This is a genomic window from Acidovorax sp. HDW3 (assembly GCF_011303755.1).
Lineage (GTDB): Bacteria > Pseudomonadota > Gammaproteobacteria > Burkholderiales > Burkholderiaceae_C > Paenacidovorax.
Genome location: NZ_CP049885.1, coordinates 1805848 through 1919120 on the forward strand (window position 1 = coordinate 1805848; position 113273 = coordinate 1919120).

Consider the following 113273-nt stretch of genomic DNA (forward strand, 5'->3'; position numbering starts at 1 on the left):
CGCGCATGTAAAAACCCATTATGAAAAGCCGCTGATGGAGATTTTTGAATGAGCATCCTCTCCTGGGCTCTGCCCCTGGCCATGGTGCTGCTGGCCATCGCCATGCTGCTGACCCTGGTGCGCCTGCTGCGCGGCCCCAATGCGCAGGATCGGGTGCTGGCGCTCGATTGCATGTACCTCAACGGCATGTTGCTGATGCTGGTGCTGGGCATGTATTACGCCACCGGGCATTACTTTGAAGCGGCGCTGCTGGTGGCGCTGTTTGGCTTTGTGGGCTCCACCGCCATGGCCAAATTTTTGCTGCGCGGCGAGATCATCGAATGAGCGCCCCCGCCCTGCCCCTGTGGGCCGAAATCACCATCGCCACCCTGGTGCTGCTGGGCGCGGGCATTGCCCTGCTCGGCTCGCTGGGTCTGCTGCGCCTGAAAACCTATTTCGAGCGCGTCCACGCCCCGGCCATCATCGCCACGCTGGGCCTGTGGTGCGTGATGCACGCGAGCATCGTGTACTTCTCGCTGCTCGGCCATCAAATGGCCCTGCACCCGCTGCTACTGGCCCTGTTCGTCGCCATCACCGTGCCCGTCACCACCATTTTTTTAATGCGCGCCGCGCTCTTTCGTGCCCGCCGCGCTGGCCAGGCAGACGTGCCCGCCAACCTCAGCCACCGCCCGCCCTCAAAATAAGCACCCATGGCGTTTGACTACCTCGATTTCGACTACAGCGAAGACGCCGATGGCGCTGCCGGCTGGGACGCCATGGCCTGCGTCAGCGCCGCACACCTGCCCGCCCTGTGCCAGGAAGTGGCGCAACTGCTGGCCTGGGCCGAGGCGCATTTTCCGGGCTGCCAAGGCGCCATCGAAGAAGGATTCGACTGGGACTTTGACCTGCAGGCACAAACCGAGGCCGGCGCCCCCCTGCACTGCACTTACGACCGTGCCGCTCAGCAGCTGCAGCTGGCGCCTGCGCCCGCAAACGAACGGGTACAGCTGAGCCTGGCGCTGTGCACCAGCCCCGCCTTTGGCCGGGCGCTGCACGATTTTCTCTACACCTAAAACACCCCCGCCATGCTGCCCGTGATCTCGATTTGCCTGGGCGCCTGCCTGGGCGCGCTCGCCCGCTGGGGCCTGGGCCTGTGGCTGTCGCAACCGGGCAGCCTGCTGCCCTGGGGCACGCTGGCGGCCAATTTGCTCGGCGGCTATCTGGTAGGGGTGTGCGTGGCCGTGTTCCAGGCCTTGCCGCAGCTCGATCCGGCCTGGCGCCTGCTGCTGGTGACGGGTTTTTTGGGGGCGCTGACGACGTTTTCGAGCTTTTCTGCCGAAGTCATGGGCCTTTTGCTGCAGCAGCGCCTGGGCCTGGCGCTGCTGGTGGCGGGCGCGCACCTGGGCGGCTCGCTGCTGCTGACCTGGCTGGGCCTGCTCAGCGCCAGCGCCTTGCTGCGCTGACGGCCTTTAGCGGCCGCTGCGCGCCTCGACCCAGTGGCGCACGCGCTCGGCGTCGCCCAAGCGGCTGAATTTGCCTGCCGAATCCAGGAACACCATGATGAGCTTGCGCCCAGCCACCTCGGCCTGCATCACCAGACAGCGCCCAGCTTCAGAGATATAGCCCGTTTTTTGCAAGCCAATATCCCAAGCCGGGCTCTTGACCAGGCGGTTGGTGTTGTTGAACTGCAAGGTACGGCGGCCCACCTCCACCTCGTAGCCCGGCGACGTGGACAGCTCGCGCAGCAGCGGCACGCCATGCGCCACGCCCACCAGGGTGGCCAGGTCGCGGGCGCTCGATTGGTTCTGGCTCGACAGCCCGGTGGGCTCCACGTAGCGCGTGTCCTTCATCCCCAGCTGCTGCGCCTTGGCGTTCATTTTGGCAACAAAAACCGCCAAGCCACCGGGATAGGTGCGGCCCAGGGCGTGGGCAGCGCGGTTTTCGCTCGACATCAGCGCCAGGTGCAGCAGCTCGCCGCGCGTGAGCGTGGTGCCAACCGACAGGCGCGAGCGGCTGCCTTTTTCGGTGTCCACGTCGTCCTGAGTGATGCTCAGGTGCTCATCGAGCGGCAGGTGCGCCTCGGCCACCAGCAGGCCGGTCATGAGCTTGGTGATGGAGGCGATCGGCAGCACGGCCTTGTCGTTCTTGCTCAGCAGCACTTCGTGCGTGTCCTGATCCACCACCAGGGCGACGCTGGACTTGAGATCGAGCGGATCGTCGGTCTTGTGCAGGCCGGCGAGCTGGCCAAAAGATTGGCGCTCCGCCACCACCACGGGGGCAGCCACAGCCGCAGCACGCAAGGAATTGCGGGCACCACGCGCCGGCAATTGAACGCGCACGCGCTGGGTCTTGCCCTGGCGGGCCACCTTGCGTGCCGGCTCCACCTTGCGAGCCATGCTGCGCTTTTTCACGCTGCTGCTCACCTGCTGTTTTTTGGCCGGTTTTTTCACAGCCGCCTGGGCCATGGGGGCAGCCAAGGCCAGGCTCAACAAAGCCAGGCCACACCATTGGGAAAAACGTCCGAGAACGGCAAGGCGGGTCTTTTGCATCCGAATACCCCAGGCAGAAACAATCTGCGGCAGTGTAGCCAATTAAAAAGTCACGCAATATCAAGTAATTGCGTGACTTTTCAAGAAAGTGGGTGAGATTATAAAACGCCCACCCGACTGCGTTTGAAACGCTTGCTCTAAATCAACTGCGGATCAACCCTGGGCCGCCACTTTGTCGGCCTTGCTGTGCAGCTTGTTGAGCGCGCTCAGGTAGGCCTTGGCAGAGGCGACGATGATGTCCGGGTCGGCGCCCACGCCGTTGACCACGCGGCCATTGCTTTGCAGGCGCACGGTGACCTCGCCCTGCGCATCGGTCGAGCCGCTGATGGCGTTGACCGAGTACAGCTGCATTTCAGCGCCGCTTTTCACGTGCGACTCGATGGCCTGGAACGAGGCATCGACCGGGCCGTTGCCCTGCGCCTGGCCCTGCACTTCCTGGCCGCCGACGGTGAAGACGATGCGCGCCTGCGGGCGCTCGCCGGTTTCGCTGTGCTGGGCGAGCGAGACGAAGCCGTAGCGCTCTTTCTCGTGCGCCAGGCTTTCGTCACTCACCAGAGCGAGGATGTCTTCGTCAAAAATCTCGCTCTTGCGGTCTGCCAGCTCCTTGAACTTGGCAAAGGCGGCGTTGACGTCGGCCTCGGAGTCGAGCTGCACGCCCAGTTCCTGCAGGCGCTGCTTGAAGGCGTTGCGGCCCGAGAGTTTGCCGAGCACGATTTTGTTGGCGCTCCAGCCCACGTCTTCGGCGCGCATGATTTCGTAGGTGTCACGCGCCTTGAGCACGCCGTCCTGGTGGATGCCGCTGGCGTGGGCGAAGGCATTGGCGCCGACCACGGCCTTGTTCGGCTGCACGACGAAGCCGGTGGTCTGGCTGACCATGCGGCTGGCGGCGACGATGTGCTCGGTGGCGATATCGACCTGCAGGTTGAAATAGTCCTTGCGCGTTTTCACCGCCATGACGACTTCTTCGAGCGAGCAATTGCCGGCGCGCTCGCCCAGGCCGTTGATGGTGCACTCCACCTGGCGCGCACCGCCGATCTGGACGCCAGCAAGGGAGTTCGCCACCGCCATGCCCAGGTCGTTGTGGCAGTGCACGCTCCAGATGGCCTTGTCGCTGTTGGGAACTTTCTCGCGCAGCGTCTTGATGAAGTTGCCATACAGCTCGGGAATGGCGTAGCCGACGGTGTCGGGGATGTTGATGGTGGTGGCGCCTTCGTTGATCACGGCCTCGCAGACGCGGGCGAGAAAGTCGATCTCGCTGCGGTAGCCGTCTTCGGCGCTGAACTCGATGTCGGCGGCCAGGTTGCGCGCAAAGCGCGTGGACAGGCGCGCCTGCTCCAGAACCTGCTCGGGCGACATGCGCAGCTTCTTCTCCATGTGCAACGGGCTGGTGGCAATGAAGAGGTGGATGCGACCCCGGTTGGCGTCCTTGAGCGCTTCGGCGGCGCGGGCGATGTCGCGGTCGTTGGCGCGAGCGAGCGAGCAGATGGTCGAATCCTTGACGGCCCGTGCAATCGCCTGCACGCACTCGAAGTCGCCGTTGGAGCTGGCGGCAAAGCCGGCCTCGATCACATCGACCTTCAGGCGTTCGAGCTGGCGCGCAATGCGCAGCTTCTCGTCGCGCGTCATGCTGGCGCCGGGGGACTGCTCGCCGTCACGCAAAGTGGTATCGAAAATGATGAGTTTGTCTGCCATGCTGAACTCCTGAGGTGAATGGGGTGGGGAACCCGCAACTTGGAAAAATGGGACGCTCAAAACAAAAGGCCCGCTGCGGGTGCATACGGGCCTTTGAGAAGATGAAAGATGCGCGCGCGCCCTACCGTCTCCGCCCGAAGGAGGTTAGCAGTAGGGCCAGGGCAAAAAATTTCATGCGCGCCAATGTAGCACATCTGCAGCGTGCTCTTACTTGTGCAGGCCGCGCTCGTCGGGCTCGTCGGTCGAGGTGCTGATGACGCTGGTGGGCTGGCCCTTGGCCTTGCGCCAGGCATAGACCACGTAGCCCGAAAGACCGTAGAGCACGAAAACGCCAAACAGCACCGTCGGCGCATGGATGTTGATGATGGCGATCGCCAGCACGATGAGGACGATGGCGGCAAAGGGCACGCTGCGCTTCATGTGCAAGTCTTTGAAGCTGTAGAACGGCGCATTCGTCACCATGCTCAGGCCGGCGTAGAGGGTAAAGGCAAACGTCAGCCAGGTGATGTGCCACCAGCTCAGGCCCAGCAGGCTGTCACCGGGGCGCACGCCGGCATCCGTGAGCAGCCAGATCAAGCCCATCACCAGCGCCGCCGCCGCCGGCGAGGGCAGGCCCTGAAAATAGCGCTTGTCCACCACGCCGGTGTTGACGTTAAAGCGCGCCAGGCGCAGCGCAGCGCAGGCGCAATAAACAAAGGCAGCAATCCAGCCCCAGCGCCCCAGGCCCTGCAGCGCCCATTCGTAGGCGATGAGCGCGGGCGCAGCGCCAAAGGAGACCATGTCCGAGAGCGAATCCATCTGCTCGCCAAAAGCGCTTTGCGTGTTCGTCATGCGCGCCACGCGGCCATCGAGGCTGTCGAGCACCATGGCGCAGAAGACGCCGATGGCGGCCATCTCAAAGCGCCCATTCATGGCCATGACGATGGCATAGAAGCCGCCAAACAACGCCGCCAGCGTGAACAGATTGGGCAAAACGTAAATGCCCTTGCGCCGTTTGCGCGGCAACACGGGCGCTGGCGGGCTGCCGGCCTCGTTCCCATCATGCATAGTCAAATCAACCTCCAGCGCTTGCCAGACAAGCGCAAGCAGCTATGAATTTCATAGTAAACCAACCCCAGGCGGGGCGAAGGGGGCAGTGTAGCGACTTGGCTGCAGCCCCAACGCAAAAAGGCCACCGAAGTGGCCTTGTTTGCAGGGGCTAGCGCAGCGATCAGTTGCGGCTCTGGTCCACCAGCTTGTTCTTGGCGATCCAGGGCATCATGGCGCGCAGCTGGCCACCGACTTGCTCGATGGCGTGCTCCGCGTTCTGGCGGCGGCGGGCCGTCATGCTGGGGTAGTTGGTCTTGCCTTCCAGGATGAACATCTTGGCGTATTCACCAGTCTGGATGCGCTTCAAGGCATTGCGCATGGCCGCGCGCGACTGCTCGTTGATGACCTCGGTGCCCGTCACGTACTCGCCATACTCCGCGTTGTTGGAGATGGAGTAGTTCATGTTGGCGATGCCGCCTTCGTACATCAGATCGACGATGAGCTTCAACTCGTGCAGGCACTCGAAGTAGGCCATCTCGGGGGCGTAGCCGGCTTCGGTCAGGGTCTCAAAACCCATCTTCACCAGCTCGACGGCGCCGCCGCAGAGCACGGCCTGCTCGCCGAACAGGTCGGTTTCGGTCTCTTCCTTGAAGTTGGTCTCGATGATGCCGCCCTTGCCGCCGCCGTTGGCCATGGCGTAGGACAGGGCCAGGTCACGCGCCTTGCCGCTCTTGTCCTGGTACACAGCGATGAGCGAGGGCACGCCGCCGCCCTTCAAGTACTCGGAGCGCACGGTGTGGCCCGGGCCCTTGGGGGCGACCATGATCACGTCCAGATCGGCGCGCGGCACGACCTGGTTGTAGTGCACGTTGAAGCCGTGGGCAAAGGCCAGCGTGGCGCCTTGCTTGATGTTGGGCGCAACGTTGTTGTTGTACACCTCGGGAATGTTCTCGTCGGGCAACAAGATCATGACCAGGTCGGCGGCCTTGACGGCGTCGTTGACTTCCATCACCGTGAGGCCGGCCTTGGCGACCTTGTCCCACGAAGCGCCGCCCTTGCGCAGGCCAACGATGACCTTGACGCCGCTTTCGTTCAGGTTCTGCGCGTGCGCGTGGCCCTGGCTGCCGTAGCCGATGATGGCGACGGTCTTGCCCTTGATGAGGGACAGGTCACAGTCTTTGTCGTAGAAAACTTTCATGTTGGCTCCGGGTTGAATTCGCAGGGAAAAATGGAAAGACAAAAAAGGGATTAGACGCGCAAAATGCGCTCGCCCCGGCCAATGCCGCTGGCGCCGGTGCGCACCGTCTCCAAAATGGCCGTGCGGTCGAGCGCCTGCAAGAAGGCATCGTTCTTGGACTGATCGCCCGTCAGCTCGACGGTATAGCTTTTCTCGGTCACGTCGATGATGCGGCCACGGAAAATGTCGGCCATGCGCTTCATCTCCTCGCGCTCCTTACCAACGGCGCGCACCTTGACCATCATCAGCTCGCGCTCGGTATAAGCGCCTTCGGTCAGATCGACCACCTTCACGACCTCGATGAGGCGGTTCAGGTGCTTGGTGATCTGCTCGATGACGTCATCCGAGCCGGTGGTCTGGATGGTCATGCGCGAGAGCGAGGGGTCTTCCGTCGGCGCCACGGTGAGCGACTCGATGTTGTAGCCCCGGGCGGAAAACAGCGCCACCACGCGCGAGAGCGCGCCGGCTTCGTTTTCCAGCAAAACGGCAATGATGTGTTTCATGTCAGCGTCCTCTTCTCGCTGCCCTCCCCCGGCGCCGGTAAGCGGCGGGCTTGGCAGGCAATAGATTCGTCAAATACTATAAAAATGATAGCTGCTTACGCTTATCCAGCAAGCGCTAGCGGCTTATTTCGCTTAAAGGTCTTCGGAACCGAGCAGCATTTCCGTGATGCCCTTGCCGGCGCGCACCATGGGGAACACGTTCTCGGTCGGGTCGGTGCGGAAGTCCAGGAACACGGTGCGATCCTTCAACTTGCGTGCCTCGCGCAGCGCCGGCTCCACGTCCTGCGGGCGCTCGATCAGCAGGCCGACGTGGCCGTAGGCTTCAGCGAGCTTGACGAAGTTGGGCAGCGCATCCATGTAGCTGTGGCTGTAGCGACCTGAGTATTCAATCTCCTGCCACTGGCGCACCATGCCGAGGTAGCGGTTGTTGAGCGAACAAATCTTGATCGGCGTGTTGTACTGCAGGCAGGTGGAGAGCTCCTGGATGTTCATCTGCACCGAGCCCTCGCCGGTGATGCAGAACACCTCGGCATCGGGCTTGGCCAGCTTGATGCCCATGGCGTACGGAATGCCCACGCCCATGGTGCCCAGGCCACCGGAGTTGATCCAACGGCGCGGCTCGTTGAACTTGTAGAACTGCGCCGCCCACATCTGGTGCTGGCCGACGTCGGAGGTGATGTAGGTCTCCGTGTCCTTCGTCATGTTCCACAGCGTCTCAACCACGAACTGCGGCTTGATGACCTCGGTATTGCCCCGGTCGTATTGCAGGCAATCGCGCGCGCGCCAGCCTTCGATCTGATCCCACCAGGCGGCCAGAGCGCCGGCGTCAGGGCGCTGGGGCGTCTCGCGGATCATGGCGATCAACTCGGCCAGCACGTCCTTGACGTCGCCGACGATCGGGATATCGACCTTGACGCGCTTGGAGATCGACGACGGATCAATGTCGATATGAATGATCTTGCGGTCGTTTTGCGCGAAGTGCTTGGGGTTGCCGATCACGCGGTCGTCAAAGCGTGCGCCCACGGCCAGCAGCACGTCGCAGTTTTGCATGGCGTTGTTGGCTTCCACCGTGCCATGCATACCCAACATGCCGACGAACTTGCGATCGGACGACGGATAGGCGCCCAGCCCCATGAGCGTGTGCGTCACCGGGTAGCCCAGCATATCGACCAGGGTGCGCAGCTCGTTGCAGGCATTGCCCAGCAGCACGCCGCCGCCGGTGTAGATATACGGGCGCTTGGCCGTCAGCAAAAGCTGCAGCGCTTTGCGAATCTGGCCGCTGTGGCCTTTTTTCGCCGGGTTGTAAGAGCGCATTTCCACGCTCTGCGGATAACCCTGGTACACGATTTTCTTGAACGAGACGTCCTTGGGCACATCAACCACCACCGGGCCGGGACGGCCGGTGCGGGCGATATGAAACGCCTTCTTCATGGTCTCGGCCAGGTCGCGCACATCCTTGACGAGGAAGTTGTGCTTGACGATCGGGCGCGTGATGCCCACGGTGTCGCATTCCTGGAAGGCATCGAGGCCGATGGCCGCCGTCGGCACCTGGCCCGAGATGATGACCATGGGGATCGAATCCATGTACGCCGTGGCAATGCCGGTGACGGCATTCGTCAGGCCAGGGCCGGAGGTCACCAGGGCCACCCCGACATCGCCGGTGGCGCGGGCGTAGCCGTCGGCAGCGTGCACGGCCGCCTGCTCGTGGCGCACCAGCACGTGCTGGATGGATTCTTGTTTGTAGAGCGCGTCGTAGATGTAGAGGACAGCACCGCCGGGGTAGCCCCAGATGTACTTCACGCCCTCGGCCTGCAAGGCCTTGACGACGATTTCGGCACCCATCAATTCGGGTGCGGCAGAGGTCTGCGGGGCTGCACTGTCAGCCTTGGAAATTTCCATGATCAACCTTTGTGAATTTCTCTGACGAAAAACCTTGGGTGCCCCTGGCCTGCGGCCCTTGTGGGGCCAGTTTGGGACTTAAGGCCAAGGACATGGGCGCCATGAGTTGCGCGCCGGACCGTGACCCGTTTGCCGTTGAACTGCAGCGGTCATTATGCACTGCAACATAGCCACATCGGCCAACGCATGGAAAAAATGGCACGCAATGCCATAATCTCGCCTCTTTGCGCCCCCCTGCGCGCTGACCTTTCATTGGCCCACCCCGGGCTCCACCTGTCTTGGCCACGGAACAAGAACTCTCCGATTTCCTCAAAAGCGTTGAAAAACGAGCCTTTAAGCGCTCGCTTTATCACGTGCGCAACGAGGAATCGGCACTGGACATCGTGCAAGACAGCATGCTCAAGCTGGCCGAGCATTACGGCGACAAACCCGTCACCGAGCTGCCCATGCTGTTCCAGCGCATCCTGTCCAACTGCACCCTGGACTGGTTTCGGCGCCAAAAAACACGCAATGCCCTGTTCTCCAACCTCAGCGATTTTGAAGGCGAGGGCGAAGATGGCGCAGAATTCAACCTCCTTGAAGCCTATAGCGGCCCCGACGGCGATGCCCTGGGCGACAGCGCAGAAACGCAAACCGAGCGCGCCCAGACGCTGCAAAGCATCGAGACCGAAATCCAAGGTTTGCCAACGCGTCAACGCGAAGCCTTTTTAATGCGTTACTGGGAGGAGATGGACGTTGCCGAAACTGCCGCCGCCATGGGCTGCACGGAAGGCAGCGTCAAAACCCATTGCTTTCGTGCCATTCAAGCCCTGAGCAAAGCCCTCAAAGCCCGAGGAATCACACTATGACCACCGCCGTCCGCCCAGCCGCCCCCACCCCCGCCGCCGAACAATTCGCCCGGCGCGTTGCCGTGCGCCTGTCCGACGGCACCGACGCCCTGCCCTACGACATCTCCGAGCGCCTGCGCGCTGCGCGCGTGCAAGCGTTGGCACGGCGCAAGCGCGAGGTCGTGGTGCAGCAGCTGCGCCCCGCCCCGGTTGTGGTGCGCCAGGGCCGCAGCGCAGCGCTGGGCGGTTGGGGCAGTGAAGGCGGTACCTGGTGGCGTGCCCTGGCCTCGGCCATCCCGCTCATGGCCTTGTTCGTCGGCCTGGTGGTGGTCAACGTCAACGAAACCGAATACAGCACCACCGAAGTCGCCGAAGTCGATGCAGCCCTGCTCACCGATGACCTGCCCCCCTCGGCCTACGCCGACCCGGGGTTTGTGCAATACCTCAAGAGCGTGGACACCTCCACGCACTGACCTCCCGCAACGCCTGAATGCCTTTGCTGTCACCAGAATCCACCACCCGCACCTCCTCTCTCCCCGCCCTGGCACTGGCCGCCGCCTTGCTCGGCGGCTTTGCTGTGTTGGGCGGATGGGTCGTGCAGCAGGTACGCATGGCGCCCAACGCCCTGCCACTGGAAATTACCGAGGCCCCAAAACCCAGCGCCCGCATGGCCACCCCAGCCGTGGCCCACAGCGCCCCCAGCGGCACCACCTGGAAAGAACTCAGCCGCGCCGAACAACTGGCCCTGGCCCCCCTGCAAGAACAATGGCCTCGCATGGGCCAGGCGCAAAAGCAGCGCTGGCAAGCCCTGGCGCGCAGCTTTGCCAGCCTGCCGCCGCAAGAGCAAGCCAAACTGCACAGCCGCATGGCCGACTGGGCCAGCCTGAGCGCCCAGCAGCGCAGCCAGGCACGCCTGAACTACGCCGTAACCAACCGCCTGGCGCCCAGCCCCAGCGATAAGCGCGCCCAATGGGAGGCGTACCAGGCGCTCAGCGCCGAAGAAAAAAAACGCCTGGCATCCAAGGCCACCACCAAACCAGCAGGCGCAGCCACCGCCTTGCGCCCCGTCGCGCCGCGCAAACTGGTGCGCGTACCCGCTGCCGCCGAGGCCCCTGCCAATCTGGCCAACCCGCCCAAAATCAGCCCGCCCATCGCCGTCAAGCCTGCCGCGCCCGCCGCACCGCCGCCGCCAGCTGCGCCAGTGGTGGTGGAGACCATGGCCATCCCGACACCCGCAGCCGAAGTGCAGCCCCTGGCGCCGCTGGACACACCGCCACCACCGCCGCAAAACAACGACACTGCAGCCCCCCAGGGCACACGCGGCGGCCTCTCGCCCGAGCTTTACACGCCCAACTGACCCCCGACGCGCGTGCTGCGCGCCCGCCTTGCATGACTTCTGCGCCTGCCCCCACCCTGATTGCCCCTCCCATTGTCCGGCGCCTGGCCTGTTGGCTCTATGAGGGTATGTTGATGTTTGGCGTCGTCTTCATCGCCGGCTACCTGTTCAGCACCCTGACGCAAACGCGCAACGCTCTGGACAACCGCCACGCCCTGCAGGCTTTTTTGCTCGTGGTCTTTGGCATTTATTTCACCTGGTTCTGGGCCAAAGGCCAGACACTGGCGATGAAAACCTGGCACATCCGCGTCGTCAACGCCCAGGGCCAAGCCCTGAGCCAGCGCCGCGCACTACTGCGCTACGCCCTGTCGTGGCTCTGGTTTTTGCCCCCCTTGGGCGCCAGCGCCGCCTGGCAACTGCCCAGCGCACAGACTGCCGTACTCACCCTGGGCTGGGTCGCCATCTGGGCCCTGCTCAGCCGCTTTCACCCCCAGCGCCAGTTTTGGCACGACGCCTGGGCCGGCACACGCCTGATCGACGCCCGCCGCCAGCCATGACCGCCCCACCCTCCCCCGCCAACCCCCAAAAAGCCCGCACCGGGCTCAACCGCCTGTGGCACGCCACCGGCTACTCCATCGCCGGCCTGCGCGCGGGCTGGGGCGAAAAAGCCTTCCGCCAGGAAGCCATCGCCGCCGTGTTCTTGCTGCCGCTGGCGGTTTGGCTCGGGCGCGACTGGGTGGAAGTCGCCTTGCTCGCGGCCAGCGTGCTGCTGGTCATGATTGTCGAGCTGCTCAACACTGGCATTGAGGCCGCCATCGACCGCATCGGCCCCGAGTGGCACGAACTCTCCAAACGCGCCAAGGACATGGGTAGCGCCGCCGTGCTGCTCTCGCTGCTCATTTGTGGCGGCATCTGGGCTGCGGCCCTATGGCAAAGGTTTTTATGACGACACCGGCTTTCTCCCTCTGCGTTTACTGCGGCTCGCGCCCGGGCGACAACCCTCTCTTTACCCAGGCCGCGCAGGCCGTGGGCCGCTGGATTGGGACGCATGGCGGCCAATTGGTCTACGGCGGCGGCCGCAGTGGTTTGATGGGCGAAGTGGCGCAGGCGGCCCGCCAGGCGGGGGCCCGGGTAGTGGGCGTGATCCCGCAAGCCCTGGTGGACAAGGAACTGGCGAACCAAGATTGTGACGAGCTGCACATCGTGCACACCATGCACGAACGCAAGGCCCTGATGACCGAGCGCAGCGACGCCTTCCTGGCCCTGCCCGGGGGCATAGGCACGCTCGAAGAACTGTTTGAAGTCTGGACCTGGCATCAGCTGGGCTACCACGCCAAGCCCATCGGCCTGCTCGACGTGGCGCAGTACTACCAAGGGCTGCGCACCTTCCTAACCCACAGCGTGCACCAGGGCTTCATGGGCGAATGGCAGCTGGGCCTGGTGCAGGCCAGCGACGATGCCGCGCAACTGCTGCCAGCACTGGTGCAGGCAGCGGGCACGGCCAAGGCCAGCGCTGCGCCGCTGCGCAGCGTGATTTAGATTGCGGCGTCGTCGAGTTCGCCGGTGCGAATGCGCACCACGCGCTCGACCGGGGTGACGAAAATTTTGCCGTCACCGATCTTGCCGGTGCTGGCAACGCCGACGATGGCATCGACGCAGCGATCCACGTCCTCGGTGCGCACCACCACCTCGACCTTCACCTTGGGCAGGAAATCGACCACGTACTCGGCGCCCCGATACAGCTCGGTGTGGCCTTTTTGGCGGCCAAAGCCCTTCACTTCGGTCACCGTGAGGCCGTTGACGCCGCAATCGGCCAGGGCTTCGCGCACCTCTTCGAGCTTGAAGGGCTTGATGATGGCGGTGATCATTTTCATGGCGTGGTCTTTCCTTGGAATGTTGAAACCGGGGTGCGCACGGGCAGCCGCTCAGGCGCGGAATTTGTTCGTGATCGGGTAGCGCCAGTCCTTGCCAAAGCTGCGCCGCGACAGGCGCGGGCCCTGCGGCGCCTGGCGGCGCTTGTACTCGTTGAGCTGGATCAGGCGCGTCACGCGCTCGACGTCGGCCGGGGCAAAGCCGGCAGCGACGATGGCCTCAATGGCCTCGTCATTTTCCATGTAGCGCGTCACGATGGCGTCCAGCACCTCGTAAGGCGGCAGGCTGTCCTGGTCTTTTTGCTCCGGGCGCAGCTCGGCGCTGGGCGGGCGGGTGATGATGCGCTCAGGAATCGGATTGGCCCCCGTGCCGTAGGGATCGTGGGCGTTGCGCCAGCGCGCCAGGGCAAACACCTGGGTCTTGAGCAAATCCTTGATGACGGCAAAGCCCCCGGCCATGTCGCCGTACAGGGTGCAGTAACCCGTCGCCATCTCGCTCTTGTTGCCGGTGGTGAGCACGACCGAACCAAACTTGTTCGACAACGCCATGAGCAGCGTGCCGCGAATGCGCGCCTGCAGGTTTTCCTCCGTCGTGTCCTCGGCGCAGCCGGCAAACTGCGGCGCCAGCGCAGCCTTGAAGGCCTCGAACTGTGGCGCGATGGCAATCTCGTCGTAGCGCACCTGCAGGCGCGCAGCCATGTCACGGGCGTCGATCCAGCTGATGTCGGCGGTGTAGGGCGAAGGCATCATCACCGTGCGCACCTTGTCCGCGCCCAGGGCATCGACCGCAATCGCCAGCACCAGCGCCGAATCAATGCCGCCCGACAGGCCGAGCAAGGCACCGGGAAAGCCATTCTTGCCCACATAGTCGCGCACGGCCAGCACCAGGGCTGCCCACAAGTCGGCCTCGGGACTGGGCAAAGGGGTCACATTTGCTATTAATTTAGGAGCTTCTAGCGCGCTCTGTACCTGCGCAAACACCAGTTTTTCCTCAAAAGCCGGGGCCCGTGCAGCAACGCTGCCATCGGCCTGCAGGGCAAACGAACGGCCCTCAAACACGACCTCGTCCTGCCCTCCCACCAGATGCGCATACACCAGGGGCAGGCCGGTTTCATGCACCCGCTGGCGCATGGTGTGCTCGCGCTCGTGGCTCTTGCCCAAGTGAAATGGCGAGGCGTTGAGCACCGCCAGCAGCTGCGCGCCGGCCTGGGCCGCCAGCTGCGCCGGCGCCTGCACCCAGGCGTCTTCGCAAATGAGCAGGCCCACGCGCAGGCCGGCGACCTCGAACACGCAGGGCGCGCTGCCCGGCGCAAAGTAGCGCCGCTCGTCGAACACACCGTAATTGGGCAGGGCTTGCTTGGCATACACCTGTTCGATGCGGCCCGCGCGCAACACGCTGGCGGCGTTGTGCACCAGGGCCCCGCAGGCGCTGCGCTGCGGGTGGCCAATGACCAGTGTCAGTTCCGGCCAAGCCTGGCTGGCGGTGCAAATGCTTTGCAGCGCCTGCTCGCAGGCGCCGAGAAAAGCCGGACGCAGGTACAAGTCTTCGGCGGCGTAGCCGCACAGCGCCAGCTCGGGCGTGAGCAATAGGCGAGCACCAGCGGCAGCGGCCTGTTCGGCGGCAGCAACAATTTTTTGCGCGTTCCCGCGCAGGTCACCGACGACAAAATTGAGCTGGGCAATACAGAGGGAAAACGTCATGGGCAGGGCACGGGCGGCGCCGGCAGATGCCGGCCAAAGGGGGCCATTATGGCCTTGGGCCAATAGGACTGCAGCCTGACGATACGGCCCGCCAGCAGCACAGGCCCTGCATCAGCACAAAAACCAAAAAGCCCGATACAACTTCTTGTACCGGGCTTGTGTTGGTAGGCGCGATTGGACTCGAACCAACGACCCCCACCATGTCAACGCAAAAATCAAGGACATCCACGGACATCTAAGAACTTGATTTCATTAACAAATTTTGATTTTTGATCCAACAATCTCCAGTCATTTCCGCCCATTTTTTCCGTACAATTTCCGCACGGTCTCCGTACTTCATGGAGGTCTGCCCGAATCGGGAGATGGGTCATGCAGCACATCCACCAAGTCACTCAGCGCGCTCGTCTCGCACCTCGACGAGAACCTTACTGGGCCCCTCTCAGCAAGGGACGCCACGTGGGCTACCGCAAGATGTCGGACGGCGCAGGCACCTGGGTCGCACGCTACTACGACGAGGGAACGCGCAAGAAGACCTACAAGGCTCTCGGCGACTTCTCACTGCAGCCAGATCACCAGCGCTACGACCTAGCAACCCGCGCTGCTGCGCAGTGGTTTGAGCACATATCCAGAGGCGGCCTGACCACAGTCACTACGGTCAAGGACGCTTGCGACCATTACGTGACCCACCAGCGCCGCATGCGCTCTGAGAAAGCCGCACATGACGCGGAACAGCGCTTCAAAAACTACGTCCTGAATGATCCCAAGCTAGCAGCGATGGATTTGGCCAAGCTAACGCCCAGCCACATCGCAGCGTGGCGCAAAGCGCTGCAGGACAAGCCCAAGAAGAACGGCAAGCCCCGCTCGAACAGTTCCTTCAATCGGGACATGACATGTTTCCGGGCTGCACTCAACCTCGCCCTGGAAGATGGCTTCGTCACCACCAACTTCGCATGGCGTAGCAAGCTCAAACCCCTGAAGGGTGTGGACCGCCGACGCGAGCTGTATCTCAACATCGAGCAGCGTCGCACCTTCATCGCGCACGCGGCTGATGATCTTGCTCAGTTTCTCCGGGGCATGTCCCTGGTGCCCTTGCGACCGGGTGCATTGGCGAAATTACAGGTCGCCCAATACGACCCGCGCCTTCAAACCCTCTCCGTCGGCAGCGACAAAGCCGGCCAGGGTCGGCGCATCGCCTTGCCGCAAACAACAGCCAAGCTCTTCGAAGAGCTCTGCAGGGACCAGCCAGGAACAGCACCGATTTTCCGTCGAGCCGATGGCAAGGCTTGGAGCAAGGACGCCTGGAAACACCCGGTCAGCGATGCCGTGACCGCCGCAGACCTGCCCGCAGGTACCACCATGTACACCCTGCGCCACAGCACCATTACCGACCTCGTGCAGACCGGGCTGGACACCCTGACCGTAGCCCAGATCTCGGGCACTTCCGTGCGAATGATCGAGCTGTACTACGGCCACCTGACCCGCGAGCACGCGAAAAACGCCTTGGCCACACTCGCGCTCTGACGAAAGCCCCTCATGCCCTCCTCTCTTATCGCAGGAAAACACCACGGAGCATTGACTTATGGCACACTACAAGTGCCAAATGGCACAACAGGTGTTTCCATGAAGACCAAACAGCCCCACTCGCGCAGCCCAGAAACCACGGGATCCTGGGTGCTCGCCCATGACCATCAACCTCACATATCGGCAGAGTTGAGAAAGCGTTACAGCGCGCTGATTGACGCCAATGGCACGCACGTAGTCATCGCACTCGAAATGCTGGGTGGGGACGAAGTTTTCTCTCGCCGCCCCGAAAACCTTCTGGACGTCCACCTCTGGGTCTCTCACGGTATTCCCAGTGCGTCGATCACCCACCTAGCGCAGGCGATTGAACCCCTCCCCTCCAATACGCTGAGTGAAGCGCTCGGCATCAGTCTCCGCACGCTTCATCGTAAAAAAGGGGCTCAAAGCGACACCCTCAGCGTGGCGCAAGGTGGGCGAGCCTTCAAATTCGCGGAAGTGGTCGCCAAGGCCACGGTAGTCCTCGGCAGTCGAGAAACTGCGGTGCAATGGCTGACATCGCCAGCGATAGGCTTGGATCAGCAAAAGCCAATCGATCTGCTGGCGACACCCGTAGGCACACAGCTCGTCGAAGAACTTCTGGATCGCATCGAGTACGGGGTCTACGCTTGAAGCGCGAGCACCCGATGATGCCTGTCCCAAAGCTTGGGGCGGGCGATCCTATGCTCGCGTGGCGCCTGGACCGGCAGCACTACGCCTCCACCTGGGACAGCGGCATCGGCGCCGAAAAGCTGGGCGGCCGCTGGAACGCCAAAGGACAGCGCGCCGTGTACTGCTCGGTGGACCCCAGCACTGCAATCCTGGAAGTTGCGGTCTATGCAGGTTTTCCGGTACTGGACACCCAGCCGCATGTACTCACCTGCATCGAGATCACGAAAGAACCCATTCACATCGTGCAGCCAGAGGACGTGCCCAACCCCGCCTGGCTGATCCCCGGCACGCCCAGCGCTGGCCAACAAGCTTTCGGAAGCCAACTCCTGGCGCAGCACGGACTCGTGCTTTTCCCCAGCGCCGTATCCCGCTTCAGCTGGAACCTGGTGATCGAACCGGGCATCGCCAAAGGTCGCTACCGCTCGCACTCGCAGGCTCCCTTCGTCCTCGACACTCGTCTCCACCCTCCCCGGCCGTAACCCGAATAGCGGCTGCCAACGCCATCGACAAGCCCAACGATGAACGACAACCCGGTACGTCGCGCCGCACCAACGCCAGCGGACTCCATAGCGGTCGCCGCGTCCATTGACGCCCATCGAGCCCACCCAGAGGTGGATCTCCGGCGGCATGCTCGCAATAGACAGATAGAACTGGCAAAAAGCCTCCAAGGGCGACGCGCCATCTACCTGGACCTCAAGTTCTGGATCGGGCTGCGGGATGCGGAGGCCACCAGCGGCCACACGCCTCACCCCTACAGCGACCTCTTGGCGGCACTACGGCGGACTGTCACCGAGCATCGTGCCTTCTGCCCCATCTCAGACAGTTGCTTCCTGGAGGTTTTCAAGCAGTCGGACTCAGCCACGCGACGCAAGACGGCCGCGCTTATCGACGAATTGAGCCTCGGCGTCACGATCATTCCCTTTGAACTGCGCGTCGGGACCGAGATCGCCCACCTGTTGCATGCCGCACGCACGCCGGAGCAGGTTTTTCCGCTGGACCAGCTCGTCTGGACCAAGCTCAGCTATGCGCTGGACTACTTCAGCCCACCTGTCGGCATGTTCGACAAGCACACCGCTCGAGCGATCGAGAAAGCCTTCTTCGATCACATGTGGACCATCCCTTTGGTCGAAATCGAAGAGCACATCGGCGATGCCATGTCCACCAAAGATCCTGTACATCATGAGCGCCTAGCGCACACCTTGAACCAAGATGTGGCAAAACATGCTCCGGAGATCAAGAGTTTCAAGCAAGTGTATGAACACGAACTCGTTGGTGTGATGGATCTCTACGCCAGCCATGCTGTCGACATCCTTTGCGACATGGCCCCCCCCTCCATGGGCCCACCACCGGCGAAGGATACCGGCGAGTACAAAAACATCGAAAGGCACTGCCTAAGTTTGTTGATCGCTGCAATGGAAACAAACCGTGGCAAGGCCACTCTGCGGACGCTGCACATCGAGACCATCATTCACGCGGCAGTACGCTGGAACAAAGGGCAGAAGTTCAAAGCCAACGATTTCTTCGACCACCAGCATGCTGCTGCAGCGGTTGGCTATTGCGACGCCTTCTTCACCGAGCGCTCGCTAGCCAATATGCTCACCCGCAGCGATCTAGGCTTGGACAAACTTTATGACTGCGCTGTAGTTTCCAATCCCGAGGCAGCACTGCAATATGTTCGTTCAACATTCTAGGAAGCGGCGACCGCCTTCTATTGAAAAAACGCGGACACTGAGAAAGCCGTACACGTGGAGGATTAAGCACTGAATTGAATGAGTGTTCAATTCAGTGCTGGGGCGTGAATCCGTCCGAAGTTATTTCATTGTGAGTTGCCAGTGAAGAAGAAAAAAACACGCATCCTCCTCGACACCAATGTCTGGAGCTACATCGCCGATCAAGAAGCTGTGAGCGCGGTGGCCCAAGCCGCCCGAGCCAGATCTGTAGAGATTGTTGTCACACCATCCCTCGTAGACGAGCTCAGAAGAATCTCAGACACAACGCTGCGTCGTAAAGCCCTGCAGACTATCACCCATCCAGCATGGACCCGGCTCATGCCAGAGATATACGACGAGTGTCTAGAACTCAAAGCCGAGATCAAGCGACTCCGACCAGAATGGGTCATAGCCTCACCCAAACTCACGGAAGTAAACCGACTTCGATACGACTGGATACGCCGAACGGGCGGCTTTTGGGATAGAGCTCGGGTTGACCTTGCCCCCCGTCGTACGGATGAAAGCCGTCGCAGTGACAAAGAGCTTGATCTAGCCCGGAAGGAAGCTCGGGAGATTCGAAATCGGGTTCTTCAGTCGGGTGAGCAGAATGGTGCCGTGAGTCTGCAGCACGTTGCCTACATTCTGGAGGAACCTACTCCTGGCTGGTCAGGGGACCCTGTCGAATACTGGCGAGCTTCGAGTCTCTTTTTTATTGTCAAAGAGCTCATGGTCTATACAAGTCCGATCAGGGAGTGGATGGACAGCGAACTGGATGTCTTTGCGATACTTGCCCAAACGGAGTCCACAAACTGTCCGCGCCGATCCAAATTTGAGCCACCGTGCCGACTGAATATTGAGCCAGGGGTGGAAGCCGACTTTTGTGGGGTCGGCTGTGGATAAGTGTAGGTGCTGTCCTGGTTCGGCGATCTCCTTGTTGTTGTGTTGAAGGCGCTGTGCAAGCCGCGCAGGGCGTAGCCCGTAGCGGCTTGCACAGCGCGGCACTTGCTCAGAATGGGTCGGGCTCAGCCTGCGTCGAGGCACTCTTTCGCGCCTGCTCGCGGGCCTTGATACGCTTCTTGGCTGCAGCCGTGCTGCGACTGAACCGGATCGACTCGTTGCCCGTCTCCACGATGTGGCAGTGGTGCGTGAGCCGGTCCAGCAGCGCCGTGGTCATCTTCGCGTCGCCGAACACGCTGGACCATTCGGCGAAGTCCAGATTGGTTGTGATCATCACGCTGGTGTGCTCGTACAGCTTGCTCAGCAGGTGGAACAGCAACGCCCCGCCGGCCTGGCTGAACGGCAGGTAGCCCAGCTCATCGAGGATCACCAGGTCCATGCGCAGCAAGCTCAGCGCAATGCGCCCGGCCTTGCCTTGGGCCTTCTCCTGCTCCAACGCGTTGACCAGATCGACGGTGGAGTAGAACCGCACCCGCTTGCCGTGCCGGGTGATGCCCGAGACACCCATGGCCGTGGCCAGATGGGTCTTGCCTGTGCCCGGTCCGCCCACCAGCACCACGTTGTGCGCCTCGTCGGTGAAGGCCGTGGTGGCCAGAGTCTCCACCAGCTTGCGGTCCACCGGTGAGACCTCGAAGTCAAAGCCCGCCATGTCCCGGTGCACCGGGAACTTCGCCGCGTGCATCTGGTGGCTGACCGAGCGCATCGCGCGGTCCGTGCCCTCGGCCTGCAACAAATGCTCGATCAGCCAGCGCGAGGTCTCGATGCCCACACCGCCTCCCTCACCACCCCCTTGCTCGACCAGATCGGCCCACGCGCCGGCCATGCCGTGCAGGCGCAGTGCCTTGAGTTCGACCAGCACGTCAGTCTTCATGGTCGGCTCCTTCGGTGGTCACGCCCACAATGTTGCCCACGGTGTCCGAACGCAGGCTGTCGTAGCGCGCCGTGTTCGCCAGCGGCGGCGTGGTCACTCTCAGCAGCGTGGCCGCCGTGGGCGGCACCGGCTGCGCGTTGAGCCGGTTCAGCACATTGACCACATGCTCCACGCTGACCTTGCCCGGTGCACCGCTCTCCAGCGCCAGCTCGATGGCCACCAACACCGCGTCCAGGCCGGCGCTGAGCACAACGGCCAGCACCTGCGCCATGACCCTGTCGCCGCCCGGGTTGCGCAGCAGCCCTCGGCGCAGCCGCTGCAGCGGCTCGGGCATGTCGGCAAAGGGCGCGCCGTTCCTCAGCGCGCCGGGCTTCCTCTGCAGCAGCGGGATGTAGTGCTGCCAGTCGTACCGGGTCTCGCCCGCGTTGCTCAGCCGCTCGTGGCGCGCCACGATGGTGTCGTCGGCCACGATGGCGACGCTGCCCGGATACAGCCGCGTGCTGACCAACTGGCCGACCCGTTCGCACGGCACCGAATAGCGGTTGCGCGCCACCGACACCAGGCAGGTGCTGGAGACCTGCGCGGGTTTCTCGACGTAGCCATCGAACGGCACCGGCATGGGCATGAGGTGCGCGCGCTCGTGTTCGAGCATCTCGGCCACGCTGAACTGGGTGTGCTCGGGGTGGCGCACCTCGTCCCACAGCGCGCGGCAGCGCTGGCCCAGCCAGGCGTTGAGTTCGGTGAAGCTGGCGAACTTGATCTTGGCCGCGTCGATCCAGATGCGCCGCCGGCTGTCCTGTACGTTCTTCTCGACGACACCCTTCTCCCAGCCGCTGGCCACGTTGCAGAAGTCCGGGTCATAGAGGTAGTGCGCGCACATGGTGGCAAAGCGCTCGTTGACGATGCGCCCCTTGCCCTTCTTGACCTTGTCCACCGCCGTCTTCATGTTGTCGTAAATGCCCCGGCGGGCCACACCGCCGAGTGCCGCGAAGCTGCGGGTGTGGGCATCGAACAGCATCTCGTGGCCCTGGCTGGGGTAGGCCACCAGCCAGAAGGCCCGACTGGCGCACAGCTTCATGTGTGAGACCTGCACCCGGTAGTAGATGCCACCGATCACCATGCCTTCCTCGCTCCAGTCGAACTGGAAGGCCTCGCCCAGTTCGAAGGCCAGTGGCACAAAGGCGTTGCCCGCAGACCCCTGGCCTTCGCCCTGGCGCCATGCCCGGATGAAGTCGGTCACCCGCGTGTAACCCCCCTCGTAGCCCGCACGCCTGATCTCGGCGTACAGCGCTTTAGCTGTTCTGCGCTCGTGTTTGGGCCGACGTGCATCGGCCTTCAAGGCCAGCCTGAGCGCGTCATGGAACGCCGTGAGTTTGTTGGGTTGTTCGCCGCGCCGGTACTTCGGTGGGCCGTCCACCTCCCCGTGCAGCCACTTCGCCACCGTGTTGCGCGAGAGCCCTGTCATGCGAGATATCTCGCGCTCCGATTTGTTCTTCCGGGCATGCAAATGCCGGATCCTGCCAATCATGTCCATGGTGATCACTCCTTGTCCTCTGCTGCACAAAAAAACAGCAGAGTAGGTTGTTCACCTGGCTCAGTTTTGGGTCGGCACTACCCTCAAAAGTGGCTCAGTTTTCGGTCGGCGCCAACAGGTTACGCCCAGAATCTTCGTCAGATCAGCTTCATTAGTTTGAAGCTTTTTCAGGTCTGTCGTGATCTTGTCCCGCTGCTTCTCGTAAAGCTCTTTCGGCGGGTACACCTTATCTGGGCAATAGCATTGATACCCACATCCCGTAGTCTTGGTAAAGCCTTCCAGACCATAGTCGCCGGGAGTCGCTGGAATATGGATGTAGCCGTCATCAATGAACTTGCGCTTGAAGACTAGCTGGCACAGCCGCTCCCAACTGTTCCCGTCAAATGGGCCATATGCAGTGTGGAACACGATTGCGTTCAGCCGTGAGGCGACACGGAAACACCGACGACCACCGCTTTTGACAAAAGCAGTGAAGATGCGGTTTGATAAACGCAATTTGTAGTGCTCAGCCCTGCGCGCAAGCGGTTCTCCCTCATCGTCACCGCTACGGATGCTGCGCAAACGTACCGCGCGGTGTTTGGTTTGTACACATTGTTCGATACAAATGGTTGCTTGTAAAGCAAGCAATCCGTCGGTTACCCATTCGCTCTTGACGAAGACGCATGACTTATGCGGATGTGGTGAGCAAGAAGACAGACGAGCGGGAGTCAGATACCATTGCTGGATGGAAACACAGCATCAGGGGTGACGCTGGAGCTAAGTGGATACCCCTTACACAATCACAGTTCGCGTAGCATACACTTTCCGAAATCACGGTCAACACGGCCAAGATAAAAAACACGGCCAAGTTAATTAAATTGGCCGTGTTAGAATCGATTTATATGCCAGCATCTCTTTCATCCAATAGGCATGCAGCGCATGCAGAGCAGTACGTTGCCAATTTCTTCCAGTCCAACGGTTGGTCTGTGGAGATGCAGCATGAAGACTCGCTCAGCGCCGACTTGCTCATTCGGCACGGAAAGCACCGATTCATCGTCGAAATCAAGGCACTATCCGAAGGTCGCCCAGACCGCGTGCTGCCGGTTCTCTCTATGGCGATTCTCCAAGCCAAAGCTGCAGCCGAGCTGTCCGGCAATGCCCTCCCCCTCGCAATCATCTTCGTGCCGGAAGCATCTCTGTCTTTGGCTAAGCATGTGGAGGTGTTTGCGCAGAAGTTCGCGAAAGATGTGTCTGTCGGAATAATCTCGGGACGCGGCGAACAATATTTCAGCGATGAGGTATTCCAGCAGCTGAACCGATTGCCAGAGGAGCCAAGCCGCGCCTCAGCCCGCCGCCCATCGCAAGCTATCAACCTGTTCTCGGACCTCAACCAGTGGATGCTGAAGCTCCTCCTGGCGTGGGAATTGCCGAACGGCTTGTTGAACGCCCCAAAAAAGCAGTTCAAGAACGGCTCCGACCTGGCCGACGCTGCGCAGGTGTCCGCCATGAGCGCTTCCCGATTCCTGCAGCAACTGCGCAGCGAAGGATATCTGAGCGACTCATCGCCTCATCTGAAGCTCGTTCGTCGCGAAGAGCTTTTCCGCCGTTGGGGCGCCGCCGCGATGCGCGCGTGTCCGGAGATGCCATGCCGCTTTCTTCTACGAGCCCCTGCTGCTCAGCAAATTCGAGGCTTGCTAAGCCACCATTCCAAAAACGCTTGTCTGGGATTTTTTTCCGCTGCCGATGAGCTGGGCATCGGGCACGTCAGCGGTGTGCCTCCGTATATATATGTTCCCAAGCTGCCCAAAGTGGGGGCATCGGACTGGCCAGGGTTGATGGCGTATCCATCTGATCGACCAGACTTGATCTTGCGTCAGGCATCTTTTCCGCAATCCACCTTCAGGGGAGCCGTCAATCACGACGGAATCTTGGTTACGGACATCCTCCAAGTATGGTTGGACGTGATGAACCACCCAACAAGGGGATCTGAACAAGCTGGCCTGATCTACAAGAAATATCTCCTGCCACTCGTCGGTAACTGAGTCTGATGAACGATCTAGAAGCTTTCGCGAAACTGGTTCAGGCCCTGGCAGCTTGGCGCCAGCAGCTGATCTTCATCGGCGGTTGGGGCCATCGTCTCCACCGACTAGATCCAAGGGCCAACCGGCCTGACTATCAGCCTGTGTTCACTCGTGACACGGACCTCGCCTTTGCAAACAAGGAGCCCATTGAGGGAGACATCAAGCAATCGCTCCTGCAGCATGGCTTCAAGGAAGAGTTGAGCGGCGACCATCGACCACCGGCGGCCCATTACACGCTTGGCGACGAGGCCAGCGGCTTCTATGCCGAGTTCCTGACACCTTTGGCGGGAAGCGGCCGCAAACGAAGCGGAGAAGCGGACGCAACCATGACGAAGGCAGGGATCTCGGCTCAGAAGATCCGCCACCTGGACGTCCTTCTGGTCGATCCCTGGATCATTAGTCTGGGACAGCAAGAGGGCGTTCCACTGCCAGAGCGAATTGATGTCCAGGTAGCCCATCCCTTGTGCTTCATGGTCCAGAAGTTCCTGATTCAGCAATATCGACCGGCGAACAAACGAGCCCAGGACGTGCTGTACATCTACGACACGATCGAACTCTTCGGCGCGCTGCTGGACGAATTCAATGAACACTGGAAGGCGCGAGTTGCACCGGCGCTTGGTAGTCTGGCCGATGACGTGCGAAAGATCAGCACGCAGACATTCGCTGAAGTCAACGACATGATCCGCGACGCCGCACGTATTCCTGCTGATCGCGACCTACCCCCTGAACAAATCCAGGCAACGTGCAGCTACGCCTTCGAGCGCATGTTGCGATCGTAGATTGTTCAATGCACGCACCGTCTCAACGCGAGTACGGCCGCTCAAACCATCGACTGAACGTGTTCAGCAATGGTTAGTCCATCGCGTATCGTAGTGTTGTTTGTCATAGGCCATGAAGAACTGTCACAGCAGCGCAGGGCCCTTCTCCAGCAGAGTGCGCGAAATCAAGATGCGATGGATTTCCGAGGTGCCGTCATATAGCCGGAAAACCCTTGCGTCGCGGAAGTAGCGTTCGATCGGCAGATCTGTGCAATAACCCATACCGCCAAAAATCTGCACCGCGCTGTCGGCAACATGCCCTAGCATTTCCGAAGCGAACAACTTCACCATCGAGACCTTCTCACGCGCGTCCCGCCCCTGATCAACCTCCCAGGCCGCGTTAAGGACCATCATCCTGGCGGCATAGATTTCGGTCTGCATGTCAGCCAGCATCTTCTGCACCATCTGGAAGCTGCCAATCGGGGCACCAAACTGTGAGCGCTGCTGCGCGTACTCGGCTGACATCTCCAACAGTTTCGAAGCCATGCCGACAGCCCTCGCGCCGACATAGGCAAGCCGCGCGACATTGATCAGGCCAAGCACGAGCGACATACCTCGCCCCGGTTCGCCGAGCAACTGCTCCGGACCAATCTGACAGTCGGTGAAGAACAACCCATGCTGATGGGTACCGCGATGTCCCATCATTTCTTGCATTGGTCCCACTTCAAGACCCGGCGTATCGCGGTCAACTAGGAAGCATGAGATGCCTTCCTCACAACGCGCCGTGACGATATAGGCGCTCGCGACATCGGCATCGCTGATGAAGTGTTTGCTGCCGTTCAGGATCCAGCCCTCACCGTTGCGCCTGGCCGTGGTTCGTATGCCGTTTGCGTCCGAACCGGCCTCGGGCTCGCTCATCGCGACCGATACATGGATATCGCCACGCATGGCGGTATGCAGGTACTTCTCGCGCTGGGCGCCGGTGCAACGGGCAAGGATGCTGGGCACGTGGCCGAACGCGCGCCGCGCCAGCACATCCTTGGTGCGGCCGATCTGCTCGTTGACCAGACAGAATTCGACGGTACTCAGTCCTCCGCCTCCCGTCTCCTCCGGCATGTGCATGGCCCACAGCCCCAGTTCCCGGGCCTTGCGCTTCAGGCCGTCGGCCACGCTGGGGTCAATCGCGTTGGTTCTCTCGATCTCGTCTTCGAGTGGGTTGAGTTCTTTCTCCACAAACCGCTTCACCGTGGCAATCAGCATCTGCGCTTCGTTGGGAAGGGAAAAATCGATCATGTCGTTGGCTTTCGGATTTTCGGCCAGGCCTGAAAGTCGGCCTGACGGCTCAAAGCGGTAGCGAGAAAATATGTGCCCCAGAGAGATTCCACCTGTTCAATGACGCCTGGACGGGTGGTGTAGCAGGCTCCGTGGAAGAGGCCGCGCAAGGAGCTGTCCGCGGTATCGTCGAGCACGAGGTATTCGCTGCGAACGATGGCGGCAAGCTGGGCGTGGGCGTGCCTTTCCAGATCGGCACCATCGGCTATCCGGGGGGCCAGAGTCTGCATTGCCACCACGGCGATGGCGGTGGCGGAAAGGTCGTACAGAACACCTCCGGCCGGCTGCAGCGGTCTGCCGTCCGGCCAGCGGCGCAACCAGTAGCGGCAGGCGCCCAGGGCAACGGTGACATACGGTTCGCCCCAAAGCACCGCCGCCTGCGCCAGTCCCAGCATGGCCCAGGCCTGCCCACGCGGCCACGCACCCGCCTCCCCTTGCACCTGCCAGCCGCCTTCGCTGAGAGATGCCTCGGGGAAAAACGCTCCACATTCGGTGGCGCAGACCGCGATCAGCGTGTCGGTATGCTGGCGGGCATGCTGTGCCGCATCCGCGCCGGCGTGGGCCAGCAGCGCAACAAGAGACGCAAGCGAGTCCACGCCGATGCAAGCGCGTCCTTTCACGCCCCCGCCCATCGCGGCGCCCAACGGTATGGCCCGCAATTCATGGCTATAGGTGGCGGCAAGGCGGATCGCGGCCTCCTGCAACAAGGCACCGGCATCCTCGTCGTGAAAGCCGAAGGCACCTCCCGCCGCCCCGTACCAGAAGATCAGGCTGCGATTGACACTGTCGACATCGAGCTTGTTGCGCAGATGTCGGCACAGTTCTGCGGCGTGCTCGCGATCCGCCGGGGCGTGGCCGACGAGTGCCCGCAGCCACCATAAGCCGCCCCAGAATCCGCCGACCCAGGATCCGCCCTCGCTCACCGTCCATTCGTCGGAACGTCCCGGCGCATAGAGCGGCACCCTCTTCGGAAACCGCCGCCCCAACACCTCCACTCTTGCGAGCAGCGCTTCCAGCGCGTTGCGGCACTCCTCGACGGACAAGGTGCCTTTGACTGGCAGGCGATCAAGCGGGTACACCGGCGCCTCTGCGGCGTCGCAATTGCGCCAGAAGCAACGACAACACGATACCCAGCGCCAGCACCACCAGCAAGGCTCCCCATGCGCTGCCCAGCGAACCGCTGCGGCGCGCCAATTCGCCAATGCTGGCAGGGCCGATGGCAAATCCAGCAAAGAATGCCGCCGACACCATCCCGGAGGTCGATGCAACGCTGCCGAACGCCCCGTCCCGGATCAGCATGCTCATGGCGATGGCGTTGGTCGCCACGGCGGTCAGCCCCACCCCCGTCACGGCCAGCCATAGAAGGGCACTGCTGGCTGCGTCCGCTTGCAGGGCAACGGCAATCGATATCCCGGATACCAGCAGGAGGCAAGCTAGCAGGAATGCCTCTTCTCGCAAGCGAGCTCCCAAGGGAGTCATCACCAGCCTGGACACTATGCCCATCACACCGAAAAGCGCCACCAGCGAACTCGCTTCTGCCTGAGCCATTCCCAGGCTCACAGCATAGAGCGGCAGATAGGTAATGAAGGCCGACAAGGCCATACCCACGCAGCACTGGATAGCCATCAGCAATCCCAACCGCAAATTCAAGGTGGTCGCAGCCACCTTAACCGCTTCCTTGACTGCGGGCTGTCCGATCTGGCGAAGTGCCAGAAGGCTCAGCATCAACGCAGGCGGCACCACCAATGCGAATGCCCCACGCCAGCCCAGCTGCAGCGCACAGATGGGCAGTACCGCTCCGGCAAAAAGAGCGGCCAATTGCACTCCGGACTGCTTGAGGCCGACCACAAATGCCTTGTGCTGCGACGCCACGCGTTGAGCGATCAGCAGGTTAGTCACCGGATTGGCCAGTGCCTGCGCCACCCCGAGCAATGCAGTAGCCAGCAGCAGGCTGTAGAAGCCTGGAAGACTGGCCATTAGCGCGAAAGTAAGCGCGACCGACCCGAACAGCATGGCAAGTCCGTAGCGCACCCCCACGCGGCTGACCAGCGTCCCGGCCCGAAGCGAGAGGACGGCTGCCACACCGAAGGAGCCAACCGTGAAATAGCCGAGCGACTCCGGGGCGATCCCCAGGTCGCGCACCAGTTGCGGGCCGAGTGCGCTGACGGCGTAGAGCAACAGCATGGGCATTGCCATAGCCATCACCAGCAGAGTCCGAATGCCGAGTTCACGCCCGGCGGGAGCAGCGGTGATAGCCGTCATGCCGCTACTCCTGCCTCGGATCCCACGAATTTGAGTTCTGCTGCCAGCCGCTTTTTGTCCACCTTACCTGCCGGACTGAGCGGCAGGCTCCGATAGAAGCACAGGTAATCAGGCAACTTGCTGGCCTCCAACCCTCGCTGGCGGAAATACAGATTGAGCGCCTCCAGCGGCGGCCGAGGCGAACCTTCCTTCATGGTCAGGCAAATGCAGACACGCTGGCCAAGGTCGGCGTCGGGCACCGCGATGCATGCCGAACCCACAATATCGGGATGCGAGGTAGCGATGTTTTCGATCTGGACGGGGCTGATGTTGGCTCCGCCCCGGATGATGATGTCCTTCTTACGGCCGGCCAGGACCAGGTAGCCCTGGGCGTCGAGATAGCCCAGGTCGCCGGTATGGACCCAACCTTCCTCATCGCGATACTTGGCGTCCAGTTCCGGCGCGTTGACATACTGCATCGGGCTCAGCGGTCCGCGGGCGACGATCTCGCCACATGCTCCCGGCGGAAGCGTATTGCTTTCGTCATCGATGATGCGTATCTCGCACACCGTGGGATTGGGACGGCCCACACTCCTGAACACAACCTCCGGCGGATCATCCAGGGTATTGTGGCAATTCACACCGTCGGCAGAACCATAGAGACTGACAAAGCTGCATCCGAAGGCCTCGACGCAGCGCTGGATGGTGGTTTGGTCGATGACCGAACCACCGCTGACAATGGCCCGCAGGCTGGATTTGTCCACCGCCGCCAGAGCTGGGTCGGCGGCAATGCGCTGGAACATGGTGGGCACTCCCAGCAGGTGGGTCGGTCTCAGTTCTTCGATGGCGCGAATGGCTGCGGATACATCGAACTGGGGCAAGAGCGCGATGCTTCCCCCAAGCCACGACAGCACACCGAAGGTCGCAGAGGAACCGAACGATGAACCCAACGGCACCAGGTACATGCCGCGGAAGCTTGGGCCGTCCGGATGCAGACGCTGGAGGAAGCGCCCCCGGCCGCCGACCAGGGCGTTGTGCGAGTATGCAACGAGCTTGGGCTCGGATTCGGTGCCCGAGGAAACCAGCAGCCGCACCGGGGTATCGGCGCATACTTCGGGCAATTCCTCATCGGTCAGGGGCGGCCCCTGAAGCAAGGCGTCCAGGCTATGCCAGCCATCCCTAGGGGCACCGTCCACGATCAGGAAACGCAGCGACAGAGCCATCGGCCGCAGACTCTCCACCAACTGGCACATGTCCATGTCAGCGTAATACGGATTGACGATGAAGGCGCGGGCATCGCAGCGCTTGAGCAACGACTCGATGTCCAGTCGACCCCGTCCCGGAGGAAATGGAGCCACTACCGCCCCCAGCGCAGCCACTGCCAGGTCGATCGCGCTGCTGTGCCAGCTGTTGCTCAACTGGTAGGCGACAACGTCCCCTGCTACGATCCCCATCGCCCGGAAACTACCGGCTAGGCGCAGGATCGCATCGTGCAACTGTGCGTAGGTGACGCGCTGGCCCGGAATGAGCACGGCCAGCGCGTCCGGCTGGTGCTGTGCCTGTTCGGCGAACAGGCGGTATACGGAGCGGCCCGGATAGAGGCCATCCGTCTTCCATTGCTGCCGAAGCGAGGGCGGGATCAGATCAACAATGCCTGCGCTGTTCATGTGAAGCTCCATGGAGAGTTGACCTGTGCATAGGCGCCGATGGTTATCGACCGGCTGGCCAGCGCGTTTACCGGCAAACAGGAGAGGTCTTCGACGACCCGGGCGGCCGGTACGCCCGCATCTTCGAATAGTGCTAACCAGTCCTCGGTCCGCTTTGCCAGAAGGGCTTGGGCCAGTTGTGGTACCAGTTCGTCGAGGTCGGCGGTGAGCGGCAGTCCCAGGACTGTGCACAACAGCGTCCGGCTCCGGCCGCAGCCGTAATGCACGGCCAGCAAACCGTCGGCGGTGGCAAATACACCGCAGCCGGCGACGCTTGGTGAAACGTCCCCGCCACTGATAGCAGCCTCCAGCACATCGGTGCAGAGCAGGCTGGCGGCACCGGCGAGCGAGGTGTATACGGAGCCCCCGGCATTGGCGACAAAACGCCCGAACAATGCTGCCGTGATGCCTTGTGCTGCGACCGCTCCGCCCAGCACATCGAGAGCGGTAAATAGCGTGCCACCACGTGTGCCGGACGCCGCAGCTATCCGGCTGGCAACCCCCGTCCAGGCTTGTGCCATGAAATCAGTGCCGGGCAGGCTGGGCGCATCAGAGTCGCTGCCCCAGCTTCCCGCGTATGCGTATATGAGCGCCGGCTGCACCTGGAGCAGATCGCCTTTGGCCAGCCCGAATTCGGTGGCCTTGCCCGGCGCCCAGTTGTGCAGGAAGACATCAGCGTCCCGCACAAGCTCTTTCAGTTGGGCTTGCCCCGCAAATGATTTGAGGTCGATCTCGATCACTGTCTTGAGGCGGTTGAGTGCATCAAAACGGGCCGAGCGCCCTTCAGCCATCGGCGGCATGCCCCGCAGGGAATCACCTCCGGGCGGCTCGACGCGGATGACTTTCGCTCCCAGCGAGGCCAGCAGATGGCCGGCCAGCGGCCCCTGGATACGGCGGCACGATTCGACGACGGTCAGGCCACTCAAAGGCAGATTGCCCGACCTTGTCGCAAGCCTTTCGCCTCCAGCCTGGTCGGTGAAGGAAAAGGCCCATGGTCCTTGCGCCAGCAGCAAGACGGCATCCGGGTCGCGGGCACGCTCAGTGAGCGTGCGCACTGCGCATAGCGCTATGCCGCTTTCACCTGCCAGTTCGCACAAGCGCGCATACGGGAGGGCAGCAACAGCAGCCAGCAGCGATGTGGGCTGGTGTGCGATTGCCTTGGCATAACGTAACTGGAAGGATCGCCATCCCGCGCCGGCCGCTTCCCGCGCAACACCGGCAGCGCTCCAGAAGCGCAGCCACGGCTCGGCTTCCAGGGCCTCCAGTTCGAACCGCACGCCGTCGGCCGACACGAAGGGTGGCTGTTCATCTGCGCAGAGCCGTCCCGGCAACAGGTGCTCGGTGTCTTCCGGTGCCGTGGCGCCGGCCAGGTACTGGCCGACGGCAAGCAATGCCGCAGCATACAGGGAAATATCGCAACGCTCGAAGCGCCCACCCCTCAACTGTCCAACGGCGCAGGCGATGGCGCCCTGCAGTGCCAGTACGCTCGCAAGCGTGGACACATAGTCCACCCCCAACGGGCGCGCGCCGCCGGTGGCACGACCATGAACCGACATCAGGCCGGACGCCGCCTGCAACAGCATTTCGCTGACCGGCCGGGAGTCTCCCTCGCCCCACCCATGCAAGGTGGTATGCACAGTCTTGGTGAATGGCGTCCGCAAGTCGAAGGAAAAGCCATTCGCCGTTTGCAACCCTTCGGTCTGCTCGCAGCGCATGCCGAGTGCGCCGGCCTGATAGCCCAACCGGTGGCACACTGCCGCAAAGCCCGGCGACGCAGCGGCGAAGGCGGCCCGCAAGGAGCAATCGATCAACGGACGTGTCATCGTGCTCATCCCTCGATCAGCCTCCTGCCACCGCCGGCAGGATGGTGACGTTGTCGCCATCGCGCAAAGCCGTGTCGAGGTTGTCGGTAAAACGCACGTCATTGTCATTGACGTAGATATTGACGAAGCTGTGTGCCTTGCTTTCGGCAACCAGACGGTTCTTGATGCCGGGATAGTGCTGGTCGAGGTTGTCGATCAGTTCGGCCAGGGTGCGGCCGTGGGCGGTGACCTGCTTCTGGCTTCCGGTGAGCGGACGCAGAATGGTTGGAATAGTGACGGCGATTTGCATAAACGTTCTCGGTTGTTTGAATGGATTCAGGCTGAGGCAACCACAGTCGGCATACCGGCATCAATCAGTCGGTTGAAAACATCGTCGCGGTATGAGCTGACGACTTTCACCCTTTCTTCGACGCTTCTGCCGTTGCAGATCCGAAAGCTGCGCAGGCTGGGTGCATGCCGACTGTCGGTGGAAACGATCAGGTAGTGCGCATTCGGCTCGGATGCGTACTGGATGTCCGCTTGGCTGGGATAAGCATTGCTGCTCGTGTGCGAGTGGTAGATGACGATCGGCTCCTCGCCGTTGTGCTCCATCTCCCGCCACGTCTTGAGTTGCTGATGGGGATCGAACTGGAAATAGCTTTCCGATTTCGCGGCGTTGTCCATAACGATGAGCCGCGCAGGGACGCCTGAGCCTGCGGGACCTGCCACGACACCGCAGGTCTCCATCGGATGGTCGGTATGTGCCTGGCGGACAATGGCATCAACCAACAGCTGGTGAATGATCAGCATCGTCTATCTCCTGGTGAAGGTGCCGGTTTCGGATCAGTACCGGGGGAGATGGGGTTCGACATTACTGATCCAGGCGATGATGCCGCCCTCCAGATTCCTCACATTGCTGAAGCCATGCCTCTGCATTTCCTGCAGCACCTTGCGAGACCGCGCACCGAGTTTGCAGTGGAGGATGATTGGCTCATCCTTGCTGAAGCGCGCCAGCACCTCCTGGCGGGCCATTTCGTCCTTGGGGATATGGAATGCACCGTCCATGCGCACCATGTCCCACTCGGTTTTCTCGCGCACATCGATCAATGTGAAGGGTTCGCCACGGTCGCGCAGCGCCTTCAATTCCTGGGCAGTAATGGACGGGACGCCGTCCCCGTCCGGAATGTCGCGTTTATGGCCGCAGAAAGCCTGATAGTCGGCAAGTTCGGTGATCGGCTTGCGACCGGGAGCGCGGCGCAGCGGCAGGAAGCGGTACTGCATGTCCAGCGCGTCGTAGACCGCGAGGCGTCCAAGCAGGCTGTCGCCGATACCGGTGATCAGCTTGACGGCCTCAGTGGCCATGATGGCGCCGATGGATGCACACAAAATACCCAGAACACCGCCTTCCGAGCATGACGGCGCCAGCTCGGGCGGTGGCGGTGCGGGATAGAGGTCGCGATAGTTGAGACCGGCCCCGCCGGGAGCATCCTCCCAGAACACGGTGGCCTGGCCTTCGAAACGGAAGATCGAGCCCCAGACATAGGGCCTTTTCGCGAGCACGCAAGCGTCGTTGACGAGATAGCGAGTGGCGAAGTTGTCAGTGCCGTCCAGGACCAGGTCGTAAGCCTCGATCAAGGCCAGCGCATTGCTGGCCTCCAGCCGCTCATGATGCTGAATCACCTTGATCCACGGGTTGAGTTCCCGAATCGCTACCTCGGCGCTTGCTGTCTTGTTGAGCCCCAGGCGGCTCACGCCGTGAATCACCTGGCGCTGCAGATTCGATTCCTCCACCACGTCGAAGTCGACGATGCCAAGCGTGCCGACACCCGCCGCAGCCAGATAAAGCAAGGCAGGCGAGCCCAGGCCGCCGGCACCGATTACCAGGACCCGGCTGCGTTTGAGGCGCTTCTGGCCTTCCAGACCAACATCCGGAAGCAACAGATGCCGGCTGTAGCGTGAAATCTCGGCCGCAGAGAGTTCCGTATCCGGTGCAACCAGTGGCGGCAGTTTCATTGCTTCTCCTCAGAGAGTTGTGTATGTCATGACTTTTACATAAATGAGAATGATTGTTAATATTATTGACAGATAGAAACGTATGCATTTCTGGCGACTTGCCCTCGGCGTAGTCCAAATACAAAAACGCCCCGGTGAAAGACCGGGGCGTCAAACAGTATCGAAGCGCACTTTCAGTCGAGGAAGGTCGACATGTCCTTGCACACCTTGGCGAATGCCTGAACAAAGTGCCTTGCCTCCGCTTCATCTAGCACCAAGGGTGGCTGGATTCGCAGCACTTTGTTGCTGTTGGCAGTGACGAAGGTCAGGATTCCATGCTCCTCTGAGAGTTTGCGCACGAAACGCATCACGAACATTTCTTCGAAGCTGTTCTCCAGTTCGGCCACCGCTTCGCGCAAGTGGTATCGCGCCTTATCCGAGAGCATGCGATAGGTAGCGCGAGCATCGCCTGGCATGCGGTTGGCAAACTCTTCGACAAAGGCGTCCACACCACCGGAAAAAGGGTTGTGGAACTCGATAGCCAACATGAGTCCTCGGCCCCGAACCTCGCGGATGAAGGGGTAGCCGGCCACTGCCTCCTGCAATGCGGCTTTGAGCATGCCGCCCACCCGCTCAGCGTGGGTCGGCAACTGCAGCTGCTCAATCGTGTCGAGCGTGGCCAAGGCAGCGGCGGATGCGAAATTACCGCCGCCGAATGTCGACGTATGCAATGCGAAGCGGCCGATGCTCCCGTAAGCTCGATCCCATAGCTCGGCCCTGGCCAGCGTGGCCCCGATCGGGACGGCGCCCCCCGAGAGCGACTTGGCGAGCACCATGATGTCCGGCTCCACGCCTTCCCATTCGCAGCAGAACATCTTGCCGGTACGCCCCAGACCAGTCTGGATCTCGTCGAGGATCAAGATGCAGTCGTACGTGGTACATAACTCGCGAACCTGCTTGAGGTAGCCAGCGGGCGGCACCTGCACGCCCCCCTCCCCCTGGATAGGTTCCAGGATGAGAGCGCCGACGTCGCCGTTCTTCAGCGCTGCTTCGAGCGCGGCCGGTTCGGCAAACGGAATGGCTTCGCAGCGCGGCAGGAGCGGTTCGAAAGGCGTACGGTGCTTGGCACGCCCGGTCACCGACAGCGCTCCCAATGTTTTGCCGTGGTAGCCGTTGTCGCAGTAGAGGATGCGCGGACGCTGCATGGCGGCCATCGCCAGTTTCAGCCCGGCTTCGATGGCCTCCGTGCCGGAATTGCTGAAGAAGACCCGTTCCAGCCTGCCCGGCACCAGCTCGCTCAGGCGCCTGGCCAGCTGGCTGGTGTGGTACGGGACAGAAACGTATTGCACAAAGGTGGGCCGCCCCTCGTCCAGGTAACGTTTGAGTGCCTGATTCACTTCTGGATGATTGTGTCCGGTGTTCAGGCATCCGTAGCCGGCGACAAAGTCGAGATAGCGGCGGCCATCCTGCTCGGTCAGCCAGCAGCCCTTGCCCTCGACGAACACGCGCTCGATATGGTTGAACCGGTAGAACTCACGCAGCATGGGATTGATGTGCTTGCCGAACAGATGAAGTATCTCGTCGCGCGGCGCCAGCACAGGCTCTCCCACATCGCCGACTGCGGAAGCAACTGCGGTGGCCGGGGAATGGAAACGCCGCAGCGGCTGGAAATCGGCCTGTGCCAGCTTGTGTCCACAGGCGATCATCGTATGGGGCGAGAACCCGTGGCTCTCGGCCAGACGACCAATTTCCAGCACCTTGTCCTCCGGCAGTTCGCGACCGATAGAGAATGCCTCAGCACGGCCTTCCAGGCCCAGGATCACCGTTTCGGCCAGGCACCCATTGAGAAATTTCTTCGGGGACAATCCCAAGCTTTCACCCCCGAACTTGACCCCGTTCCCGGCGGAAATCAATCCGCCGTCGATGATCAGGATGTCGTCGCGGCCGCCGCGGTAGGGCATGACGTCCTTCGGCAGGGCTGCGTCCACTACCACACTGCCTGGAGCCAGACGATAGGGGTCGATGACGCCTCCGCTGGAGGTGGCGGCAACATAGAACTGCGCCTTGTCATAGCAATGTTCGATGCTGTTGGTCGTGACGGCCCGCGATCGCAGGTTTTCCGGCAAGTACCGCAGAGCATCGTTGGCTTGCTTCGCGTCGCCACGGTGTACGAGCACCAGTTCGCAGCCCTGCTGACCGAGCAGCCTCGCCACGGCCAAGGCAATCGAACCCGGATAGCCGACAACAGCCACCCGCTTGCCGGCAGGCGAAACGCCCAGGCGCTCCATCGCATCGAGCATGTTGTGGAATGCCGCATAGGCGGTCAGCGAATTGCCGGTTGTCACCGGAATGCCCGTGTGCTCCAGTGTCTGCAATCCACGATTTCCGACAATGCCGGTGAAACCGCCCAAGCCCACCAGCAAAGCGCCACGCAATTTCAGCTCTTCCACGCCAGCGATTACACGACGAGCGATCTCCCGCGGCTGGGCGAGCATCTCTTCGGCTGTCAAAGGCAGGTAGTGCACCAGCCCTTCGCAAGTTGCCCCCCGGGTACTGACAATGCCCCCAAAATCGATAAACGGCACCAGATTCCTCCGCTGCCAGGCAACCTCACCATGATCGCCGCTCTGTTCCGTGATGATGCGATCGAGCATGTCCACGATCTTGACGTGCCGCTTCAAGCCGACCGAGGTCGGATGCGCAATAAATCCGAATTTCAACGTTGTTCCCCTATTAATCCTTACTGGCGGCTCCATGCCGACTCGGACAGCAGGCTCAGTCCGTCACCATCCGAGTTGTGCGCCAAGGCCACCTCGAAGATCGTGATACGTCCGCGTGCAGTGAGCGCCTGACGAATCGCCACCGCATCGAACATGGCCAGGGCCAGGCGCTCAACGGAAATGCCCTTCACCATCGTCATCCGGCCATCGCGTAGTACCGGCAACAGCGTGACCTGCTCCTTGCCGTTCAACGCGTAGCGCTTGTCGAGATAGGCCTGGATCAGCGACAGCACGCCATTGTTGAGGTAGAACAGAGTGACGTTGAGCTGGCTGCCAAGCGGATTGCTGGCGAGGCAGCCGGGCAACCGGTGCTCGATGTTGGGAACCAGCGCCCGCGCGCCATCGCCGACAAAGGCCAGCACGTTCTGGCAACTGGTGGCGGCAAGATAAGGCAAGGCCGTTAGCGCATCGCCCATCAGCGCCCGCCCATACCATCCAGAGAATCCCGGTCCCGTGCGCGGAACGTTACGTACCGCCGAAATTCCGCCTCGCCCCACGTCATAGACGCCGAGATAGCGATAGTCCCGCTGCTCGATCAGCGCGGTCACCAGCTCACCCAGGCATTGGAAGAAATAGTTGGGGGTCATCGGCGAGGTGGGGATGCGGTCCACCGGTACCGCTTCAGGGAGCCGTTCCAGGGTATCGAGCTTGGCTTGCCGGTGGCGCAGCACCTCGGGAGCCACGTTCAGGCGCGCCATCACTTGCCGCAGGAAGTCCGCCACAGGCATCACCAGTGCAATATCGGTGAACGGGGAAATATGGCGGGCCTGCCGGTTCACCTGGACCACCCGCAGCTGGCGCTTGATCTTCCCCTCGGAAAACGGAGTCGCTGCTTGGTCGACCTTGCTCTTCAGGAAGAACACGCATTGCTCATCCGGTGGATTCAGCTCGTCCCCTTTATGTAGAAAGGCATGGATGCGACGGCTGAAGCCATACATCGCCAATGTGCCGAGATAGTTGCGGATGCGCTCGCCCCGATGACAGGGAGCAACGCTGCCAGGATGCACAAGACTGTCGGCAAGGGCGATCCCGGCACGCCTGGCGATCGTGTAGACGAGTTCGCGTTCCTCATCGGACAACGCGCCGCATTGCCACAGAATGTGGACGGGCTCGTTGTTGATCAGGCGTATCACCGCATCCAGCCCGCTGTCGTCAGCGTCATCAGTGGGCGACGGCACCCACTGCGGCGAAATTGGGCCGCCGCTTTCGGTGCGTGACTCCAGCACTGCCTGCGTGGCGAACACGAATACCGGCTTGGCGTGCTGGTTCAACAGGGAAAACGCCAACTCCAACTGCGCGGCAATCTCGTCGGGCTTGCTGATGAAGACACTGGGCAGGCCGCGTGCGGCGATGACGCCATGGCCGTCGTTGTCGATATCCAGGGTGCCCTGAAAGGCAAACCAGGTGCTCTGCGGACTGTCGGCGCAGACGATCAGACCCGGTGCGCCGGCGCGGGCCAGATTGGCGAGCGTGCCACGAAATTCATCGATCATGCCCGACGTGACCACGATCACGTAGGCTCTGCGGAACATCTGCCAGCCGGCCTGCGCACTTGCTGCCAGGGCGTGTTCATTGCATGCGCTGAAGCAGCGCACCGCAGTCCCAATCTGAAGGCTCTGCATCGAATCGATGAGGCTGGCCACCATGGAGCCGGTGTAGTAGTGCACATCCCATTGTTCGCCCCAGTGCTGCCGCATGTAACGATTGATTTCCACCGCAACCCTTCCCGGCGGGATAGCTCCCTGGATGGCGCGCGCCAGAAAGCGGTTGAAATGAGCATGCTCCAGGTGATCCATCAACAGGCGCAGCAGGTCCGCACGACGGGCATGCTGGCCGGTGCCATGGAGGCGCAGTTGCAGGTTGCCTTGCGTGTACCGATGCAGTTCCTGATGCGCCTGGGCCGGCAGATATACCACCACCGAGGCGGGAGACAGCCGCGGTGGATGCTCACGTTTAATGCACTCCGACATAAGCGCCGCCAGCCCAGCCTCCACGTTCGACAGGCCGCTTTCTCCTTGAGCCGGCACTGTGGCATCGACGACGAAAAATTCGACCGAGAGTCGCCCGCTCAAGGCCGATAGACCATTCATGGCTGCCGCAGTCGATGGGTAGTGCAGCAGGCACAATTCCGGGCGAGGTGCCACGCCGCCTGCAGACAAATACTCCGACACATTTGCAATCACAGACTGCAGTACCGCGCTGTCATCCACATTGACGTGTGTGCGATCCGGCTCCACCATGGGCACCTGCTCACGTGACGCCCTCTCGCAAAACGCTCCTATTTGTTCGACAGCGAAAGAAAGGTCCTCTAGCAATGCTGTGTCCGATGAAATAAGGCACACACCGACGGTCTCGACCATTTCGATTCCTTTAGCCAGGGCTCGAGTGAATGACAGGCTGAGAGCATGAGATCCCATGCTGATCGCAGGCTCCCGCGTGACACCAACGCGAGTCCGCCTCCGCACATCAGCCGTTACTCTTGCATTTGATGAACGCGTTGGCATCGCTCACTTGGTGATCGCGCACCGCCCGGTCAATGTGATGCCGCTGTCGCATTGCCAGGGCAAACACGCCCAGCATGGCTAGAGTCAGGCTAGACAGCATGCCTGCGTACCCGAAGCGGTCGAGCATCACGCCAGCCAGCGGAAGCACGAGCAGGCGGCTGAGGGTGAACAGGCTGGCTTGCATCCCATAGTCGGCCGCCTGGTACTGAGGCCGTGTGAACCCCATCATCAGCCCGAACGCGAGCGCCGATGTCGCACCCATGGTGCAGGCCAGCGCAATCGCCCCGACAACGAAGGCTATCTGCCCCGCTCCGCTCCATGCCAGCAGCGCCAGCCCTCCTAGGGCCACAATGTTCAGGCCCGCGAACAGAACAAGGGCACGGGATACACCGATGGACACGATCAACCTTGCCGTCCCAATACTGGCAAGCGCACCGACCGCACTGCCGAGCACCCCGACCACCCATGCCACCTGGTTGGCCGCAAATCCGTGGTCCAGCAACAAGGGTTTGAGATAGATCCATGCCGCACCCACCAGCGGGAAGTAGGACAACAGCAGCAGAGTCCAGGCATTGGCACCCGGTTGCTTGAAGTATCCCGCCAGCAAGGCCGTTCGAGCGGTGATACCTTGTGTGCTTGCTGCTGGGAGCTCGGTCGCCGGCTCCTTGAACACGACAAGCAGGCCGATCCCGATCAGGATAGGTATCGTCATCACAACAAATGGCGCTTGCCAACCCCAGCGCTCATGTACCAAAAGCATCAGGCCGCCGCCGATGATGGCCCCCAGGAAGACCGCCGCCGAGCGAACACCCCCAGCACGCATCCGTTCCGAAGACGGCAGGACTTTAATGGCAAGTGCGTTCACGGGGATGTCGGCCCAGGTGGCCATCAACCCCGCACCCAGTGCCATGAGGAACAGACGTCCGCCGTCGACCGCTAGGTCTTGCTGCCCAATGGCGAGCAGAAGTACCGCGTAGGCCACGCATACGCCTATCGCCCAGATCTTGTAATGACCGGCCGCCCAACGCATACGCTCCACGGGTGCCGCCAGCATGAATTTGAACACCGCCGGTAGCCCCGCCAACTGAAAAAAACCAATTTCGGTACCCGACCAGCCATGCTGGCGTAGCACGAGTGGCAGGCCCAGCACTAGATAGATGCTGGGTGCAATCAGGGCCAGATGCAGAAAGCCAAACATGGCCTGTCGCGCCCCGTGTCGGACGCTGTCATTCATCACGACCAGCGCCGGATTCCGATCCACGGTATTCATCGGCACACCTGCACCTGTACTGGCGCCAATGGAAACAGGTCGCTTTCGAAGGTACCGACGCTGTCGAATCCAGCGGCGAACAGCGCCTCGACGAGTTCCCCCTGGCGTCCGACATGATGGCCGCGCATCAGCAATGGCAAGTAATACGCCAACACTGTGGCGGCCTGCGGCGCTGTGAGCGGAATCTCGGCATGGATGCTGACAAACAACCCACCCGGCGCAAGCGCCGCGCGAATCTTGCGCAACGTCTGCGCGAGATCTGGCACGAAATGCAGAACCGAAGCGCACCAGATGAAATCGTAACCGTGGCCAATGTCATCGCGGGTCAAATCGCCTCCTTGCACCGACAGGCGAGCACCAAGCTGCGCCACCTCGATGTTCTGCCTTGCCACCGCAGCTGTTGGAGGCAGGTCAAACGCGGTGCCATGGCACTCGGGAAGGGCGTGTGCCAACGCAATGGCGACCATGCCGGGACCACAACCGAGATCCAGGAAACGTCGGATTCCCTTTAGGTCTGGTAGGCGATCAATTACCTTCAGCGCCGCCTCGACCGTGACCGCTCTTTGTTCCTGTACGATTTTCGTCCGGGCGAGTGTGGCCCAGCATTGATCGGTCGGCACCGGCGGTGGTGGTTCCTCCTTGTTGGCGCGCCGTTGCAGATGGTCCGACAGCTGCGCGCCAAACTCACGCAGCGACCGAAGGCGAAAGGTCCAGGCGTCACCGCAGTAATCAGGAGAGTGCTTGACGAAATACCGCTTTGCACTGCAGCTGACGCGGTAGCGTTGTGTCGACGCTGCGTCGGCATAGACCTGAATCAGCTCGAGCAGATCCATGCCCCATAACAACTTCAGAACAGGTTCCAGTTTGTTCGGATCGAGATCGAGCCGCACTGCGATTTCCTCGGCGCTGGACTGCTCGGTCAGCACGTCGAACAGGCCGGCACTCAGCGCGGTAGCCAGTGCATCGGCCTGCACAGAGGCCAGTGCGAGATCCCAGCAGGGTTGCAGGGGATGGGTATGTTGAAATTGCATGACGATTCTCACAGATGCCAGGTCAATCGCAGGCCCACTTCACGTGGCGGGCTGTAGATCGTGGTTGTGCCATTCAGAAAGCCGATGGTGTCGTACTTCTTGTTCCCGGCGTTATGGACATAGGCGGACAACTCGGTGTGTCCGAAGGTGTAGCCCGCCATCAGGTTGACGACGCCGTACCCGGCACGGCCATATTTGTTCGCGGCATCGAGATAAATCTTGCTGGCGCCATTGAGGCGAGCTTGGACGTACCAGCCTTGCGGCGCGTCGTAACGCACGCCGAGGTGCCCGGTGGCATCCGATGCGAGCGGGCTGTGATTGCCCTTCCAGTCGTTGGTGCCGTCCTTGAACTCGCGAAAGCGCGTGCGATTCAGTCCGAGGGCCGCCTGAATCTGCCAGCCCGAGCCCAGCAAATACTGGAATTCAGCCTCAACGCCGACCGGACGCGCCGATGCCGCATTGGTGAGGAACATTTGACCGGGCGAGCCGATTTGCTGAACCTGCATATCCCGCACGTCCATCAGGTAGACCGCCGCGCCGTAGCGCAGCCGCCGGTCCAGAAGCCGCCCCTTGGCACCAAGCTCGAATGAGCGCACCCGTTCCGGCTGGTAGCGCCGATAGGCCTCGGGAGCAAACGCATTGAAACCTCCTGCGCGAAAGCCGTCGGTGACGCTGGCATAGACTTGCGCATCCTGCCGCCATTGATATTGCAGGGCCAACTTGGGCGAGAAGTGGGTCCAATCGCGCGACTGTTCGCCACCTCCAGACAGGGCGAAGCGCACCTCATCCCGCTCGATGCGACCGCCGACAGTGACCACCCATCGATCGGCCAGCGGGATACTCCAGTGGGTAAACAATGCCGTCGAGTTGCCTTTTTGCGTGGCGGAGGCCGTTGTCGAACCCAGCGGAATCTTCTGCCCGAAGCTCAGATCGTGATCGTCGCGGTCTGCGTAGAAACCCGCCAGCCATTGCGCCTGGCCAAACCGGCCCTCCAGACGGAACTCCTGCGACAGCGTCCGAAAATGGTGATTGCGGCTGACATGCAAAAGGTCCGCAGGCATGAAGTCGATGTCCTGCTTGATGCGGTCGGTGAATTCGTTGTTTGCCGTGACTGAGCGCAGACGCAGGCCGGGCGCCAACTCGTGCGATACGTCGAGCGACACGGTGCGCGCGGTCGAGTTGTTCCAGCTGTCTGTGCCGGAGCGAACCGTGCCGCGCGGCGCCGTCACCGCTCCCCACAGGGAGCCTGCATCGCGATAGTCCCGCTGGGCATAGCGAAGCGTGGCATCGGTTCGGTCACCAGGCGTCCAGCGCAGCACCAGGCGGCCATTGTGGCGTTCGCGGTCATCCTCCTTGTGTCCCTTGAAGATGTTGTCGATAAAACCGTCCTGCTCGAAGAACTCGCCGGCCACACCCAGGTAAAGCGTGTCCTTCACCAGCGCGTGGCTTGCATCGAAGCGCAGTGCACGCTTGTCGCGACTGCCGACCTCGGCAGAAACGACGGCATAGGGATCATTCCCCGGCTTGCGCGTGACGATGCTGACCACGCCGGCCTCGGCATTGCGCCCGTACAGCGTGGACTGCGGCCCGCGCAGCACCTCCACCCGCTCGATGCCCAGCAGGTTGTCGTCAAAGCCCTGTCCTCTCAGGGTCGGCACGCCGTCGACCACGAGTGCAATCGAGGACGAAAACCCCATGATATTGGCCGTCAGACCTCGCATCACCGGCGGCTGCAGGCCCGACTGCCCCGACGATTGGAAGGTGAAGCCAGGAGTCATCTGGGCTACACCTTCAAGGCTGTCGATTCCAGCGGCTTCCAGATCTTCACCGGCAAACGCAGAGATGCTGGCCGCCACCGTTTCAAGTGACTGGGCCTGCTTGTTAACCGTCACGGTCACCGCTGGAAGCTCGATTTCCGCATGCGCCGACGCGCCGAAGCTCGCCAGCAGAACCGGCAGCCAAAGTCGCCTAGCATGAAGATCTGTACGGTTTGACACCATTTCCTGACCTCAAATAGATAGTTGTTGCTCAATTCGCTTCTTGTTAGACAGAGAAGCCCTCGCCCCTTGGCAACCATGTCATCGATAGGGTTGACGACAGATGCCTGATAGATAATGATATTTCACAACAAGAATGATTCTTATTCCTGTTTGTATCAGAACCAATGTATTTCGTATGCAATCCGTGCGGTTGGACTGGAGGCACGGCGCACGAGGAGGTCATATGCCATACCGGGTTTCACTCGAAATCTCGAGACGTCGGGAAACACGACAAGAAGGTTGGGAGCGGCAACAGCTGCCGGATGAACTAGGTGATTGCCTGACGGATAGCTTCCATATTGGACCCGGCATCAGCCTTCTCCGGACTCGCTACCGACCACAGCAGGATCTTGTAGAGGAAAGTCTCAAGCAGTTGGAACAGCCGGTTCTCGCCATCACGTTCGGGTTGGTCGGTGAATCGTTGTTCAGAAGCCGGTACGGTACGGAGCTGCACTTCCAAAGAGGCCATACCACCGTTTCGACCTTCCGTTGCATCCAAGGTGAACGTCACTACCGGTCCGATCTCGTGGCGAGACAGTTGCGACTGCTGATCGGAGCAGAAATACTGAGCCACTACCTAGGCGAAAAGACCTGCAAATTGCTTTTGGATGGAAAGGGGGGCGTACAACTGCTGGCACATCGCCCGACAACTGGAGCCAGCCTGGCTCACGCCAATGCCCTGCTAAAAGAAACGGAAAACGAATCCCTAGACAAGTTGCAGACCCACATTCATGTCCTCGGCCTGCTGGCCGAGCAACTACGCCACCTAGACCTGCAACTTCCGAAGCGCATGCCGCGTCATTGCCAACGCGACATCGAAAAAATCGACGAGGCCAGGGCGATTCTGGATGCCCGAATGGACCAGGGCCTGACGGTCTCCGAACTAGCCGCCGCCGTCGGCCTCAATGAATGCAAACTACGAGATGGCTTCCGTCATCGCTTCAATATGAGCCCCCACCGTTTGCTTCTGGAAGCGAGAATGAAGAAGGCTTGGCAGTTGCTGGAAACCGGCTGCCAGGTGGCCGAGGCGGCGTATTCGGTCGGCTATGAGCATCCCAGTAACTTCAGTGCTGCCTTCTCGCGGTTTTTTGGTTGTGCACCAAAATCCGTGTTCGGGCCGAAACGCTGAGGCACTTATGAAACGCCGACCAAACAGAGTCAGCAATTAATTCTGCAGGCATGGACATACTGACCCGCGAGCACGCGAAAGCCCCGCACGAACAGCTCCTTCAATCGGGACGACGCGCTGGAAAAAAACACTCGATAGGCCCAAATACCGCCGACGATGAAAACGATGTAACCCCATGTGCTGCGGGGAAAAATGATACAAAGAACCAATGCGGCTATGGCCGCAATAACGCCGCTACTTGCCTTTGTCTTTTCTGCCATCCCGTTCCCTCGCACTTGAAAGGCGCATCTGCGCTGACCCAAAAGAGTGCGTTACAGTAACAGATTGTCATCTGTAGGGCGAAGGATTTCGGCCATACACCAACGGTCCAACTTCCAAGTGCACAGAGCAGACCTATGCATGCGCGCCTGCGCGGCTACGGAAGGCAACTTATACGGTTTGCGTGCTGAACAGTTACTGATCGAGAACCAAAAAGCGCGACAGTTTTCAAGACGACGGGGCAGTGGCTTCCGATACGACCCGATCGCGCCGACAAGGATCACAATGAACCCGACTCGTCCACCCGGCGAGCGATCCATTCACGAACCGCTCTGGCAGACCAAGAAGCTGCACGCTGACCAATCTTGATTGAGCGCGGAAACTGCCCACGTGCCATTTGGTCATATAGCGCGGAGCGGCACATCCCGGTAAGGCGAAGAACCTCTGGCAACCGTATCAGCCGGTCCCCCTCCCCTGCGAGCACCTGCTGCATACCAGGCTCTCCATCGAGCAGCAATGACAGCGCTTCCTGCAACAGCTGCACTGCACGATCCTGCGCAGTGTCATTCTTCCTCCCTGGCCGACGCCGATTTTCACTGTAGATTCCAGTCTGCATGCCGCACTCCTCTAAACCACGCGGCGCCAAGCCGCATGCTCCACAGAGTGCCCAAGAAGTCCAGCAACTCCAACCCGCCCTAGCGCAGCTCAGCGAAAACCGTCCAACTGAGCCGACAAAAGCCTGCCGCTTGGAGATATCAGGCATCGCTCTATCAAAAAATTTCGGTCTTTCTTGAAGGTGTCACCGTGGCCGGTGATCGCCTTGCGCTGACTTCAGCCGTGGCCGAGAACGCTGTGCTTACTTCCCAGCCTTCTCCGCCTTGCGCTTGGCAGCCTTGGGATCCACCACGGCCTTGAACTTGGCACCCGCCACAAACTTGGGCACCGTGCTTGCTGGGATCTTCAGCGCTGCTCCCGTCGAAGGGTTCTTGCCTGCGCGGGCCGCACGCTTGGCGGATTTGAAAGTTCCAAAGCCCACCAACTGCACGGCATCTCCCTTCTTGACGACCGTCTGGATGGTGTCAATCAGGGTTTCCAAAACCGCATTGGCTGCGTTCTTGGACAGGTCATTCTTGGAGGCCAGGATGTCAACGAGTTCTGCGCGGTTCATGGAGTCTCACTGTGAAAAAAGGTGGAGAAGAACGCTTTATAACGCGACCACGGATGCCGACCTTGTCGCCACTCAGTGCTGCTGTGCGATTCTTGGCAAGAACTCCACCCCCGTCCTCTTGACCAGCTCCTGGTAGCTGATGGGCCGACTGACCGTCTCCCCCTCCCGGTTCTCCTGCCAATGCGCCTAGGCTTGCAACGGGAAAAAAACAAGCACAGAGAAAGAGGGCCGGACCATGACATAGCGCTGCGGCCAAAGTCCGCTCTGAGTCGCCCGAGGCGGTTCACAGCAGGCCCAAGTAGTGCTGTAGTGCGTGGCTCAAAACCATGCCCAGATACGGCGCAGCAATGCGGGAGCCGGTCGGGCAGGACGGAATACATAGCGGGTTGGTTTGTACGTGGCCTTCTCGGTGGTAATTTTTAGATACTGTACAAAACATCAGCATCATGCGTAAGAGTGCCACCGCACCTCTCCACCCTCTCGCCCAAGGCGTGAGAATTTGCGCGCTAGCGTCCTCTGCTCCACCTGATGCCCCCAGCCCTCGCACCTACCGACCTCCGGGGCTTCCTCCTCACCCGCCACTGGCGTGATCTCCCAGACGGCACCGAGATCGAATACTGGCTGGCCACCGACGAGGGGCCCAAGAAGGTGCTCCTGACCCAGCAGATATCGGTCGCTTTTCTGCCAGCCCGCCACCGGGCTGCGGCACAGGCCCCACTGGCGAGCTTGCAGGGCCTGGAGGTGAAGGAACTGGGTTTGAAGACGTTCGATCAGGAGCCTGTCCTCGGTGTCTATGCCCGCCGGTTCCGCGATCTCGGCAAGCTGGCACGCGCACTCCAACCTCTGGGGATACCGCTCTACGAAGCGGATATCCGTCCGCACGAACGCTACCTGATGGAGCGGTTCATCACTGCCGGTGTTCTGCTCGAGGCAGGCCTGCGGGAAGAATTGACCATCATCAACGGTCGGTTGAAGCCCGCGTCCGGTTGGCGCCCGGCGTTGAAAGTAGTGTCGTTGGACATCGAGACCAGCGCGACCGAGGAGCTGTACTCGATCGCACTGGATGGTGCGGGAGACCGAGTGGTCTTCATGCTGGGGTATGCACGTTGTAGCGGTGCAATTCCTCCGCGATGGGGCCGCTGGGACCGGGCAGCTCCACGATGACCTGCTGCTCACGCAACAGCGCCAGCAAGTGCACGAGGCTGGCACGCAAGTCGCCATGGGTGCGCAACGCCGTCGCATGGCAATCGCATCGAGGCACGTGCGAATCCAGGAACAGCTCGACGAGGGACTCGTCAATCTGATCGGCAGCCAGCCGACATCGTGTCATCCAATGGGCGAAGTGCGCCAACGCTCGAAGGTCCGTTGCCACGGTGCCCTCTGCGTACCGGCCTCGTTCCATCAACGCCTCGAACGCCTCGACATATAGCGACAGCGGGCCATCCAGTAACCAGGCCCTGGCCAACGGGTGCAGCGAACGGATTGAATCCATGGTGATCTCCAGTTGTGAGATCACCAGTCTTGTGTCGGCCCCTGGCTTATGTCCAGATCACGAAGACCGCCGCTGTCAGTGGCATAGACGAATCCATGTACTCAGCTCGATCGACTTCGGCAACTGTTCATAACTGGGACCTGCGCATAACAGCCTCGAGCGGGCATCCGGAACAATTCAAGAACGAGAAATCCCGGTCCCAGGCCAAAGCGGAGACCTTAGTTACCATGCGGCAAGGGTGCCTCTTTTACGCGCAAAGCAAATCCCCGGGAGCCATTATCCGAATAGATCCAGGCAAAAACTCAATAGAAGTGCTTGACGAGCTGCGAAGCAAGTCACCCGCAGAGCGGGCCACACGCCTGAGCCTCTACAGCGAAACCGGGGCTTTATTTTCAATCGCAAGAGGCACTGCACGTCGCACATGGAGCATTGCTCTACACATCCAGTTCGCGCCGCTCCTCCCCCTGTCCATCGGGCCGCTGCTTCGCGGAAGTCACCCCGCTGGACGGACCCACTCTGCGAAAACCCCGGTCCCGAGCCATGAACGCCTCCAGCATGTGCGGAATCAGTGCCATGGTATCCACCGCCTCCCCATAGGCCTGCGCATGCAGCGCTGCATACCGGTCCAGATCCGCCTTGAGACTTGCTGTGCAGGAGAAGGTCAGCTTGACGCTCTCCGTCCTGGGCAGCGGGCCCAGCCGCAATTTCCTCGGAGTGCTCATCGTGGACCTCCCCTGCCACCACTGACGAACAACGGTTGATAAGGCCGCAGCACCAGATCCCGGTTCACGATCACCCGCACCGCCAGCCCCGGCCGCGCAGTCAGCGTGGGCTGCAGGTTCAGGTTGCGCCGCGTCATCTCCTGCCCCACCTGGTTCACGCTGTCCTGCAGCCCATCGCGCCCCGCGATCACGACGCGGTTGCCGTTCTGCCTGTTTTCGGGGGCGGACAGCTCGGCGCCCACCCCCAGCAAGGTCGTCAGCGCCGCCCCTGCTACAACCCTTCCCCAGTGCCCGTCCACCCCATCCTCCAGTCCGGCGCGCCCCGCCGGATCGGTGCCCACGAGATTGTCGAGCGTGAGCGACGAGGTATCCGGCAGGACGATGCGGTTCCACACCATCTGCAACCGGCTCTGCCCATAGCTCACCTGGCTGTTGTAGCGACCCAGGATGCGCGAGCCCTGCGGGATCAGCAGGTGCCCCCCAGTGGCCGTGTCGTAGACTGGCTCGGTCACGGTGGCGATCACGTCTCCCGGCAGGTCCGACTGGACTCCCGTCACCAGCGCTGCAGGAATCACCGTCCCGGCCATCACCTGGTAGGGAGAGGCAGGCATCTGCAGGTTTCCTGAATTCCGGGTTCCCGTGGATCCGCCTTTCAGGAAGGTATCCTTCTGCTCCTGCCGGTTCTGAACAGCCGTGGGGTCCGCCGGCTGGGCCGCCGTCGAGGCAGGCCCCGCCGCCAATGGCTCGAATCCCGCCAACCCTGATGCCGCCGCAGGTGCTGCCATCGCCGCGGACTGCGCAGCTCCCTGCCCTGCCTGCGTTACCCCCGTGCGGAAAAACACCGGCGAGCCTGCTGCCGCCTCGGCCTCCTTGCGCAGCGCATCCGCCGGATCATGGCCCGGCGGCGCGTAGCCTGGCTCCACCGGCCCCTGCGCCTTCACAATGGCCGGCCCCAGGTCCCCCGGCAACGGAGGTCCAAGCCGAGGCACCTCTGGCGGCTGCATTCCGCCGTAGTCGGCCGGCAACCGGTCCAGCCCTTCGGACTTGGACACCCGATCGACGTTGTAAAGCTCCGAGGGATTCGCGCCACGCCGGTGGCTGCCCTGCAGCGACCAGATGGTGGCGCCCAGTACGGCCGCAGCCAGGGAACCCACGAGAACTGCCAGCATGCGCCGGTTCAACCGCGTCACGGGTCGCGGCGCAGCGCGCAGCGCCACCGATTCGGGTGTGACCTTGGCCGGTTGAGGCGGGGTGGCTGCGTTGGAAAGGTCGCGGCTGTCCATGGTCAAAGCCGTCCACCAACACCGTCCGTGCGCTCGATGCGCACCACGTCGCCATCCCGGCCCCCGCCTCCACCCAGGCGCAGCTCGGCCGCGCCGAACAACCGGTCCACGATGTAGTACGGCGGCCGGAAGCGGTAGTTCACCAGTTGTCCGTCCCCTTGCGCCCCGATCACGAACAAGGGCGGCAGCTCGCCCTGGGCGATGCCGGCCGGGAATTGGATGTAGACCTTCTCGCCATCATCGAAGGCGCGCAGCGGCTTCCAGGCCGGATTGCCACCACCGATGGCGTAGCGGAAACGCAGCTTCTCCAGCGACAAGCCGCTCTCGATGGGCGCAGCTGCCTGGGCCGCCTGCGCCTGACGCTGCAGAGCCAGCATCTTGTCCTTCGGGTACTCCCAGGACACCGAGGCCATCCAGGCCTTGTCGGTGGAGGTCAGCTCGACCAGGTAGGTGCGCCGGCTCGTGGTGATGACCAGGTTGGTCTTGAGACCTGAGCGGATGGGCTTGACCAGCACCTTCACGCGCAGCGAATCGCCCGCGCCGCTGGCCGTGTCGCCCACGATCCAGCGCACGGTGTCTCCGGCGGCGACCGTCACCAGTTCCTCGCCGGGCTGCAGCGCTACGGCCGTCACCCTGCCCGGCGCCGCATAGACCTGGTACAGCGCCCCGTCGGTGTAGGGCCAGACCTGGATGGCATTCACGTAGCCCTCGCGCGTGGGTGCCACGCGGGCCTCGGCGTTGGCACGCGCTACGCGGGCCTTTTCGTCGTTGGGCTCGGGGGCGGGTTGGGCCTCGCCGCCCTTGGGCAGTGGTTTCATCTGCCCCGGCAGGGGCAGCACCTCGGGCACGGCCACGACCTCGATGGGCTTGGGCGGCTCGGGCAAGGCCTGGGCCTGGACGGGCTCATCGAGCGCAATCGATGGGGGAGGCTTGCCCTGAGTTCCGCAGCCCGTGGCCAGGAGGGCCAGCAGGACCAGCGGCAGGGCGCGGTAGGGGATTCGTGCATTCATGGTTTCTTCACTCCTTCGCTGGTATCGAGTTCCCGGCTCCAAGACAGGCCGTTGACGTAGATGCCCAATGGGTTCTTGCGCAGCCGCTCTTCGGTGCGCGGGGCTTGCAGCACGATGGACAGCACGGCCGTCCAGCGCTCCAGGCCGGCCGCCTCGCCATTGACGTAACGTCGCTCGGTCCAGCGCACCTGGAACGAGGCATCGCTGGCGCGCACCACGCTGTTGATGGCCACCGTGACCGAGTGCTGCCCTATGCGAGAAAACGGGTCCGCGACCCGCGCGTAATCGTTAAGCGTGGCGGCGCCCTTGTCCGTGGTGTAGTCGTAGGCTTCGAGCCAGTTCTGTCGCACGACGATGGGATCGATGGACAGCGAGCGCACGTCGGTGACGAAGCGCGCCAGGTGAAACGCAATCTGAGCGTCGCTCGGCTGGTACGGCGTGGCCGCCTCGCCCACCGCGCGCACCTGCCCGGCCTGGTCCACCTCGATGACGTAGGGCGTCACGATGGACTGTGCCGAGCGCCAGACCAGGCCGCCGGCCATCAGAAGGGCCAGCGCCAGGGAACCAAAGGCCATGAACCGCCAGTTCCGGGCCTGCACCCGGGCCGAGCCGATGCGCTGGTCCCAGGCCTGTCCGGCCGCCTGGTAGGGGGTGACGGGTTCGGGGGTTTCCGAATACCGCCGCTGGGGTCGTTGGAATCGCATGGCAGCCCTCCTCAAGGATTGGATTCATCACGCAGGCTCGGAGCAACGCCGCCGCCCGCATGGTCGCCGGCACGGATGGCATGCACGGCCGTGGTGGCCGCCTGCGTGGCCTGCTGGCGCCGCCGCATGCGCCGGGCCCAACCCGGCTCAGACACAGGTGCCGGGGGCGCCACATCCTCGGCACCACCCACAGAAGCGGTCTCCCCAGGGGGTGACACGGCTTCGGAGACAAACCCCGTCGCGCGGTCCTTCATTGCCTGGACGCCAGCCGCCACCCGCTGGCCCACGGCGCCGACACCAGCCTTCGCGGCATGGGCCGCGCCCGCACCGGCCGCGCGGACACCCTCCGCCCCCGAAGCGGCAGCACCTGCCTGGTAGGCCGATTTCACGCTGCCCGCCGCTGCCTGGGCGGTCCGCGCCACCGAGCCACCGCCACCGATGGCCGCCTTCGCTGCCCCAGGCGCCATGCGCGCACCGGCCGCCACCGCAGAACCCGCGCCCGCCACGGCCGCGCCACCAGCGACAGCCAGCCCTACCGCTCCCAGCGCCGTGCCCGCCACCGCACCGGCGCCCAGCTGCGGCCCGCCCGACACCAGTCCCGTCGCGATCCCCGGCCCAAAGATCCCCAGGCCCAGCATCGCCAGCGCCGCCAGCATGATGACCAGCGCATGGTCGATAGACGGCTCGGCTCCCGGCGCCGTCGTGAATTCGGAGAACAGCCCCGACCCGATCCCCACGATCACGGCCAGAACCAGCACCTTGATGCCCGAGGACACCACGTTGCCCAGCACCTTCTCCGCCAGGAAGCTGGTCTTGTTCCACAGAGCGAACGGCACCAGCACAAAGCCCGCGAGCGTGGTCAGCTTGAACTCCAGCAGCGTGACGAACAGCTGCACCGCGAGCACGAAGAAAGCCACGATCAACACCAGCCAGGCGAGGAACAGCACGGCGATGGTGTCGAGGTTCGCGAACACCTCCGGGAACCCCACCAGCTCGCTGATCTGCGCCATGATGGGCCGCCCGGCATCGATGCCGACCTTGGCCAGGCGCCCGGGCTGCAGCAGCTGTGCCTGCGTCATTCCGGAACCCGAGGCCGTGAGCCCCAGCCCGGCGAAGGACCGGAACACGATCCCGGCCAGTTGGTTGAAATTGCCCAGGATGTAGGCGAACGCCCCCACGTACAGCACCTTCTTGACCAGCCGCGCGATCACGTCGTCGCCCTGCCCCGACGCATGGCTCATCGCCCAGTACAGCCCCGCCAGCGTCACGTCGATCACCACCAGCGTGGCCGTCAGAAAACGCACCTCGCCGCCCAGCAGCCCGAAACCCGAGTCGATGTAGCGCGAGAACACATCCAGGAAGCGGTCGATGACCGCGACGTCGTTCATGGCGCCTTGTCCTGCGCGGCCGATGCCTCGGGCGCGGGAGCCTGGGCCGGCGTGTATGGCGTCCCGCCGCCCATGAAGCGCCGCCGCGTGGCCTCGGCCACCGCATTGCACTGTGCGTCGCCCACCTTGGCATGGTGGGTCTTGCACTGCGCACGCAGTTCCTTGAGCCGCGCGGGATCGGCGACCAGGGACTCCACGGATTCGATGGGGACCGGCTTGCCGCAAGCCGTGAACGCCAAGACGACGGTCCCCAGAAGAAACAGCTTGTTCATGGCCTTCCCCCTCATTGCCCGTATAAACCCACGGCCACCGGAGCGTAGGGCGTGCCCTCCCCCTGGAAGCGCCGCCGCACCTCGCGCGCCCGCTCCTGCACCGCCACCTGGCGGGCCTGCTCCAGCGCAGCGGCCCTGTCCTGAGTGATCTGCAGCTGCTGCGCCTGCATGGCTTGGCGCGACTGCAGCGCAAGCAGCTGGTTCGTGGCCTGCATCGCCTGCAGCGCACCCACAGCCGACTGGCTCCGGTTCACCAGATCCGTGAGCGTGCGCTCGTCGCTCGCGAAGTTGCGTACCGCTTGCGACTGCACCTGGGTGGCAGTGCGCAGCGCTTCGAGCGACTGCTGCCAGCGCTCACGCGCATCAATCGCCATCTGCCGGCCCGACACGGTGGCGGCGTATTCCTTCGGATAGAGCCTCCGGAACTCGGCCTCCATGTGCGCCATGTCGAAGGCCAGCCCCTGGGCCTGGCGGATGAGTTCGTTCGTCGCGGCCAGCGCCGCACGCAATTCCCCCAAGGCGCTGTGATCCAGGCTCGCCAGGTTGCGTGCCTGGTTCTGCAACTGCTTGATCTGGTTGTTGATCTGCTCCAGCGTACGCGCGGCCGTGAGCACGTTCTGCGAATAGTTCGAGGGATCGAACACGATGCGCCCGCCGCCCAGGAAGGCTTGGGCGGGCATGGCGGTGCCGAGTGCCAGCGCAGCGGCAAGCGTAAGCGCCGCCTTGCGGCGGAGGAACAGGGACTTCAAAAGCATGACAGGACTCCTTCAGGTGGTTGGAAACGGTGGAAACGTGGGAATGAGGTCGGCGGCCCAGTCCAGGCCCCGGTGGCGCAGCCAGGCAGCCGCGAAGCTGGACGGTGTGCCTGCGGCAGCGAGGGCCTCCTGGATCCGGTCTATCTCCCGCTGGTCCTCAGGCGAGGACGCCCCCGCGAAGGCCAGCGCCACGGGCCCCAGCCCCAGGTCGAACACCCGGTTGCCCAGCCGCGACTGGTAGTAGTAGTCGCGCTTGGGCGTTGCCTGGGCCACGATCTCGATCTGTTGGCCGTTGTGCCCGAAGCCCTCGTAGACCGCGCGGATCTGCGGCTCGAAGGCCTGCGGGTTGGGCAGGAAGATGCGGCTCGCGCAGCTCTCCACGATGGCCGGCGCGATGCTGGAATCGCGGATGTCGGCGAGCGACTGCGTGGCGAAGACCACCGATACGTTCTTCTTGCGCAGCGTCTTGAGCCACTGGCGGATGCGCGCCGCGAACACCGGGTCGTCCAGGAACAGCCAGGCCTCGTCGAGGATCAGCAGCGTGGGCGCTCCGTCGAAGCGCTCCTCGAAGCGAGCGAACAGGTAGGACAGCACGGCCAGCGTGGCCGCGCGGCTGGGCATCAGCTCCTCCATCTCGAAGCACTGCACGGGCGAAGAGCCGAGCCGGTCCACGTCCGCATCGAGCAGTTGCCCATGCGCACCGCCCAGCACATAGGGCTGCAGTGCCTGGCGCAAGGCGTTCGACTGCAGCAGCACCGACAGGCCCGTGAGGGTGCGCTGCTCCACCGGGGCGCTGGCGAGGCTGGCCAGGGCCGACCACACAGCGTCGCGCTCGGCCGGTCCCACGGCCACACCCTCGTGCGCGAGGCGCCCTTCAACCCACTCCGCGGCCCAGGCGCGGTAGCCATCCCGGTCGATGCGCGCCAGCGGCTGGAATGCGATCCGCTCGTCGGGCCCGAGGTCGTAGTGCTCACCGCCCAGCCCCAGCACCGTGGCCCGCATCGAGCGTCCCATGTCGAAGGCCAGGACGCGCCCGCCCGGGTAGCGCCGGAACTGCAGCGCCAGGGTGGCCAGCAGCACCGACTTGCCCATGCCCGTCGGGCCAACCACCAGCGTGTGGCCCACGTCGCCGATGTGCGTGACCAGCCGGAACGGCGTCGCGCCGTCGGTGCGCGTCACGATCAGCGGCGGGCCATCGAGGTGGGCATTGCGCTCCTGCCCCGCCCACACGGCCGATACCGGCATCAGGTGCGCGAGGTTCAAGGTCGAGACAATGGGCTGGCGCACGTTGGCATACACGTGGCCCGGGAGGGAGGACAACCAGGCCTCGACCGCGTTCAGGGTCTCTGGGATGGTCACGAAGCCCCGCCCCTGGATGGTCCGCTCCACGGCCCGCAGCTTCTCGTCGGCGGCCGTGGCATCGGCGTCAAGCACCACGACAGTGGCCGTGACAAAACCGAACGCCACCTGATCGCCACCCAACGCCTGCAGCGCCGCATCGGCGTCCTGCGCCTTGTTGGCAGCATCCGAATCCACCAATGGGCTCTCCTGCTGAAACACGGTCTCGCGCAGCAGCGCCACGATGTTCTTGCGCTTGGCGAACCACTGGCGGCGCAGGCGTGCCAGTTCCTTCTCCGCCTCGGCCTTGTCCAGGCAGAGAAAGCGCGTGCACCAGCGGTAGCCAAAGCCCAGTCGATTGAGATCGTCCAGGATCCCCGGCCAGGTCGAGGTCGGAAAGCCCCGCACCGTGAGCACACGCAGGTGCTGGTTCCCGAGCATGGGCGCAAGACCGCCCACCAGCGGCTCGTCGGCCAGCAGCGCGTCCAGGTGCATTGGCACCTCGGGTACGGCCACTGCCTGGGAGCGGGTGGAAACCGTGCCATGCAGGTAGGTCAGCGTCTGGCCATCAGAGAGCCAGTCCAGCTCCGGCACCACGCCATCGAGCAGGTCCAGGAAGCGGTCCGTCTCGGCCACGAAGGCCCCCAGCCGTTCCCGCCAGTCCACGCCTTCGGCCTTGCGGTGCTCGTAGAGCAGGTTGCCCGCGCGTGAGCGCGCCTCCTCGGGCGGCAGGTACAGCAGCGTCAGGTGGTACCCGCTCTCGAAATGGCTCCCCGTCTCCTCGAAGGCGGCGCGCCGCTCCTCGTCCACCAGCCAGGACAGCGGCTCCGGAAACCGCGACCGCGGATAACCCGCAGCCTCGCGCCGCTCGGCCTCCACGAACAGAGCCCAGCCCGAACCCAGGCGCTTGAGCGCGTTGTTCAGCCGGGCCGAGGTCGCGATAAGTTCACCCGGCGTGGCGCTGTCCAGGTCCGGCCCACGGAAACGCGCCGCGCGCTGGAAGGAGCCATCCTTGTTGAGCACGACCCCGGGCGCGACCAGGCCGGCCCAGGGCAGCCAGTCGGCCAGCAGTGCGGGGCGCCTGCGGTATTCAGCGAGGTTCAGCATCGCCTGCCCTCCCCGCCTTACACGTCCAGCAGCGGACGCTGCTTGATGTGACGCGCGAACACCGGCATGAACTGCGGGTCCATGCGCGCGCCCCAGACCGCCAGCGTGTGCCCCGCAATCCAGAGCACCAGGCCCGGAACCCACAACTGCAGGCCCAGGCCGACGGCAGCGGCCAATGTGCCATTGGCGATGGCCACGGTGCGTGGCGCGCCGCCCAGCAGGATGGGCTCGGTCAGCGACCGGTGCAGCGGCACCTCGAAACCCGGCGGCAGGCTGTGGGGCAGGTTCATGCCAGCACCGCCCCGCCCGAGAACGAGAAGAAGGACAGGAAGAAGCTCGACGCCGCAAACGCAATCGACAGCCCGAACACGATCTGGATCAGCCGCCGAAAACCACCCGAGGTGTCGCCAAAGGCCAGCGTGAGCCCGGTGGCGATGATGATGATCACCGCGATGATGCGCGCCACCGGACCCTGGATGGATTCCAGGATGGACTGCAGCGGCGCCTCCCAGGGCATGCTGGAGCCGGCGGCCTGCGCCGGAACCGTGAGGGCCAGCAGCAGGGCAGCCAGGGCCGCCGCCCGCAGGCACGGATGTACAGAAAGACGTGGATGCGTCATGAAGATTCTCCCTTGGTGGATGAAGTTGAAGATGGCGAATGCGATGCAACGACCTGCTGAATTGACGGAAACGGCGGCCCAAGCGAGCCATCGAGCTGGTAGCCATCGCGGTCATGACCAATGACGCGCACGATCTCGCGTACCCGGCGCGCATGCCCGCGCCCTGCGATAAAGACGATCACATTCACCGCCTCGGCGATCAGGGCGCGTGGGACGGTCACAGAGACCTCCTGCACCAGTTGTTCCAAGCGAGTGAGTGCTCCTCTGGCCGAACCTGCGTGCACCGTGGCGATACCGCCTGGATGCCCCGTGCCCCAGGCCTTGAGCAGGTCCAACGCCTCGGCGCCGCGCACCTCGCCGACCACGATGCGGTCGGGCCGCAGGCGCAGCGTGGCGCGTACCAGGTCGGCCATGGTGGTGACGCCCGGCTCGGAGCGCATGCCCACGTGGTCGTCGCTACGGCACTGCAGCTCCACCGTGTCTTCGAGGATCAGGACCCGGTCACCGGTGTCGGCGATCTCGTCGAGCAGCGCATTGGCCAGCGTGGTCTTACCGGTGCTGGTGCCACCTGCCACGACGATGTTCAGGCGCTCGCGCACTGCGGAGCGAAGGAAGGCCGCTTGTTCCTCGGTCAGGATGCCGTCGTCCACGTACTGTGCGAGCGTCATGATGCGCAGCGCTCGCTTGCGGATCGCGAACGAGGGCGCGCGCACCACGGGCGGCAGAACGCCCAGAAAGCGCTCGCCTGTCTCTGGCAGCTCGGCCGAGAGGATGGGCAGGCCTGCATGCACTTCCACGCGCACATGGGCCGCGACCAGCCGGATGATCCGCTCGGCCACCGCTGGCGGCAGCGCGGCGCCGGTGGGTTCCCGGCCCGTGCCCAGCCGGTCCACCCAGAGCGACCCGTCAGGGTTCAGCAGCACTTCGACCACCTCGGGGTCTTCGAGCGCCGCAGCGATCTCCGGCCCCATGGCCGTGCGCAGCATGCGGATGCGGCGCTGCGCGGGTTCGGCGGGTAATATGCTGGCGCCGGTCATGTGCCACCCTCCCCGCCACCAGGCGCAACCGAAGCTACCGGAGCATCCCCATCCAGGGGACCGTTCTCCTCATGGATCTCACGCACCAGGCTGCGCCCGCGCTGGATGTGGCGGGCCAGTTGTTCGATGAACTGCGCATAGCGGGCGCGCCCCTGGGCGCGCAGGGCTTCCTGCTGCTGCTCAGGCACCGGCAGGGCCACGGTCAGGTAGTGGCGCAGGTACAGAGCCACGGTCTCTATCAGGATGGCCTGGTCGCGCTCCAGGCGCTCGAACTGGCGCGAGAGCCGGTCCAGGCGCTTGGCCGTCGCCGCCTCACGCTGGTCCGTCGCATCGGGTGACAGGAAGGACGCCAGCGCTGCCGCGATCACCGAGGACTTGGAGACGCCCCGGTGGGCCGAGAGGTCCTCCAAACGCCTGGCGTGCTCGGGCTCGACGAAGATGTTCAGGCGAGCGCGCGTCACAGGACAATCCCGTCGTCAGGATCCAGGGCCGCCAGGCGCGCGTTACGCACCAGCTGGCGGTCCAGGTCACGCGGCAGCAGGGGCGAGCCGTCGTCATCGCGCTCGTCCTCCAACAGAATCAGGTCCTGCGCCCCGTCATCGCGCGAAGGCACGAACACAGCCTCCAGCTCCGGCTTGAGCTGGTGTCCACCCTCATCGGCCACACCGCCCACGCCGCCTGCCATGGCAACCGAGGCGGCGGCCAGCACTGGCAACATGCTCCAGTCATCCGGCCGCCCCGCCGGGCGATCGGCATAGCCGCCACCTGCCAGCACAGGCGCAGGCAGCACCCGTACCAGGAAGTTCCGATCCTGGTAGTAGCGCAGCTTGCGCGCCCGGATGGGCGCGTGGCCCGAGACCATGACCACGGCATCGTCGGGGGGCAGCTGCATCACCTCGCCCGGCGTGAGCAGGGGCCGCGCCGTCTCCTGGCGCGAGACCATCAAATGGCCCAGCCAGGGAGCCAACCTATGGCCGGCGTAGTTGCGTTGGGCGCGCAGCTCGGTGGCCGTACCCAGCGCGTCGGAGATGCGCTTAGCCGTGCGTTCGTCGTTGGTCGCGAAAGCGATGCGGACGTGGCAGTTGTCCAGGATTGAGTGATTGGGGCCGTAGGCTTTGTCGATCTGGTTGAGCGACTGCGCGATCAGGAAGGCACGCAGGCCGTAGCCCGCCATGAAGGCCAGTGCCGATTCGAAGAAATCCAGGCGCCCCAGAGCCGGGAACTCGTCGAGCATCAAGAGCAGCTTGTGCCGGCGCTCGATGCCATCCGAACCGTCAAGCGACTCGGTCAGGCGCCGCCCGATCTGGTTGAGGACCAGTCGGATCAACGGCTTGGTGCGGCTGATGTCCGAGGGCGGCACCACCAGGTACAGCGACACCGGATGTGCCGAGGCAATCAGGTCGGCAATGCGCCAGTCGCAGCGCGAAGTGACCTCGGCTACCGTGGGATCGCGGTACAGGCCCAGAAAGCTCATGGCCGTGGACAGCACGCCCGAACGTTCGTTCTCGCTTTTGTTAAGCACCTCCCGTGCAGCAGAGGCCACCACCGGATGCGGTGCACCACCCTGCTCCGCCGCCAGGTGCGGCGTGGTCATCATGCGGTGCAGCGTCACCTCGAAGGGACAGGCCGGGTCGGAGAGAAAGTTGGCAACACCACGCAACGTCTTGTCCTCGCCGGCATAGAGCACGTGGAGGATGGCACCCACCAGCAGCGCGTGGCTCGTCTTTTCCCAGTGGTTGCGCCGCTCCAGTGCACCCTCGGGGTCCACCAGGATGTCGGCGATGTTCTGCACGTCGCGCACCTCGTGCACGCCGCGCCGCACTTCCAGCAAGGGGTTGTAGGCCGCGGAGCGTGCGTCGGTCGGGTTGAACAGCAGGCAGTGCGAGAAGCGCGCACGCCAGCCCGCCGTGAGATGCCAGTTTTCGCCCTTGATGTCGTGGACCACGGCAGAGCCGGGCCAGGACAGCAGCGTGGGCACCACCAAGCCAACCCCCTTGCCCGAGCGCGTAGGGGCGAAGGCCATCACGTGTTCCGGCCCTTCATGGCGAAGGTAGGCGCCGTCCCGGCCGGGTGCCCGGCCGAGGAACACGCCGGCTGGAGCGGTCAGCCCGGCCTTGTCAATGTCCTCGCGTTCGGCCCAGCGGGCGGAGCCATACGTGGTGACGCGCCGCGCCATGCGCGAGCGCCACACCGCCATGCCGATGGCCACACCCGTCGCAAGCAGACCGCTGGAAGCCGCAATGGCGCCGCCGCGCGAGAAAACCTCAGGCGCATAGGCGTCGTACCAGTACCACCACTCGAACAGCTTCCAGGGCTCGTAGACCGGAAGGCCGGACAGCTCAAACCAGGCGGCGCCCAGGCGCGGCTGGTAGCCCAGCGCATGCGCCGTCCATTGCGTGGCCACCCACACGCCGCACACAGTGACGCCCATGACGGCCGTGATCTGGCCAAACAGGATGCCGGTGTGGGCGGAAGATGCCCGCTCCTTACCCCCCTCTGATCGAGATGCCATGCCTGCTTGTTCCTTCGGCGCCAACCTGCGCCATGCGCATGCGCACCCCGTGGTACGCATGGCGAGAGTCTGGAACCGATGCGCCGCGCGGCCCACCCATCCGGGCGTAGCGCAGCGCAGGCTGGCGGGCTGGTCTCAGGACAACGCCGTTGGTTGGCTGGATTCAGTGGCCCAGGAACACGCTCCCGGCCTCCCTGGGCGGGAAGCATGCACCCCCTGCGACCTCATGTCCAAGGCCGATGGCGCAGGCCCTGGATGCAGCAGAGCTCTGCTGCGTAACAGTCACGTCAAAGTGCTGACATGGGTAAGGAAACGTTGCACCGGCTCGGACAGTCCAAAGCGCTGGTGCTTGTGCAAAACGTAGGTCGTGAAGTGCGCGGGTTCGGTCAGCGGAAGCACGACCACATCGCTGCGCTGCAGCGTCCGCATTTGGTCGGCGCCCGCCACGCCAACACCCTGCCCCAAGGCCACACAGGTCAGGTAGCCAGACAAGGTTCGCGCCTCCGCCGCAATCACCGGAGACAATCCCTGCTGCTGCAGGAGAGAAGCCACCTGCAGGTACAGCCCCGGACGAAAAGCCGCTGTGCAGGCAATAAATGGAAAAGACAGCAATTCGGCCAATGACAGCATATTGCGTCCAGCCAGTTCATGCTCAGACGGGAGAATCGCGACCATGGGACTGATCCATGCTGTTTGCTGAACGATGACCTCGTCATCTACAGGTTCGAAGGAAAAGGCGACATCCACTTCTTCTTTGCGTAGCGCAGCGAGCAACTCCGGCGTATGCATTTCCACAAGTTCGACAGGAATGTCTGGAGCAAGGCGCTTCCAACTGGCAAGGAACTCCGCCAACCGTAGCTGAGCCATGCAGTCATCCAGACCAATGCGTAACGGCTCCCGATATCGTTTATCGACAGCCAGCACCGAGCGCCTAGTTGTCCCATCTCGTGTGATCATATACCCCACAGGAGTTGGGCATTCTTCCAAGCAAGAGAGGTAATGCGCAACGTGGTGGAATCCTTCAAACAGGAGCAATCGACATGAGCCAAGTGCACGCGCAAGCACGAACCACACCGCGTACGAGAGCCGAGATTAAAGCTTCGTCAGCATCGATTGCAGAACTGGCCGATCGCTACAACATCAACCGTGCGACAGCACGCAAATGGAAGCACCGAGACAGTCCGGATGACCTCTCGCACCGTCCGCACACGCTGCATACCACGCTCTCGCCCGTGCAGGAAGCCATCGCCGTGGAGCTGCGCCGCCTGCTGTTTCTGCCCCTGGATGACCTGCTGGCGGTGGTGCGAGAGTTTGTGAACCCGCAGGTCTCCCGTGCAGGTCTGGATCGTTGCTTGCGCCGCCACGGCGTCTCCAGTTTGCGTGAACTTCAGGCCCAGGCCCAAGCCGATGCGGGCACTGCTGACAAGCCCGTCAAGACCTTCAAGGACTATGAACCAGGCTTTGTGCATGTGGACATCAAATACCTGCCGCAGATGCCCGACGAGCGCCAGCGGCGCTATCTGTTCGTGGCCATAGACCGGGCAACGCGCTGGGTGTTCATGCACATCTATGCCGATCAGAGCGAGGACTCCAGCGTGGACTTTCTGCAGCGTCTTGAGCGTGCAGCGCCCATGAAGATCGTCAAACTACTCACCGACAACGGCAGCCAGTTCACGGATCGGTTCACAAACAAAAAACGCGAACCCAGCGGACGGCACAAGTTCGATGTGCGCTGCAAGGCATTGGGCATTGAGCACCGGCTGTGTCCGCCGCGTCACCCGCAGACCAACGGCATGGTGGAGCGCTTCAACGGGCGTATCAGCGAAGTCATCCGGCAAACGCGCTTTGCATCCGCAGCGCAACTGGAGGCCACATTGATGAACTACGTCAAAACCTACAACCACCAGATTCCACAGCGTGCACTCAAGCACGTTTCACCCGTTCAGGCGTTGAAGGATTGGTATGCAAAAAAGCCGGAATTGTTCAAGAAGCGTGTTTACAAACAGGCGGGACTTGACACCTAGTACGCTCTAGCCGGATGAGCAAGCTGCGTGCGTGGACAAGCAGCTTGATACCTGCCGGGGTGAGCTCCAACCTGCGGGGTGCCCGAACAAAGAGAGTCACGCCCCACTGCTCCTCCAGGTCGCGGATGGTGCGTGATAATGGGGTCTGGTCGATGTGAACGCGCTCGGCGGCACGGCGGAAGTTGAGCTCTTCGGCAACGGCGACGAAATATCGCAGATGCCTCAACTCAATCATCGCGCGGATACAACGCTGACAACGTCAATCTCAGCGAAATCTATCGCCTTTCGGAAACCCCGTAGACCAGCTTCCGCAACCTCATGCCCTATCGTCGCATGAGGAGTTTCATTGAAACAACTGCGTTGCGATGCGGATGCGGATGCAGATGTGCCATGCTCAATAAAAATCATCTTGGCTCCCTGGTTAGCCCATAGGTTGCTTGCATAGCATATGGGAGTTCTTCCTGCTGGAGAAGTAAGAATTGAAAACAGACATTTCTTGGCCACACACGGCCTCCGCCCAAAACAACTTCAGGAGCAAAAAGCGCGAAGCCCACGCCTGCTGCTGACAGGAGAGGGTTCCCCCAGAAAAACCACGGATTTTTTGTTTACAGAGATGCACCACGGTGCTTCCCGAAATTCCAACTGACCACCCCGGTTTTGATGAGTGCTTGGATGTGTTTACCAATATACGGCTCGATCACAGGCCGCCACGGCACAAGGCTAAACCCCATCCCATCGTCCAGCATCGCAAAGCGTCCGCTGGCCAGTTGAACAGACTTGCGATAAACACCGCTGACGGTATCTCCATCCCGCACCGGTCGCCACGTCCTTCCGGTCTCCTGCTGCAGCCGTTGTCCCACCACCGCCAGTTCGCGGTCCCGCAAGGTCGCGAGCAGGCTGCCGACCAGGACAAAGCGCTGCCCCCGGCGCTCGGCCAGCCCCTCCCCCACCAAGAAATCCACGCGCTGCGACATCGCCTCACGCACCTGCGCCCCGAACCCTTGATCTACTGGCTGGGGTAAGCCGCTCACCACCAGCGCCCGATCCAGCCAGGTGGATCCCACAGCATGGATCTGCTGCTCCAGTGGCAGGTGCGAGCGCAGTTCAACGGCATGCCCAGCGCCCTTCTGCGCCCCCTGTTGCCGGACCCTCTGCAGCAAGTCCGGCGGCACGGCCCAGACGCCATCGGCCACGCGTTCCACGATCCCCTTGCGGCGTAGCGCCTCCAGCCGACGCACGTGGACTTCGACCGTTGCCTGTGGATCCCGGTCTCCTGCCTGCAAGAGCTGCGCGCGATGATGAGCCGTGGTGTAGATCCCCTCCTGTGCCAGATCCAGCACCGCGCGGTCCACAGCACGCTCCAGTACCTGTGGTTTGCCTTCGACGATGCCACCAACCGGCAGCTCCGCCAGAACGGTGTTGGCCTGCAGTCGGAGGTAGTGCGCCCGGCCGTCGATACCATCGACTACCAGATAGGGCCGATCGTGCAGTTCGCCATCCAGCCCCTTGGCCGTAATGCGCCCCACCACGGGTACATCCACCTGCACATCGATCACCAGTTCCCTCTGTTCTCCCTTCATCGCCCGGTGCATGGTGCGCAGGATGTCGCCGCGATCCCCCATGGCCACGAGCGTCTGCTCCATCCGCGGCACCAGGCGCCACCGGTGGGCATCAAGGCGCTCGGCCAGTGCCATGGCTTCAAGGCGCAGCAGCCGGGCGCGCAGCAGGTTGAGGCGCTGCGTTCCCAGGGGCACAGGGATACGGCCAGGGGTCTCCATCAGGTCCACAATCTCCGCCACAGCCTGGCGCTGCAGTTGCCGATCCAGCCCCGTCCATCGCTGCTGCTCCACTTCGCGCTGCTGGCTCTGCCGCATCTCCAGTTCGGTGCGCGGCCCCAGCCATTCCGTGGCCAGCTCGCAGGCGCGCCGGCGCATGCCATGGGCCATGTAGTCGGGCGCGATGACCAGGTCCGCTCCCCTGCCCTCGCCCGAACGCCCGCGCAGCACGACATGGGTGTGCGGGTTGTCCGTATCCCAGTGGTCCACGGCCACCCAGTCCAGGCGGGTTTCCAGATCGACAGCCATGCGCGCCATCAGCATGCGCGTGTAATCGCGCAGGTCTTCAAGCTCCCCGGCATCCTCCACTGACACGATGAAGCGGAACTGATGGCGGTCCCCTTGGCCCCGCTTCTCGAACGCCTGCAGGTCTGCGGTGTCCGTGTCCGGCCCGTAGGCCTGCCCTTTCTGGCCATCGCGGGTCGTGCCGTCGCGTTCGATGTAGCGCAGGTGGGTGGAAACCGATCGAGCGCCCGCTTTCTTGAGCACGACAAAGCGTGACTTGATGACCACACGCCGTGCGTTCCTACCCAGTCCCTGGCCCGCGATGCCAGCCGCCACGCACCCCCGGCCAAACGTGGACGCAGGACGCATGCCCTGCTTTCCCGACGCCTTGGCTCCAGCCCTGGAAACCTCCTTCAGCACCTGGCTGATCAGGCGCGGCGACCGTGGTCCAGGACGCGACTTCGGCGCGCCCGGCCGGACCCTGAACCGCCCCTCCTCCGGTCCGACCTTACGCGCGGCCATGGAGCCCACTCCCGCGCACCTGGGCGCAAGGGATCGGGTACGGCACGCGCCAAGCACCCGCGGCTGGCCGGGTCCTGCCCCCGCACGGCACTGCATGCGCCCGGCCTGGTGCCGTGCCCAACCCACGTGCAGACTGGCTTGGCGGGCACATGCGTGCCGGCCCTTTTATCTTGCCCTCCGTCTGCGTACCCCGCATTAGCTCCCAACTCCCACCCACTGCCGGCCTTGCGCACCCGCCATGGAACCACCAGGGCGGCCCAAGCTGCGGCGCAAATGCTGCGGGCTCACGGCCTCCACATTGCACCGCCGACTGCGGTGCGAGTGCCGCGTCCATTGCCACCCGCTGGCGCCTGTAGAGGCGCTTCATGGCGCACTCCAGATCCACAACGGGTGCGCAATGCCGAGCACTGCCGACACCTGGACTGGCCCAAAGTACCGGCTGTCGAACGACGCCGGATGGGTATCGCTCAACAGGAAAACCTCCCCCCGCACAAGAGCCCTGCACTGTCCCCAGGCTTGCAGCGGGCGGACCATGCCATCCTGCAGCCGCACGCCCGTCACCGCGGCACCGTCGATGCGCACCGTCTGCTCGTGCACGCACACCGATTGCGGCGCCAATGCGCCGACACGCTTGAGGATCGGCACCCCGATGGGCAGGTAGCCGCGCTGTGCCGCCAGCGCGGCCACATCGGCAGGAAGCCGAACCAGCACGGTGCTGCCCACATGCAAGGAGTCCGCGCGCTCCATGCGTTCAATGTGATACCAGCCGGGTGCCACGCTGGCGCTCGGGTTGTAGACGAACCGAGGCTCCCTTGGCACCAGCATCGGCCCGACCAAGAGGGCCACGGCGGTCGCCATGCCGGCCAGCAGCATGGGAAGCGGTACGGCGGGCTGCGTCATTCCCCACCTCCTACCGCCAGGTGGGAGACGTGCCGCTCGGCGGTGTAGACCGGCAGCGGCAAGCCTGCACCAAGCCGATGGCCCACCTTGCGCCAGTAGCTGGCAGCCACAGTGCAGGGATCGATACCCAGCGCCTCAATGGCATCGATCACCGCCTGCACCGCCTCGACCTGCGCCTCGCCATCGGAACGCAGCAAAATGCGCGCACCCGGCAGCACACCCGCCACGCGCTGCGCGTCCTCAAAGGGTGTCGGCGCCTGCATCACCAGAAGCTGCCAGAGCGCATTACCAGAGATATTGCCGATCCACTTCACGCGGCAGCAGACGGTGCCAGGCACGAACATCGCAACGCGCCGCCAACGGTCCAGCACGATCTCCACCGTCGGCTGGCCAAACCGCAGCCAGACGTTCACCCGATCCTCGACGAATGCGAGAGAAACGCGCATGCGGGTGGGGCGCTGCGGCACCATCGCCTGCAGCGGAGCCTGCCGAATGGCTGACGCCAGATGGGATCCCGGCGCCATCATGCCCCGTCCTCCGGATACTCGCGCTCCAGCAGCTCGCGCAGCATGTCCGCAGCTGTGATGCAGCGCCGGAACGCCACAACCTTGATGCGCCCGCGCAGCGTCGGCGTCACATCGATGGTGAGCCGCGCGGTGTAGATGGAGGCCTTGGCGGGGATCTCGGGAGCATCCGCCTGCCGCACCCAGGTTGATGCAGGATCCGCACCGGGCCTACGTCCGATCGGTGCCCGGTGCAGCTTCGCCGCTGGCTGGGGGATGGTCATCGCAGCACCTCCCGCACGGCCTGCGCGAGCGCCACGATCTCACGTGCAGCCGCGCACTGCGGCGCCACTTCGCAGGCCAGCCTACCTGCAGCCACGCTGTCGGCAAACACGATGCGCTGCGAGACTTCCGTCTCCAGTGCGGCGAACGGCTGATCGGCAAGCGCTGCACGCGCTTCACGCCCGATCACCGTCCCGACCACGCGCCGGTTGATCACAAAGGCTGCGCGCAGCTGCGGCCGGAACACCCGAGCCTCTGTGATGAGTTGCACCATTTCATGACTGGCCCACACGTCGTAGGCGCTCGGCTGCACGGGTATCAGCACCAGGTCGGCCGCCAGCAGCGCGGAGCGCGCCAGCGCTGCGACCCTTGGCGGCCCATCAATGACCACAAAATCCGCCTGCAGGGCGATTTGCGGGGCTTCCTGGTGCAAGGAGTCCCGCGCCAGCCCGAACACCCCGTACAGCCGCTCCTGGCCACTCTGGAGCCGCCGTTGCGCCCAGTCGAGGGCTGACCCCTGCGGGTCGGCATCGAGCAGCGTGACACGACTGCCTTGCAAGGCTAGCTCGCCCGCCAGATGCGTGGCGAGCGTGGTCTTCCCTGCCCCACCCTTCTGGTTGAGCAGGGCGACGACCTTGCCAGGGCTGGTGCCCTGCTTTTCTGGTGAAAGGCTCTGGAGTTTTGGACCTGCCTGATTTGCCATCGCAGAACCATTGCCCAAATTTTGTGCAGCCTCTGTTCGCGCGCGCGTGACTTCCATTTATGTATCCCTTTAGATGTTTAGGGAGTGCCAAAACCGTTGCTGGGCGTGGCCTTCCGGTCGATTGGTGCGGGCGATCCACCGATACCCATGCGGGTGATCCCCCGACGGTCGTGCGGGCGATCCACCGAGCCCATCCCCAAACCATCCACAGGTTCTTCAACAGAATCTGTGGACAAGTCGCTTCGGGGTCGGTTGTGCGGATCAGGCAGGAAGGCCAGCCACTCGATGCCGCCACTGCGCTCAGTGGACAGCCGGTAGCCCGGCAGCGCCTGGCGCCGCGCCAATTGACGTACCTGCAGCGCAAAGTCGGATGGGCGCTGCAGGCTTCCCGACTTCAGGTGCAGGTGGCGCATGTCGAAGCGCCATCCCGCCTGTTGCCGGCCACCGTGCTTGCGCACCAGCCGATACAGCCATCGCTCAATGCCCCCGGAAAGCCGGAAGTACGTCGAATCGAGCGTGAGCACCAGCCCTTCATCCATCACGCCGGTAAAGAACCAGTCGGCCAGAATGAGTTCGATGCCTTCGGAACGCCCCCCGGACTGGACGTACTCCTTCCACTCGTTGATCCAGGAGAAGCGGTGCACGCGCATGGCACCGTTCTGGCGCTCGCGCTGGCGCAGCGTCGTGGCGACGGTGGTGGACTGCAACCGGTCCAGTGCAGCGCGCAGCGCCAGGTAGTCGCTGCGGCCCGTACCTCTCTGTGCAAAACGCAGGATCTCGTAGGGCGTGGCCACCATCAGGCGCGAAGGCGCAATGCCTTCCTTCTTGGCCTGAATGATCTGGCTCGCGGCCCAGATCAGCACATCGGCGTCCCAGATGGTGGCGATGCCGTGCTCGGGCACCCCCTCCACCGTGAGAGAAATACCCCCCGCTTCAAATCGGATCGGCACAATGCGCGGCGACTTGGCAAGCGAGAAGAACGGATAGGCCATCAGGTCCTGCGCGTCGCGCAGCGCCATATCGCTGCCCGGCAGCGCGCGGAACAGCGATAGCTGTTCCCGTTCGCCCACTCGCTTCGACATTGGGGGTGCTCCCTCGTCAAATCTGATCAGCGGACGGAGTCGCGCTGCACGTAGCCGGGGTCCGAGGTCATGCCGTAGGCGCGACCGTCAGCCCAGGCACGCAGGTCGGTGGCCGCATAGACCACCCGCGCACCAAATTTGCGAAAGCGCGGGCCCCCACCCAGAACGCGCTGCTTCTCCAAAGTGCGCGGTGAAAGCCGCAGAAAGGCGCCCGCTTCTTCGGTGGTCAGGAACTCAGGATTTGCTGGGGCTGACGGGGCAGCCCCCAGAGGAGGCTGGAGCGCAGCCGCTGCGGCTGTGCGGGACGGGAAAGAACTGCCAACGGCCATGACGGACTCCATCGCTGTCGATGGGCCGCAAACCATTCGCGGCCCGATGGAGGCAGTCTCGGAAATCGGGCCCGATCCAGGCAGGGAGAGATTCAGCGCACCGGTTCGTCTCCGGGGGGCTTTGCAGCGGGATCCAGCACACCCGCCAAGTCCAGGTACCCGCCGTTCATGAACGCCCCAGCCCGCCGCAGCAGGTGACGCACCTGCGCGCGCAGTTCACCGTCATCGTGCCAGCGCAGGACGACGGCCTCCAGGCCGAACAAGGCCTGAGCAATGTCGCGATGGGATGCGCCCGCTTGCGAAGCATCGAGCGCCTGCAGGGCGCGCAGGTGCAGCAAAGCGGCTCGGGTGGCTGGCCGCACGGGCGGGATCTGAGGCACATGGCCTTCCAGGGCCTGTGCGTGTCCGAGCAACCCATTGAGCTGACCGCGAAGCCCCGGAGTCAGCGGCACGGCGCCCACATAGGCACCACCATCCTCCAGGGTGCCCGAGAGCGACAAGCGCATGCGCAGCGCGCTGAGATCTGCGGTGAGTGCCAGGTCGTGGCCGTCCATCACCAGGCGCTTGCGGCCAGGGATACGCCACAGATCGAACCGGCGGGTCGCAGCACCGTGCGCATGCACGGCACGTACATGCAACAGCCCGTCAGAGGGCGACAGCCACAATGGGTGTGCAACACGTCCATCCAACTCTGGATCTTCGGCGACATCGCAACCCCCAGCGGGCAAAAGACACCACGCGCTTGCGACGAGCCCAATCCGCACGATAGCTGGGATGGCGGCGCAGGTACTCCCAGGCGAGAGCCGGGTCGTCAAGGTCCAGCACGTATAGATAGGCGGCGGACACACCCCACGGGGCATGGTGAAGATCTTCGGGGGTTGGCGTGGTCACGGAATCCTCCAGCAAAAAAGGGGAAACCTGCCACAGAGAGAAAGTTACAGGGTCGCTATCTCGGCGACCTCACGTCGCGCGCCGGGCGATAAAGAAAGGATTGTGTCAATCAGTCGTTGATCGAGCCGTCGCGCTGCGCGTCGGCCAGGTAGCCCGAGAGCGTCTGGCGTGGCTTGAAATGCGGATCCGCCACGATGCGCATGCCTCGTGGACCCCGGACACCCTCCAGGGCGGAGAGGCTGACATGCCCCAGCTCGGGACTCCCCGTGCCTGAATCGCACAGCCCGAATGCCCGGTCTCCATCGGCATCCAGCTCCGTCAGCAGCCACACGGCCCCAGCATCCAGCGTGTAGAGCTTGACGACCGGCAGAGGATCCAATGCCTCACCGCGCGCACGCGCTGCGCCGTTGATTCGCATCAAGCGTTGCTGCTCATTGGTAAGAAATGTCATTGGAGGTATCCGGGAGACTGAATACTACTTCGGCCCTTGAATCGCACAAGTCGGAAAACCGACATGGCAATGGGCCGTTGGGCGAACACCCAAAGTTGATTTTAAGAGTTAAAGATAACGTGGTTTTAATTGTGGTGAAACGCAACGCTCCTGTCCATGCAAAAGCCAGGAGTACAGCGCGGGCGCCCCACCGGCGCAACGACGTTTGACGCAGGTCCCGCACGGGCCTTCGGCGACGCCGTGCGCCACCTGCGCACACTGGACGGCATTGCCCAAGAAACGCTGGCGCACCTGGCCAGTGTCGAGCGCTCGCACATGGGCAAGATCGAGCGCGGCGAGCACATGCCGACGTTGGCGTTGATCCTGAAGATCGCACGGGCATTGGGCCGCAGCGCCAGCGAACTGATGCTGGAAACCGAGGCCCGGTTGCCCAAGAGCGAGGGATGAAGCGATATTGGCCATCCGCACACGCTGACAGCCAACGCACTGCGGCTACGCCACAATCCTCCCCGCAAGCCGCGCCTCACGCGCGTAGGCACTCAGCCGCTTCTGCGAAGTGAAGTGCAGGTCCCGTTCCACTGGAAGTCCCAGCCGGCCGCGCACAGTCGCAAGTTCTGCCAAGCTGACCCAGCCCAACTCGGGATAGCCCAGACCCAGGTCGCACAGCCCAAACACGTGGTCGTGTTCGTCCGGGTCCATCTCGGTCAGCAGCCAGGTCGCACCGGCGTCCGGGGTGAACAGCTTGAGCACTGGAGCAGGGTCGAAGCCTTCTTGTTCGAGGGACTGCCGGCCGTTGGCCAGCAGTTGCGCGCGTTGTTCGTCCGTAATGAGCTTCGTCATGGTCTTCTCCTTGGAAGGAATCAGGGCGGGATTGCCCGAGACCGGAAGCAGCACGGCGCAGCGCAGCCGTCAGGGTTCGAAGACGGCCTCCAGGACGCCAGCGTGCACCGCACGCGCAGACCTTGACGGCGAGAACGGCGTGATACGGTGAAGGGAACAGCAAGCCAGCCCCGCCCACCCAACAAGTCGGTCATCGGAGACACGACCCTCCCTGCCGATCCGGCAAGCCGGTTCGGCGGTATCGGAGGGGGCGCCAAGCCCAGCGCGGCGGGGATGGGCCGCAGGTCGATCCCCAGGAGGCAAGCACAGCGCGCAGCACCGCAGAGGCGAAGGCGTCAGCGATGAAAGCCCGCAGGGACGAAACGCCACCGGTGGCTCGGTGCAGAGCACGCCAGCGCGGTCCGGCCAAGCCGGAGACGCACACATCCGTAAAGCCACAAAGACACATTGACGCAAAACCCCAGTTCCGTAAACCCATCACGACGGATCTACGGAAACCCGCAAAGCAGCAAATCCACAGATCCAAAAATACGCCCATCCGCAAACACGGATGAACGCTTTCTCGTATTTCCGCACTACAGGGCGAAACAACTCACGCACCACCCTCCTCTCCAAAGCCATGAGACAAAAGCGCCCCGCCGAAGCGGGGCGCCAAGGGCGACGATCAGTCGCCCTTGCTGCGCGACCAGATCAGGTTGTGCGCGCCGTCCTCGCCTTCGACCAGGCGGGCATAGAGGGTGGCAGGGAACGACGGGTCATCCAGGGTAACGGACAGGTAGGGACGTTCCGCCTTGCTGAGCTTCTTCCACGCCGCGCCGATCTCCAGCCCGTTGCCGGCGACGACGCGGTAGTCCGGAGCGTTCTCGCTTGTCTTGTCGCTGGGCACGAGCCGGACCTTGACGTTGAGCGTCAGGGTGCGAACCGTGCCGGTGTAGCTGCCGTTCTGTGCGGTGAAGGTGCCGATGTTGGCCATGATGAAGTCCTTTCGAGGTTGTCCAGGTCGCGCCCATCGCGGCCTTGGCGTGATCCGATGGGCGAGGGTCGGGCGCGCCGCACCCCAGCGAAGCGGGGCCGCAGCGCAGCGAAGGACCGGGAGGCCCGAGAAATTTGCCGCGCGAGGAATCCGCGCAGCGGAGGGGAAATTTGTCGGGCCGGACGGTTGCGGCGAACAAGCCCGAGGCGGCGCAAACGAAGTGCAGCGCCGCCGTGCCTGAGCCAGGATTCACGGTAAACAAGGCTGCTGTGGATGCGCACCTGTTACGAAAGGACTTAAGGCCCCGCTACAGCACCAACCCGCCACGACAGCGCTCTGGCACGGCCTCGCAGCGATGCATGTTCAGGGAACCTCTAAAAACCGCTGTTTTCAGCTCAACATTGGCTCAGGCGCGTTGCAATTTCCGTTTGTGCTCATTTCTTGAGCAAATTCGTCCTGTTTTGACGCGTTTTTCGCCCCTTTGCTCCCCACTCCTCACGCATTCGCCCCTTGCAGGCGCACCTTGGTCTTTGATGGCTTGTTCTTATAGAACGCATCCACCCCGTCATCGAGGAATTTGGCCAGGCGCTTCAAGTTGTAGCACGCAGCCATCATGGTCATCGCCGCCGTAGCGCGAACCTGGCCAATGGTGCGAATGAGCTTGCCGCCCATGTGACGCATCTGGGCAAAGGGGTGTTCCACCCGGGCCCGGGTCTTGGCAATGCGATTGTTGCGCCCCTTCTGGCAGTCGCTCAAAGGCTTGCTCGCCTTGGCTTTGCGCTGGATATGTTCGCGATAGCCCAGGGCGCTGAGCATTTCACTGCGCTGGGCACTGGGGTAGCCCCGGTCGGCATAGACATCGCGGTTGGTGTTGTGCTCGTCGAGCACGTCGTCAAAGTGCGTGCTGTCATGCTCGCTGGCCGTACCGGTGGTGATTTTTCGGATGAACTTGTGGCGTACATCCACGCTGATGCTCAGCTTGTACCTGCGTCAACTTCGGCGCGCTTGATCCATTCATGCAGCGTCTGCGGCACGCAGCCGATCTTGGGCGCAATGGATTCGATGGCTGCCCAAAGGGATGGGTACTCCCCCCGGTGCTCCTGCACCAATCTCACCGCACGCTCACGCACCTCAGGCGAGAACTTGTTTGACTTCTTCATGGCTCAATCCTCTCAGAGAAAAGAGCCTCCTCAAAACCCGGGGCGATTCAAGTTCGCCGAAATGGTGCAGCCAGAGCCCTACATCCAGCGCTTGAACCGGCTGCGGCTGGACCTGCCGTGGATGCAACTGCTTGATGAGGGCAAGCAGGTCGTCATGGAATTCGACGACTGGGTCAATAAGTCACTCTCCCGGTACCAAGTCACAATGAGTGGCGGTGGCGAAGTCCAGAAGTGGCCTCTCACCTATGCCGCAGGTCGAACCATTGATGACTTGCTTGAGCACTACATCCCCTGGGCAAAGTACGAAAGTGACATGGAAGCCTACGAGGAGTCGCTCGAGGGTGTCTGGGCAGCTGAGTGCTATGTGGCTACAGACTCCGAGACCGGAGCTGTGCACTACGGGGAGAGCTTCTCTGAGTGGTTTAGAAAGAGGCCGCTGCCGGAGGGACTCGTTGGCATTGAGCGGTGCGGCGAGGTGGTTAGCTATCGCTTGATTCTCGATCTCAACGATTTCGGTCGTGCGTTTCTCGAACTCAACAACTTTCTCCAAGAGCCAAGCCGAATGGAGAATGGCACATTCACAGAAAAGGACCTACTGCGAGAGGCAAGTGCAGCTTCGCGCGCGCGCCCCGCAGAGGCCCAGAAGTAAACGCCTTGTTCAGCCTTTGCTAGCGTGCTCCGGGCTCGCTTCTGTGGTCAGCAGTACGTCGGTGTCAGGCAGGGTCTCCCCCAACTCAAAGCAACCACTACATGATCGGAAACCATGATTTTCAACCAACAAACATACCCACAGATAAAGTCAGCGTGCGAAGCAAAGCAGCCGGTCGAATTTGATGTCGAGCGAAGCGCCACAGCATTCGCTGCCGGTCAAGCACCTGCACAGTGGACGGCATACCCGCCAGCTCTACTGCCGCCAGAAGGCTATGCGAACGTATTCCTCCATGCGGGCAATGACGCTAGAGGCACGCTCACCAGATTGGAGCTGGTCGTCCACTTGGACGGCGGGCGAATCCTTTATCAGGCCAATGGGGTTGAGCTCGTCACTCTAAGGGTTACATGGCCTGCGACCTCAAAACCGTAGGAAAAACCATGGGCGCAATCGATATTTCTGACGAGGACTTCGCGTTGTTGAAGACAGTAAACAACCTTCGAAGGGTTGGGCACTCCGTTCCTTTAGACATCGCGGCGGCGGCATCCAGTCTTGTCGCTCGCGGACTGATCGCCGTGGACGAGGATGGCCATTTCGTACCCGACGACGTGAAGTGGAAGCTGGTCGCAGATCAACGGCCGCTTAAGTGAAGGAAACGGTCATGTTCGACGGCAAGCTATACGACGTCGTAGTCGAGCACGCCCTCAGTCAGTGCATCCGTTGCTGGGTAACGACCGCTTGCTGGCGGTCAGTGTGAGTTCAGCCCATGGCGGCGAGAGGCAGCAACCAGCCTGAAGCAGTCGAAACGGTCGCGCTCACCTGCCAATGCCTGCAGCCCGTCTATCCAGTGCTCCCAGCAACCTTACCGTGTCATTCACGCCCGCTTTCGGTGCTTCTGTGTACAGACGGAAAAGGCTGCATTGCCAGTGGATCAACTCTCTTGGCGCACTTGCTGAGGAACGCCCTCTTCCGAAGGTGCGGGGCCGCACCCCAAGAAGCGTGTAAAATTTTGCTTTGATGCTGCAATTTTGCTGCAATCCATGCAGCAGAAAACGGTAAGTGCCAGTAATGGGCGGTATGGTAACCCATTGATTTTTTGAGACTTTTCGACATTATTGTATTGGTGGCGAGGGGCTGAAGACGGACTGTTAATCCGCAGGTCCCTGGTTCGAGTCCAGGTCGGGGAGCCAAGTAAATCATGAGTCAGCAGGTTAGCGCCTGCTGACTTTTTTGCTTTCTGAGACCGCCGTGTCCGACTCGTGTCCGAAAAACTTTACGGACCAAAGCATGTATGCGGAACGCAACACGCCTTGAAGCTTCAAGGTGTCCCCAACACAAACAATGAGAAAGCCTAACCCAGAGACTTTGGGGTTGCCCCACTTCTCCTTGAGAGATCTCTGCGCGCATGATTTGGCGGCGAATCCAGCGTCAACATGATGCCTGCTGCACCCTACAGTCAACCACATGCCCACACTGGGAGAATGCCGTGCAGCAGCCACCCTCACTTCCATCCGATACACAGGACCAACCATCGATGGTGTTCCTGCGCATGCCATACGTCATGCAGTTGACCGGTCTCGGTCGCTCAACGATCTATAGGCTCATGGCCAACCAACAGTTCCCCTACCCGGTTCGTGTCGGGGTGCGTGCAGTGGCTTGGCGCCGCAGCGAACTTGATGAGTGGAGCGAGACGCGTCCAGTGGCATCGCACTGAGAGCACACACCCAACCCGGTCAGCCGTTTGAGCCAACCAGACTAGCAAGTGTTCACAGCGCCGCCAAAATTGCCAACGAAGGCCTGACCGACCTGATCCAGCCAACTAAAGCAGCGACGCCATCGACGGCAAAGCAGCGACGGACTAAACCGCTCGCGCGGTAGTCGCTCCGGCTACGTTGTTGGCGTTTCTTTGCGCTCGTGATTCTGCGATGTTGGTGGTCGAGGCAATCCGCCTCGGTCACCGACAGGAGCAGGATCATGGACATTTGCACCCCGACCCCATCCGCGGCCGTCTCGCCGCTTCGCCAACGCATGCTCGACGACATGCGCATGCGCCAGTTCGCAGAGCACACGCAGGAGGGCTACATCCGCGCCGTGCGCAAGCTCGCCACCTTCCTGGGCCGCTCGCCGCACACCGCCACCGCCGAGGATCTGCGCCGCTTCCAGTTGCACCTGGTGGACACCGGCAGCGGCCCAGTCACCATCAACGCCACCATCACCGGGCTGAAGTTCTTCTTTGACATCACACTGGGCCGGCCCGAGCTCATGCTCAAGATGACGCACGTGGCCGTGCCGCGCAAGTTACCGGTGATCCTGAGCCCCGACGAAGTCGGCCGCCTGATCGCCGCCGCGCCCAACCTCAAGCACCAGGCCGCCATGTCGGTGGCCTATGGCGCGGGCCTGCGCGTCAGCGAGGTCGTCTCGCTCAAGGTCGGCGACATCGATGGTGAGCGCATGACCCTGCGCGTGGAGCAGGGCAAAGGCCGCAAGGATCGCTACGCCATGCTCAGCCCCGTGCTGCTGGAGCGGCTGCGCGCCTGGTGGAGGCTGGGCCATGCCCAGGGCAAGATCCGCCACGGTGGTTGGCTGTTCCCGGGCTTGGACCCCACCGACCACGTCACCGCGCGTCAGCTCAACCGCGCCGTGCACCTGGCCGCCGCCACGGCCGGCATCGACAAGCGCATTACGCCGCACGGCCTGCGCCATGCCTTTGCCACCCATCTGCTGGAGCAGAGGGTCGATATCCGCGTCATCCAGGTGCTGCTCGGGCACAAGCGTCTGGACACCACGACCCTGTATGCTGCCGTGGCCACCGACCTGCTGCGCCGGGTCGTCAGCCCGCTGGATCACACGTGCGCCAAGCCCGCAGACGAACCAGCGCCCGAACCTGCACCGCAGCCACCAGCCCTGTAGCCGTAGGCCATCGTGCAGGCGCGACCCGCCCTGGAGGTCGCCGACATCTTCCGTGCCCATGGACCCGCCTGGCGTGACGCCCAGCGCGGCCACCTGAGCCTGGCGCAGCTCAAGGTGATGTCGGCCATCACCCAGTGCCGCACAGCGGCACTGGGTGGCCATGCCCTGCGCTGCGACGGGTGTGGCCTGGATCAGGTTTCGTACAACTCCTGCCGCAACCGGCACTGCCCGAAGTGCCAGAGCAGCGCGGCCAAGCGGTGGCTGGATGCGCGCCAGGCCGATCTGCTGCCGGTGGAGTACTACCACGTGGTCTTCACGCTGCCGGCGCCGATCGCCGACATCGCGTACCAGAACAAGGCGGCGCTGTACGGATTGCTGTTCGACATCGCCGCCGAAACGCTGCTCCGTATCGCGGCCGATCCCAAGCACTTGGGCGCCCACATCGGCGCCACGCTGGTGCTGCACACCTGGGGCTCGGCGCTGACCCACCATCCGCATGTGCACGGTATCGTGCCAGGCGGCGGGTTGGCGCCCGACGGCAAGACCTGGGTAGCCTGCCAGCCGGGGTTCTTCCTGCCGGTGCGTGTGCTGTCGCGGCTGTTCAGGCGCCGCTTCCTGGAGGAACTGCAGCGCTTGCACGATGGCGGCAAGCTTCGCTTCTTCGGCGAACACGCAGCACTGGCCGAAACCGCTGCATTCAAGGCCTGGCTTGCGCCGCTGCGCAGGTGCGAGTGGGTGGTCTATGCCAAGCGGCCATTCGCCGGACCGCAGGCGGTGCTGGCCTACCTGTCGCGCTACACGCACCGCGTGGCCATCTCCAACAGCCGGCTGCTGGCGATGGACGAGCGCGGTGTCATCTTCCGCTGGAAGGACTATCGAGCCAAGGACGGCGCCAAGGGCAAGACGCGCCACAAGGCGATGACGCTGAGCCCGCAGGAATTCATGCGCCGCTTCCTGCTGCATGTGCTGCCAGGCGGCTTCCACCGGATCCGGCACTACGGCCTGCTGGCCAACAGCCGCCGGCGGGACAACCTGGCGCTGGCGCGCGAGTTGTTGCAGGTGACACCGCCACCGCCGCAAGCGCCGGCCGCCGATGGGTTGGACTCGCCACGTCCGACCTTTGTCTGCGCGCACTGCGGCCACGCGATGACGGTGCTGCAGATCTTCTTGCGCGACTGCTCGATTCGGGCGCCGCCGGCACCATGACCACGCTCGAACACTCCCGATCAACTCGACGCTGGACATGGCGTCCGGTGGGCTGCTGCGTGCGTCGCTTGGTCAGCGTCTGCGCAGGCTCGGCCAAGAGCTGCTGCCGTATCGAAGTGGCACACGCACGGGCGCCTGCGGTCATCGATGAGGTGTCGATGCTCAGCCATAGACTGCCAACTCGCGACCCGCGCGTAGAGCAATCGCCATAGCCACCGCGCTCGACAACTACCGTGGCGGTCACCGCGGTTTCCTCCCTCGAGGCTTATGCAACACCTGCCCGACAGCACTGAGGGTGCTCGACCGCTTGTGCGGCTGGGCAGGTGTCACACAAGCCTTAACAATTGCCGTCGGTCGCGACCGGGATCTGGGTTCACGGTGCCAGGCACGAAGCCGTCATCGGCACAGCCGGCAGCGAGGCGACGTGAATGACTGGTATCGAGCGGGCTCCAGACATCCAGTTTGGCAGGCCGCAGGTACCCGTTCAAATGGCGGTCGAATGTCCGATGCTCGGACGGCTGGACTCAACCCCAAGCAGGTTTAGAACGACTCATTGAACTTGCCTGTGTGCGGACATTCGGGGTTCTTCAATCCGGTGAATCTGACCACCTGTAGTCTGTCTCTTCGCCATCCACCGAAAATAGATACGCGCGATTCAATCTGTGCCTACAGGCGGGGTAGTGTTTTTGCCAACACCGGTGGGCCTAGACCCCTGAAAGCTTGGCGATGACCTTAATTTCGAATTGGAAGCCATAGAGCCAGGTCACGCCAACGCCCGTCAGCGTAGGGTGGGGGGCAGGACCCCAGAATTCATGAATCACTGACCAGATGGCTTCCAGATTTTTCTCGGGATCAACGATGAAAACCGTGACGTCAATGACGTCGTCAAAGGTGCAGCCAGCTGAGTCCAGGATGGAATTTAGGTTTTCAAACGCCAGTCGAACCTGCTTGGTCAGATCCGTTTCGGGCGAGCCATCAGGTCTGCTGCCCACTTGGCCTGACACAAACAAAAATCCATTGGACTTGATGGCTGGCGAGTAGCGGTTTTGCTCATAGAGCGCTTGGCGCCCAGCTGGAAAAATAACATTGCGGACTGACATGACATACCTCGTTCGATAGTGGACTTTTAGAGAAGAGCCTGGCTGCTCTCCTTGGATTATGGGCAGCTGTGGCCCTGTGATAAACAAGCAAGACGCACAATCACTGTTTTCAATTCCCAAACAATCCCCGGATTGAGGTGAGGCAGACATGGACCGTTTTGATGCAATGCAGGCCTTTGTGCGCGTGGTGGAAACGGGCAGCTTTACCAAGGCTGCGCAGACCTTGCACATGAGCAAAACCACGGTGACACAGCTGGTGCAGCAGTTGGAGGCAAGGCTACGCGTCAAATTGCTCAACCGCACCACGCGCCAAGTCCACATCACCGCCGATGGCGCTGCCTACTATGAACGGGCAGTGCGCCTGTTAGTGGATCTGGACGATGCCGAGACCAGCTTGTCCAGCGCCGCAGCGTTTCCCAAAGGGCGGCTGCGTGTGGATATCCCCAGTCCCTTGGCATGCATGCTCTTGGTTCCAGCTTTCCCGGAATTCCACGCCCGTTATCCGGAGCTTCAGATCGAAATGGGCGTCAGCGATCGCATGGTCGACCTGATCGGGGACAACGTGGATTGCGTGGTACGGGGCGGCGAAGTCTCGGAGCAATCGCTGATCGCTCGCCATGTGGGTGACATGTACCTTGGCGTTTATGCGGCTCCCAGATACCTGCAGAGGGTCACAAACCCAACGCACCCCTCAGACTTGGAGTCCGACCCTCACCGCATCGTTGGCTTTTTGTCGTCACGCACCGCCAAGCTGTTGCCTTGTACCCTGCGCCAGGGAGATAGGTGCATCGAAATCAAAGGCAAATACGCTCTGGCTGTTGATGATGGCAACGCCTACCTTGCTGCTGGCTTGGCAGGCGTGGGGGTGCTTTGGCTGCCGCATTACATGGCCAAGCACCACCTGGCGCGTGGCGAACTCGTGCACTTGTTTGAAGAATGGGCGCTTGACCCGATGCCGATCTACCTGGCCTTTCACCCGAACCGCCATGTGAGTGCCAAGTTGCGTGTGTTTATCAAGTGGGTCATTGAGCTGATGGCAGAACATGCACCTATGGCAGCCAATTCAGAAGGCCAAGAGAATACTTCGGGTTTGCGCTGAACAGACACGGGTTAACTCGTCGCTTTCTGGCCGGCCAGAAGAGCGATTCTGGAGCCTTGCTCGGCTTGAAGCCGCCATCTGCCAAGGTCTGCTCCCGCTGCTGAATTGAGTCACTCGCAATGGACCACTACTTGATAAACAGCGGTCAACGGTCATTCCATAGTCGGCCCTGTGTATGACGGCTTCACGCCAGACCGGGTGCGTGGCCATCGTTGAGCTTGGACAGGCAGGGAGCGACCGGATGGGATCAATGCGAACGGACACTTTCACCCGAAGCGGCCATCCATGACAACAGTTGGGCAAAAGTGCGCAATGAGCCGAAACGTTAACCCTCTCGACAAGCTTGCTCCACCCATCCACGAAAAGCCTTCATTCCATCGGTTTCTCTGCGCGCCTTGAGCTTTGTCAGCCAGTAGCTGCCTGTTTCAACCTCAATGTCGAACAGGGTGACCAGGCGCCCCCCCAGTAAGTCTCGGCCAAATAGGCGCACTGGCAGTAACGCCACGCCCGCCCCCTGCGCCGCTGCATCTGCCAGCGCCAAGGAAGAGTCAAATACATGACCTGTCAAAAGCGGTACCTTTAGCTCAACGGCTTGAAACCATGTAGACCACTCATCCACGCGGTATGAACGCAATAGAGTCGTATGCATCAAGTCTCTCGGGACGTGGATCCTGCTTGCAATGGAGGGTGCGCAGACGGGCACCAGCGGCGCTGAAAAAAGCCTCAATGCTTCGGTGCCATGCCAGTTGCCATCGCCGAAGCGAATTGCATAGTCCAAACCATCGCCAGCCAAATCCACGCGATTGTTGTTGGAAAACAGTCGCAGGTCCACAAACGGATGCCTTGTTTGAAAATCACGCAGTCGGGGCAGCAGCCACCCTACCGCAAACGTGCCCACCACCCCAACAGACAGGACTTCTTTCTTGTGAGCTGTGTTGAACTGGTCCAGTGTTGAACTTATGCGTTCAAAAGACTCGACCAACACCGGCAACAAAGCCGTTCCTTCATCGGTCAGGGCAAGTCCTCTTGGGACGCGTCTGAACAGCTTCTTGCCGAGCCGGTCTTCCAAGTTCTTGACGTGCTGACTGACCGCAGCCTGTGTCAGGTGCAACTCCAGCCCTGCACGGGTAAAGCTGAGATGCCTGGCCGAAACTTCAAAGGCGCGTAAAGCATTCAATGGCAGATGCATTGTGAACCATATGACCCAAGTTTTTCTTGGGTCGATACTAGAGTAGTTTCGATTGAATAGGTCGCGCTCCGTCAATATGATTTGACATTTTTCATTGCTTGAACTCTATGCAACGACGTACCTTTTCTTCCATCATGGTGTGCTCCGCCCTCGGAGCTGTCGCTATTCACCCCAAGAAAACCTTGGCTTCTGCTCTTCAAACGCAGATGGCGGCTTCCCTGAAGCAACTCGAGGCCAAAGCTCAAGGTCGCCTTGGTGTACATGTGGTCGACACGGGCAGCGGCCAGGAGTTTGGATACCGATCAGACGAGCTATTCATGATGCTCAGCTCGTTCAAGTTGTTGGCGAGTGCACTTGTACTGGCTCGCGTTGATCGAGGTGAGGAGTCGCTTGAGCGGCGCATTCCCTATCGCAAGCAGGATTTGGTGCCGTGGTCTCCTGTGACAGACGCTCACGCTGATGGTGACGGTCTCACGCTGGCCCAACTCTGTCATGCCACGATCACGACCAGCGACAACACAGCGGCGAACCTCATTCTGGCAAGCTTCGGAGGGCCTGAAGCACTGACCACATTTGCACGTCAAATTGGCGACAACGTCACGCGACTCGATCGCAACGAGCCTGACCTGAATATGCGCCTCGGAACGAACTCCCTTGATACGACGTCGCCTCGGGCGATGGCCATGAGTATGAAGAAAGTGCTCGTTGGCGATGTGCTTGCACCCTCATCACGAAAATTGCTTCGGGAATGGCTGATTGCCAACACGACAGGCGGAAAACGCCTCAAAGCAGGACTTCCAGTCGGTTGGACCATCGGGGATAAGACCGGCACCAATAAAAGCGATGCCAATGACATCGGAATCCTATTTCCGCCACAGCGCCCCCCCATCCTTGTGACGGCCTATCTCGCAGACAGTTCGGCAAGCAGCCAGATCAAAGACGAGACGCTTGCAGAGGTGGGCATGCTCGCGACCACCAATATGCGATGAAGTAACGCAGCGAAAAATTCAGGGGAAAGGGCTTGGCAATGAGGATGGCACGATGCTTACTCTGGCAAATGCGATGGCAGAATTTCCTGAACCAAGCGGTCTAGGTCTGCATGGAGACTTTCCCCTGCCCACTAATTCTCATGCTGCGGAAAGCTTTCTCTCCCCATCGCCTGCTTTCGGTCGATAGTGTGAGCACGAGGCTACGCCAGAACGCTGACCTTCAATTTGCAGGCCCAAAAAGTCCCACGGCGATTTCCAACAACTCTACGGAAACCCGGCTTCGACCATAAGAAAACGCTGGCAACAGGGAAGAGAAGTTTAGGAAAACTTCTCTTCAAGCAGGCGTTAAATGGACGGGTAGTTGCCGTGGTTCAGATCGACTCTACAGCGGGTGTCTGCTTCTTGGTGAGGCCGCGAGCTGGTGGTCTCGGCCAGACGCTGGCCCTCAAGAACAGCCCATGCTCGCCTATTCAAGGGCCGAAAGCAGGCCGCTTGCAGAACCCGAGAGCGCTTGAGCAGCGCAGTGCTAATGCGGTCATCGCTGTTGCGGCGACGTAAGGCAGCGAAAGGCTGGATGCAGTCGCTCAACTTTTGCGCACGGATGACCGCTGGTGAACGCAGCAGTCATTGCAAGGTGCTTTGGCTGAAGTAGCGGTCTGCACCTAAAGGCTTTCACTGGATTAGAGACTGGTCGAAGGCTTTGAACTATTCACTTGGTTGATTCACGCGGCTCATTTCAAGCATTGCCCCACTCCTTGGGCTCCCATACCTTGTCACCGTTAGACAAACTCAATAGAGTCAGCGTGTAACCATAGTTTTCACAAACGAGCTTCATTTCCTTGGCGACGGCGTCGCGATGTGCGTGCTTAAACCAAGTGTTCAAACTGATTGGGTCACCACTGCGGTTGGACGCAATCGTCTCATCCGCGGCGAGGGACCCTGGAGGAAGCTCAACTACGCGGCCTTTGGTTCTGTAGAACGCGCCATTGGCTCTGGCCTTGTCGGACGAGATCGCCCAATCCATGAACCCATCCCTCGACAAGATGAGGACGGCGCATTGTTCCGTTGAGCGTATCCAACGCAGCGCGGCTGCGGTCAAGGACACGCCGAACTTGCTTGAGGCGTCGGAAAGAATGTCGAAGTCAATATCCGAAGTCGAAGTGCACGCACGGAACTGCTTCATGGGCATCAGCAGGTTCGATGCGAAGTCATCGGCCTCTGCTTCGATCGACCTCATTTCGGGCCCCCAGTGCACCATGTCTGCCTGAGAGCATTCAAATTCATGCTGTGCAAGGCGGTGGACAAGGTAGTGCCCAAGTTCATGGGCTTGGGTGAACCGAATCCGTCCTTCAGACGTCATGTTGCGGTTGTACAGAAGCGCCCAGCCTTGATCCTCAACGTGAAAGAGGCCACCTTCAAATGACGGGATGTCCGCCGCCACGACTTTGAAGATGGGATCTGGCCACTTGAGCTCCTTGCCTACATGAAGCGCAAGCTGCTCGACATCGATAGGAAACCGCTGTAAGCCGGCTGCCGCAGCAGCGTCAAGCCAATGCGTGAGCCGTATCGCGGCGGTCGCGGGCGTGAAAGTCGCCTCGGTCATGTCAGGACTTTTTCAGCACGTCCAGGATCTGCCGTAGCTTTTCCTTAGCTTCAGGTTCCAGTTTGGAGTAGCTGCGGAAGAACTCCTTGTCCTTGTTGGATTCCTGCGGCGTATCCACCGTGTCGTCCAGGAAGAAGGACACATCCTGTCCAAGCACGTCCGCTATCGCCTGCAGCTTCTCTGCTGACGGCTTCTGGGATTCACGGTTCTCCAGCTCCCAGAGGTAGCTCTTGCTCAGCCCGGCTCTACGGGCTGCCTCCTCAAGCGTTAGGTTCACCTTCGGCGAAGTCCGGCACGCTCGAAGTTTCTCGCCAAGTTTTGACGCCATCTTGCGCTCTCCTTCTAGACAGCCTTCAATTATATCGCTACTCCGAACTTTCCATAAGCAAATCCCGATCAAAATTGCGCCTTCAAAAGTTCGCTACACCGAACTTCCTGTTATGCTATGTCGTAGTTCGATTCCTGGGGCAATGAATGAGCACACCGATGGTTGGAGGTTTGACCGATGACGAGTTGGCCGCGGCCTTGCGCGCCCGAGCGGCGGCGGGAGAGCCTCATGTCCTGGTGATTGCCAACAAATTCAGCGCCCGGATGCTCACAGCCGCGACTGCGTCGCCTGCTGCCTGGAGTGATCTGGGCGTTGGGGACATCGGTCCAGGTGCGCTGAAGGCGTTGGAGGCGGCTGCGAAGCAGCAGCAAGTCCAATGGATCGAGACCTCCGAATCGGATGTGGGTGAGGTGGACCACGTTGCGTCAGGCCCAGTCATTCGGGCTGTTCCCGCCCAGATGCGTGCTTGGTGCAAGGAGCGAGACAAGATCACAGGAACGTCCGGCCGCCATGGGGAGGTGGATACCGCAACGCGCTTTGAAGTTGCATCGCTGGCCAGCTGGCGGTGCCAGTTCGATGGTTGCGGAGAGGACCTGCGCCATCACTTTGTGCCAGGGGCCACGGGGAACTACAGCTACTTCGCGCACATCGTGGCCTCGTCGGCCGACGGTCCTCGTGGGGACAAGGTGAAGTCACCGCTTCTGGCGAATGCCCCGTCGAACATCATGCTGATGTGCGACAAATGCCACCGCCTGATCGACCGCGTAGCTCCGAAGCGATACAGCGCTGACTATCTCAACGAGATGCGTCAGCGCAACGTCGATGAAGTTCGTCGGCTGCTGAACACGCTTCGCTACCCGGCAGCCCAGATGCTGGTCATCGGCGGCAACATCGAAGGGCAGTCATTCGCTTTTGATGAGCGGATCGCGGAAGAGGCCATGTGGTTGCGTCAGCTGCGCACCGGAGGGGTACGTGCGGAATGGTTCGCGCGCAATGGTCCGCATCTCGGTGCATCGAACTCGGATGGCTACTGGCTGAGCCTGTTCCAACTGCTCAAGAATGACAGGCCGAGATTGGCGGGTCTGCTGGACGGGACGGTGTACGGTGGTGCGCCACGACCGCCGCTCGCGGTCTTTCCTGTGCATGGCACCTCGGTCTTGGTCCTGTCGGGGCGGCTCATCGGAGACTCCAGCAGTGCCCACATTTTCCAGTTTCATCGCGATCAAGTGAGCGGCCAACGCGGTGGACAGTGGACTTGGCCAGAGGCAGAGCCAGTACCAGCCAATGACAAATTCAAGGTTCAGGTTCACCGTCATGCCAACGGCGGTGAAGCCGAGGCATGCCTGCGGATCAATTTGACTGCAGCGGTCCCTGCGTCCGATTTGCCTGCACACTTGTTTTCCGATGGGAAACACGAAGTGCCGACGATTGAGATCACGGTTGACAGTCCGAGTCACCGTGTCATGGGGCACCCCGCCGATCTTGATCTGTTTGGACGCGCTGTCGACCAGGCGCTGCAGAAGCTCCAGGATGAATGGCGGGTGTCAAAAGTACATCTGGTGCTGATCGCGCCAGTGTCTGCTTGTTGCCGTGTTGGGCAAAAGATGCAAGCCCGTCACCACGCCGAGTTCATCCTGTACGAACGCAAGCCCTGCACTACGCCCGGTGCGCGCGGTGAGTTTGCCAAGACGATTGCGATTTCTCCCACCGAGGTGACCCTGCTGTCGACCGGCGAGTCCCTTTCCATCTCGTAAACAAGGTCGGCACAAAGGTACTTCATCATGACTACGAACCCGCCAAACAACATTACGTTCACCACTCGCTTGCAGAAGTCTTTGGGCATGACGCGAGATGCCGGCCGTTGGGAGCAACTCATCATGTCCTTGCTTCGGCGACTTGAGCTCGACAAGGTCGATCGCGCCAAGGCCATCAAGCAATACGAGCTCTTGGCAGATGACATCGCCACCAAGCTGGACATTCCGCGCCATAACGTGGATGTCTATTCGCAGGGGTCGATGCGCACACAGACCACCATCCGCCCTCGAGGCAATGCGAAGTTTGATATCGACATCATGGTGGAGCTGTCCGGGCCGAAGTACAACAACCCTGACTCAGAAGCGATGTTTGAAGATTTTGGGAAAGCCCTTGAGGGCAACGAAGAAGTTACCGGTGCCCCAGATCCACGGCGTCGTTGCTGGCGATTGCAGTACCCGGGAGAGGCGTTCTATTTCGACGTGACGCCGGCAGTGGCGGACATGTACAAAACCTATGGCGCAGGCCTGCGGGTAAGAGACCCCGATACAGTCTGGAGTCCGTCGAATCCGAAGGAGTTTGCTGACTGGTTTTGCGAACGCGCCGACCTGCGGTTTGAATTTCAGCAAGAAGCAGTGTTGTCTTCGGTGGTCGAGGCCCGTAAGTCAGTCGACCCCCTTCCCAGCGCCCCTGTTGGGATCGACGACATCCTGCGTCGAGCCGTCCAGTTGATGAAGCTGCATCGTGACAACTTCTACTTCTACGCGAGCCCCGACCAGAAAGACACGATGCCGATCTCGGTCATCATCGTGACCCTGGCGACCCAAGCGTTTGAGAACATCTGGCGAACCAGGCGTCACAGCTTCAATTCGCCTATTGAGGTGGTGCTTGCCATCGTGGAGGAGATGCCCGACTACATCAAGCGTGATGCAGCAGGTCGCTTCTATGTGGAAAACCCGAAGCTCTCCACGGAGAATTTCGCGGATCGTTGGAATAGTGATCAAGGGGCCCGTGCACGCGAATTCAAGCGTTGGCACAAGCAACTGGAGACGCACCTCGAGGCACTGCTCACAGATGAGTATTCCAGGAGCACTGAAGAGAAGCTGCGCGGCGTGTTCGGGCAAGCCGGGGTTGATGCGTGGCGCGACAGTCTCGGCAGTTCGACCGAGTCCACGCCGCTGCTCAAGAGCTTGGTTGTGGCATCCGGGGGGCAGGTGGCCAATCCGAATGTTGCAACGCCCGTCAGCCATCGCACCAACACGTTGGCGTAAGGGGGTCAAGGTGCCGACCATGCCATTATTTTTAGCCGCGATCGGCATGGTCACGGCGTGGTTTGACGGACTCGGGCCCAGCGCTGCAACGCGATGCCCGGACAAGGAGTCGGAGCAGCGTTGTCGCGTCTGGCGTTTGGCAGAAGGTGCGCCGGTACTGAATGGCGCCGCGCCACTGCTGGTGCTTCAGCACGATTTTCCGCTCACGCCTGCCCGTATCGAATTGGACCGGAAGTTCTGTTTGCAGCTGCCCCACATCGAGGTAGATGGCCATTTCTGCCACGGTGTCGAATTCGACTCGGCAGACGTCGCCGCCCCGGTGGCGGCAGTCGGTCGTGTTTTGGCCAGGTTTTCCGACTTCCTCGATCGATGCGCCGATCCAGGTTGGGTGGAGGCTGAATTCAGTCGGGAACGTCAAGATTACTGGGCCCGCTATGCGGCTGGGGCCAAAGCACCAGCCAGCTATCGCACGGTAGAGCTATTGCTGGATGCCGATGTGAGAATTGACGAACCACAGGAGGCTGCTGCGCTTTCTCTTGGGGACGGCAGGGCCCTCGCCACGACGTCTACGACGGAGCCGGAGCGTGTGGCAAAGGCCAGAGCATGGCCATTGGGCGGCATCATTCGTGGCGGCGCACTGGTGATGAAGCTGCCTACCGCCGAACGATGGACGCCCAGTGTTTGGCCGAGGAGTTTTCATGATCTTGATGAGCTTCTTTCGCAGCTCAGTGGTTCCGCGGGGAAGCTGAAGAATTGGTACCAGGCGCGCCGTTGGCCGAACAAGGCGCCCGTGTTCGTGGTGCTCTTGCAGGGCCCAGCCGTGTACGGATGGCGGATAGTGCCGCCGCAGGTCGCACGTCAAGTCGAGCCGGCCCTTGTGCCCATCGACGTCACCCGTGTCGACAGGCAATGGAGCCTGTCTCGAGATCATCGGGCTGAGGGTTTGGCTCATCTTGCCGCCAAGAAGGTGGTGGTATTTGGAAGTGGCTCGCTGGGTGCGCCGTTGATCGAACTCTTGGCACGCGCAGGCGTCGGCTCCCTTGAGGTAGTGGATCCCCAAACATTCGAGCCTGAAAATATCTCGCGCCATGTGCTCGGTGCGCCACACATAGGCTTTGGGAAAGCTGCATCACTATGCGCTCGATTGCGGCAGGCCATCCCAGGGGCGCAACTCGACGCTTTCGGTGAAAAAGCCATGCAGTGGTGCGCCAAGGCGGATCAACGGCAGCTGCCGGATCTCATCGTGGATTGCACGGGCGAGCGCTCCGTAAGGATTGGCACTTCATTGCTTCGGGAGCATGTGCTGAAAGATGCCCCAGTGATGATGGCATGGATGGAGCCATTTGGCGCAGCTGCTCATGCGGTTTTGATTTCTGGTAGTGATGTGTGGCCTGCTTCGGACCCCGCCGATACAGCGGTCAATGTCGCGACTTGGCCAGACGACGTGCAGGTTGATCTTCCCGGATGTGGCCAGGGCTTCCATCCGTATGGTGTTGCCGACGCGTGGGCAGCTGCAGGCATGGTGTCTGAGCGCGTACTGAAAGTTCTGAACGGCGAACATGTGTCCTCTGGGGTGTGGTCCATGATTCGTCATGAAAGCTACTTCAAGAGCATGTCACCTTCAGCGACTTTCAATCGTCCCCCTCCGGTTCCCGTGGGGGTGGATTCGGTCATTGAGCATCGCCCGTTGGCAGAGGTACTGCAACGTGCCTGAGCCGCTAGTGAAGTTTGCACTCCCGGGCGCGGAATGGAGTCTTCAGTTTGACGAAGCCGCAGTCTCGATGCTGCAGAGGAGGATGCAGCGCTGGTCACGTTCAAAAGAGTCCGTGGGTCAGCTCTTCACAAATGACCTCACGGCGTCAACCATCGTGATCTCAAAGGTCACCTCGCTCAAGGCGCGGCGTGCGTCTTGGTCAAGCGTGGCGTTCGATCCTATCGAGGCGATGCGGCAACGACAGGATTTGCTTCAGGAAGGTTTGTATTGCATTGGCCTTTGGCATACCCACCCTGAAGCGATGCCCACCCCCTCCGGCACAGATGAGAGACTTGCGGCAGATCATGCGCGCGCTGCCATTTCTGTTTTGAACGGGTTCGCTTTTGTCATTGTCGGAAATCGACCTTTCCCAGAAGGGTGGTATGTTGGGTTTCACGACACGGCTCGTTTTCTTAAAGCAGACTTTTCTCGTTCATGATAATTTCTTGATACGTGAGCAACTCTGCGAACAGGCGCAATTACTCCCCCCCCCCCTGGGATCCACTATTTTTCAAGGGGCCTACTCTGCAGTGCTGTTCATCAATAGCTTTTCTGATTCTGTTTTATAAGCCCATCTAGCCGCACTTAAACGAACTTAGGCAATGGGAGCCACTGCAATCAAGTGGTTTGAGAAACTTGTCTCAGTTTCACATCGCCAAGTTGCCCAAAGCTTGCACCCTTCGGCGGACCCAAGATCTAGCTCCAAGGCAAGCCAGTTGCGCGCTGCCATGACATGAGTGTCATGCCCCGGAAACGTCATGACTTCAGCGACATACTGCACATCGATGTTTTGAGGCTTCTTGGCATTGGAGTTCAACCAAGCAAGAAACAACCGTTCTGTCACCCCCATCAACGATGGGTGAACAACGGCAGACGACGTAAATTGATGCATCTGCGACCATGTTTCGGAGGCGGGCAGATCTTTGCGATAGGCCGTCCCCCACGCTGCAACATGCACATCCCCCGAGACCAATGAAACCCGAATCTTCTTGTCGCGAGCAAAACTTGATAGCACCTCGAGCAGTCGCTTGCGCTCCCCCTCATGGTCATCATGGGACCAGTGATCTTTGAGGTCGTCGGCGTTGCTGTCGATGACATGGTCCTGCCCGAATTTATCCAAAAACAGTTCTGCCAATGGCAGCTTTGGGTGCACTACCGGCACAGAGGACATGAACAGCAGGTGCTGACATCCAGTCTTCGGCTGCGGCCCAGCGCCTCCAGACTTCAGGTTGCCAGTCCATTCCTTGATTTGCCGCCACGTATCCGATCCCATGACCTGGGTTCGGGAGCGCTCCGTGCGCAAGTCGGCAGCAACGACAGCTACTGGCCCAATCGAATAGGCGAACGTAAATCCTGGTTGATTGTCGAGCAGCGGAAGTGCCAGCGGATCCTTAGCGAGCACCTTGCTCCATGGGATAGGCCTTAGCAGAGGGTCCTGACGGGTGAATCCTGCCGGCGTTGTGTCCTCCAGTTCAGGCAGATCTTCCAGCGCATGTTGCATCTGGAACACCCAGAATGCCCTACGCGCATGGCGGAAGAGTGTTTGAAATAGCTCGCAGTTCTGCATCTCGCAGCTGTATGACCCCCAGCCGTCAAAGATGTCGTGGTCGTCCCACACCATGATGGTTGGCATGGACGCCATCGCTGCCCCAGCATCAAGCGCAGCTGTCGCGGACGACCATGGCTGCCTCTCAATGGGGAGCCATCGTTGTTTGTACAGGCCAAAATAGTAGGCCTCTATCTCCCGTTCGAGAGGCTTGCTGACCTTGAAGTCCAGTTGGGCCTGGCGAGGCAGGCCCACCCATTGCCGCAGCGCTTTGATGTCTTCCCAGATAGAGTCAAAGTAGATCTGATCGCCGCCCATGAGCATCAAGTGAAAACGCTGCAGGCCTTTGTCGTGAATGCGCTTCTCATGCCACAACTGCTCCTTGTCCAACAGCTTGACTTCTCCCTCCCCAGGCTTTCTGCGCAGTTTGCGATCATGGCTGTAGAGCAGGTCCTCCCACACCGCATCTGACGTACGGATGATTTTCCTCATCACCGCAGGGTCAGAGAATCCGTTGCACGATACGTACGCCATGCGCGGAGAAAAATCCTTGCCTGGCACCGTCATGTTCCAGGTTAGCCCATCCGGGATGCCGTAGCTGACCGTGCGCTCATCCTTCAAGACCTTGCAGGAAATGTCGTAGCGCAGATAGCGCTCGCCGCGCGTTGACAATAGCTCCTTAGGTGCAGCACATGCCTTGCCATCTACTTTGAATTCCGGGATCTGTGCACCTGCCTTGAGACCAATCAGTGCCGTTACTCGCCAAGCATCCCCTTTTCCGATACCGCGAAACGACAGCACCGGCCCCAGCAGCAGATCCTCTTCATTCATGTTCACCCTCCTCAGATATTCATTTCTTTCGCTACTACCTTAACGATTCGAGCGCGAGACACCGCCCTGCGCGCCACCAGCGCTGCTTCACCGGTTTGTTGCAACCATTCAATAAAACGCTGACTCGCGTGTCTCGTCTGTGAGTCGTCTCGGCAGTTGGCCAAGAAGGCGAATTGCACCTTCTGCACGTCATCGGCCACAAACACTCCAAAGGGGCCGCTTACCACCGTCGCATCTGGAAATCCCAGTAGCGACGTGGCTTGGGTTTCCGTTGCGCCCCGGTGACAGGCAATCAGGTGCAGTGGCCCATGGGCCGAAGCCAGAAGCTTGATGCGTTGGTGATCTTCCAGGAAGGGCCGCCCCACCAACTCGCGCGCCGCGGCCACACTGAACGAGGCTGGAATCGCATGAACGACTACCACTACTTCCTTGCCATCCAGATTGACCACCACACCGCCGTCCACCGCCTTGGCGCCCTTGAGCCCACCCAACGCCGTTTTGAGTGTCATCTCCATGGCTGTTTTCCGTTGACGGAAGTCGAGCCGGGTCCAATCCAGGGCAGCGCCAACATCAAAGCGCGTCGACGCGGACGCCTGAACGCCCCGTTGCGTCAGCGAAATCACAGCATCCGAGAGTGCTTCAAACACGCGCTTTTTGGCATCAGCGACGGTCTTCACCTCGCCGCCCCGGAAGGCGGTCTGCCGCGAGAGATAGTCCTGAAAGCGCCGGTTGCGCTCGCCGGCAGAGCCCTGAGCGTCGGCCACTGTCGGTAATGCCACCATGCGCACCTTGGCTTGCGCTGAACGAAGGCCCTCCATGTATTCGGCGTGACAGATACCGATGTCCTGCTCGCCCGCAGCCCAGCCTGCATTACCGTTGGATAGCACGATAAGCACATCGCAGTCGCGCACGGCCTGCAGACAGGCATCCCAGCTATCCTGCGTGCCTTCGGCCGGCGGCGCGTCTTCGTTGATCCAGACTTCAAACAGCTTTCGCCCCAGCACCTCGGCTGATTCGATCTCCCTTTTCAGCTCTTTTCGCAGGTCGGTCAGATTGGTTTTGCTACCTGCAGGAAAAGCATCCACACATCGGCTGGACAGCATTACCCTGATAAGAGACTTGGCCAAGAAGCGCTCCTGTTGTGGTTTTCAAAGACGATGCGTAGCTAAATACCGGAAGGGCTATTTCGTCTTACTAACTAGCACGCTTGGAAGGCGCCGGCCCTCTCGCATAGCCCACGCTGCTCGACGAAGAGTCCAGTCATGTACATCCGGCAGTCGCTTTTGCTTACAAGCGTATCAGAACATTGGTTGGCCATGCTTTATGGCTAACCCATTGAAGCTCACACTGAAGGAAGCATTGAGTTTTCTTGGATCCATGCAGACTTGTAGGAGCATCGCCGGCCCCGCACTGGGGCGATTGCAATGCGCACTAACGAGCCTCGGAAATCGCTCTGACGCTCCAAGAAGCGCAGTGATGAGATCCGACACCGTCAGGTGCTGAGCAGAAGGGATGGACCGAGTGCGCCGGACTTGCCGGAAGTCGATCCACTAAGCTCGCACACAGGCGCGGCGTCATATAGCTGGGCGCCAAAATACTCTTCAAGAAGCTTGATTTGAGCGTCCACTTCCTGGTCAAGAGCAGCCTAAGAGGCGAACATTGCGTTCGACAGCAACCGCTGCGGAACGGTCGGTCGGCCTGATGTCGTGCACAACTTCGTGAGCATCGCAGTCTTGGACACGTCATGCCGCGACAACTCAAGCAAGGGTGAAGAGGCCTTCACGCCTTGGAAGTCCCAACGCGCGCGGCAGACCTGTCGCGCGCGTCGCGCCCATGCAAAAAGCCCCGGCCCAACGGCCGGGGCTTCATGCTCACGCCTCCGCGTGCGCGTCCTCGTGGACCTCCGAAACGGCGTTGCCGCTGGTATCGACGCTGGCATCGGCATCAGTCTCGCTTTCCCGCCCGGTTTTCGCTTCGACTTCGACAGCCGCGTCCTGTACCCTGAACATCACCGGTAGCCACCCTGTCCCCACAGCCAGCCGTTCGGCCTCGCTCGCAAGCTCGGCCTTCCTGAGCTTGCCCAGCCGGTTCACCTGATCGGGCGCAAATACCTGCACCGCTTCCAGCGCCTTGGCTTTCGAGACATGCTCGAAGTAGCCTGCGGCGGTCGGGGTCCACCAGTCGTGCATGTCGAGCTTCACGGCCTGCGCCAGCGCAGTGGCGGGGACTTCTCCTTCCTGCGAAGCCAGCGCGCTGACCGTGGAAGCCACACACACCGCCAGCAAGGACAGCAGCTCCTGCTGCGGGAAAGCCAGCAGTTCGGCGAACAGCGCGTCCGAATCGTTGGGCAGGCGATGGGCCCAGGCGTCCCGCACCTTGCGCATGCCCACGGCTGCGGGGGCATCGGCCATGTCGGGCGCATGCAGTCCAAGCCCATCCTGGGGTGTCGCAGAAATGTTGACTGCCGAGTCTCCCGCCCCGTAGCTCTCCACGATCACCCGCAGCGCAAGGCGATGCACCAGGGCCACCAGCGCGACATGGGGATGCCGTGCCACCTCAGCCTGCAGCGCTGCCGTGCGGTGCGCACTGAGGCGCTTGGCCAGCTTTTCCGAGATTCCTGACTTGGCTGACTCGTCGGTGTCGGCATCCGAGTTGCCGCCCGCCCCGCCCTCCTCCTGCCGCGCCTGATCCCGCAGGGCCCTGGCCTGTTCCTCGCGCAGCAGGCCACGGTGCACTACCACCCCGCCCATGTGATCGACCGACACGATGGCACCGGCCAGCGCCACTACGGCGGGCGGGTATTCGACCAGCTGGCGTTCAATGGAGTCCAGTTCGTTGCCAAGCGCGTCCATGGCGTCGTGCAGCGCCTGTGCCTGCTCGTCGGTCATGTCCTCGTTCTCGTCGTCCAGTTGCTCCTGCAACTTCACCTGCTGGTCTTCCAGCTTGGCGATGCGCTTGGCCTCGGTCTTGGTGGGTTCTCGGCGTGTACTGCGCGCCCGCTGGAACTGGTAGAGGTCGGATGCGGTGGCACGCGGCGCCGCATCCACCCAGGCCCAGCCTTCGGCACGCAACTGCTCGGCCAGCGGAGCGAGCTTGTCTCGCGCCAGGGAGTCCAGCAGTGCCCCATCGGTCAGGAAGAGGCCGTTGTGCTCATCCGCGAACAGGTCGCGCCGGACGCCGCCGCCTGCCTGTTCGTACGCCTCCAGCCCGACAAAGTGCGCCACCGCATCGCGGCTGGCGTCGACTTCTTCGCTGGTCAGGTGGTCGCGCAGCGCGTCCGGGCTGCGTTGCCATTGCGGTGATTCGTAGAACGCGGCCTCCTGCGCCGCATGGTCGTCGGTGATGGCTAACGCCATCAACTGCTCCAGTGTCACGGCCTGCGTCCCGAAGTCTGCCAGCAAGCGGGGCGAGACGTTGGCTAGTTTCAGGCGCCGCTGCACTACCAACGGCGTCACACCGAAATCAGCAGCGATGTCCTCCACAGGCCTGCCTTCGGCCACAAGGTCTTTCCAGGCGAACAGTTCTTCGATGGGCGACATGGACTCGCGTTGGATGTTCTCGGTCAGGCTCACGGTGCGCGCTGCATCGTCCTGCACCAGCAAGCAATAGACCTCATGGTCCTTCGCCAGCTTGCGGCGCTTAACCAGCAGCTTGAGCGCAGCCAGACGACGCCGCCCGGCCACCACCTCGTAGTGCTCACCATCGGGTGCGGCCACCACGGTAAGGTTTTGCAGCAGGCCCACACGGGCAATGCTGGATGCCAGTTCGGGGATCGAGGTGCCGCCGCTCTTGCGTACGTTCCGGCTGGAGGGCCGCAGCTTGGACAGCGGCATCAGCAGCAGTGTCTGCGAAGCCGCCATGGCGGCGGCGGTGCTGCCCGTGGCGATGGCGTTGGTTTCTTGAAAAATAGCGGTGTTCATGATGAAGCTCCCATCGGTCAAAGAAAGAGAAGGGGAAAAAGGGAAGTAAGACAAACAAGGAATGGCAGGAGGGGCTGCGCCCCTCCGAACGAAGCTCAGGCCTTGAGCTGGCGCATGCCATCGGCCAGCAGCCACAGGGCGCGGTTCAGGCGAAGGTTCTGGTCAATGCCCTGCACGGGCCGGGTGCTCTGGCGGCGTCCGTTAGCGGCGCGGGCGCGCAGGCCGCCCTTGATGAGGTTTTCTTGGGTGCGGTTGAACACGCTCCACAGGTCGCGGCGGTCGTCGTCCGTGCGGCGCGGCATCAGGATTTGCGTTTCCGTGATGGGTGCGGGCTTGGCCGGGTCGTCGTACTTGAGGGTCAGCGCTGCGCGGGCGAACACCTCCGACTCCCCGGCGTCCAGGGTGATCGCCTGCATGGATTCGCGGGATTGCTGCGCCTGACCGAAGCCATTCAGGACTTCATACGCGCCCTCGATAACCTGCCCCGCCACATCGCCCTTGTGGGGCACGCGCACATCGGCAACTGTGTCGCCGCACACCAGCCCGTTCTGGCAGACGAAGCGGAACATGCCCGCAAGCATCTGGTAGCTGCTGGTCCCGTCATGGGAGTTGAGCAGGATGATTTCGTTGGCCTCGCGGCCATTGATCTGGCTGGCATGGCGCAGGCGGATCATATGCTTGGTGAAATCGCGCCGCCCCTCCTGGCGCACGCGGGTCTGGCACACCATGAAGGGCTGGAAGCCCTCCCCTCTCAATTCCTGCAGCACGGTGGCCGTGGGGATGTAGCTGTAGCGCTCGGAGCGGCTGCCGTGCGGTGCTTGCGCGAAGATGGACGGGGCCACGGCCCTGATCTGGTCATCCGACAAGGGATGTTCAGAGCGAAGCACCGGCGATTGCGGCGCGAAACGGGATGCGAGTTGCATGGTGATTTCTCCTGACGAAGTTGGCTGTTGAAAAAGCCTCACCGGATTCCTAGATTCAGAGCCCTCTTCGGGCTTCCGGTGGGGTCGGCACGAAGAACCCGGTTGGCCTCGTTGCCACCGTCTTTCCTGAGTTCATCGCCCGCGACGGTCAGGAGCGCGCGGCCGGGTGCCGTCAAGGAAACAAGCGCAGGGTTGGTGCGGCCCGCAGGCGCAGCCGAGGACACGGCCCTGCGCGCCTTGACGGCACCCGGCCGCGGGCTACAGTCGCGAGCAAGGTGATGGATTCAGGAAAGATGGCTGGACAGGCAACGGCCCGATCTCCACGCCGACCCCACGCAAGCGAAGCGCGCAGCGCCGCAGGTGCAAAGGCCGATCCGGAGCAGCCGGTTCGGCGGTATCCCAGGGGCGCCAAGCCCAGCGCGGCGGGGATGGGCTGCAAGCCGATCCCCTGGAGGCAAGCGCAGCGCGCAGGCCCGGGTCAACGAGCCGGGCCGAAGGCGTCAGCCGAGCGAAGCAAGGGAACGATGGAAGCCCGTAGGGGGCGAGACACCACAGGCGGCTCGATGCACGGCACGACAGCACGGCCGGCCCTGTCCACAGGCCGGAGACGCACAGACCAAGCATCCTCTTTCCATGCAAGAAGCCATACCCCCACATAATAGCTGGCACCCTTCATCTGGGCACAATGGCATCTGCCATGGAAATACAAGAACTACAGGACGAAGAACTGATGGCCCAGGCCCGTGAATGGCGGCTTCGGGCGCTGCGCGGGGAAAAGGAAGCGCGCGGCATGGCGCACGAACTGGAACACGAAGTGCGCAGGCGGTTTGGCAATCCCAAGGCCGATGCGCGGCACGTAATTAAAGAGGTACGGGTGCTGGGCGAACTACTGCGACACTAATAGTGAAGCCAGTGGGCTTGTCGTTGCGCAGGGCGTTGGCTGTATCCACGCACACACGTGAGATCACCTCCCGACCATACTTGGCGATCACGCGGAACAGGTCATAGACGATGCGAGCTTGAGGACACCAACGCCGCACCGGCCGTGTTCATGTCCATGGAAATGACCTGGATGCGCCTGCAGCTCGCTTCTCCCAATGCTCCAAAGAAGGGCGGGATCGCTGCGCAGGTGCGATCCTTGGCGATGTGCAGCACCCGGCGCGTATCCGCATCCAGGATGGCGCTGGCTTAGCAATGCCCTATGTGAAGGGCGAACTCATCCTTCATCAGACGCGCCCGCAGCGCACGGGCAGTCTGGTCCGCGACTCCAGTCGCAACCATGCGCTGTCGTTGGTGATACGAGTGTGGGGAATGTATAAGCAGGGCCACAGGCCCAGCCATAATGTATTTTTATGTATGCAGCGGTGTTCTGAAGTTCGATGATTGGTCGCACAAGCGTCTTGCTTGAGATATCACCGCTGTTTTCTTGTCAATGGGGTGGCTTACCCCGCTAATCCGTGAGAACCTCTTCAAGATGCCGCGCTCCTTAGTCACGCACTTGAGTTCGGCCTTCAGGCGCCTCAGCTCTTCGGTCTGGGACGTCTGCAGCTGTCGTTCTGGCGCTGGCACTGCATAGGCCTTTGCTTGATCCTTGAACCGAGCGCGCAAGGGCTGGTACTCGCAAAAAAGATCATCCATGTTCCAGGCACTCGACTGGACAACTTGTCCAGTATTGGCGGGATAGTTCCGCATACCATCGCTTAACGGTCTACGCGACACATGCATTCGAACATGAAGCACCGGTTAGGCTCAAAAAATAGTTGAGGAGAGTAGCAATGGGAGTGAACACTTCAGTCACGGCGACGACCGTAAGGATCAATGAGGCCAATCAGGCCGCGGCCCTGAAACGCTTGCAGAGTGGCTGCTCCGCGCACTCAGTGGTATCCGGCTATATCGTGGATGAGCAGGAGTTTATGCAGACCCCCTTTCTCGCACGGGCACTTGAACTGCTGCACATGGAGTGCGAACTGGATGGGCGCGATCTTGTGCACATCGGGTTCGCGGGCGGTAAGAACGACATGTCGCACCATATCTGGCCCTTGATCGAGGAATTCGTGGAGCAAGGGTCGGCGGTTTCCACGCTATTTGAAACCGGTGAGGTGGAGACCGTGCGATTGGGCGAACAAGGCGACGACCAATACGCTGAAAGTGCCCATACCGACGTAAGCGAAGCCGCGGATGAGTTTCTCGGGGAGATGGCAGGCCGCAAAATCACCGATACCGAACTCGATGCCATCATGGACAGCGAGGGTGGCATCGAATTTGTTGACTACAACCGCAGCACCCCCTTGCTGGTGGCATGCGAGAACTACCGCTGGGCGGTACAACGCCATGCTGAGGCAATGGTAGAGGACGATGCAGAAGTGCTTGAGGAAGCCGCAGATCGCCTCGGTATCCACGCGCACAACCTGGAAATCGTCTTGCGACGCGACCCAGACATGACCGCATGCGACAAGAATGGCTGTGACGCCCTTGGTTTCGCGGCCCAATCCAGGAATGTTGAATTCGTCGACCGACTTTTGTCGCACGGTGCCCAAGTCAGCACAAGCACTTTCGTGGATGCGGTGGAAGGCCTTTCGGTGGCGGTTTTTAAAAGAATCGCCGGGAACAATGCGCACCTGGCGAATAAGGATCTGTTGATCCACGCCTGTGCCGCAGCGAGCTACGAACCCGAAAAAATGGAGATGGTCCGCCACCTGGTGGAGGACTTTGGCTGCGACGTGAATTCAAAGGCGGCTGAGCCCATCTGGACCATGGAAGGGCGCGTGGGCCGCCATGGCACACCCTTGATGGCTGCGGCACTCACGGACGACGTGGCTGCGGTGGAGTCCCTGCTCCGTGCGGGCGCCAATGTGCATGCGACCGACAATTATCAAAACACAGCCCTGCACTACTGCAGCGGGCAGACCTGGGTGGGCGGAAACGGCATTCAAAGCTGGTTTGCACGTGACGAAAATCCCCAAGTGATCGCGATGCTGCTCGAGCACGGCGCAGACCCCCGCGCTAGAAACGCAGCGGGCAGAACTGCCGCTGATTTGGCTCGCACCAGCCAAGACCACGGCGAACCCGAATCGAATTAGAAAACCACCCTTGAACGATAAAACATGTACATCAAACTCAAAGCGGTATGTAACCCAGACAACGTATCTGACAATCAGGATTTTTTTAAAGACCCGGCGCGACGAAACATTCAGGGCTACCGAGATTACATCGACGAATTCGAGGAGGACGCGGCAGGTCCTGCCAATGAGGTGCTGGATTCCATACTAGAGCGCTTTGACGAGCATCTTTTCCGGTTGGAAGAGTTCTATGTGAGCGATGGTGTCTTTCACTTTCAATGGCCGCATCACGACGACGAAACCTTTCTCGAACTTGTGATTCGTCTTTTTTCCATCCTGAGTTTTCATCAGCAAGACGGGCTGGTAGTGGGCGATGAGGAATGCTCTGTTTTTACTTTGCGTGACGCCGAGTTGCACATCGGCTACAGAGACCGTACCGACGAGGATTGACATCGCTTTCGCAGATTTTTCGGCACCTTCCAACCGCATGCAATGGTCACGGGGATACCCATGAAAATTTTGCCCTGTTTGCATTTTGCGGTAATGTCCAGCATTGAGCTTTTAGGCAAATTGTTCAAAGAAAATTTATGCGTGCTTTCATTTGTTCCGGGTTTGAATATCATTTGCATGAGGCTTCCCAATACGGTTTTTTTCGGTCGTTCGGATTTTTATGGCGCTTGGACGCCTCCCATAATCTCGTGCCCATTTTTTATGACAACCAACTGTCGCAAGTTTGGGAGAGCGCTGACGGCACCGCATATTTTAAATGCGATGATGAATATTTTGTTTTCGACGGTTTGCAGATTGTTCCGGTAAGTGGTGATCCGTTTTCTTCCGAAGATGTCCATCAGGAGCGGTTCGGGAGCTATATTTATACATACGATGGATCAGATTACCCTCGCGTGAATCACCATTTCGAGAAAATTGAAAACGGTTCAATTTTTGAGCACAAGGAACGTTCGTTACAATTCTTGGAATGCAGTGACGATAATTTCTATTTCTTCAGTAGGATCGCCAAATCGATTATAAAAATCGACACTGAGCACCGCATATCTGATGTGTTCGTTGCATCCGCAGAAAAGGTCGCTATCGAGCGAGTAGATTATATTGTTTTCATTTTCCGAAAGAATCCTTTCGACAAGGGCGTAATTGAGGTGTACGACCTTCGCGCCTTGAAAGTCATAGACACTTTTGTTTGCGAGGGTGATGGCGCATCAGGGATGTATCTCGTTTCGCAGGCTGAAGGTAAAATATTTTTTACGTGCGGAGATAGATTAATGGTCTGGGATGGGCATTACCTCAGTGCGCCCTTCCCGGATCGGAAAATAATATCCTATAGAGCCACACACAGTGGCGTATATATATCGTTCGTTGGTGACGACGCGCTATATTTTTATGATTCTGATCTGAATAATTTGAAATGGCAGCGACCTACGCCCGTTCCAGGCTTTTGCTTCGATTCGCTTAAAGGGAGCGATGGACGGAATTTTGCCGAATTACGCAATCCGGCGCGAAATATGATCGCTGGGTTGAGCTATCTGGTGTGCTGGAGCGATGCGGAGTCATTGAATCCGCAACCCTGGGTGTGTGATGTAGAACAACCCATCTTTTCGTTTAAAGAACAACCTTCCAACGGTGGTTTCTCTCTTGTCATCAGCATCAGTGCCGCTGAAGAGTATTCAGTGGCCGCGCGGCAGGCGATTGCTGCATTGGATCAGGGAATATATTCGCATGGCGCTTTCATGGGCCGCCCCCACAGTTCTGATTTTTCCGGAAAAATAGAGCTTCATTTTGAGCATAGCCACGCACTTACGGCTGCGCAGCGCCATCAGCTTGAAGAGGCCACTGAGCGAATGCTCACGGATAAATACGCCATGTTCACAGGTGCTGCGGAGGGGAAGGACTGCAGCCTTCTCGTAAAGTTTACCGATTAGGTGACTTTTAGAACTTGTCTGTATCGAATCCTTGGCTTTTGGAGTTGGCTTTATTTTGCGAAGATGATCGCGCGGCACGGATTATATGGTTTCGCAGTAGGAAGATACCATTGCACTGCTTTTGCGGACGATGCAGCCGTGTCGTTCCTCGTCTAATTCTAGTATACAGATAAGGAAATCAGCATGAGTTACGACAGTGCCGTTTTGATCCATATTGAAAAAAAAGAAAATGTAACCAAGAACAGGTTCTTGCATTTTTCGAAATAGATGAGCAAAAATGGTCTTTTAAATTTTCTAGGAAATCTTCCTGCTGGAGATCCAGCGCCGACAATAGAGTACCTTTTCATCAATGAAGAAACTGGAGAGGGAAAGGCACTATCAGCCACCGCAAATAACATTGAAACCATAGATAAATTCATAAGCTCAAGAAAAATTGAATTTATATCCTTGAGTATTAAGGGCGGAAACAAAGAGTTCGAAATAGAGATCGATAGCCTTCTAGCTGAACTAGATAAGAACGCTGCTTCATATTTGGCAAAATCATGGAAGTTTGGATATGGATTCGGAAGTGTAGTTGACCTTGTAGGGGGATGCTTCATGGGACATTGTTTTTATATCAACACTAGCGATTACGTTCCCGATGATGAAGTGCTCGACGAAGTATTTTCGAAAGGCCCTGTAATTATAAAAATCAGAGCAGCTATTGAACAAACATTTAATAGCAAGACAAACATTATGGGCTGTCTCACGGGCTAATTATAACAGCTGACTCAAATCGTTCGGCGCTTCGGTGCATTCTCTGGAGAAAGCTAAAACTCGCCCCTTAACAAAACGTTGTTTCGAGCAAATACCGCTTTATTGAATCCATACATTATTCATCGGCATTTCACTTCTCAATCGGTTATCTGTTGGTTTTGGGGTTTCTCGCGGGCTCTGCCTTGGGGTGTTGCACCAGATCAAGCTTATTTCGCCTCTAGCGCTTGTGCAGTGTGCGCTGTCAGCTATTATTTTGCGAATATTGAACCGGTTCTGTGGCGCAACGCTTTTTCGCAGTGTGGGCACGTCGTCGAGCTGGGGTTTCCGTTTGGATTTTGGGTCTAACTGTGCAGTCAAGCCGATCCGCCTTCGGCGGGTGGCTTATATTCCATAGCTTCCAAAAAACCGTGATAGCTGAAGCCTTCATTTTTCAGGCATTGGCTAGTAGCGCCAGGTAAAATCAAATGCTCCGGCGCTGACAACCACCAAGTCCGAACAGGACTGATTAATTAACACACCTCTAAATTCAGAAAATTTTGAGGCGATATTAGGAGAAATTCGATGATATTTCCAGGGTTGAGGTATTTGGGTTCTTTTGAGGCAAACGACAGTTTGGTTTTTACCTATGTTGATGTTCCTGGCATCGTCCGTAGTGGTGCCCTTTCCATACCCGAACCGGGGTTCGTTAAAGAATACGAGATATTAAAAGATGGCGCCAGTGTGCAGGTGGATTGGCACGATGAGAACCATGACGGCGGTCGCTGTAAGGTCAGCTTCGGCGGGCGGGTAAAGACCTTTGACCGCTGCTTGCCCGAGCATTTCGGCAATGGCTGGCTCGTCGCCCGATATACCTCGGGTGAACATGCGCACAGCTTTTTTGCATATAACTATTTGAATGAAAATATAATTCAATTTCTGGAGAATGCTCGACGGGTTTGTGTTAGAGATGGATTTTTCTTTGTTGAGGGCTGCGATAGCTGGAATGTTCATGATGAATCTGGATCAATCGTGGCTTCACTTGACGCATCCGATGCCTCGTGTTCCCTGGAGCGGCCCTATTATCATGTGATTGATAACCTGGTTTTTATGGGCGGCGGAGGCTTGGGCGATAATAAAATCCTCCATGTATTTTCCCCCGAGGAGGGGCGGTTGTTGAAATCCGTGACCTGGTCCAACCACATCAACAGCTTGACTAAAGCTGGCGAAGATTATTATTTTATCGATCACCAGCACCTTTATCGCCTGAACCCGGCAGCGCCCGAAAACAGCAAGGCGCTCGCCACACTCCCGGCCCCGTCCGGTGTATCTGCATGGCGGGGTTATGAGCAGCTGTGGTGGGATGGTCACTGTCTCTACGTGGCATCCTTCCGGGGTAACTTCATTCAGGCCTATGACTTGGACGGAAATCCACTGCCCTCGCCCAGCATACCCAAAGGCTGGCAAGTGTTTTTGTACGGCGATTCGGGGGTGAGCTTCATGGCGAACTTCAATATTGTCTGCTTGCATGAAGAGGGCACCTTCGCAACCGGCCCGGGCGGCATCCTGACGTGGAAGGCGGGGCAGTTCGCCGACCCCGGTGTAATGGAGATCGAACACATCCAAGGCTGGAGTTTTGAACCTATAGCCGGAAAAAAGAACAAGTATGGCTATCGCGTCAGGGCAAGCGATCCCAGTGGCGAACACTTGGTCCGGCATGCGGGACACCATTTGTTGGCTCTGGTGGATCGTGTAGCGCCTGGCACTATCAATGGCGCCCGCATCGGTGAAAAGGACTTCAATGGGGTGCTCGAACTCATTTTGATCACACCGCAGCGGGATTTTCTAGAAGCATCCCATGTGCAATACCTGATCGATTTGTTCGGACAGATGTGCCGCATGCCCATAAATTATCGGTCCAGCAACAATCGCGACCGACTATCTTTGAAAATTTTCTGGCAAAACGTCAACGATGGAGAGGCAACGGAGCTGATTTATGACAGCACGGCCATGCCGAGCATCTAGATTTTCAGTGCAAAACTAGGCAGACGTTGCGACAACTGATTGTGACTTGAACAAGGAGCGGGTATGGGCGCCACCGAGGACATGCTGGAGCGAATTCGCTCGTTGGCATTGAAGCATGGGCTAACTTTGGATCAAAGCGAATTCGACTTGGCGCTGGCGAAGCGGCGGAGTAATTTTCCAATGCTACTTGCGGATCTCTTCCCGCAGTGCGCGGTAGGCCATCTATTGGAGCAGGGGAAAGCCCCGCAGAATTATTATCCAGAGCTATTTTTTGGCTATGTGGCCACGACCCAAGGCGAGTTTGAGCCGCAAGAGCTGGATTTCGACTCGGACGATGGGTGGGCAAGTATGCTTATTCGTTTTGAATTTCTGGGTGCCGATCGTGAAATTCGGGTGGCAAATGTTGATGACTCGGATTGGTTCACGCCGAGTTTTGTTGCGGCATTGAATCAGTTCGCATGCGAACATCTCAACGGACGCTGGGTGGATTTTTATGATGACTGCGATTGGTGTACCAGCCTTTATGTGCCTGTGGCTGCGATGGCAGAGTTCGTGGCATTACGTTCGACTCTCGAAGATTCCCGACGAAAACCATAAGACGCAGCAAAGTGGCGCCCGCGGAACGAAAACCCGTCGGTGGGAGCCGAGGCGCTCTGTGCGCTGGTGATTGTGCAGCGGCCTTGAATCACAGGCAGCAAATCACTTTAGATTTGATAGCTGTTGGCGCTTATCCATCAAGCGTTATCGGCCATTTTTACCAAGAAAATCGGCGATACGTCGGCGCGAGGCATTTGCTCGCATTGCCCGACAGTGGCGACCCCCGGAGGCCCTCCCGGCTGGCAGGTCACGCAGACAACAGCTTCTGAGCCGTCTTGTTGCGCTTGGCTACCGCGAGTTGCAGCGGCGTGCGGCCTTGCTTATCGCAATGGGAGCGGTCTGCAACGGCCTGCAGCAGCAAGGGAATGCAGTCGGTCGCCTTGCTCTCCAAGGCCACGTGCAAGGCGTTGCCTCCGTGGTGCACGATCCGGTTCGGATTGGCACCGTGCGCCAACAGCAGCGCCACCTTGGCCGGAGACTTTGCATCAATGGCAGACGACAGCGGTTGCGCTGCGCATGCGTGGTGTTGGTGGTGATCAGCACGCTGTAGCCGTCGGCCGGGGCCTGGGCCAAAGCCGACGCGGCGATCACGCCGCTGGGATGTACACGATTAGGGCCAATTGCTGTCTTTGGTAAATGCCCATATTGGAAGCTCGTGCGGAGGCTGACCAAAACTTTCCGCACTGGAAGGGCGGTGATCAATGCGCTTGACCAGGGCTATTCCAGTCTCTTCGGCCAGAGCAGGACTCTACTCGTCGAGGTATTCGACTTCAGGGTACTCACTCACCATGATCCGCCCGTCTTTGTCGACATAGTAGCGCTCACCGGTGAAATGGGTTTCGCCCTCCTCATCGATGATTGGCTCGGCCTCGTCCGTGACTAGCACAGCCTCGACATTGTGGCAGCCGACCGTGTGCAACAGGCTGACCAAGCCCGGCGCCAAAGCGATACCTTCGCTACCGGTGTCCAGGGTCACACAAATAGAAGATACGCCGTACTCAGCGTCAACGACGCGAGGCTGCAAGGTGGACGCCTCAAATACGCACTCTTGTAACAGACGCTGCCAGCGCGGTCCGTCCACCTCGGCAAAACGTTGCCACCAGCGTTGCAGTTGCGCGTCCCAGGCTGTGCGGTCTGCCTTGCGTGGCAGCCTCGCAACCCAGAACGAATCCTCACTGGTAAAGCTTAGGACAATACGGCACTCCATACCACACACTCCTCTCAGGCCGGCTTATCGCTGGACAACGGTGGTATCTCACCAGCCTGGCGCATTTCTGCCGATGTTTTTGCGCCATGCGCCCTAAGGAGTTCAATCACTCGGGGGTAATTGCCATAGACGAAGTTTCTCTTGTTTGCCTGTGAACTCAGCGCCTCATCCAGGATAGAGTCGTTTTGGTGATAGCGGTCCATGACATTGGGCTTGGCTCCGGCCTTGAGCAAGGCTTCCACGGCGAGATCCGACCCTTTGTCCGCCGCCACGCGTAGCGGCGTCATCGATTTATGGGTGCGGTGTTTTGGGGCATCAACCTTTTTCGACAACGCCACCAAGGGCGCTACATAACGGTTGTTGCCTTCAGCGATATGGCGCAACAAGGTTCCACCGGTACTCATCGGCTGATCCACATTGGGTTTGTGCGCCATCAAGGCGGCAAAAAATTCATCGGATCTCTCGCCTACCACGCTGTCCTCAAGCCGGCACAGTGTGTCGCGCATTACGTATTCTTTTAAGTACGCCAGAGACGCCAGTGCGTTATAGCCCGTCTCTGTGGAATTGGCCGAGCTGCCATGCTCCAACAGGAACATCATCGCCTCATGATGCCCCGGTTCCCAGTAATTGAGCAGACTGAACACCGAGAGGTCACCCTCCGGGGCTTCCGGCAACAGGCTGCGCAAGTTAAGCCAAGGCGGCATGCCCTGTTCCAGAAGGTAGGCCAGCAATAGAAGATTGTTGGCGTATCGGGCCACGACTAACGGATACGCATTTATCGACCATGGCTCGGTCAGATCGAGCCCCTCCTGTATCAGGGCGTGCATCTGGGCCCTATCATCAGCCTCGCAGGCGTCGCTAAACGCTTGGTGCTTGGCGTTGCGCCGCATCACGATTTTTGTAGCCAAGGAAACGCTCCCGTTACTGCTGTTGCGGTGCTCAACTAGCGCCAATGTTGCTCGCGAACCATGCGAATATGACTTCTCGCGCAAGCCAGCGAATCGATGTGCCCGGCGTAAGCCGTCACGACAACGGTTGAATTTTGACGCTCGACACGTTCGATGTTGATTTCTTGCCCAAGCCCGTCAGTTACTCCCGGTGCCAGAGCGGCGAGAATTGCCGCCAGCTCCTGACCATGGGCCTCGGCTGCGGTGCTCAGGGTATAGAGAAAGGTCTGTGCGCTGGACTCATCGCCAAACTGCGCACGTACGGTATTGCTGTCTCGGACATATATTTGCTTGCCTCCTTGCGTTCTTGGACCGCCTTCGGGGGCTTACTGAGAAGAGATCTTGGTTGGTGAAGTGCAGCCATTCGCACCAACGACAGCAAGCTGCAATGCAGACAAAAGTTTCTGAGCCGTCTTGTTGCGCTTGGCCACCGCCAGTTGCAGCGGCGTGCGGCCCTGCCTATCGCAATGGGAGCGGTCTGCACCGGCCTGCAGCAGCAAGGGAATGCAGTCGGTCGCCTTGCTCTCCAAGGCCACGTGCAAGGCGTTGCCTCCGTGGTACACGATCCGGTTCGGATTGGCACCGTGCGCCAACAGCAGCGCCACCTTGGCCGGAGACTTTGCATCAATGGCAGACGACAGCGGGTTGCGCTGCGCATCGGCCGGTGGCTCTGCCGGCAGTCCCAAAGCCAGCAGCATTTCCAACATCTCCACGGGCTGATCCAGGACGCTGGAGACGAAATGCCCCAGGCAGCGGTTCGCTGCATCCAGCCAGCGCGCGTCCCGCAGCGGAAAGGCGTCTGGCGGGCTGCGCAGCACCAGGTCACGCAACATGGCCACATTCATGCCTTCCTGTTGCGTGATGGACTCTGCCAGCAGTTCGCAGATAGAGAATTTATCGACGCACATCAGGGCGTGGTCCCCAGACTGCCACAGGCCGCCCAGGGCATGGTGGTTGCCATGCTGCACCGCTCTGACCAGCAACATTTGGCGGTGGGCGTCATCAGGCGGTGCCTGCACCAGCAGCGCATCGAATTGCGCATGGTCGTGGTACGAAATCGCACTCAGTTGCTGCTGCGGCAGGTCGTATTCCAGCGCGTAGCGGGGCCAGATCACCTGCCCGCCATGGGCGAGAAGAATGTCGCGCACGGCCTGGTGCGGGCTATCTTTGGCCAGAGGGGAGTTGCCCTGGCAAGTCAAAGCATTCACCTGTGCGCCCCGCTCCAGCAACCATTGCGCGGCCTGCACTGCCAGCGCTACCGGCTTGCACAGGTAGTAAGAAGAATGCGCCAGCTGGTGCAAGGCGGTGTATCCCCCGTCATCGGCCGCATTCACGTCCACACCCGCCTCCAGCAGCGCCTGCATCAAAGGAATGTCGAACGCCCGGGCCGCGCAGTGCAGCGGAAACACCGGCAAGGTGTAGCTGGGCATGCGGGTGACCAGCGCCACCGGGTCAGGGCGCGCCCCAGCCTTCAACAGGGCGATGACGGCCTCGGTGGGCAGCACGCCGCTGGCTTTGCCGGCCTGAGGCGTCAGCAGGTGCACTATCAGCGGCCGGTGGTACAGCACCGTGTTGGGGTCGAGCCCGTGGTGATGCACCAGATCCAGCACGTCGCCATACCGCTCCTTCGACAGCAACTGGTGCACTTCCTCCAGCGGATCCAACTTGCGCACTGCCGCTTCGAACTGCTTGCGTGTCACCGGCTTGGGGCCGTTGAATCACAGGCCGTCCGGCTTGCCACCGTTGTGCCACTCGCAACTGAACAGCTGTGCGCCCCGCTCCATCAGGTCGGGTGGCCAGTTGTCGGCGGCCACCAGGTTCCACGGCCCGAGGATGGCCAGCTCGGCACACAACTGCGCCGCGCTTGCGAACTCGAACGATGCGCCCGCATCGTCACCCAGGCCCAGCATGGCGCTCAGCACGCGGGCATGCTCCTGCAGCGGCTTCTGGGCGATCGCCTGCGCCTCGGCAGCCCAGGCGGCAGCCTGCGCGCGCGATGCGAAATACACGGTGTAATGAAGAAGGGTTTCAGACACGGGCGCTCACTCGATTCAAGTTGGACATAACGCGCACGATCCCGCTTCAGCTCTTCTTCTTGCCCAGCTTCTTCATGGCGGCCTCGTAGGCCTCCGCCACATCGGGCCGGATTTCGGTAGACACATCGAAGCGGCTGGCTAGCACGGCGGCATCGGCCTTGCCGCCCAGTTGCCCGATGGCTTTGAAGATTTTCTTCATGAAGGCCGCATCGCCACCGAGGATGTGTTTTTCAAACCGCAGCAGGTCGATGATGGGTTCCACCAGCAACGGCGATTGCACTTTGCCCACCACATCGAGCAGGCGCTTGTAGTGGGACAAATGAATCTCGGAAAAATCGCCGCGCAGGTTGAAGAAGGCCAGGAACAGATCGGTCAATACGGGCAAGGGCGCATCCACCAGGATGCGGACGATGGTCGCGTGCTCTTGCTTCAGTTTGCCCGCGTAGAAGGGTTCATACGCTGGGTGAAAGGCCAGTTTGGCGTGAAAGCTCTCGGTCAGTGGAGTTACCAAGCGCTCGCCGAACCCACTCAGCACGTTCGCCAGCAGCAAGGACTCGTCCCAATAGTGCGGACGCAGGCCGTGCTTGACCATGGCATCGAACGCGCCGGGGGCCGGGTGTGCCAGCGCCCCGCGCACCATCTCTTCATCGAAGTGCCCATGCACGAAATGAGAGAACGCATCGCCCAGGATGTCCAGGTTGGTGATGGCGTAGAGCTGCGGCCAGTCTTTCGCCTCCATTACCCGCGCGATGCGCGAGGCTTCGATGCTCTCCGGGGGGGGCTCATAGGGCTCCTCGGGTAACTCCAATTGCAAGGCAGTCCGCTCGGCGCTCAGTTCGTTGCTGACATGCAGGCGTTGGTAGCGCTGCCCCGCCAGAGGCGCCAGCGTGGTCAGCGGGTTGTCATTGATCCACATCGTCTCCAGCGCCGCGCAGTCAGCCAACGGAGCAAGGTCGGTGATCCGATTGCCGTCCACATGCAAGCACTTAAGGGTGGGGTAGCTGGCAACGAACGACAAGTCCGTGATGCGGTTGTGCGACAGGTACAGGCTCTCCAGCCTGGGCAAGTCGAGCCCCGCCGGGAAATGGGTGAACTTGTTGTTCCACACGAACAGCGTCTCTACATTCAGCCCGTTGAGCGCCTCGAAGTCCTTGAAGTCGCAGTACGCAATGGTCAGTGACCGCAGGTGGGGCAATGCCTGGAGCGCCTGAAGGTTGGTGAATGTCATGCGCTCCAGCGTCAAATGCCGCAGCCCGGTGATGTGCGCGAGGCGCGACAGATCCACCGGTTGAGCCGTGCGGTTGCTGCGCAGGTCGATCTCCAGAATGTCCTCGCAGTCGGCAATCTGGTCCAGATCGGCGTCGGTGAACTTCTCCAGGTGCAGGCCGTCGGCGTGGTTCAGCACGCGGATGGGGCTAAAGATGCGGTCGGTCCATTTCGGTTTGGAGGTCATGGGTCAGGCGGTCAGGGGATGGGTTGGGTGGTGGATCAACGCTCACAGGTGGTCAAGCCGGGGTGTTGAAGTAGCGTGCGCACAGCTGCCCGATGGCGTCGCACAGCACGTCGGTAGTGGGCGGTGCGCCAGGTGCCATGGGCAAATCGATGGCCTCGCGCAGCACCCAGTCATCGCCCTCCACCTGCGAGAACCGGATGCGCATGACCGACCAATCGAAGACATGGACTCCCATTTCCACCGCGCCGCTGCGGCTGAGATACGACTTGGTGCGAGACAACCGCAGGCTGCGAAAGTAGTCGTCGTACTCCAGATAAAACATGCTGGGCGGCACGCGCGGGTCCGTGCCCGAAGCCAGTTGCGCGATCACTTCCTTAAGACAGGTGCGCAGCCACTCTGGGTATTGGTCGGGCTGCCAGTCGGTGGGGCCGTCGATCAGCGCGGGGGCGCGCTCCCAGGTGGCGCGCTGGGCGGTACCGTCGGCGGCCTTGGGCTTGGCGGGCTTTTTGGGTAGCACCGAGGTGGCCAACGCCGCCACGCGGGCCTCGTATTCGGTGCCACGGAACAGGCGCACATCGGCAGCCACGAGCTTGCCTTGGGCAGCAAGCGCCTCGGCCAGCACGGCGGCCACATCAAGGTTGCCAGCGCTGACGGCCAGGCGCAGCGGTGTGCGCCCGCGCGCATTGGCGGCAGCAGGGTCCAGGCCCCAGTCCAGCAACTGGCGCGTGGTGGCTACGGGGTCACCCATGCGCTGCCAGGTGGTCGAAAAACCGGCGCGGCTTTGTGCCAGGCCGTCCACATCGCCTGCTGCGTACATCAACGCATTCGATCCGTCGGGGTTGCTGGCCTGCGCATTGGCGCCCCGCGCTACCAGCAACTGGAGCAAAGGCACGCTGCCCATGTGGGCCGCCATGAGCAGCGGCGAGTACATGTTGCGGTGGTCCAGCGCCTCGATGTCGGCACCGGCCTGCAGCAGCATGTCCACGGCCTGGTACACCGTCTCGGCATGGCCTGGGGGCGCATCGCCGCGAAACGGCATGTCAAAAATCTCGCCCCGCATTTCGCGCAAGCCCAGGGCCATGCAGAGTGCGGGGTCCTTGGTCTGGCGCGGGTCGCCGCCCGCTGCCAGCACCAGCGCCAGCTTCTCCAGGGCGCGCTCCTGGAAATAGGTGGCGAACTGCCGGCAGCACACGGCCAGCGGCGTGGAGTTGCGGTTCTTGCGCTTGTTGGGGTCGGCCCCGTGCTCCAGCATCAGGCGCAGCAGCGCGAGTTGCGCATCCATGCGCCGGGCGGCACAGGCTTCGTCCGGACCGTCGGAGTACACCCAGTGGGCCTCACAGACCCATTGCGCGGCCGCATCGTGGGACACGCTGATGCGGTCTGGGGGCACACCGGAGCGGACCAGGCGTGCCATTTCGGCAATGAGGGCTTCGAACCCGATGTCGGGGGCTAGTGTGACGGAAGTAGAAGAGGTGACCATGGAGAAGGAACGTCAGAAAAAAAGTTGCAACAAAGTCAAGCCCTGCCCAGCACCGCCAGCTCCTGGTGCAGCAACAGCTCCACCTCGGCTGGCTCGAACTGGTCTTGCAGCAACGGGATGGCAAAGCGGTATTCGGCGTCCTGCTTGCGCAGCACATAGGCCAGTTGCAGGCGCGCCAGCGACTGGCGCAGCGCCTGCGCGTCGGCTGTGATGCCGTGGCTGTGCAGCAGTTGGGCCAGGGCCACCAGGCTGGTCTGCCCGGCCTGGGCTGTGTGGTAGACCACGATGCGGTCGAGGCGGCAGGCGGCGTCGTCGTGGCTCAGGCGCCCCCAGCCCGCCAGGGCATCCTGCACCGCTTGCGAGGCCAGGGCCTGGGTGAGGTGGCGGGCTTCGATGACGCGTTCGCCGGGCGCCAGCGCTTCCAGGCACTCCTGGCACAGGATGGCGACGAGGTTGGCGCGCTGGCCGCTGGCGTCGATGAGGCGGTCCACCAGGCGCTCGTTGTCAAAGCCCAGGCGCAGCCTGCGCAGCGGCTCGGTGGCCAGCTCGCGGCAGGCGGCGCGCTCCAGGCCGCCAATCGCCAGCACTTCGCCAAAGTTGCGCAGGGGGCTCTGGTAGTCGAGCACAGCCGTGGCATACAAATCCCAAAAACCCGCCAGCATGAACCAGCAGCGGCCCTCTTCACTCAGCGCGCGCAGCGTGGACAACTGCACGTAGCCGTTGTTCGACTCGTCGCGAAAGAACAGGTCGGCCTCGTCGATCAGCAGCACCAGGCGCTTGCCCTGGTACTGCGCCTGCAGGTGGTCCACGATGGCTTCGAGCGGCGTGTCGGCCGCCAGGCCAAACTGCAGCGCCATGCGCGGCGCCAACCGGTGGTCGCGCAGCGAGACGTAGTGGCACACGGTATGCGGGTGGCCCTGCATGCGCCGCTGCACGGCCTTGAGCAGGCTGCTTTTGCCCAGTTGCCGCCCGCCCACCACCAGGTAGTTGGCGGGCTCGCGGTTGATGACGCGGGCCAGCAACTGTGCGCGGCCAAAGAAGGCGCCTTCGCGTGTGACGCCGCCCCGCGTCTGGTAGGGCGAGATGCGGGTGATGCGCAACTGCGCGGCCAGCAGGCGCAGCAGCACCTGCAGCGCTTCGCCGCCGATCAGCCATTCGGTCTGGCTGGCGCTGTCCACCATCACATGCAGGTTGGCGCGGTCGTCAGCGTGGGCGCGCAGCAGGGGCCAGGGGGTGTCTACGCTGTGCTCGCTCAGAATCAGCAACACGTCGCTGCCGGTCTGCGCGGTGCGCAGCTGGCGCAGCACGGTGGCTTCGTCGATGCCGGGGGTGGGCACAAACACCATGCAGCGGTCCAGCGACACCGGCAGGTCGGGCGGAAACTGCCACTCAAACACCTGGCCGGGCAGTGCCCAGTCGCTGCTGGGCTGGCAGCGGGCCGACACGCGCTCGGCCAGTGCGCGCGCCAGGGCCGGGGCGTGCTCGGCGCCGGTGGCCTGGGCGCACAGCACGGCGCGGCGCCAGTCCACCATACGGATGTCGGCGGCCAGCAAGGTGGGCTCCAGCCGCCGCAGCCAGCGCAGCAACCGGTCGATTTGCGGCAGGCGCGCCAGGGGCGTGCGGCGCAGGCGCGCGGGGCGCAGCTGGCCCGCGCCAATCATGGGGTGGCGCGCCACCCACACCACGGCGCCCACGGCAAAAATCACGCCGCACCACAGGATGAGCGAGCGCAGCCAGCCGAATGGGTCGGCATCAGGCGCGGGCCTGGCGGGCTCGAAGTCG

General features: G+C 61.5%; 111 protein-coding genes and 5 pseudogenes (2 of these 116 only partly in view). 41 read left to right on the forward strand and 75 right to left on the reverse strand.

The window, feature by feature from the left end:
* The 5 genes in view from G7045_RS08205 to crcB are tightly spaced (at most 12 nt apart) and all read left to right on the forward strand, a layout consistent with a single transcriptional unit that may run on beyond the window.
* On the forward strand, window positions 1–52 hold the final stretch of the coding sequence (locus G7045_RS08205; protein WP_166159181.1) for a Na+/H+ antiporter subunit E. Its footprint begins 437 nt before the window's first position; 52 of the gene's 489 nt are visible here — the last part of the coding sequence; its start codon lies off the left edge, out of view; its stop codon occupies window positions 50–52.
* Window positions 49–324 carry a K+/H+ antiporter subunit F gene (locus tag G7045_RS08210; RefSeq protein WP_166159182.1) on the forward strand — a complete coding sequence of 92 codons (276 nt, stop codon included), beginning with the start codon at window positions 49–51 and terminating at the stop codon, window positions 322–324. Before G7045_RS08205 ends, G7045_RS08210 begins: the two co-directional genes overlap by 4 nt.
* Window positions 321–683, forward strand: a complete 363-nt coding sequence (gene mnhG / locus G7045_RS08215) for a monovalent cation/H(+) antiporter subunit G (RefSeq protein WP_166159183.1) — start codon at window positions 321–323, stop codon at window positions 681–683. Before G7045_RS08210 ends, mnhG begins: the two co-directional genes overlap by 4 nt.
* Before the next feature lie 6 nt (window positions 684–689).
* Window positions 690–1052, forward strand: a complete 363-nt coding sequence (locus G7045_RS08220; protein ID WP_166159184.1) for a hypothetical protein — start codon at window positions 690–692, stop codon at window positions 1050–1052.
* Window positions 1053–1064: 12 nt separating this feature from the next.
* Window positions 1065–1442 (forward strand): fluoride efflux transporter CrcB, encoded by a 378-nt coding sequence (gene crcB, locus G7045_RS08225; RefSeq protein ID WP_166159185.1) that lies wholly within the window; start codon window positions 1065–1067, stop codon window positions 1440–1442.
* Window positions 1443–1448: 6 nt separating this feature from the next.
* On the opposite strand, the gene pbpG is transcribed toward crcB, so the two are convergent.
* From pbpG to G7045_RS08255, 6 genes are all read right to left on the reverse strand, one after another.
* A complete protein-coding gene (gene pbpG / locus G7045_RS08230; RefSeq protein WP_166159186.1) occupies window positions 1449–2528 on the reverse strand; it encodes a D-alanyl-D-alanine endopeptidase in 1080 nt (359 codons plus the stop codon).
* Between the two features lie 153 nt (window positions 2529–2681).
* Window positions 2682–4220, reverse strand: a complete 1539-nt coding sequence (locus tag G7045_RS08235; protein WP_166159187.1) for a 2-isopropylmalate synthase — start codon at window positions 4218–4220, stop codon at window positions 2682–2684.
* A gap of 207 nt (window positions 4221–4427) precedes the next feature.
* Window positions 4428–5267: a CDP-diacylglycerol--serine O-phosphatidyltransferase gene (gene pssA / locus G7045_RS08240; protein ID WP_166159188.1), complete on the reverse strand. Its 840-nt coding sequence runs from the start codon at window positions 5265–5267 to the stop codon at window positions 4428–4430.
* A 163-nt stretch (window positions 5268–5430) separates the two neighbouring features.
* Entirely contained in the window at window positions 5431–6447 is a 1017-nt protein-coding gene (gene ilvC / locus G7045_RS08245) for a ketol-acid reductoisomerase (RefSeq protein WP_166159189.1), read from the reverse strand.
* Between the two features lie 50 nt (window positions 6448–6497).
* Window positions 6498–6989: an acetolactate synthase small subunit gene (gene ilvN, locus G7045_RS08250; protein ID WP_166159190.1), complete on the reverse strand. Its 492-nt coding sequence runs from the start codon at window positions 6987–6989 to the stop codon at window positions 6498–6500.
* 132 nt (window positions 6990–7121) lie between these two features.
* Window positions 7122–8888, reverse strand: a complete 1767-nt coding sequence (locus G7045_RS08255; RefSeq protein ID WP_166159191.1) for an acetolactate synthase 3 catalytic subunit — start codon at window positions 8886–8888, stop codon at window positions 7122–7124.
* A 278-nt stretch (window positions 8889–9166) separates the two neighbouring features.
* Here G7045_RS08255 and G7045_RS08260 point away from each other — a divergent pair, with 278 nt between their 5' ends.
* From G7045_RS08260 to G7045_RS08285, 6 genes are read left to right on the forward strand one after another with little or no spacing between them, the layout of a single operon-like run.
* Window positions 9167–9736 (forward strand): RNA polymerase sigma factor, encoded by a 570-nt coding sequence (locus G7045_RS08260; RefSeq protein WP_166159192.1) that lies wholly within the window; start codon window positions 9167–9169, stop codon window positions 9734–9736.
* Entirely contained in the window at window positions 9733–10188 is a 456-nt protein-coding gene (locus G7045_RS08265; RefSeq protein WP_166159193.1) for a DUF3619 family protein, read from the forward strand. The genes G7045_RS08260 and G7045_RS08265 overlap by 4 nt, the downstream gene beginning before the upstream one ends.
* Window positions 10189–10205: 17 nt before the next feature.
* On the forward strand, window positions 10206–11072 hold the full coding sequence (locus G7045_RS08270) for a DUF3106 domain-containing protein (RefSeq protein WP_166159194.1): 867 nt from the start codon (window positions 10206–10208) through the stop codon (window positions 11070–11072).
* A 32-nt stretch (window positions 11073–11104) separates the two neighbouring features.
* Entirely contained in the window at window positions 11105–11608 is a 504-nt protein-coding gene (locus tag G7045_RS08275; RefSeq protein ID WP_166159195.1) for an RDD family protein, read from the forward strand.
* Window positions 11605–11997, forward strand: coding sequence for a diacylglycerol kinase (locus tag G7045_RS08280; protein WP_166159196.1), 393 nt, complete (start codon window positions 11605–11607; stop codon window positions 11995–11997). Before G7045_RS08275 ends, G7045_RS08280 begins: the two co-directional genes overlap by 4 nt.
* Window positions 11994–12590 carry a TIGR00730 family Rossman fold protein gene (locus G7045_RS08285; protein ID WP_166159197.1) on the forward strand — a complete coding sequence of 199 codons (597 nt, stop codon included), beginning with the start codon at window positions 11994–11996 and terminating at the stop codon, window positions 12588–12590. Before G7045_RS08280 ends, G7045_RS08285 begins: the two co-directional genes overlap by 4 nt.
* Here the strand turns inward: G7045_RS08285 and G7045_RS08290 are convergent.
* Both G7045_RS08290 and G7045_RS08295 read right to left on the reverse strand, forming a co-directional pair.
* Window positions 12587–12925 (reverse strand): P-II family nitrogen regulator, encoded by a 339-nt coding sequence (locus tag G7045_RS08290; RefSeq protein WP_166159198.1) that lies wholly within the window; start codon window positions 12923–12925, stop codon window positions 12587–12589. The two genes, G7045_RS08285 and G7045_RS08290, sit on opposite strands and share 4 nt — an antisense overlap.
* Before the next feature lie 51 nt (window positions 12926–12976).
* Complete coding sequence (locus tag G7045_RS08295; protein ID WP_166159199.1) at window positions 12977–14623, reverse strand: NAD+ synthase; 1647 nt, start codon at window positions 14621–14623, stop codon at window positions 12977–12979.
* A gap of 456 nt (window positions 14624–15079) precedes the next feature.
* On the opposite strand from G7045_RS08295, the gene G7045_RS08300 reads away from it, so the two are divergent.
* From G7045_RS08300 to G7045_RS08315, 4 genes are all read left to right on the forward strand, one after another.
* Window positions 15080–16144, forward strand: a complete 1065-nt coding sequence (locus tag G7045_RS08300; RefSeq protein ID WP_240919183.1) for a site-specific integrase — start codon at window positions 15080–15082, stop codon at window positions 16142–16144.
* Between the two features lie 99 nt (window positions 16145–16243).
* A complete protein-coding gene (locus tag G7045_RS08305) occupies window positions 16244–16813 on the forward strand; it encodes an antitoxin Xre/MbcA/ParS toxin-binding domain-containing protein (RefSeq protein WP_166159201.1) in 570 nt (189 codons plus the stop codon).
* Window positions 16810–17331, forward strand: a complete 522-nt coding sequence (locus tag G7045_RS08310) for an RES family NAD+ phosphorylase (protein ID WP_240919184.1) — start codon at window positions 16810–16812, stop codon at window positions 17329–17331. Before G7045_RS08305 ends, G7045_RS08310 begins: the two co-directional genes overlap by 4 nt.
* A gap of 39 nt (window positions 17332–17370) precedes the next feature.
* The gene (locus tag G7045_RS08315; protein ID WP_166159202.1) at window positions 17371–18543 is read left to right on the forward strand and encodes a hypothetical protein; all 1173 of its coding nucleotides are present in this window, start codon (window positions 17371–17373) and stop codon (window positions 18541–18543) included.
* Window positions 18544–19567: 1024 nt separating this feature from the next.
* Here the strand turns inward: G7045_RS08315 and istB are convergent.
* Genes istB through G7045_RS14615 form a run of 3 tightly spaced genes read right to left on the reverse strand, consistent with a single transcriptional unit; the run spans window position 19568 to window position 22484 of the window.
* On the reverse strand, window positions 19568–20389 hold the full coding sequence (istB, locus tag G7045_RS08320) for an IS21-like element ISThsp19 family helper ATPase IstB (RefSeq protein WP_166156689.1): 822 nt from the start codon (window positions 20387–20389) through the stop codon (window positions 19568–19570).
* Window positions 20379–21923, reverse strand: a complete 1545-nt coding sequence (gene istA / locus G7045_RS08325; protein WP_166156690.1) for an IS21 family transposase — start codon at window positions 21921–21923, stop codon at window positions 20379–20381. Before istA ends, istB begins: the two co-directional genes overlap by 11 nt.
* 60 nt (window positions 21924–21983) lie before the next feature.
* The gene (locus G7045_RS14615; protein WP_205737178.1) at window positions 21984–22484 is read right to left on the reverse strand and encodes a hypothetical protein; all 501 of its coding nucleotides are present in this window, start codon (window positions 22482–22484) and stop codon (window positions 21984–21986) included.
* Between the two features lie 320 nt (window positions 22485–22804).
* Between G7045_RS14615 and G7045_RS08335 the strand changes: the two genes are divergently transcribed.
* A complete protein-coding gene (locus tag G7045_RS08335) occupies window positions 22805–23944 on the forward strand; it encodes a hypothetical protein (protein WP_166159203.1) in 1140 nt (379 codons plus the stop codon).
* A 5-nt stretch (window positions 23945–23949) separates the two neighbouring features.
* A complete protein-coding gene (locus G7045_RS08340; protein ID WP_166159204.1) occupies window positions 23950–24762 on the forward strand; it encodes a GSU2403 family nucleotidyltransferase fold protein in 813 nt (270 codons plus the stop codon).
* Between the two features lie 123 nt (window positions 24763–24885).
* Here G7045_RS08340 and G7045_RS08345 read toward each other — a convergent pair whose 3' ends face one another.
* From G7045_RS08345 to G7045_RS08405, 13 genes are all read right to left on the reverse strand, one after another.
* The gene (locus G7045_RS08345) at window positions 24886–26034 is read right to left on the reverse strand and encodes an acyl-CoA dehydrogenase family protein (protein WP_166159205.1); all 1149 of its coding nucleotides are present in this window, start codon (window positions 26032–26034) and stop codon (window positions 24886–24888) included.
* The gene (locus tag G7045_RS08350; RefSeq protein WP_166159206.1) at window positions 26031–27152 is read right to left on the reverse strand and encodes a glucuronyl hydrolase; all 1122 of its coding nucleotides are present in this window, start codon (window positions 27150–27152) and stop codon (window positions 26031–26033) included. Before G7045_RS08350 ends, G7045_RS08345 begins: the two co-directional genes overlap by 4 nt.
* Window positions 27139–28335: a CynX/NimT family MFS transporter gene (locus tag G7045_RS08355; RefSeq protein WP_166159207.1), complete on the reverse strand. Its 1197-nt coding sequence runs from the start codon at window positions 28333–28335 to the stop codon at window positions 27139–27141. The genes G7045_RS08350 and G7045_RS08355 overlap by 14 nt, the downstream gene beginning before the upstream one ends.
* A complete protein-coding gene (locus G7045_RS08360) occupies window positions 28332–29981 on the reverse strand; it encodes a class I adenylate-forming enzyme family protein (protein WP_166159208.1) in 1650 nt (549 codons plus the stop codon). The genes G7045_RS08355 and G7045_RS08360 overlap by 4 nt, the downstream gene beginning before the upstream one ends.
* Window positions 29978–31843 (reverse strand): CoA transferase, encoded by a 1866-nt coding sequence (locus tag G7045_RS08365; protein ID WP_240919185.1) that lies wholly within the window; start codon window positions 31841–31843, stop codon window positions 29978–29980. Before G7045_RS08365 ends, G7045_RS08360 begins: the two co-directional genes overlap by 4 nt.
* 16 nt (window positions 31844–31859) lie before the next feature.
* On the reverse strand, window positions 31860–32132 hold the full coding sequence (locus tag G7045_RS08370) for a MoaD family protein (RefSeq protein ID WP_166159210.1): 273 nt from the start codon (window positions 32130–32132) through the stop codon (window positions 31860–31862).
* Window positions 32133–32158: 26 nt separating this feature from the next.
* The gene (locus tag G7045_RS08375; RefSeq protein ID WP_166159211.1) at window positions 32159–32632 is read right to left on the reverse strand and encodes a Mov34/MPN/PAD-1 family protein; all 474 of its coding nucleotides are present in this window, start codon (window positions 32630–32632) and stop codon (window positions 32159–32161) included.
* 33 nt (window positions 32633–32665) lie between these two features.
* On the reverse strand, window positions 32666–33835 hold the full coding sequence (moeB, locus tag G7045_RS08380) for a molybdopterin-synthase adenylyltransferase MoeB (protein WP_166159212.1): 1170 nt from the start codon (window positions 33833–33835) through the stop codon (window positions 32666–32668).
* A gap of 173 nt (window positions 33836–34008) precedes the next feature.
* Entirely contained in the window at window positions 34009–36468 is a 2460-nt protein-coding gene (locus G7045_RS08385) for an aminotransferase class III-fold pyridoxal phosphate-dependent enzyme (RefSeq protein ID WP_240919186.1), read from the reverse strand.
* An 86-nt stretch (window positions 36469–36554) separates the two neighbouring features.
* On the reverse strand, window positions 36555–38954 hold the full coding sequence (locus G7045_RS08390) for a decarboxylase (RefSeq protein ID WP_166159214.1): 2400 nt from the start codon (window positions 38952–38954) through the stop codon (window positions 36555–36557).
* A gap of 106 nt (window positions 38955–39060) precedes the next feature.
* Window positions 39061–40368, reverse strand: a complete 1308-nt coding sequence (locus G7045_RS08395) for an MFS transporter (RefSeq protein ID WP_240919187.1) — start codon at window positions 40366–40368, stop codon at window positions 39061–39063.
* A complete protein-coding gene (locus tag G7045_RS08400) occupies window positions 40365–41399 on the reverse strand; it encodes a methyltransferase (RefSeq protein ID WP_166159215.1) in 1035 nt (344 codons plus the stop codon). The genes G7045_RS08395 and G7045_RS08400 overlap by 4 nt, the downstream gene beginning before the upstream one ends.
* Before the next feature lie 8 nt (window positions 41400–41407).
* Window positions 41408–43399, reverse strand: a complete 1992-nt coding sequence (locus tag G7045_RS08405; protein WP_166159216.1) for a TonB-dependent receptor — start codon at window positions 43397–43399, stop codon at window positions 41408–41410.
* A 223-nt stretch (window positions 43400–43622) separates the two neighbouring features.
* Here G7045_RS08405 and G7045_RS08410 point away from each other — a divergent pair, with 223 nt between their 5' ends.
* The gene (locus tag G7045_RS08410) at window positions 43623–44567 is read left to right on the forward strand and encodes an AraC family transcriptional regulator (protein ID WP_166159217.1); all 945 of its coding nucleotides are present in this window, start codon (window positions 43623–43625) and stop codon (window positions 44565–44567) included.
* Between the two features lie 538 nt (window positions 44568–45105).
* On the opposite strand, the gene G7045_RS14920 is transcribed toward G7045_RS08410, so the two are convergent.
* From G7045_RS14920 to G7045_RS14700, 3 genes and pseudogenes are all read right to left on the reverse strand, one after another.
* Complete coding sequence (locus G7045_RS14920) at window positions 45106–45588, reverse strand: helix-turn-helix transcriptional regulator (protein WP_370521595.1); 483 nt, start codon at window positions 45586–45588, stop codon at window positions 45106–45108.
* Between the two features lie 93 nt (window positions 45589–45681).
* On the reverse strand, window positions 45682–45993 hold the full coding sequence (locus G7045_RS08420) for an HU family DNA-binding protein (RefSeq protein ID WP_166159218.1): 312 nt from the start codon (window positions 45991–45993) through the stop codon (window positions 45682–45684).
* Between the two features lie 72 nt (window positions 45994–46065).
* Window positions 46066–46179, reverse strand: a pseudogene (locus tag G7045_RS14700) (DNA/RNA non-specific endonuclease); the annotation flags it as partial.
* 342 nt (window positions 46180–46521) lie between these two features.
* Here G7045_RS14700 and G7045_RS08425 point away from each other — a divergent pair.
* On the forward strand, window positions 46522–47157 hold the full coding sequence (locus G7045_RS08425) for a hypothetical protein (protein WP_370521596.1): 636 nt from the start codon (window positions 46522–46524) through the stop codon (window positions 47155–47157).
* Here the strand turns inward: G7045_RS08425 and G7045_RS08430 are convergent.
* The 15 genes from G7045_RS08430 to G7045_RS08500 all read right to left on the reverse strand — a co-directional run bounded on the left by G7045_RS08430 (window position 47081) and on the right by G7045_RS08500 (window position 61189).
* Window positions 47081–47485, reverse strand: coding sequence for a hypothetical protein (locus G7045_RS08430; protein ID WP_240919188.1), 405 nt, complete (start codon window positions 47483–47485; stop codon window positions 47081–47083). The two genes, G7045_RS08425 and G7045_RS08430, sit on opposite strands and share 77 nt — an antisense overlap.
* Window positions 47486–47919: 434 nt before the next feature.
* Window positions 47920–48207, reverse strand: coding sequence for a DUF2274 domain-containing protein (locus tag G7045_RS08435; RefSeq protein WP_166159219.1), 288 nt, complete (start codon window positions 48205–48207; stop codon window positions 47920–47922).
* A complete protein-coding gene (locus G7045_RS08440; protein WP_166159220.1) occupies window positions 48204–49490 on the reverse strand; it encodes a TrbI/VirB10 family protein in 1287 nt (428 codons plus the stop codon). The genes G7045_RS08435 and G7045_RS08440 overlap by 4 nt, the downstream gene beginning before the upstream one ends.
* Window positions 49491–49492: 2 nt before the next feature.
* Window positions 49493–50500 (reverse strand): P-type conjugative transfer protein TrbG, encoded by a 1008-nt coding sequence (gene trbG, locus G7045_RS08445; protein ID WP_166159221.1) that lies wholly within the window; start codon window positions 50498–50500, stop codon window positions 49493–49495.
* Window positions 50497–51204, reverse strand: a complete 708-nt coding sequence (trbF, locus tag G7045_RS08450) for a conjugal transfer protein TrbF (protein WP_166159222.1) — start codon at window positions 51202–51204, stop codon at window positions 50497–50499. Before trbF ends, trbG begins: the two co-directional genes overlap by 4 nt.
* 11 nt (window positions 51205–51215) lie before the next feature.
* Complete coding sequence (trbL, locus tag G7045_RS08455; protein ID WP_166159223.1) at window positions 51216–52592, reverse strand: P-type conjugative transfer protein TrbL; 1377 nt, start codon at window positions 52590–52592, stop codon at window positions 51216–51218.
* Entirely contained in the window at window positions 52589–52864 is a 276-nt protein-coding gene (locus G7045_RS08460; RefSeq protein ID WP_166159224.1) for an EexN family lipoprotein, read from the reverse strand. The genes trbL and G7045_RS08460 overlap by 4 nt, the downstream gene beginning before the upstream one ends.
* 11 nt (window positions 52865–52875) lie before the next feature.
* A complete protein-coding gene (gene trbJ / locus G7045_RS08465) occupies window positions 52876–53619 on the reverse strand; it encodes a P-type conjugative transfer protein TrbJ (RefSeq protein ID WP_166159225.1) in 744 nt (247 codons plus the stop codon).
* A 12-nt stretch (window positions 53620–53631) separates the two neighbouring features.
* Window positions 53632–56064 (reverse strand): conjugal transfer protein TrbE, encoded by a 2433-nt coding sequence (gene trbE, locus G7045_RS08470; RefSeq protein WP_166159226.1) that lies wholly within the window; start codon window positions 56062–56064, stop codon window positions 53632–53634.
* A 17-nt stretch (window positions 56065–56081) separates the two neighbouring features.
* Entirely contained in the window at window positions 56082–56354 is a 273-nt protein-coding gene (locus G7045_RS08475) for a VirB3 family type IV secretion system protein (protein ID WP_166159227.1), read from the reverse strand.
* Window positions 56351–56683: a TrbC/VirB2 family protein gene (locus tag G7045_RS08480; RefSeq protein ID WP_055403009.1), complete on the reverse strand. Its 333-nt coding sequence runs from the start codon at window positions 56681–56683 to the stop codon at window positions 56351–56353. The genes G7045_RS08475 and G7045_RS08480 overlap by 4 nt, the downstream gene beginning before the upstream one ends.
* Window positions 56680–57720 carry a P-type conjugative transfer ATPase TrbB gene (gene trbB / locus G7045_RS08485; RefSeq protein ID WP_166159228.1) on the reverse strand — a complete coding sequence of 347 codons (1041 nt, stop codon included), beginning with the start codon at window positions 57718–57720 and terminating at the stop codon, window positions 56680–56682. Before trbB ends, G7045_RS08480 begins: the two co-directional genes overlap by 4 nt.
* Window positions 57717–58181: a CopG family transcriptional regulator gene (locus G7045_RS08490; protein WP_166159229.1), complete on the reverse strand. Its 465-nt coding sequence runs from the start codon at window positions 58179–58181 to the stop codon at window positions 57717–57719. The genes trbB and G7045_RS08490 overlap by 4 nt, the downstream gene beginning before the upstream one ends.
* Complete coding sequence (locus G7045_RS08495; RefSeq protein ID WP_166159230.1) at window positions 58178–60232, reverse strand: conjugal transfer protein TraG; 2055 nt, start codon at window positions 60230–60232, stop codon at window positions 58178–58180. The genes G7045_RS08490 and G7045_RS08495 overlap by 4 nt, the downstream gene beginning before the upstream one ends.
* A gap of 282 nt (window positions 60233–60514) precedes the next feature.
* Complete coding sequence (locus G7045_RS08500; RefSeq protein ID WP_166159231.1) at window positions 60515–61189, reverse strand: LysR family substrate-binding domain-containing protein; 675 nt, start codon at window positions 61187–61189, stop codon at window positions 60515–60517.
* A gap of 83 nt (window positions 61190–61272) precedes the next feature.
* Here G7045_RS08500 and G7045_RS08505 point away from each other — a divergent pair, with 83 nt between their 5' ends.
* A complete protein-coding gene (locus G7045_RS08505; protein ID WP_166159232.1) occupies window positions 61273–62256 on the forward strand; it encodes an IS481 family transposase in 984 nt (327 codons plus the stop codon).
* Here G7045_RS08505 and G7045_RS08510 read toward each other — a convergent pair.
* From G7045_RS08510 to G7045_RS08555, 10 genes and pseudogenes are all read right to left on the reverse strand, one after another.
* Window positions 62216–62491, reverse strand: a complete 276-nt coding sequence (locus tag G7045_RS08510; RefSeq protein ID WP_370521598.1) for a LysR family transcriptional regulator — start codon at window positions 62489–62491, stop codon at window positions 62216–62218. The genes G7045_RS08505 and G7045_RS08510 overlap by 41 nt on opposite strands.
* A gap of 370 nt (window positions 62492–62861) precedes the next feature.
* Window positions 62862–64604 carry a DUF3363 domain-containing protein gene (locus G7045_RS08515; RefSeq protein WP_370521599.1) on the reverse strand — a complete coding sequence of 581 codons (1743 nt, stop codon included), beginning with the start codon at window positions 64602–64604 and terminating at the stop codon, window positions 62862–62864.
* Window positions 64605–65201: 597 nt separating this feature from the next.
* Window positions 65202–65738 (reverse strand): S26 family signal peptidase, encoded by a 537-nt coding sequence (locus G7045_RS08520; protein WP_166159234.1) that lies wholly within the window; start codon window positions 65736–65738, stop codon window positions 65202–65204.
* Entirely contained in the window at window positions 65735–66265 is a 531-nt protein-coding gene (locus G7045_RS08525; protein ID WP_166159235.1) for a DUF2840 domain-containing protein, read from the reverse strand. Before G7045_RS08525 ends, G7045_RS08520 begins: the two co-directional genes overlap by 4 nt.
* Window positions 66262–66525, reverse strand: coding sequence for a chromosome partitioning protein ParB (locus tag G7045_RS08530; protein ID WP_166159236.1), 264 nt, complete (start codon window positions 66523–66525; stop codon window positions 66262–66264). The genes G7045_RS08525 and G7045_RS08530 overlap by 4 nt, the downstream gene beginning before the upstream one ends.
* Window positions 66522–67283 carry a ParA family partition ATPase gene (parA, locus tag G7045_RS08535; RefSeq protein WP_240919189.1) on the reverse strand — a complete coding sequence of 254 codons (762 nt, stop codon included), beginning with the start codon at window positions 67281–67283 and terminating at the stop codon, window positions 66522–66524. The genes G7045_RS08530 and parA overlap by 4 nt, the downstream gene beginning before the upstream one ends.
* A gap of 20 nt (window positions 67284–67303) precedes the next feature.
* Window positions 67304–68308 (reverse strand): replication initiator protein A, encoded by a 1005-nt coding sequence (locus G7045_RS08540; RefSeq protein ID WP_166159237.1) that lies wholly within the window; start codon window positions 68306–68308, stop codon window positions 67304–67306.
* 26 nt (window positions 68309–68334) lie between these two features.
* Entirely contained in the window at window positions 68335–68637 is a 303-nt protein-coding gene (locus tag G7045_RS08545; protein WP_240919190.1) for a helix-turn-helix domain-containing protein, read from the reverse strand.
* 92 nt (window positions 68638–68729) lie between these two features.
* Window positions 68730–69528, reverse strand: a pseudogene (locus tag G7045_RS14925) (DNA -binding domain-containing protein).
* 109 nt (window positions 69529–69637) lie between these two features.
* Window positions 69638–69979: a DUF2958 domain-containing protein gene (locus G7045_RS08555; RefSeq protein WP_166159238.1), complete on the reverse strand. Its 342-nt coding sequence runs from the start codon at window positions 69977–69979 to the stop codon at window positions 69638–69640.
* 156 nt (window positions 69980–70135) lie between these two features.
* On the opposite strand from G7045_RS08555, the gene G7045_RS08560 reads away from it, so the two are divergent.
* Window positions 70136–70426 (forward strand): helix-turn-helix domain-containing protein, encoded by a 291-nt coding sequence (locus G7045_RS08560; protein WP_166159239.1) that lies wholly within the window; start codon window positions 70136–70138, stop codon window positions 70424–70426.
* Between the two features lie 45 nt (window positions 70427–70471).
* Here the strand turns inward: G7045_RS08560 and G7045_RS08565 are convergent, their stop codons facing one another.
* From G7045_RS08565 to G7045_RS08580, 4 genes and pseudogenes are all read right to left on the reverse strand, one after another.
* Entirely contained in the window at window positions 70472–70819 is a 348-nt protein-coding gene (locus G7045_RS08565; protein ID WP_166159240.1) for a DUF2958 domain-containing protein, read from the reverse strand.
* A 664-nt stretch (window positions 70820–71483) separates the two neighbouring features.
* A complete protein-coding gene (locus G7045_RS08570; protein ID WP_166159241.1) occupies window positions 71484–71792 on the reverse strand; it encodes a DUF736 domain-containing protein in 309 nt (102 codons plus the stop codon).
* Between the two features lie 495 nt (window positions 71793–72287).
* A pseudogene (locus G7045_RS08575) lies at window positions 72288–72776 on the reverse strand (transposase); the annotation flags it as partial.
* Window positions 72776–72952 (reverse strand): annotated as a pseudogene (locus G7045_RS08580) (transposase); the annotation flags it as partial. The pseudogenes G7045_RS08575 and G7045_RS08580, both read right to left, overlap by 1 nt.
* On the opposite strand from G7045_RS08580, the gene G7045_RS08585 reads away from it, so the two are divergent.
* The 3 genes from G7045_RS08585 to G7045_RS14715 all read left to right on the forward strand — a co-directional run bounded on the left by G7045_RS08585 (window position 72951) and on the right by G7045_RS14715 (window position 75315).
* Window positions 72951–73601, forward strand: coding sequence for a hypothetical protein (locus tag G7045_RS08585; RefSeq protein WP_166159243.1), 651 nt, complete (start codon window positions 72951–72953; stop codon window positions 73599–73601). The pseudogene G7045_RS08580 and the gene G7045_RS08585 sit on opposite strands and share 2 nt — an antisense overlap.
* A gap of 440 nt (window positions 73602–74041) precedes the next feature.
* Entirely contained in the window at window positions 74042–74251 is a 210-nt protein-coding gene (locus tag G7045_RS08590) for a hypothetical protein (RefSeq protein ID WP_166159244.1), read from the forward strand.
* Between the two features lie 899 nt (window positions 74252–75150).
* A complete protein-coding gene (locus tag G7045_RS14715) occupies window positions 75151–75315 on the forward strand; it encodes an AlpA family transcriptional regulator (RefSeq protein ID WP_255492052.1) in 165 nt (54 codons plus the stop codon).
* A 52-nt stretch (window positions 75316–75367) separates the two neighbouring features.
* Here the strand turns inward: G7045_RS14715 and G7045_RS08600 are convergent, their stop codons facing one another.
* Window positions 75368–75577 carry a hypothetical protein gene (locus tag G7045_RS08600; RefSeq protein WP_166159245.1) on the reverse strand — a complete coding sequence of 70 codons (210 nt, stop codon included), beginning with the start codon at window positions 75575–75577 and terminating at the stop codon, window positions 75368–75370.
* On the opposite strand from G7045_RS08600, the gene G7045_RS08605 reads away from it, so the two are divergent.
* The gene (locus G7045_RS08605; RefSeq protein ID WP_166159246.1) at window positions 75576–76511 is read left to right on the forward strand and encodes a site-specific integrase; all 936 of its coding nucleotides are present in this window, start codon (window positions 75576–75578) and stop codon (window positions 76509–76511) included. The two genes, G7045_RS08600 and G7045_RS08605, sit on opposite strands and share 2 nt — an antisense overlap.
* Window positions 76512–76523: 12 nt before the next feature.
* Entirely contained in the window at window positions 76524–77717 is a 1194-nt protein-coding gene (locus G7045_RS08610; protein WP_166159247.1) for an IS91 family transposase, read from the forward strand.
* A gap of 704 nt (window positions 77718–78421) precedes the next feature.
* Here the strand turns inward: G7045_RS08610 and G7045_RS08615 are convergent.
* Complete coding sequence (locus tag G7045_RS08615) at window positions 78422–78817, reverse strand: RidA family protein (RefSeq protein WP_166159248.1); 396 nt, start codon at window positions 78815–78817, stop codon at window positions 78422–78424.
* A 148-nt stretch (window positions 78818–78965) separates the two neighbouring features.
* Here G7045_RS08615 and G7045_RS08620 point away from each other — a divergent pair, with 148 nt between their 5' ends.
* Window positions 78966–79916, forward strand: a complete 951-nt coding sequence (locus tag G7045_RS08620; RefSeq protein ID WP_166159249.1) for a LysR family transcriptional regulator — start codon at window positions 78966–78968, stop codon at window positions 79914–79916.
* Window positions 79917–80241: 325 nt separating this feature from the next.
* Here the strand turns inward: G7045_RS08620 and G7045_RS08625 are convergent, their stop codons facing one another.
* A complete protein-coding gene (locus G7045_RS08625) occupies window positions 80242–81105 on the reverse strand; it encodes a LysR family transcriptional regulator (RefSeq protein WP_166159250.1) in 864 nt (287 codons plus the stop codon).
* A 107-nt stretch (window positions 81106–81212) separates the two neighbouring features.
* Between G7045_RS08625 and bla the strand changes: the two genes are divergently transcribed.
* Entirely contained in the window at window positions 81213–82094 is an 882-nt protein-coding gene (gene bla / locus G7045_RS08630) for a class A beta-lactamase (RefSeq protein ID WP_166159251.1), read from the forward strand.
* A gap of 736 nt (window positions 82095–82830) precedes the next feature.
* On the opposite strand, the gene G7045_RS08635 is transcribed toward bla, so the two are convergent.
* Window positions 82831–83697 (reverse strand): ImmA/IrrE family metallo-endopeptidase, encoded by an 867-nt coding sequence (locus G7045_RS08635; RefSeq protein ID WP_166159252.1) that lies wholly within the window; start codon window positions 83695–83697, stop codon window positions 82831–82833.
* 1 nt (window position 83698) lies between these two features.
* Complete coding sequence (locus G7045_RS08640; protein ID WP_019576501.1) at window positions 83699–84025, reverse strand: helix-turn-helix domain-containing protein; 327 nt, start codon at window positions 84023–84025, stop codon at window positions 83699–83701.
* A 146-nt stretch (window positions 84026–84171) separates the two neighbouring features.
* Here G7045_RS08640 and G7045_RS08645 point away from each other — a divergent pair, with 146 nt between their 5' ends.
* The 4 genes from G7045_RS08645 to G7045_RS08660 are packed head-to-tail and all read left to right on the forward strand — an operon-like array spanning window position 84172 to window position 89240.
* Window positions 84172–85779 (forward strand): SAVED domain-containing protein, encoded by a 1608-nt coding sequence (locus tag G7045_RS08645; RefSeq protein WP_166159253.1) that lies wholly within the window; start codon window positions 84172–84174, stop codon window positions 85777–85779.
* A gap of 27 nt (window positions 85780–85806) precedes the next feature.
* Window positions 85807–87048 carry a nucleotidyltransferase gene (locus tag G7045_RS08650; RefSeq protein ID WP_166159254.1) on the forward strand — a complete coding sequence of 414 codons (1242 nt, stop codon included), beginning with the start codon at window positions 85807–85809 and terminating at the stop codon, window positions 87046–87048.
* Entirely contained in the window at window positions 87005–88762 is a 1758-nt protein-coding gene (locus G7045_RS08655; RefSeq protein WP_166159255.1) for a ThiF family adenylyltransferase, read from the forward strand. The genes G7045_RS08650 and G7045_RS08655 overlap by 44 nt, the downstream gene beginning before the upstream one ends.
* 7 nt (window positions 88763–88769) lie before the next feature.
* Window positions 88770–89240, forward strand: a complete 471-nt coding sequence (locus tag G7045_RS08660) for a Mov34/MPN/PAD-1 family protein (RefSeq protein ID WP_166159256.1) — start codon at window positions 88770–88772, stop codon at window positions 89238–89240.
* A 156-nt stretch (window positions 89241–89396) separates the two neighbouring features.
* Here G7045_RS08660 and G7045_RS08665 read toward each other — a convergent pair whose 3' ends face one another.
* The 4 genes from G7045_RS08665 to G7045_RS08680 form a co-directional block, all read right to left on the reverse strand.
* Window positions 89397–91178: an alkaline phosphatase D family protein gene (locus G7045_RS08665; RefSeq protein WP_166159257.1), complete on the reverse strand. Its 1782-nt coding sequence runs from the start codon at window positions 91176–91178 to the stop codon at window positions 89397–89399.
* Between the two features lie 11 nt (window positions 91179–91189).
* A complete protein-coding gene (locus G7045_RS08670) occupies window positions 91190–92305 on the reverse strand; it encodes a DUF4062 domain-containing protein (protein ID WP_166159258.1) in 1116 nt (371 codons plus the stop codon).
* A gap of 744 nt (window positions 92306–93049) precedes the next feature.
* Entirely contained in the window at window positions 93050–95098 is a 2049-nt protein-coding gene (locus G7045_RS08675) for a ParB/RepB/Spo0J family partition protein (RefSeq protein ID WP_240919192.1), read from the reverse strand.
* A 95-nt stretch (window positions 95099–95193) separates the two neighbouring features.
* Window positions 95194–96021, reverse strand: a complete 828-nt coding sequence (locus tag G7045_RS08680) for a DUF932 domain-containing protein (RefSeq protein ID WP_166159259.1) — start codon at window positions 96019–96021, stop codon at window positions 95194–95196.
* 697 nt (window positions 96022–96718) lie between these two features.
* On the opposite strand from G7045_RS08680, the gene G7045_RS08685 reads away from it, so the two are divergent.
* Complete coding sequence (locus G7045_RS08685) at window positions 96719–96922, forward strand: hypothetical protein (protein ID WP_166159260.1); 204 nt, start codon at window positions 96719–96721, stop codon at window positions 96920–96922.
* A gap of 101 nt (window positions 96923–97023) precedes the next feature.
* Here the strand turns inward: G7045_RS08685 and G7045_RS14930 are convergent, their stop codons facing one another.
* Both G7045_RS14930 and G7045_RS08695 read right to left on the reverse strand, forming a co-directional pair.
* The gene (locus G7045_RS14930; protein WP_370521762.1) at window positions 97024–97200 is read right to left on the reverse strand and encodes a transposase; all 177 of its coding nucleotides are present in this window, start codon (window positions 97198–97200) and stop codon (window positions 97024–97026) included.
* A 285-nt stretch (window positions 97201–97485) separates the two neighbouring features.
* Window positions 97486–97602, reverse strand: a pseudogene (locus G7045_RS08695) (IS3 family transposase); the annotation flags it as partial.
* 194 nt (window positions 97603–97796) lie between these two features.
* Between G7045_RS08695 and G7045_RS08700 the strand changes: the two are divergent.
* The 8 genes from G7045_RS08700 to G7045_RS08725 all read left to right on the forward strand — a co-directional run bounded on the left by G7045_RS08700 (window position 97797) and on the right by G7045_RS08725 (window position 104368).
* Entirely contained in the window at window positions 97797–99101 is a 1305-nt protein-coding gene (locus tag G7045_RS08700) for an ankyrin repeat domain-containing protein (protein ID WP_166159262.1), read from the forward strand.
* Between the two features lie 24 nt (window positions 99102–99125).
* A complete protein-coding gene (locus tag G7045_RS08705; protein ID WP_166159263.1) occupies window positions 99126–99530 on the forward strand; it encodes a hypothetical protein in 405 nt (134 codons plus the stop codon).
* Between the two features lie 137 nt (window positions 99531–99667).
* Window positions 99668–101014, forward strand: coding sequence for a hypothetical protein (locus tag G7045_RS08710; protein WP_166159264.1), 1347 nt, complete (start codon window positions 99668–99670; stop codon window positions 101012–101014).
* Between the two features lie 267 nt (window positions 101015–101281).
* Window positions 101282–101770, forward strand: coding sequence for a hypothetical protein (locus tag G7045_RS08715; RefSeq protein WP_166159265.1), 489 nt, complete (start codon window positions 101282–101284; stop codon window positions 101768–101770).
* Between the two features lie 102 nt (window positions 101771–101872).
* A complete protein-coding gene (locus tag G7045_RS14935) occupies window positions 101873–102115 on the forward strand; it encodes a DUF1010 domain-containing protein (protein ID WP_370521600.1) in 243 nt (80 codons plus the stop codon).
* Window positions 102099–102164, forward strand: a complete 66-nt coding sequence (locus G7045_RS14940; RefSeq protein ID WP_370521763.1) for a DUF1010 domain-containing protein — start codon at window positions 102099–102101, stop codon at window positions 102162–102164. Before G7045_RS14935 ends, G7045_RS14940 begins: the two co-directional genes overlap by 17 nt.
* A gap of 167 nt (window positions 102165–102331) precedes the next feature.
* The gene (locus G7045_RS08720) at window positions 102332–103771 is read left to right on the forward strand and encodes a hypothetical protein (protein WP_166159266.1); all 1440 of its coding nucleotides are present in this window, start codon (window positions 102332–102334) and stop codon (window positions 103769–103771) included.
* Between the two features lie 63 nt (window positions 103772–103834).
* The gene (locus G7045_RS08725) at window positions 103835–104368 is read left to right on the forward strand and encodes a hypothetical protein (RefSeq protein WP_166159267.1); all 534 of its coding nucleotides are present in this window, start codon (window positions 103835–103837) and stop codon (window positions 104366–104368) included.
* Window positions 104369–104615: 247 nt separating this feature from the next.
* Here G7045_RS08725 and G7045_RS08730 read toward each other — a convergent pair whose 3' ends face one another.
* The 8 genes from G7045_RS08730 to G7045_RS08765 form a co-directional block, all read right to left on the reverse strand.
* A complete protein-coding gene (locus G7045_RS08730; protein ID WP_370521764.1) occupies window positions 104616–104870 on the reverse strand; it encodes an ankyrin repeat domain-containing protein in 255 nt (84 codons plus the stop codon).
* A 246-nt stretch (window positions 104871–105116) separates the two neighbouring features.
* Window positions 105117–105575: a hypothetical protein gene (locus G7045_RS08735; RefSeq protein ID WP_166159269.1), complete on the reverse strand. Its 459-nt coding sequence runs from the start codon at window positions 105573–105575 to the stop codon at window positions 105117–105119.
* A 14-nt stretch (window positions 105576–105589) separates the two neighbouring features.
* The gene (locus G7045_RS08740; RefSeq protein ID WP_166159270.1) at window positions 105590–106483 is read right to left on the reverse strand and encodes an ankyrin repeat domain-containing protein; all 894 of its coding nucleotides are present in this window, start codon (window positions 106481–106483) and stop codon (window positions 105590–105592) included.
* 365 nt (window positions 106484–106848) lie between these two features.
* The gene (locus G7045_RS08745; RefSeq protein WP_166159271.1) at window positions 106849–108222 is read right to left on the reverse strand and encodes an ankyrin repeat domain-containing protein; all 1374 of its coding nucleotides are present in this window, start codon (window positions 108220–108222) and stop codon (window positions 106849–106851) included.
* Window positions 108223–108240: 18 nt separating this feature from the next.
* The gene (locus G7045_RS08750) at window positions 108241–108558 is read right to left on the reverse strand and encodes a hypothetical protein (RefSeq protein WP_166159272.1); all 318 of its coding nucleotides are present in this window, start codon (window positions 108556–108558) and stop codon (window positions 108241–108243) included.
* A gap of 46 nt (window positions 108559–108604) precedes the next feature.
* Window positions 108605–110011, reverse strand: a complete 1407-nt coding sequence (locus G7045_RS08755) for a leucine-rich repeat domain-containing protein (RefSeq protein WP_166159273.1) — start codon at window positions 110009–110011, stop codon at window positions 108605–108607.
* Window positions 110012–110063: 52 nt separating this feature from the next.
* Window positions 110064–111425, reverse strand: coding sequence for an ankyrin repeat domain-containing protein (locus G7045_RS08760; protein WP_205737182.1), 1362 nt, complete (start codon window positions 111423–111425; stop codon window positions 110064–110066).
* Window positions 111426–111526: 101 nt separating this feature from the next.
* Window positions 111527–113273, reverse strand: the 3' portion of a protein-coding gene (locus G7045_RS08765) for an ATP-binding protein (RefSeq protein ID WP_166159275.1). It continues 455 nt past the right edge of the window; only the last 1747 of its 2202 coding nucleotides appear in the window; the start codon falls outside the window, past its right edge; its stop codon occupies window positions 111527–111529.

What these genes read in the sequence shown, in the direction of transcription:
- G7045_RS08210 (WP_166159182.1), top strand. Translation starts at nt 49, where the DNA reads ATGAGCATCCTCTCCTGGGCTCTGCCCCTGGCCATGGTGCTGCTGGCC.
- mnhG (WP_166159183.1), top strand. Translation starts at nt 321, where the DNA reads ATGAGCGCCCCCGCCCTGCCCCTGTGGGCCGAAATCACCATCGCCACC.
- G7045_RS08220 (WP_166159184.1), top strand. Translation starts at nt 690, where the DNA reads ATGGCGTTTGACTACCTCGATTTCGACTACAGCGAAGACGCCGATGGC.
- crcB (WP_166159185.1), top strand. Translation starts at nt 1,065, where the DNA reads ATGCTGCCCGTGATCTCGATTTGCCTGGGCGCCTGCCTGGGCGCGCTC.
- pbpG (WP_166159186.1), bottom strand. Translation starts at nt 2,528, where the DNA reads ATGCAAAAGACCCGCCTTGCCGTTCTCGGACGTTTTTCCCAATGGTGT.
- G7045_RS08235 (WP_166159187.1), bottom strand. Translation starts at nt 4,220, where the DNA reads ATGGCAGACAAACTCATCATTTTCGATACCACTTTGCGTGACGGCGAG.
- pssA (WP_166159188.1), bottom strand. Translation starts at nt 5,267, where the DNA reads ATGCATGATGGGAACGAGGCCGGCAGCCCGCCAGCGCCCGTGTTGCCG.
- ilvC (WP_166159189.1), bottom strand. Translation starts at nt 6,447, where the DNA reads ATGAAAGTTTTCTACGACAAAGACTGTGACCTGTCCCTCATCAAGGGC.
- ilvN (WP_166159190.1), bottom strand. Translation starts at nt 6,989, where the DNA reads ATGAAACACATCATTGCCGTTTTGCTGGAAAACGAAGCCGGCGCGCTC.
- G7045_RS08255 (WP_166159191.1), bottom strand. Translation starts at nt 8,888, where the DNA reads ATGGAAATTTCCAAGGCTGACAGTGCAGCCCCGCAGACCTCTGCCGCA.
- G7045_RS08265 (WP_166159193.1), top strand. Translation starts at nt 9,733, where the DNA reads ATGACCACCGCCGTCCGCCCAGCCGCCCCCACCCCCGCCGCCGAACAA.
- G7045_RS08270 (WP_166159194.1), top strand. Translation starts at nt 10,206, where the DNA reads ATGCCTTTGCTGTCACCAGAATCCACCACCCGCACCTCCTCTCTCCCC.
- G7045_RS08275 (WP_166159195.1), top strand. Translation starts at nt 11,105, where the DNA reads ATGACTTCTGCGCCTGCCCCCACCCTGATTGCCCCTCCCATTGTCCGG.
- G7045_RS08280 (WP_166159196.1), top strand. Translation starts at nt 11,605, where the DNA reads ATGACCGCCCCACCCTCCCCCGCCAACCCCCAAAAAGCCCGCACCGGG.
- G7045_RS08285 (WP_166159197.1), top strand. Translation starts at nt 11,994, where the DNA reads ATGACGACACCGGCTTTCTCCCTCTGCGTTTACTGCGGCTCGCGCCCG.
- G7045_RS08290 (WP_166159198.1), bottom strand. Translation starts at nt 12,925, where the DNA reads ATGAAAATGATCACCGCCATCATCAAGCCCTTCAAGCTCGAAGAGGTG.
- G7045_RS08295 (WP_166159199.1), bottom strand. Translation starts at nt 14,623, where the DNA reads ATGACGTTTTCCCTCTGTATTGCCCAGCTCAATTTTGTCGTCGGTGAC.
- G7045_RS08305 (WP_166159201.1), top strand. Translation starts at nt 16,244, where the DNA reads ATGAAGACCAAACAGCCCCACTCGCGCAGCCCAGAAACCACGGGATCC.
- G7045_RS08315 (WP_166159202.1), top strand. Translation starts at nt 17,371, where the DNA reads ATGAACGACAACCCGGTACGTCGCGCCGCACCAACGCCAGCGGACTCC.
- istB (WP_166156689.1), bottom strand. Translation starts at nt 20,389, where the DNA reads ATGAAGACTGACGTGCTGGTCGAACTCAAGGCACTGCGCCTGCACGGC.
- istA (WP_166156690.1), bottom strand. Translation starts at nt 21,923, where the DNA reads ATGGACATGATTGGCAGGATCCGGCATTTGCATGCCCGGAAGAACAAA.
- G7045_RS08335 (WP_166159203.1), top strand. Translation starts at nt 22,805, where the DNA reads ATGCCAGCATCTCTTTCATCCAATAGGCATGCAGCGCATGCAGAGCAG.
- G7045_RS08340 (WP_166159204.1), top strand. Translation starts at nt 23,950, where the DNA reads ATGAACGATCTAGAAGCTTTCGCGAAACTGGTTCAGGCCCTGGCAGCT.
- G7045_RS08345 (WP_166159205.1), bottom strand. Translation starts at nt 26,034, where the DNA reads ATGATCGATTTTTCCCTTCCCAACGAAGCGCAGATGCTGATTGCCACG.
- G7045_RS08355 (WP_166159207.1), bottom strand. Translation starts at nt 28,335, where the DNA reads ATGACGGCTATCACCGCTGCTCCCGCCGGGCGTGAACTCGGCATTCGG.
- G7045_RS08360 (WP_166159208.1), bottom strand. Translation starts at nt 29,981, where the DNA reads ATGAACAGCGCAGGCATTGTTGATCTGATCCCGCCCTCGCTTCGGCAG.
- G7045_RS08365 (WP_240919185.1), bottom strand. Translation starts at nt 31,843, where the DNA reads ATGACACGTCCGTTGATCGATTGCTCCTTGCGGGCCGCCTTCGCCGCT.
- G7045_RS08370 (WP_166159210.1), bottom strand. Translation starts at nt 32,132, where the DNA reads ATGCAAATCGCCGTCACTATTCCAACCATTCTGCGTCCGCTCACCGGA.
- G7045_RS08375 (WP_166159211.1), bottom strand. Translation starts at nt 32,632, where the DNA reads ATGCTGATCATTCACCAGCTGTTGGTTGATGCCATTGTCCGCCAGGCA.
- moeB (WP_166159212.1), bottom strand. Translation starts at nt 33,835, where the DNA reads ATGAAACTGCCGCCACTGGTTGCACCGGATACGGAACTCTCTGCGGCC.
- G7045_RS08385 (WP_240919186.1), bottom strand. Translation starts at nt 36,468, where the DNA reads ATGCTCGATCGCATCATCACGGAACAGAGCGGCGATCATGGTGAGGTT.
- G7045_RS08390 (WP_166159214.1), bottom strand. Translation starts at nt 38,954, where the DNA reads ATGGTCGAGACCGTCGGTGTGTGCCTTATTTCATCGGACACAGCATTG.
- G7045_RS08395 (WP_240919187.1), bottom strand. Translation starts at nt 40,368, where the DNA reads ATGAATACCGTGGATCGGAATCCGGCGCTGGTCGTGATGAATGACAGC.
- G7045_RS08400 (WP_166159215.1), bottom strand. Translation starts at nt 41,399, where the DNA reads ATGCAATTTCAACATACCCATCCCCTGCAACCCTGCTGGGATCTCGCA.
- G7045_RS08405 (WP_166159216.1), bottom strand. Translation starts at nt 43,399, where the DNA reads ATGGTGTCAAACCGTACAGATCTTCATGCTAGGCGACTTTGGCTGCCG.
- G7045_RS08410 (WP_166159217.1), top strand. Translation starts at nt 43,623, where the DNA reads ATGCCATACCGGGTTTCACTCGAAATCTCGAGACGTCGGGAAACACGA.
- G7045_RS14920 (WP_370521595.1), bottom strand. Translation starts at nt 45,588, where the DNA reads ATGCCTGATATCTCCAAGCGGCAGGCTTTTGTCGGCTCAGTTGGACGG.
- G7045_RS08420 (WP_166159218.1), bottom strand. Translation starts at nt 45,993, where the DNA reads ATGAACCGCGCAGAACTCGTTGACATCCTGGCCTCCAAGAATGACCTG.
- G7045_RS08425 (WP_370521596.1), top strand. Translation starts at nt 46,522, where the DNA reads ATGCCCCCAGCCCTCGCACCTACCGACCTCCGGGGCTTCCTCCTCACC.
- G7045_RS08430 (WP_240919188.1), bottom strand. Translation starts at nt 47,485, where the DNA reads ATGGATTCAATCCGTTCGCTGCACCCGTTGGCCAGGGCCTGGTTACTG.
- G7045_RS08435 (WP_166159219.1), bottom strand. Translation starts at nt 48,207, where the DNA reads ATGAGCACTCCGAGGAAATTGCGGCTGGGCCCGCTGCCCAGGACGGAG.
- G7045_RS08440 (WP_166159220.1), bottom strand. Translation starts at nt 49,490, where the DNA reads ATGGACAGCCGCGACCTTTCCAACGCAGCCACCCCGCCTCAACCGGCC.
- trbG (WP_166159221.1), bottom strand. Translation starts at nt 50,500, where the DNA reads ATGAATGCACGAATCCCCTACCGCGCCCTGCCGCTGGTCCTGCTGGCC.
- trbF (WP_166159222.1), bottom strand. Translation starts at nt 51,204, where the DNA reads ATGCGATTCCAACGACCCCAGCGGCGGTATTCGGAAACCCCCGAACCC.
- trbL (WP_166159223.1), bottom strand. Translation starts at nt 52,592, where the DNA reads ATGAACGACGTCGCGGTCATCGACCGCTTCCTGGATGTGTTCTCGCGC.
- G7045_RS08460 (WP_166159224.1), bottom strand. Translation starts at nt 52,864, where the DNA reads ATGAACAAGCTGTTTCTTCTGGGGACCGTCGTCTTGGCGTTCACGGCT.
- trbJ (WP_166159225.1), bottom strand. Translation starts at nt 53,619, where the DNA reads ATGCTTTTGAAGTCCCTGTTCCTCCGCCGCAAGGCGGCGCTTACGCTT.
- trbE (WP_166159226.1), bottom strand. Translation starts at nt 56,064, where the DNA reads ATGCTGAACCTCGCTGAATACCGCAGGCGCCCCGCACTGCTGGCCGAC.
- G7045_RS08475 (WP_166159227.1), bottom strand. Translation starts at nt 56,354, where the DNA reads ATGAACCTGCCCCACAGCCTGCCGCCGGGTTTCGAGGTGCCGCTGCAC.
- G7045_RS08480 (WP_055403009.1), bottom strand. Translation starts at nt 56,683, where the DNA reads ATGACGCATCCACGTCTTTCTGTACATCCGTGCCTGCGGGCGGCGGCC.
- trbB (WP_166159228.1), bottom strand. Translation starts at nt 57,720, where the DNA reads ATGACCGGCGCCAGCATATTACCCGCCGAACCCGCGCAGCGCCGCATC.
- G7045_RS08495 (WP_166159230.1), bottom strand. Translation starts at nt 60,232, where the DNA reads ATGGCATCTCGATCAGAGGGGGGTAAGGAGCGGGCATCTTCCGCCCAC.
- G7045_RS08500 (WP_166159231.1), bottom strand. Translation starts at nt 61,189, where the DNA reads ATGATCACACGAGATGGGACAACTAGGCGCTCGGTGCTGGCTGTCGAT.
- G7045_RS08505 (WP_166159232.1), top strand. Translation starts at nt 61,273, where the DNA reads ATGAGCCAAGTGCACGCGCAAGCACGAACCACACCGCGTACGAGAGCC.
- G7045_RS08510 (WP_370521598.1), bottom strand. Translation starts at nt 62,491, where the DNA reads ATGATTGAGTTGAGGCATCTGCGATATTTCGTCGCCGTTGCCGAAGAG.
- G7045_RS08520 (WP_166159234.1), bottom strand. Translation starts at nt 65,738, where the DNA reads ATGACGCAGCCCGCCGTACCGCTTCCCATGCTGCTGGCCGGCATGGCG.
- G7045_RS08525 (WP_166159235.1), bottom strand. Translation starts at nt 66,265, where the DNA reads ATGATGGCGCCGGGATCCCATCTGGCGTCAGCCATTCGGCAGGCTCCG.
- G7045_RS08530 (WP_166159236.1), bottom strand. Translation starts at nt 66,525, where the DNA reads ATGACCATCCCCCAGCCAGCGGCGAAGCTGCACCGGGCACCGATCGGA.
- parA (WP_240919189.1), bottom strand. Translation starts at nt 67,283, where the DNA reads ATGGAAGTCACGCGCGCGCGAACAGAGGCTGCACAAAATTTGGGCAAT.
- G7045_RS08540 (WP_166159237.1), bottom strand. Translation starts at nt 68,308, where the DNA reads ATGTCGAAGCGAGTGGGCGAACGGGAACAGCTATCGCTGTTCCGCGCG.
- G7045_RS08545 (WP_240919190.1), bottom strand. Translation starts at nt 68,637, where the DNA reads ATGGCCGTTGGCAGTTCTTTCCCGTCCCGCACAGCCGCAGCGGCTGCG.
- G7045_RS08555 (WP_166159238.1), bottom strand. Translation starts at nt 69,979, where the DNA reads ATGACATTTCTTACCAATGAGCAGCAACGCTTGATGCGAATCAACGGC.
- G7045_RS08560 (WP_166159239.1), top strand. Translation starts at nt 70,136, where the DNA reads ATGCAAAAGCCAGGAGTACAGCGCGGGCGCCCCACCGGCGCAACGACG.
- G7045_RS08565 (WP_166159240.1), bottom strand. Translation starts at nt 70,819, where the DNA reads ATGACGAAGCTCATTACGGACGAACAACGCGCGCAACTGCTGGCCAAC.
- G7045_RS08570 (WP_166159241.1), bottom strand. Translation starts at nt 71,792, where the DNA reads ATGGCCAACATCGGCACCTTCACCGCACAGAACGGCAGCTACACCGGC.
- G7045_RS08585 (WP_166159243.1), top strand. Translation starts at nt 72,951, where the DNA reads ATGGCTCAATCCTCTCAGAGAAAAGAGCCTCCTCAAAACCCGGGGCGA.
- G7045_RS08590 (WP_166159244.1), top strand. Translation starts at nt 74,042, where the DNA reads ATGGGCGCAATCGATATTTCTGACGAGGACTTCGCGTTGTTGAAGACA.
- G7045_RS14715 (WP_255492052.1), top strand. Translation starts at nt 75,151, where the DNA reads ATGCCATACGTCATGCAGTTGACCGGTCTCGGTCGCTCAACGATCTAT.
- G7045_RS08605 (WP_166159246.1), top strand. Translation starts at nt 75,576, where the DNA reads ATGGACATTTGCACCCCGACCCCATCCGCGGCCGTCTCGCCGCTTCGC.
- G7045_RS08600 (WP_166159245.1), bottom strand. Translation starts at nt 75,577, where the DNA reads ATGATCCTGCTCCTGTCGGTGACCGAGGCGGATTGCCTCGACCACCAA.
- G7045_RS08615 (WP_166159248.1), bottom strand. Translation starts at nt 78,817, where the DNA reads ATGTCAGTCCGCAATGTTATTTTTCCAGCTGGGCGCCAAGCGCTCTAT.
- G7045_RS08620 (WP_166159249.1), top strand. Translation starts at nt 78,966, where the DNA reads ATGGACCGTTTTGATGCAATGCAGGCCTTTGTGCGCGTGGTGGAAACG.
- G7045_RS08625 (WP_166159250.1), bottom strand. Translation starts at nt 81,105, where the DNA reads ATGCATCTGCCATTGAATGCTTTACGCGCCTTTGAAGTTTCGGCCAGG.
- bla (WP_166159251.1), top strand. Translation starts at nt 81,213, where the DNA reads ATGCAACGACGTACCTTTTCTTCCATCATGGTGTGCTCCGCCCTCGGA.
- G7045_RS08635 (WP_166159252.1), bottom strand. Translation starts at nt 83,697, where the DNA reads ATGACCGAGGCGACTTTCACGCCCGCGACCGCCGCGATACGGCTCACG.
- G7045_RS08640 (WP_019576501.1), bottom strand. Translation starts at nt 84,025, where the DNA reads ATGGCGTCAAAACTTGGCGAGAAACTTCGAGCGTGCCGGACTTCGCCG.
- G7045_RS08645 (WP_166159253.1), top strand. Translation starts at nt 84,172, where the DNA reads ATGAGCACACCGATGGTTGGAGGTTTGACCGATGACGAGTTGGCCGCG.
- G7045_RS08650 (WP_166159254.1), top strand. Translation starts at nt 85,807, where the DNA reads ATGACTACGAACCCGCCAAACAACATTACGTTCACCACTCGCTTGCAG.
- G7045_RS08655 (WP_166159255.1), top strand. Translation starts at nt 87,005, where the DNA reads ATGTTGCAACGCCCGTCAGCCATCGCACCAACACGTTGGCGTAAGGGG.
- G7045_RS08665 (WP_166159257.1), bottom strand. Translation starts at nt 91,178, where the DNA reads ATGAATGAAGAGGATCTGCTGCTGGGGCCGGTGCTGTCGTTTCGCGGT.
- G7045_RS08675 (WP_240919192.1), bottom strand. Translation starts at nt 95,098, where the DNA reads ATGAACACCGCTATTTTTCAAGAAACCAACGCCATCGCCACGGGCAGC.
- G7045_RS08680 (WP_166159259.1), bottom strand. Translation starts at nt 96,021, where the DNA reads ATGCAACTCGCATCCCGTTTCGCGCCGCAATCGCCGGTGCTTCGCTCT.
- G7045_RS08685 (WP_166159260.1), top strand. Translation starts at nt 96,719, where the DNA reads ATGGAAATACAAGAACTACAGGACGAAGAACTGATGGCCCAGGCCCGT.
- G7045_RS08700 (WP_166159262.1), top strand. Translation starts at nt 97,797, where the DNA reads ATGGGAGTGAACACTTCAGTCACGGCGACGACCGTAAGGATCAATGAG.
- G7045_RS08705 (WP_166159263.1), top strand. Translation starts at nt 99,126, where the DNA reads ATGTACATCAAACTCAAAGCGGTATGTAACCCAGACAACGTATCTGAC.
- G7045_RS08710 (WP_166159264.1), top strand. Translation starts at nt 99,668, where the DNA reads ATGCGTGCTTTCATTTGTTCCGGGTTTGAATATCATTTGCATGAGGCT.
- G7045_RS08715 (WP_166159265.1), top strand. Translation starts at nt 101,282, where the DNA reads ATGAGCAAAAATGGTCTTTTAAATTTTCTAGGAAATCTTCCTGCTGGA.
- G7045_RS08720 (WP_166159266.1), top strand. Translation starts at nt 102,332, where the DNA reads ATGATATTTCCAGGGTTGAGGTATTTGGGTTCTTTTGAGGCAAACGAC.
- G7045_RS08725 (WP_166159267.1), top strand. Translation starts at nt 103,835, where the DNA reads ATGGGCGCCACCGAGGACATGCTGGAGCGAATTCGCTCGTTGGCATTG.
- G7045_RS08735 (WP_166159269.1), bottom strand. Translation starts at nt 105,575, where the DNA reads ATGGAGTGCCGTATTGTCCTAAGCTTTACCAGTGAGGATTCGTTCTGG.
- G7045_RS08755 (WP_166159273.1), bottom strand. Translation starts at nt 110,011, where the DNA reads ATGACCTCCAAACCGAAATGGACCGACCGCATCTTTAGCCCCATCCGC.
- G7045_RS08760 (WP_205737182.1), bottom strand. Translation starts at nt 111,425, where the DNA reads ATGGCACGCCTGGTCCGCTCCGGTGTGCCCCCAGACCGCATCAGCGTG.